We start from the raw sequence: 115343 nt of genomic DNA, 5'->3' as shown, positions 1-115343 counted from the left end.
GTTTTTGTTGAGCTGGCGTCTGAATAGTTATTGCCTTTGTCGTAAGCTTTTATGGAGAACCAGTATTGTTTTGAGGTGTCGAAGCCGGCTAGTATGTTGCTTTCCGGGTATCCGCTTGACTTAGGTGTCCAGGTCTGTGTATATGTGGAAATATTCGGCTTATTGAAATTTGCCGGGCTGAATGAAAAAGTAGCATATTTCACCAGATAGCCCGAGGCTGTGCCTGTATTGCCGTTGTCTCCTGTTGCTGTCCAGGTAAGGATTATCTGGCTTTCGTACGAGCCTGTGGCAGCAGCAAGGTTAGTAATAGTAGAAGGCTTGATTATGTCGGGACCGGTTAAGGTGTAAGTACTGTTTGAGACATTGCTCCACAACCCTGCCTTATCCCTTGTCTTTATCCAGAAATAATATGTTGTCCCGGCTGATAAACCGGTTATATTATATTTCTCCTGGTTTCCGGCAGGGGTTGATGTTGAGATATCTTTTGTGTATGTGGCTGTATCAAAACTCTGGTTTATATTTGAAGTGTAGCGTATTCGGTACATTGAATTTGTGAGGTAACCGGTTGAATTATCATCTCCGGGCGCTGTCCAGGATAACCTGGCTATCCCTTCAGTTCCTGCTCTGGACCCCAAGTTCAAAATTGCGCTCGGCGCTACGACATCCTTTCTTATATAAAACGCATTGATTACTGCCTGTGATGAGCCCGCATAGTCAAAGCAGCGGACGTCAACATAGCTTGTGGAGTTAGCGGGCAGCGAGTTAAAGTGAGCATCTGTGACCTGCCAGTTTGTGGTGTATTGCACTGAATTTATGCCTGAGATAAATGTATGCCAGTCTACGAGTATATTGCTTTCGGTCTGGGTTTCTTTTATCCTGTACTGTGCGTAATTTAACATAGAAAGTGTATCTCCGAAGTCAATATTGTAAGTTCCGTTATTGGCTGTTCGCCAGGTTGAATCGCCTCCTGAAATATTATTAGTAATACTGGGCGTAATTGTATCTTTTTTTACATAGAATGCGTTTGTGACAGCTTTTGATGAACCGGCATTATCAAAACACCTTACGGAGACATAGGAGTAAGATGTCTTAAGCAAGTTAAAATGGTTTTGTGTCAGGTTAAACCCGGTCGAGTAGGAGTTTGCGTTTATGCCTGTAACATAGGAGTACCAGTCAACTATTATTCCTCCTGTTCCGGATACAACTTTATATTGGGTATTATTAAGTTTGCTTGCTCCTGTGTCATTATAGTTTATATTATAGCTGTAGCCTGTGTTTATCCTCCTCCAGTTTGTATCTCCGGTTTGGTTATTCGTTACTGTAGGAGGTGTCGTGTCTTTAAGTACAAAAAATGCTTTTGCATAAGTTGAGGTATTGCCTGCAAGGTCTGCCATCCTTAAGGATACATAGTTTGTTGTACCCCACTTTAACTGGTTAAAGTGCGAATTCGTAATCTGCCACGGAGTGGTAGATGCGACTTTATTTATGCTTGACACGTCAGTCTGCCAGTCATAGACGTACGGGGTGCCGGCAGGGCTTGTTGAAACCCGTGTTTGAAGATAAGATACGGAAGAGCGGCCAATGTCATACAGGTTTATGTTGTATGTTGCATTGTTCATCCTGCGCCACTGCGTGTCGCCTGAAGCTATATTGTTTACGAAATAAGGAGCGGAGGTGTCTTTTTTTACAAAGAAAGCATCTTTTAATGAGGTTGTCTGGGCTATCATATCGTAGCTTTCAATGTTTATGTAGTTGTATCCAGGCCAAAGAGACGTAAAATCAAGCTGCCAGTTTGTCGTATAAGCCGTTGTGCCCTGTGTAAGAGGTATAGTTGTCCAGCCCAGTATATTGCTCCCTCCCATGTCCGGTGCTGAGTAAACCGAGTAGCGTACGCCTTTAAGTTTTGAGCCCTGGTCCTCAAAATCAACATTATAGGCTACAGATGAATTTCTCCAGGTGTTATCCCCTCCGGCCTGAGAGTTTGTAATAAGAGGAGAGGCGGTATCCTTGTAGATGTAGAATGCGTCAAGAATCTCGCCGGTTCCAGAGCCTGCATTGTCATAAGCCCGTAGCGTCACATAGTTTTTGCCCTGTAGAAGCTTAGAGAATGTTTGTGCGCTTATTTGCCAGTTCGTTGTATAAAACGTAGTATTAATTGACAGCGCCTGGTTCATCCAGTTTTCCACCTGGTACCCGTTTTTATTTGATTCGCTGTAAATAAGCGTCTGAATGTTAGATAATTTGCTTCCGCCCAGGTCAAAGAAATCCACATTATAATACCCGTCATTTGCATTTCGCCATACATCATCGCCTATCTGAGAATCTGTGTATGTTGGAGGTGTAGTATCTTTAAGGATATAAAAAGAATAATTTGTGACAGTAGTTGTGTTGGCTGCCCAGTCATAGGCCTTGATGAAAACATAGTTTGTTGTAATCTGGGTCAAAGATGAGAACAATACCTGCCAGTTCTGGGTATAGTTCCTGGTGTTTGTAGAAACAGCGGTTGTCCAGGGCAGGACAAGTGCAGCCGGGTTAATAAACGTAGAATTATATACGGCGTAATCGAGGCGTTTTACATAGGAGTAAGTGTCCAGAAAGTCAACGTTGTAAGCTTTTGAGGAATTTCTCCAGGTATTATCTCCTCCGGTTTCGTTGTTTGTAATTACAACCGGCGTAGTATCCTTTTTTATGAAGAAGGCATTTGTCACAGTAGCGATGTTAAGGGCATAATCAATAACCCTCACAGATACATAGGAATATGAGCTGCGCAGAGAATTAAACTGGGACTCGGTAAGTTTAAAATCAGCTGTATAGTCTGTAGCATTAATTCCTGTAGCATAGGTGTACCAGTTTGAGACTATTCCGCCGGTTGAATTTGTCAGTTTATACTGCGCATAGTTAAGCTTGGAATAGCCGTTTTCATGATAATCTAAGTTATAAAGCGTGCCGCTTGATTTTACCCATGTGTACCTGCCTCCAGACTCGTTGTTTGTAATAGTTGCGGGGTTAGTGTCCTTTCTTACGTAGAATACGTCAGTGGCTATTTTTATATTGTAACCCTCATCATAAACCTTTACTGAAATGTAACTTGTGCCAGGAGGCAGCAGGTTGAAAGTTGTATCGCTTAGTTTCCAATTAGCAGTATAAGTCGAGATATGCAGGTTGTCCGCGATAACTCTCCAGTTATCTTTCATAGTGCCGGAAAAGTTCTGCTGGGTATAAGCGATAGTTTCAAATTTAAGCAGTGCAGACGGGCCGTGTGATGAGAAATCAACATCGTAAGTCCCGTTGTTCTGCCTTCTCCACTGGTTGTCGCCTGTCTGGTGGCTCGTTATCTGAGGCTGAGATACAGTCTTCTTTACATAAAACAAATAGGAATTTGATGTAATGTTGTTGCCGGCATTATCTACGGCTTTAACCCAGACGTAGTTGTTAACGTTATTCTCTAAAGCTGAAAAATTAACCCCCCAGTTGCTCGTATATGATGCGGAACTGATATTTGTTTCAAAAGGTGTCCAGCCGAGCACCTGGGACGATCCGGTCCAGGTGCCAAGATACACGGAATAATATAGGCTCTTTATGTTAGAACCGCCTGAATCATTGAAATCTACATTAAATACCTTTCCGGGATTTGAAGAATACCAGTTATCGTCACCGGACTGGTTGTCAGTAATTGTCGGCAGGGTTATATCCTTCTTTACGGTAAATACGTCTTTTTGCAGAGTCTGCAAGCCTACGCTGTCAAAAACCTTTACTGAAACGTAGTTATAGCCCTGGATAAGTGCCGAGAAATCAACTCCCCAGTTGTTTGAATACAGATTGGTGTTTTGTCCTTCAAAGATAGAAGTCCAGTTCTTAAGCTGTGACCCTGACATATTTGCCTGTGAATAAACGCAGTAGTACGCACTCGTGCAACCGGAGAGAGTGTCTTTAAAGTCAACGTTAAATATCGTTCCCGGGTTTGAGGAGTACCACAGAGTATAGGCATCAGGCGTATAAATTACAGTAGGAGAAGTGGTGTCTTTCTTTATAAAGAAAGCATTGTCAAGGGTGCGGGAGTTGCCGAGCTTGTCAAAGGCTTTCAGCGAGATGTAATTGTACGAAGAAGGCATCACATTAAAATGAGCTGCTGTAATTTTAAGAGTATTTGTATAGTTTATTGAGTTAATGCCGGACGCATAAGTATTCCAGTCTGCTATCGTAGCGCCTGCACCGGAAACTATCTTGTATTGGATATAATCGAGCAGAGACTTGTCGTCCTTGTAGGTGATGTTATAAGCAGTTCCTGAAGAAGAACGCCAGGCATTATCGCCGTACTGATAGTCATAAATGGCAGGTACTTCTGTGTCTTTTTTTACATAGAAAACTGAAGCTCGTATAGTTTCGTTTCCTGCATTATCCCGCACTTTAACGAAAATGTAGTTAGTGGTTGACTTCAACTCTGCGAACGATAAACCCCAGTTCGGCGTATAAAGTGTTGTGTTTGTGGAAGTGATAAGCGTCCAATTTATCACCGGAGTACCGGTTGTGTATGTTGAAGTATAAACGCTGTAATAAGCCGTAGCAAACATGGAAAGAGTGTCTTGGAAATCTACGTTAAATACGGAACCGGGATCCGCCGAGATCCAGGCGGTATTGCTTGTCTGGTTGTTGATGACCGTAGGAGCTGAAGTGTCTTTCTTGATGTAAAATACGTCTTTGTAAGTACCATCCTTTGAAAGGTTATCAACTGCTTTTACAGAAACGTAGTTTGTTCCCTGCCTTAAGGCCGTAAAATCAACCTGCCAGTCGGAGGTGTATGAGCCGTTATTTATTGACGATGCAATATTAGTCCAGTTTTTTAATAAGGTACCGCTCTGGTTTTGAGCGCTCCAGACTTGGTATTGGCAGTAATTTAAGCCGCTTCCGTAATCGGAGAAATCCAGGTTGTAGGCCCTGGCTGTTGAGCGCCAGGAGTTGTCGCCGGATTCATGGTTTGAAATAGAAGGCGCAGAGGTGTCTTTCCTGACATAAAAAGCGTCGGTTATTGAAGCAGAGGAGCCTGCATAATCGTAAGCTCTTACTGAAACGTAGTTTGTGCCCTCCCGCGCAGCATAATAATCGATGTCCCAGTTGGTTGTGAAGGAATTTCCGCCTAAATCTGAAAATATCTCGGTCCAGGGTTTTATAAGGCTTCCGGACATCCCCTGCCCTGAATATACGGTATATTCAGAATTATAAAGAAGCGAGCCGCCAGAATCTACAAAATCAATATTAAACACATTGCCCGGGTCTGATACATACCAGGTACCGTCGCCTGTTTGATAGTCAACTATATGCGGGTTTGCAGAGTCTTTCCAGACATGGAATGCATCGCTAATTATTGCAGATGAACCCGCGATATCGTAAACTCGGACCGAGACATAGTTTGCCGTGCCGGGGTTTAAGGAATACCAGTCAATTTTCCAGTCTGTAGTATAAGACGCGCTATTTAATCCGGTAAATAGGTTAGTCCAGGTTTTTATCGCAGTTCCTATCATTCCGGTTTGGGAATAGACACTGTACTGCGCGTAATCAAGCTTGGAGCCGCCGGAATCCTGAAAGTTCACGTCATAAGCCGTGTTAGTTGAGGCAAGCGTTCGCCATATATCCTGGCCGGAAACATTATTCGTTATTACCGGGCAGGCAGTGTCTTTTCTTATGTAGAACGCGCTGTTTATAGTCAGAGAAGAACCGGCCTTGTCAAAAACCCGTACAGACACGTAGTTCGTCCCTCCTGAAAGCAGGTTGAAATGAGAATCCTGTATCTGCCAGTTAGTTGTATAGGTGTAACCCGGGTCTGATTGGAATGTATACCAGTCAACAACCGTGCCTGAAACCGTAGATGTGACCTTATACTGAATGTAATCTATTCCTGAACCGGATATGGAATCTTTAAAGTCCACATTATAACTGCCTATGTTGGTTTTTCTCCAGGTATTGTCTCCTCCTGAAATGCCGTTTGTTATCTGTGGCGCGGTCGTGTCTTTTTTTACGAAGAAAACATCGTCAACCTTAGTATTATGTCCTCCGGCATCGTAGACCCATACTGAAACGTAGTTCATGCCTTCTACTGCGGTTGAAAAATCTATCTGCCAGGGGTCGGTGTATGACGGTGCATTTATGCCTGTTACCTGGTTCTTCCAGTCCTGATGAATAAGCCCCTGCTCGTTCGGCTGTGAGCATATCTTTGTCATAAAATAACTCAGACCGTCGGTTGGGCAGTTTGACGAAAAATCTACATTATAAGATGTCCCGGTTAACTTCCTCCAGGTTGTATCTCCTTCCTGCAGATCGGTAATTACGGGGGTTTCTGTAGTTTTAAATACCTTAAAAGTGTCAGTAGATATCTTCAAGTTCCCTGCATTATCATAAACCCTTATGCTTACCCAGTTCGTTGCCGGGGTTTGAAGCATTGCCCCGAAATCTATAGGCCAGTTTTGCGTATAAGCTGCTACATTTGTTGAAACAAATATGTTGGTCCATCCTTTTAATTGCGGTCCTGAGATATTAGATGAAGAATAAATTGAATACTGTGCGTTGTTTAGCTTGGAGTTCCCGCTGTCCGCAAAATCTATGTCAATAATACTTCCGGGGTCTCCTGCATACGGGCCGTAATAAGACGTATTTACATCTATTGTGGGTGCGGTTGTATCTTTTCTTATGTAAAAAGCGTCAATAACGGTGTTTGTCGAATAAAGGTTATCCCAAGCTCGAACAGAAATGTAGTTTGTAGCCCCATGCCTGAGAGAAGAGAAAGCCACCTGGAAGTTTTTATTGTAGGTTGCGGTGTTAGTCGCAGTAAAGATATTAGTCCAGGGCATTATCTGTGTCCCGAGCTGGTTTGCCGCACTGTATGCACAGTACTGAGCAGAATGAAGCTTGCTGCCTGAATCCTGATAAATTATATTATAGCTTTGTGAAGAGTTTTTCCAGGTATTGTCTCCTATGGTTTGATATCCCGAGAGCCTTGGGGTGGAAGTATCTTTTAATACCTTGAAAGCGTTGGTTATTGTGTAGGTGTTTGCTGCCGTATCAAAAGCGTTTACTGTAATATAATTTGTGGCTTCATCCCTTAAGGAATTAAAATCAGGGCTCCAGCCGGAATAGTAAGTTGTTTTACCGTTAATATTAGCTATCAATCCGGATGAAACCAGAGAGCTGTTTACGCTGGCGCTCCAGGCGGGAGTGCTTAGTTTGCTTCCGTAATCTGAGAAATCTACGAAATAGCTGCGCGAAGCTTTGCTCCACATAGTGTCCTTTCCTGTTTCGTGGTTGGTTGCCTGAGGTACAGTTGTATCTTTTTTAACGTAAAAAGCGTTTGTTATTGTCTGTGTGTTACCTGCCAGGTCATAGATTTCAACGGATATATAGTTTGTGGCGCTGTCCTTTAACGAATTGAAATTAAGCGTCCAATCTGTAGTAAATGAGCCGTTCGCTATACCGGATATTGTCGAAAAAGGTATTACAGTCGCGCCGTCAGCAACAGCTTTATACTTGGCGCTTTTAAGTTTTGATGCCGAATCAGCAAAATCTACATTGTAGTAACGGCCTGTCTTCCTCCAGACGGTGTCTTTTCCTGACTCGCCGTTAGTATAGGTGGGCGGAGTCGTATCTTTCTTTACGCAGAAGGCATTATTTATTGTTGTTGTATTGCCGGCTATGTCGTAGACCTCGACAGTTATGTAGTTGGTAGCGCCGTCTTTCAGGCTTGAGAAATCAACGTCCCAGTTTGAAGTGAAGGAAGTGCCGCTGACTGACGCTAGAGAGGTAAGAGCGACCAGGGTGGCCCCTGAGCAGAGCGCTTTGTATTTTGATCCTTTAAGCCTGGAAGAATAATCGTAGAAATCGACATTATACGTCCTTGAGCTTTTTGAGTTGCGCCAGGTTGAGTCTCCGCCGGACTCTGAGTTTACATACAAAGGAGCGGTTGTATCTTTTCTTACGTAGAATAGGTTATTTGTCTGGGCAACGTTGGCTACTGAATCGTACGCTTTGACAGAAACATAGTTCGTGGTGTTCTCACGGAGTTTTGCAAAATCAACGGTCCAGTCTGAAGTATAGGAGGTTATGGCACCGGATGAAAAAATGACTTTCCAGTCTATTATAGTGCCTCCTGTAGATGAGGTTACTTTGTAAAAGCCGGTCGAAAGGTTAGTGTCATAGAAATTAACGTCGTATTTAATTCCCAGTTTTCTCCAGGTATTGTCTCCTGAGACTGTTGATGTTATTGTCGGCGCAGAGGTGTCCTTTAATATGTAAAAAGCATCTTTTTTTACCGATGTTGAACCTGCAACATCATAAGCCCTTATGGAAACATAGTTGGTTCCAGGCTTGAGCAGGTTAAATACCAGACCGGGTAGCTGCCAGTTGGCAGTATAACTGGTCGCAGCTATGTTCGTTACCGTGTCAGTCCAATCTGCAACTATCAGCCCTGAGAAGTCCTGGCCCGTTGTCACTTTAATCTGAAATTTATCAAGATATGAGCCGCCGGTGTCGGCAAAGTCTACGTTGTAATAGCCGGAGTTTGAACCCCTGTAGGTGTTGTCTCCGGTTTGAGCCGATGAATCTATTGTAGGCGCAGTGGTATCTTTCTTGATATAAAAAACATTTGATTCCGTATATGAATTGTTCGTATTGTCATTTACTTTTATTGAGACGTAATTTATGCCTTCCCTGGCTTTTGCCCAATCAACCTGCCAGTTTTTCGTATAGTTTGTTACGTTTGTTGACGTAAATATGTTTGTCCAGTGTATAAGTATTCCCCCTGTTGATGAGGTTAATTCATACTGGGCGTCATTTAACTTGCTGGTAAAGTCCTGGAAATCCAAATTGTAGTCTCTGGATATTCTTCTCCAGGTATTATCCCCGCCAAGTTCGTTGTTGGTTATACCAGGAAGGACCGTATCTTTTTTAATGTAAAAAACAAGCCCGTAAGTAGTTGTGTTCCCAGCCAGGTCCGTGCTCCGTACGTGCACCAGGTTTTGGCCTTCAATAAGACCGTTGAAATTTACTTCCCAGTCAGTAGCGTAGCTATAGCCTAAAACGCCTGCAATATCCGTCCAGTTTATTCTAGTGCCGCCTGTTGATGTAAGCACCCGGTACTGAATGGACGCAAGACCGCTTCCTCCGGATTTGTCAATAAAATCTACGTTATATTTTGTTCCGGACTGGTTCTTCCAGGTATTGTCGCCTGACTGGCTATTCGTAACAGACGGGGTAGTTGTATCTTTTTTAACGTAAAAAACGTCATTCTGGGATTTTTCGTTAAAAGCATTATCCCGCACTTTTAGAGAAACATAATTTGTCCCCTCTTTTAAATTGTTGAAATTTAACGACCAATCTGTTGTATAATTTTTCTGGTTCAACCCGGAAAAGACCGGGGTCCAGTCAATCAGCACCGTGCCTGACTGGTTTGTCCCTGTGCAGATTTTATATTGTGCGTCATAGAGCAGGGAGTCATTGTCTGTAAAGTCAACATTGTAAACCGTGCCGGCAGTTTTTCTCCAGTTATCGTCGGGAAGAACGGCGCTTGAATTAAGTGTGGGAGTAATAGTGTCTTTTTTAATGTAAAAGACATCTGTAGACGTTGAAGAATGCCCGGAATAATCAAAACATCTTACCGATACATAGTTATAGCTTGATGCAAGGAGGTTGAAGTTTACACTGAAATCAGCCGTGTATTCGGATAAATTCAGGTTATTGAAAATATTTGTCCAGGCGCTACGCTGGGTCCCGGCCATTCCGGTTGAAGAATACACGCAGTATTGTGCCTGTTTTAGGAGCGAAGCCTGATCCTTGAAATCTACGTTGTAAATCGCGCCTGGGTCTGTTGTCCTCCATATATTGTCGCCTGTCTGGTTGTCTATTATCTGAGGAGAAGTTGTATCCTTGAAAATATAAAATGCATTTGTAACGGTAGTTGTTGAGCCTGCCCTGTCCCAGCACCGTACATCAACATAGTTCATGCCTTCAACAAGTTTGTTAAAATCTACCTGAAAATCCTGTGTATATGAGGGAGTATTCAAAGGCCCGAATACATTTGTCCAGTTAGCCAGGACAGCTCCGGTTGAAGATTTTATCCTGTACTGGCCGTAGTTTAAAAGAGATAGCGAGTCCTGGAAGTCTACGTCATAAGTTGTGCCTGCAGATGTCCGGTAAGTGTTGTCTCCGCTGACCTTGTTTGTTATAACAGGGGTCGTAGTGTCTTTTAAAATATAGAAAGCATGTTTTAAAGTAGCTGATGTGCCCGCCAGGTCGTAAACACTTACGGATATATAGTTTGTACCCGGCCTTAGCAAATCCCAGGCTTGGCTGTTTAATTGCCACGGTGCGGAATATGAGGGGCTGTTGATGTTAGACGTAATGGTACGCCAGTTGTCAAGGATGGTTCCTGTCCCATAAGCGCCTGTTGTTACTTTAGTGGCAAAATAGTCGAGGTTTGAACTTCCGCCATAGGTAAAACTTACATTGTAAAAACCGTTATTTGATTTTCTCCAGGAATTATCTCCTGACTGGTCGTTTATTATGTGCGGGGTTTGGGTTGATTTTTTGACATAGAAAAGATAAGTATCAGACGTCCTTGTATTTCCTGCCATGTCCTGAGCTTTTACCCAAACATAGTTATAGCTTGATTTTAAGAGGTTGAAGTCAACGCTCCAGTTTGTCGTGTAGCTGGATTTATTTATGCCGGCAAATATAGGCGTCCAGTCAATTACAACGGAACTCAAAGAGCTTGTCCCGGAATATACCTTGTACCAGGCGCTTGAAAGCCTGCTTTTTGAATCCGCAAAATCAATGTTGTAAGATGTTCCGGATTGTGTCCTCCACGTTTCGTCTCCGGCCTGGTTGTCTGTTATAACGGGTGTGGTTGTGTCTTTTAATACGTAAAACACGTTTGAAACTGTAGTTGTATTTCGTACGTTGTCATAAACCTTGACCGAAACATAGTTAGTAACGCTCTCCTTTAAATCTGAAAAGCTCACCTGCCAGTTGCTCGTATAATTTACGACATTTGTACTTATTGTAATATAAGTCCAGGCTTTAATGTTGCCGGTCGGAGTTGTTGACGACGAGACACAATATAAGGCGTCTTTGAGAAGGGAATCGTTGTCTTTAAAATCTACGTTATAATTCCTTCCCTGAGAGGTCTGCCACTGGCTGTCCCCGCCTGATTCAGAGTTGGTGACTTGAGGGGTTATAGAATCCCCTTTAACGTAAAAAACGTCTTCTTTGTAGCTGGAGTTACCCGCCATATCATAGGTGCGTACAGAGATGTGGTTTTTACCGGTAGTAAGTGACGAGAAATTTACGCCCCAGTCGGCAAAATACGTCTGGCTGTTGAGGTTTGTAAAAATATTCTGCCAGTCGAGTATCTTATCCCCTTTCATGCCAGTTGACGTATAAACAATGTACTGGGCATTGTTGAGTTTTGAGAGGTCGTCCTGGAAATTAATTTTGTAAATATTCCCCGGGTTTGCCTTGTACCAGTTATCGTCGCCAGTCTGGTTGTCGCCAATTACAGGATTCGTTGTATCCTTGTTTACGTAGAATACATAGCTCGTTGACTGAGTGTTGTTGCTGGTTTTATCGAAGGCTTTAACCCAGACATAGTTTTTACCTTGATTTAGTCCGCTGAAAATTGATGACGAAAGAGACCAGTTGGTTGTGTAGTTATCCTGGTTTATGTCACTGACACAGTCCGTCCAGCTAACTACGGTGTTGTTTCCTGCGGCATCGGAAGTTGCCTTAGCCTGCACCTTATTTAAGTGGCTCCCTCCGGTATCCTGGAAATCAACGTTATAGGCAGTATCGCTGTTATTCCTGTATGTATCATCTCCTGCCTGGTTGTCAACGATAGTCGGAGGAATAACGTCAGACTTATCATAAGCGAAGGAAAAAGGTTTCCAGGATAGTGTTGTGCTGTTATCCGGCCAGTCCGGGACAGGGTCAACGTGTTCTGGCAAAGATGTCTGCCAAAGTGTACCCGTCCATAACCTGGTTCTCACATCAGCGTCCATTCCAAGGCCTGTAAGCATAATCTTGCTTGAATCAGGGTCGGACTGGAGTTCTATTGTTACCAGGTCGTCGTCCCACATATAGTCGCTCTGGTTTGGCGAGTTGTTTAAGGCCGCAGGTACCCAGTGGTTTACGGAGTCCCAGGTAGCATAAGCAAAATCGCGCCTTGTTCCGCCGTTAGTGTAACAAAGATAGAGTTTACTGCTCGAATTCCAGGTAAGGTCAAACCTGCGGGTCGCCTGGCTGCCGCAGGTTGCGTCTTCCGCATTGTCGACCCAGCCGGTTATGTTCCAAATATCTACGTTAATGTCTTGGTTTGAACAAAGAGTCGCAAGCCCTATTCTGTCCGAGTTTTTGTCAGGAGATAACCGCACCCAGTTAAAATCACCCGTGGTTGTTAGATTAGGAACATTAAAAGGGCCCTTCCAGCCGGATGAAGAGTAGTATATCTCATATTTCAGGATATTTACCTCTTCGGTCCATACGCTGATGTATTTACCCCCGCTTGAATCCCAGGCAGAGTCGCAGTCCTGGTTTACAATGTTTTCTGATGCTATGGTATGTATCCTTTCATCAAACGGGGAACCTGAATATGAAGAGCCTTTCCATATTTCAGTCATTATGTTATAATTTGCGTTTTTAACCAGGAAAAATATTTCATCTGAACCGGGTTTTGACGAACCTTTTATCCATCGGAGTTCGGAAGCTTGTGATACATCCTGTGTTTGTACAGGTGCCCAATATGTGCTTTTCCATACCCTGTAGCCGAGCTCGCTGGATGTCCCTGGTCTTGCAAAAACAACCACACAGTTTCCCGATAATTCCTCGTAAACTATGTCAAAGGCCTGGAAATTTGTGACCGCGGTTGCAGTGCTCCATTCCTGGCTCCACTGCGAACCGTTCCATCTCATTATATAGAGAGTATAAATGCCATTGGCGGAGTTGTAGTTTACTGTTCCCAGCATTTTTTCGTCTCTTGCAGACGGGCAGCTCTTCAGCCGCGACCATCTCATCGCGCCTAAAAACGTGCCCTGCACCTGTGTTTCTGAACCGTCCCAGGTACCGTTGACATATTTCTTGTAATACGGGTTAGTATTCCCGCTTTTGCCGTAGACAATCATTCCGCCGCGCGAGCCCGGCTGTCCCGGAGCCGCGCTTGTAGTTGAGCTGACATCCGAGTAGTTGTTTGCTTCGTCAAACACCCTTATCGCAAACCAGTATGTTTTTGTAATATCGAAGTTGGTTAAGGTTTGCTGTTCCTTGCTCCCGCTGTTAAGTGGCACCCAGGTCTGCGTGTAAGTGGAAATATTCGGTTTGTTGAAATTTGCGGGGCTGAAATTGAAAGTTGCGTATTTAATCAGATAGCCCGTAGAAGCACCGGTATAACTGTTATCTCCGGTTGAAGTCCAGGTAAGGTCTATCTGCTCCTGATAAGCACCTGTGGCAGCTGCAAGGTTTGTTATTTTTGCAGGTGGTGTTGCATCTTTTCCGGAAAGCGTTTTTGTGGAGTTTGATATTGAACTCCAGTTATTTGCCTTGTCCCTGATTTTCAGCCAGGTGTAATAGGTAGTTGCAGAAGCAAGGCCGGTCACGGTATAAAACTGTCTTCTTCCCTTAGCGGAAGTTGTAGGTATATACAGGGAATAGTCCGCATTGTCCCAGGTGTCGAGTGCGTCAGGCGTATATCTTACATTGTAAAGCCCGTTTTCAAGAATATCGTTTAAGAGTCCGTCATCTGCTGTCAAGGTCCAGGAGAGCCTTACCTGTCCTTCAGTACCTGCTCTTGACGCAAGGTCGGTAATACCCTGCGGAGCTATCGTATCTTTTTTAACGAAAAATGCGTTTGTCACTGACGCGCTTAAACCTGCATTATCAAAACCGCGCACTGAAACATAGGCATAGCTTGTTTTTAATACATTAAAGTCTGCGTCTGCTATTGCAAGAGGGGTTGTGTAGGAGTTTGCATTAATACCAGCCGCATAACTATGCCACGGGACTACAACCCCCCAGGTTCCGGACATAATGCTGTATTGGGCATAACCGAGCAGGCTTGAGCCTCCGTCGTTGTATTGAATGTTGTACGTATATGAGTTTGAATTAATCCAGGTCGTAACACCTGTTTGAAGGTCATTTACTATAGGCACGGCCGAGTCTTTCTTGATAAAGAAAGCGTCGTTTAGAGAAACAGTGCGGTCTGCGCTGTCTGTACATTTTACAGAAATGTAGTTTGTTCCAGCAGACAGGGAACTGAACTGCACTGTCCAGTCCGCGTTGTAGTTTTTTGTAGGAGTTGTTGTAATATCTTTCCAGGGGATCAATTCAGTGCCTGTAAGGTTTTGCCCGGTACGTGCGGTATACTGTATAAGGACCAGCTGCGGTGCTCCTGCCACTGAAAAATCCACGTTGTAGGCTCTGCCGGCAGAGGTCTGCCAGGTATTGTCACCATTTGTCTCATGGTTTGTTATTACAGGCGAATCTATGCTGACCATAAAGTTGCTCGTTGAAGTAAACGTAGCGTAGTTTCCTGCTAAATCCTTTGCCCGGACTCTCCACCAGTATGTAGTTTGCTGAAGTTCTTTTGAAACTTGTGAAACTAACGTTGTCGAACTGAACGCCAGGACAGAGCAGTTCGCTAAGGTTGAAACCTGAACTTCATAGTATTCAAGCCCGGAGGTTTGTTCAACCGCATCGCTCCAATTAAGGTTTACAAGCGTAGTATTTGAAAAACCGTAGTCTTCCGGCGTAATTAAAGCTATATTTTTAGGAGCTGTTGTATCTGATTTTACTGTAAACACATCGGACTGCACGGTGTTTCCCAGGTTATCGCTTACTATAAACCTCAACTTGTTCTGTGTTTCTGATTCCCGCAAAGGTATGGAAGTAGCCGTAGAAACCTGCAGTGCCGTTGTACCGCTTGTTCCGGATGTAGCTATAACTGTCGTGGACGTTTCTATGGTCCAGGATGTGCCGCCGTTAGTTGAATATTTAATACACGAGGAGTTGTAATCTGAGGCTATTTCTTCTGCGCTTAAAGCCTTATTTAAAACACGCACCTCATCAATCTGCCCCTGCCAGGAAGTGCCGTAGGTTGCATTAAAGATACCGATACGCAGTTTTGACGGCTGGTTGGGTATGGATGTCCCTGAATAGGAAAAAGTGGAATCAAGTTTGCCGTCATAATATATCTTTTTACGGGACGAGCTTGGAGCAGTGCCGTCAAAGGTAACTGCAACGTGGTGCCACTGGTTTGCAGGTAAGGCAAAAATGCTCGGGTTCCTGTCTGCCGCTCCAACTATATCAAAATTCACATGCCTGTCGGTAAAAAGGAATACAGAATAACAGGTTTCAGAATCGGCGGCTGTCCTTTTTGAAACAATGCCTCTTGGGTTTGCGTCATTTGCAGTGTCTCTTACCCAGGCTTCAATTGTAAGAGCTGGCATACCGTCTAAGCTTGTGTGGTCATTTGTTTCAATCCAGTCGTTTGTTCCGTCAAAGGTTGCCATGTTTTCGCTGCCGCCTGCTGATTTCCACGTGGCCATATTTGTCCAGGCAAAGTTTGTGCTTGAAGCAGTTGACAGAACATGGCTGTAAACCGAGGAGTCTGAGAGATTGCCGTTAAGATGAAGCAGTATTACGGTATTGGTAGAAGCTGCAAGCTCTGATTTCCCCACTCTTAAACCGCTTTGTGAATCTGAGAGGTTTATCCTGGCCTTCGGATTTGTTTTGTTATTCCAGGAGGTTTCGCCTATCCAGGAAAGGTCTGCTTTTTGCGTATGGAACGTGCTAAAAACAGGGGCTGTGAGGTCTTTTCTGACAAAGAAAGCATCGCTGTACGTAGAAGTGTTTCCGGCAAGGTCGGACATCTGAATTGTTACGTACGAAGTACCGTTCTGCATAAGACCAAACGTTGTATCAGCAAGTTTCCAATCCTGAGTATAGGTATAAACATTTGATGTTAAGATAATCCGCCAGTTGTCCAGCATGCTTCCGGCCTGGTTAGGTTGTGAATAGACAAGAGTTTTTAACTGGTTTAGAGGCGCAAATTCCACATAGTTGAAATCTACGTTATAACTTGCATTATTTGCGGTACGCCAGGTAGTATCTCCTGACTGGTTGTTAATTATTGAAGGAGGAGTTGTGTCCTTTTTAATGTAGAATACATCTTCTTTTTGCGACAAATTGCCTGCATTGTCATAAGCCCTTACGGAAACATAGTTTGAAGTGCCCTGAGGCAGGGTGTTGTCTATCCACCAGTCAGTGGCATAGGCCGCCGAGTTGATATTTGAAACAACGGTGGTCCAGTCGCGTATCTGGCTGCTGTCCATTCCTGTTGAACTGTAAATCGTGTACTGGAACAGGGAAAGGTTTGAGCCGCCCGTATCGGCAAAATCCACGTTGTATGTTATACCGGTATGGCTTACCCACGGGTCAAGTAACTCGTTATGGTAGTCATAAACAACAGGCGAAGTGGTATCCTTTCTTACATAGAAAACATCTTCCTGGGTTATTTCATTTCCTGCAAAGTCATTAACTTTTACCGATATGTAGTTAGTCCCTTCCCGCAGGGAATTGAAGTCTACCTGCCAATTGTCCGTAAACTGGTTTTCATAAAGCGATGAAAAAACAGGTGTCCAGGCAAGGACCATTGACCCACCCCTGTTCTGCGAAGTATAGACAGTATAGGAGCAGTCTTTGAGAAGAGATGCGTTGTCAAGGAAATCAACGTTATAGGTAGTACCTTGAGAGCTTCTCCATTCTGTGTCGCCTGACTGGCTGTCTGTTATTACAGGCATAGTTGTGTCTTTCATTATATAAAACGCATTGGCGAGCTCTGCTGAATTCCCTGATTTATCGTAAACCCTGATGCTTACATAGTTCTTTCCTGATACAAGGTTTTCCCATTTATCGTCAATTGTCCAGTTCTGGGTGTAAGCTGCAGAGTCTATATTGGTTAAAAACGAGTACCAATTGACAAGGACATTGCTAAGAGAATCCGTGATTTTATATTGAGCATAGTCCAATTTCGAACCGCCGGTATCAGCAAAATCAACGTTGTAGGTTGTGCCCTGCTGGCTGCGGTAAGTGTCATCGCCTCCCTGGTAATTAGTTATAATCGGTATAGCAGTATCTTTTAAAACGTAAAACACGTTATTTAAAGTTGTTTCGTTTGAAGCATTATCGCTTGCTTTTACGGAAACATATGCTTTACCCTGAGGGAGAAGGTTAAACTGGCTTTCATTAAACTGTATTTCGCTGTTATAGCCGGAGGAAGAAACAGAGGTTTCAAAATTGTACCAGTCAAGTATTATGCCTGCTCCTGTTGTTGAAGAACATATTTTATACGACAGGTTATTGAGCTTGGAGTTTCCCAAATCATAAAACTCTATATTATATACAGTTCCGTTTGAAGAACGCCAGGAGTCATCGCCGAGCTGGTAATCATAGATTTCAGGGGAAGTATTGTCTTTTCGAACATGGAATACATCATTTGAAGTTGTGCAGTGAAGGAGGGTATCATAAACCCGTACTGAAATATAATTAGTCGCACCGTTTAAGCAGGCGGAATAATCTATAGGCCAGTCCGAGGTATAGCTTTCTTCTCCAACATTTAATGCGATATTAGCCCAGTTTTTAAGCTGAGTGCCTGTCCTTGCGGGCTCAGAGTATAGGCAGTATTGGATATCTTTTAGAAGCGAGTTGTAATCAAAAAAATCAACATTATAAGTTGTGCCTCCTGCATTGCGCCAAACATTATCTCCTCCTGCGATGTTGTTTACTATGCTTATCGTGTTTGTATCTTTCTTTATGTAAAACAAGTTGTCAATTTGCGATATATTGCCTGAAGTATCTGATGACCGGACGCTGACGTAGTTATAACCGCAATGGAGCGAAGTAAAATTAACCTGCCAGTTATTCCTGTATTCATGGGAATATATATTCTCTGCTATGTTTGTCCAGTTAATTAGAACAGTTCCGGAAAAGGACGAGTTTGTAACTTTATACTGGCAATAGCCAAGACCTGCTCCATTATCGACGAAATCAACATCATAAGTAGTACCGGATTCTTTTCTCCACGTATTGTCCCCAGAAAAGTTTAACTCAACTTGCGGTCCGGAGGTATCTTTTCTTACATAAAAGGCGTCGTATTTTATGCTCGATACATTGCCGGCATTGTCATAAGCCCTGACAGAAATGTAATTTGTGGTTTCGTTTAATAGAGCATTCCATACAGCGGCTGGAAGCTGCCAGTCTGTCTCGTACAAAGGCGTGTTAAGTCCGGATGAAACCGCTGTCCAGTTGCACAATTGGCCCGTGCCGGACTGGGCTGAGGATGCAAACACTTCAAACGAAGCTACGTTGCTTCCGTTATCGTCTCTTATATCAACGTTGTATAGCGCAGAGCCAGCTTTCTGCCAGGGGTTAAGGTCCTGCTGCTGGTCAATAATAACAGGCGCACTGGTATCTTTCTTGATGAAAAACGCATTGTTTATTGAAGCGGACAACCCTGCATAGTCAAAAGCCTTTACTGAAACATAGCTGTAGGAAGTGCGTAAGAGAGAGAAATGCTGAGAAGATAAAGCCAGTGCGGTGGTGTAGTGGGAATTGTTTATTCCTGAAGCATAAGTGTACCAGTCAATTATAACACCACCTGTTCCTGAAACAACTTTGTACTGAACGTAAGAAAGGCTTGAAACGTAGTCTTCATAATTTATTGAGTAGGCCCCGTTGTTGGTTTTCCTCCAGGTATTATCTCCGCCTGAAACATTGTTTGTTATAGAAGGCGGATTTGTGTCCTTTAGGACATAAAATACGTCTTCCATAAGAGTGTTCTTGCCGGAGGTATCAAGGACCTGTATGGAAATGTGGTTTTTCCCCTGTACAAGAGCATTCCAGGTGCTTTGCGGTATTGACCAGTTACTTGTGTACGCAGGGGCGTTGATGTCTGCAATCTTTGTCCAGGTCGACAACCGTATCCCCTGGCGGTTTAACTGGCTGAAGGCACAGATCTGGAAGTAGGTAAGGTTATCATACCCGGATGACGAAAAATCAACGTCATACATTCCTGTATTTGCGGTTTTCCAGGTATCGCTCCCTGCCTGGTTATCATAAATTATCGGCGAAGCCTGCTTGCGCACGTAAAATACGTCTTTTAATACCGTTGAAGAGTTTGCCAGGTCATAAGCCCGGACTGAAACGTAGTTATAACCCGGATGGCATGCGCCGAAATCTATACCCCAGTTTTGATTATAAAATGTAGTGCCTGGATTTAAAAATATCTGGGTCCAGGTTTTTCTTAAAGTTCCCCCCATATCGGTTTGAGAGTACATCGTATATTCGGCTTTTTGCAGTCTGATGTTATCCTTGAAATCTACGTTAAAAATAGAACCCGGGTTAGCTGCGTACTGGGTATCATCGCCGGTTTGGCTGTCAACTATCTGGGGAGGAGTTGCGTCTTTCTTAATATAGCAAACGTCGTTTAAAAGCGAGAGGCTGTTTCCTGCAATATCGTAGGTCCTTACAGAAACGTAATTTGTGCCTCCTTCCTGCAGTGCGCTGTAATTAACCTGCCAGTCCTGGGTATAGTTCTTGCCTGTGTATGTGTTTGTGTCAAAAACAGTTGTCCAGTCAATCTTTTTTATGCCGGAGCGGTTCGGTTGTGTCCAGACAGTATAGTGTGCCTTTAGAAGCCCGCTGGCCAGGTCCTGAAAGTCTATATTGTAAACAGTTCCTGAGAGGCTTTTCCAGTTATCATCGCCGGTTTGGTTATCTGTAATTTTTGCTGGTGTAGTGTCCTTTAAAATATAGAAGGCATCGTTTTGTTCATTTGAATTTCCGGCAGTGTCGTAGCTACGGACAGAGACGTAATTTGTTGATTGTTCTATAAGATAGCTGAAGTCAACAGGCCAGTTCTGGGTATAGGATTTTGTGTTTGTAGATGTAAATATGCCTGTCCAGTCTTTGACAAGTGTTCCTGTTTTGTTTTTTTCTGTGTAAATTGTGTATTGGGCGTAATCAAGAGAAATGTTGTCATTAAAATCTATGTTGTAAGTTTTTCCCGGTACAATCTGCCATTGGTTGTCACCGGACTGGCCGCTTGTAATTATTGTTGGGACAGTTGTGTCTTTTTTAATAAAGAAAGCATTCACAAGAGTAGCAGAGGAAGCTGTGTTATCAAAGATGCGGACAGAAACATAGCTGTAAGATGTTGTCAATAAAGAAAAGTGTGATAAAGAAATCGGAAAATCGGCAGTGTAGCTTGCAGCATTTATATTTGAAACATAGGTGTACCAGTCAACTATTACGCCTCCTGTGCCGGAAGTTATTTTGTACTGCGCATAGCTCAGGCTGCTTCCGCCGGTATCATTATAGTCTATGTTGTAAGAAGCATTGTTAGTTTTACGCCAGGTATCGTCTCCTGCCTGGTTATCTGTTATGGCAGGAGAAGCAGTGTCTTTTTTTACATAGAAAGCATCGTCGAGAGATGAAGCATTGCCTGCATTGTCCTGGCAGCGGACAGAAACATAGTTTATACCCTGTTTAAGCGAAGAGAAAAGGAGATTCCAGTCAGTCAGATACTGGGCTGTAGATTGCCCGGAAAAAATATAAGTCCAATCGATAATTGTGTTTCCCTGCTGGTTTTGTTCGCTTGTTACCTTATACTCAGCCTGTTTTAGAAGGGAATAGCTAAGGTCTTTAAAATCAACGTCATACCCGTCTATTTTAGATGAACTTCTCCAGGTGTTGTCGCCTAACTGGTTTTTTGTAATCTGCGGGCTTGTAACGTCTTTGTTTATGTAGAAAACATCGTTTACTGTTTTTGTTGAACCCGCAACGTCAACAACTTTTACCCCGATGTAGTTTTTCCCTTCGTTTAATGAAGCAAATACAACAGGCCAGTTTGTTGCATAGGATGGCTGGTTATATCCCGGGTTTACTATATACGTCCAGTCAGTTAAAGGATTTGCGCCGCCTGCGGAAGCAAAAACCCTGTACTGTATGTGGTTTATCCCGGATAAAGGGTCATAAAAATCAACGTTATAAGTTTTTCCAGACTGTTTTTGCCATTCGTCATCTCCTGATTGTCCTGTTGCGTCAACCGATGCCTGTATGGTGTCTTTTTTTATGTAAAAAACGTTGTTTGCCGATGAATTGAATCCGGCATTGTCATAAACCCTGACTGAAATGTATGAAAAAGACGTGGGAAGCAGGTTAAAATGAGCGTTTAGAATTGAAAAATCGGCACTGTACGAGATTTGGTTGATGTTTGAAGCGTAAGTGTACCAGTCGGCTATTACCCCTCCTGTTCCGGATGTTATCTTATACTGGACACTGCTGAGTTTAGACTGGTTGTCAGTATAATTTATCTGATAAGTGCCTGTATTAGACAGGTGCCAGGTGTTATCGCCGGTCTGGTTATCCGTAATTATGGGTGCCGTCAAATCTTTTTTTACGTAAAATGCGTTTGGAAGAGTTGTATAGTTTCCTGCGGTATCATAAGCCTTTACTGAAATGTAGTTTGTGGTTCCTTCAAGAAGCGCATTCCAGACCGCAGCAGGAATCTGCCAGTTTAAATTATAGTATGTCGCTCCTATACTGAGCACGTTAGTCCAGGATACAAGGTCAGGGCCTCCGGTCGAAGCTTTTACCTGAAAATAGTTAAGTTCCAAATCATCGTTAAAATCTATATTGTACGTACCGTTGTTTGCTGTTCTCCAGAGCGAATCTCCGGTCTGGTAGTTATGAATTTCAGGGTTAGACATATCGATTCTGAAACTGCGGGTGGAAGAATACTGCGAATAATTACCTGCAGCATCTATTGTCCCGATTCGCCAGAAATACCTTTTGCTGGCCATAGATATAGAAATATATGAATTGCTCGTTGTTGAGGAATATGTTATGGGGTTAAAGTTTGAAGAAGTTGCAGCCTGAAAAGTATAATTTTCTAAACCGGAGGTCAGGTCTGATGAATCGCTCCAGTCAAAGTTTATTGTTGAAACTGTAAAAATTGAATTGTCATTCGGAGAAACGAGGTTTGGCACGGCTGGAGAGGTTGTATCAATTTTTATTGTATAAACGCTTGATTCTACGCTGTTCCCAGCCATGTCCTTTATAACAAACTTGACCTTTGATTTATTCGAAGATTCAATTAAAGGCACGGCAGTTGCGGTTGAAGTCTGGACAGCTGTCGTACCGTTTGTTCCAGAAGTAATAGAGGACATGGAGTTCCAGGTGCTCCCGTTGTTGGTTGAATAGCGCAGGCTTGCGCCTGTTTCATAGTTTGAGACAATCTGCTCTGCATTTAAAGTTCCGCTTGTTATTCGGACTTCGTCTATAATTCCGTCAAAATAGCCGGGATAGTTCCCTACACCTATACGGAGGTTCGTTGGATCTTTATCTGTAACTCCGCTTTGGGATTGAGGAGTGCCGACTTCCTGGCCATTTATGTATGTCCGTATATAAGTGCCTTTAACACCCACTATGTGATACCAAGTCCCGGTCTGGGGTACCCACGGGTAATCAGGGCTCACAAAGGCATTATTGCTGAATACAAAAAACCTTAAAGTGTTTCCGTTCATAAGATAAAGCGCCCATCTCCTGTTAGTGCCGTCATCTATAGATGCTATAACCCTGTTGCCTGAAACTGAATTAAACTTAACCCAGGCTTCGACCGTGAAATAATCCAGGGCAAGGCTTGACGGTTGCCCGCAGTTCACATACTGGCTTGAACCGTTAAAACTCAGGGCATACGTTGAACCGTTAAGAGGCCCCGCGTCTGTTGTCCAGGATGCATTGCAAGATATTGCATCATTGTTGTATTCTGATTCATCGTACGGGAGTCCTGTGCCTTCGTTAAAATGCATTAAAAGCCGTGTACTTGAAGCTAAAGACAGCTGGCTGCGGCTCATCCTAAGCCCGGAGCCTGGGTCCTGTATTTTAATTCTTATATCCGGCAGTTTATTGTCATTCCATTGTGTTTCGTTTATCCAGCTTAAATCAAGTTTTTTTGAAGCAAAACTTCCGATTATGCTCGGAGGGGTCGTGTCTATGAGAAAGCTCCTTGTACTTGACCAAGTGGAGTAATTTCCAACGCTGTCCTTACTCCTGACACGCCAATAGTATTTTCCGTCGCTTGAAAACGCGGCTGTTGAATAAGACTGGGTTAAGGTTTTTGTATATTCTGGCGAACCGAAATTCACGTCGTTATCAGCCTGTATTTCATAATAGGAAAACCCGCTCATGGCATCTGTAACGTCGGACCAGTCAAACGATGCGCTTGAATAGTTTATTGAAAGATTGTCATCAGGCACAAACAGGGTCGGTATAGCAGGCGGAGTAGTATCCTTTTTAACGTAAAACGCGTCAACCAGTGTTCTTGTTGAACCGGCTACGTCCCAGGCTCTTACGGAAATGTAGTTAAAGCTGGAACGAAGCAAGTTGAAATCAAGGGAAAAATTCTGAGTATAGGAAGCGACATTTGTCGAAACAGCTATATTTGTCCATTCAAGAACCTGAGTTCCCTGTCTGTTGGGATAAGTATAAGCACAATACTGTATGTCCTGGACTTTAGACAGAGTGTCAAGGAAATCTATGTTATAAATAGAACCGGGGTTTGTTCCCCTCCAGGTATTATCGCCGCTTTGACCGGTTGCGATAATCTGTGGCGGTGTAGTGTCTTTTTTAACGTAAAATATATCGTTTGAATATTCATGGCTGTTTCCTGCTATATCAAATGTTTTTACCCTGATGTAATTGTACCCTGAACGGCAGGCTGAAAAGTTTATGGGCCAGTCTGTAGTATATCTATTTTGGTCTAAGTTAAAGAAAACCGTTGTCCAGGCAAGAAGCTGTTCGCCAGTCTGTTCCGGGCCGGAGTAAATCGTGTACTGGGCAGTTGCAAGCCCGGAAAGCTGGTCTTCAAAATCTACGTCATAAGTTGTCCCTGAAGCTGTTGCCGTTGTGAGCCATTTATCATAACCAAGCTGGTAATCGTAAGCAAGCGGGATCTGCTGGTCTATACCGAAATCAAAATACAAATCGCCTGCGCCTTCAGGATAATACTGCCAGTTTGAATAATTACCGTTTCCTTTTACCCGGACTTGCCAGTGGTAAGTAGTGTTTGCAGTCAACCCTATCAAAGTAAACGTAGATATTACTGGCATGCCGGAATAACTTGCAGCAGTTAAATTGTTTGTATAGGTATTGCTAAACTCTGTCTTTGCGTCACGAATTTCAAGTTCTGCTATAAGTGAATCAGTCAGGCAGGGTGAAGATGACTTAAAGATGAGTTTGAGGTTTGTGTCAGAAATCCATTTCTTTTGGGCTAGTGTACCAGAAAGGTCGGTTTTATACTGGACTAGGTTATATGGTTTGTTTGGCGGAGAAATGTATTCGTATACCGTATGGCTTTTACCGGCGAAGCTAGCTCCGTTAAGTGATACAGAATACTGTGCAGTAGCATTTGCATCTCCTGTAGTAACATCACTAGTTGCGTCGTATAAAACAATTGCCCCGTGGGTTTCTGTCTGCGTGCGGTGCTGTACTGATTGCGAGCCTGTATTAACCTGTATTGTTGTTGATGGATTTTGGTCAGCTGTAGAATTGTCTTCAGAATAGTCAAATCTTAATTCGTCCCAGCAGCTCCTCAAGGTCTTTACTCCGAGAGGCGTTTCTGGATTTGGAAAATAAAGATTAAATCCTGTACCATAAGACGATGTAAAACCGGTTGATTGGCCTGCGAATGTCTGGTAAGACTCAGTAAACGAACCCTCGTTTGTATAGTCATAGGTAACTATAAGTTCTGCTCCGCACCCTCCGAGCCCGGTCAAGGCATCGATTGTAAGCTCTACAGCATTTCCGTTTGCCCAAGAGCCTTTTCTTTGGGTCATGTCATGGAAGAGCCTGAAACCGCTGGTGTTGGGTGTCTGCGCATAAAGAGCATAGGTCCTGTTAGGCATGGAGACAGAGTTAATTTTGGAATCGAGAGACATGTTGTTAGAAGAATTGACATTAAAGGAACCGAATATTTTTGCATAAATTCTTTTAATCGTTACTCCGCCTTCGTTTAAATATATATTTTTGCTCAGCGCCTGCTGGGCATCTGCCGTGTTATTCTGTCCGAGAATATAACTTACTGTTTTTGTTTTAATAGAAGAGTTTCTTGAAAACTCATAAGTAACTACGCATTCACCTCCAAGGCCGAAGAGTTGAGGATTTGTATCATTGAGGCTGTTAGCTATCTGGACGTTTAAGGTCTGCTGGGTATTTACAGAAAATCCTGCTGGAAGGGTATTTGATGCGTCATCAAGGTAAAAGATATCAAAACTGCTTTCGCTCTGGTTATAAAAACCCATTGTTGAAGAAGCTGCGCCGCCGTTTATGTTAAGGCGCATATATCCGTTAATGTTGTTTCCGCCGTAACGCCTAAGGCCAAAGACTTCAAACCACTGGGTTCTAACGGTTACGTTAGAATCCTCTATCTCTGCCCTGTAAGTAAAAGGATAAGTCTGCCATTGTGCTCCCTCTGTTGCTGCTGTTTGGCGGGAGGCTGTTGAACTGGACATCACTGAATAAAGAGGAAAACGTACGGTCTTGATCTGTGTAGGAGAATTGTCGTCATATTCGTAAGTGATAAAAAGCTTCATTGTGTGTGCCTGTGACCGTGTTCCTGCGACGGTTATGGCGGCAGTATATGTTTGAGACGCTGCAGCGGATATCACATTTGTTACATCTACTTTATAACCTGACTTAAAATGCTCGCCGGTCTGGTAAAATGACAAAGCAGTTGCAGCGGAGCGGTCATGTGAAGCGGAACCTCCCTGGTCAAATTCTACCGTGAGGCTGGTAACATCATTATTGCCTACGCCTTCGAACTCTGTCTCCAAGAATGCATTTCTTATCACAACCCCGTTCTCCGGCATGTAAACCGTTATGGTGGGAAATGAGAATTTGGTTCCACCTCCCAGGTAGTTTGCGGTATTGTAATATCCCCCAAAGTTCCATTCGATTGTTTTTATCCTGGTCCTTGCAAAAAGCAGTGAAGGCAAGATAAAAAGGAATACTAAGACAAATGATATGATTCTAGATATCGGCAGCCGGAATCCTCTGCCGGAACAATAACTTAAAATGTTTAAGTTGAACTGTAAGAAACGGTTTTTAATCATAAAACCTGGCTTTATATCAAAGATTTCAGTCTACGTTTTAAAGAGAATATGTTGATAATAATTTTATGGCAAACAAATCCTAAAATACCGTTAAAAGGCGATACTACTTTTCCTTTAACATTTTTCAACGAAATCGCATGTATGTCTGTTATACCGGCATCATCTATCATCTGGAAAGTTAAATCCTGTATTTTATTAATACTTAATATCCTATGAATATATTTTTTATTATCTATTTCATAAAGAAGCATATCTCCGGGTATGAGTTTATCATCTTTGATTTCTTTTACAAAGACAAACTCTGAACTTTTTATAAGAGGCCGCATCGAGCCGCCTGTGGTTTTAAAAACAGAGATATTCATAGCAGTTTTAAGATGTCCTGATGTTGTTCCTGCAGTTAGAAGAATATGTCGGGTTTCCTGCTATACATTTTCCGCATGCCAGGGCAGCTGTTTCAATGATTTTTTCCGAAACAATGTTAGGTTTTTTGTAAGGCTTTTTAAATTTTTTTTGTTGTTTCATTAATCGCTCCTGATTTGTATAATTAGCAATCTAATTATAACTTAAATTTCAATGGTTTTCAATATAAAATCTATTTCCAAAAACCTTACATATATATTCTAAATACCTTACATAAATATAATAGAAATAAGCAGCAATTTTAAGTCGAAAGGTTGAAGTATGTTTTCTGTTTTAGGAGGTTTTAATGGATATAAATCAGAGTGTGTTTTTAGTCACTTTTGTAATTTTTGCGATTTTACAGGCTATTTTGGATGGGCCGTAGAGATCGCCATCTTCCAGAAGGGCTAAACCAGGGCATCTTTGGCAGTGTGTTTGAAGGATGCAAGACATGCATTTTTTCACTGTTATTTTTGTGTTTCGTATCTTTGTTAATTTTTTGTTTTCAATTCCCCATATTTTATCAAAACTCTTTGTCATCAAATTACCGGTTTTTACTAAAAACTGCAAGCAGGGATAAACGTTTCCAGCATGGTCTATCGCACAAAGATTATGCCCTGCCGAACAAAGAAGAGAATTTTTATTAAGGCCAGTGGCGACCCCTCCGGCTGAAGCCGTCCCGCTATGGCGGGACTTAAATCTGTCGCCCTCCAGGGACGAATGCGAACGCATTCCTCCCTCGTCTGAAGACGGGGGATTCCATGTCGCGGGATTGGTATTTCCAGTTTTTTCAAGTTTATTGAAATATGCATCTTTATATAATTGCCTTAACTGCGATATGCTAAGCCTGTACTTTAATATGCTTTTATCGCCGTTATTTTTGGGGGCTATAGTTGGGTCTATTTTAAGGTTTATTTTATGCTTTTTGGCAAAAGTTATTAACCAGCTATATTCGGAGAAATTAATTTTTATCAAAGGGCATTTTATTGTTACGGGGATACGGTGTTTCTTTAAGATATTTATTGCATTAAGGGTTTTATCAAAAGAACCTTTTACCTTTGTGATATTATCGTGTACCTTTCTCTTCCCGTAAAGGCTCAGTTCGACACCGCTTAAGTTTAAAGAGGAGAGATCGTCGGCGATTTTATCTGTCAGGAGCACACCGTTCGTGAATATCCTCAAATCGAATTTAAGTCCCCTGGCATATCTGCACAGTTCCAGAAGGTCCCCTCGAAGAAAAGGTTCCCCGCCGGTGAAAACAAGGTAAAGTGTTCCTGCCTTTTTTAATTGTCTCAGGATGTTTTTAACACGTGCTGTACTTAGCTGTTCTTTGCCGGCACTTTTATCAAGGTAGCAATGCACACAGTTAAGGTTGCACTTCCGGGTCAGTTCAAAAATGCATGATAAAGGTATCTTTTTTTCGTATGTTATGTTAAAAAGATTAACTTGGGGCTTCATTTGTTTGATAGGATTAGTCCCTTTGAAGAAAGTTCATCGATAAAATCAGCAACGTCCTTTTGTGCTTGCTCGTATGATACAATATCATAAGTATCGAAAAGCTTTCGGGAAAGTATTTCCGCAGAACCTGCTTTGCAGAGTAATTCCCATAAAAATGTCCCTATCTCGTCAAGTTCATGAAGTGTGGATGTTTGCGTATTTATTATGTAGGCTTTATTTTCTATTGTCCTGTAAGCTATATGGGGCGATATTTTAATTACCATGTTTCTTTTCTCCGAGCAATATTTTATTTATAATGTCTTTTTTTGTGGATTTTAGAGAAAAATACAGGTTGAACATCGGGATTTCCCTAGCTGTACCTTCGAGTAAAAGAAGGAGTTTTTTTATGTGAGAAGGTTTTTTAGAAAAGAACATTACGGTTTTTAATAATTTCTTAATACCTTTACCAAGGGTTAGTTTATTTAAAGCTGTGTCCGGCCCATGGTTAATGAAATACAATCCCTTTAATCTTGCAGAGTAAATATTACCCGGGCCTTTTTCAAGTTCTCCCCAGAATGGAGTACTTGCCGCCTGAAAATACCCGGATCTTTTAAAAAGGTATACAAGTTCGTCGCTTAAAGCTATTTTTTTGCCAAGGATATTAATCAGCGAGGATTTTCCTTTTCCTGATACTCCAGGGAAAAGGTACGTGGCGGCAAAGCTTCCTGTGGAATTTAAATAGACGCCTGAACTGTGCAGGAGGAACCCCTTATTTTCAATAGCCAGCAAAGTAATGAAAATCCTGAGCCATGAATCGAAAGAGTACTTGTTCCTTTGAGCGTTTAAGAATGTTCGTTTAAAACCAGGTTCGCTGAATGAATAAAAATCATTGCGCCTTATTTCATAAGATTTATTTCTTTCCGTGACTTCAAGGCCTTTGATGTTTATTCCTACTCTATCATTTTTCAGCAATACTTTATAGCGGGAATCATTCCTTGATAAAAAATATGCATAGTTCCTTTTTATGAAAGAAACCCAGCCGGCCGAAGGGCAATAAAATATTATTCCGATATTCCCTATTTTTATAGCACATTTATTCATTGGGCTTTGGTCATTATCAGGTTTGATAATTTATTTAAATGCCTTTTACCCACCAGCGCATGGCCTTTAATTCTAGGGCAAGTCTTTTATCGGTTAATTCGAGGCTGGTTTCGTCTATAGCTTCTTTTATAAAGACCATAGGTGAGATCGACAAGTCTATTATAGTAAGTTTTGATAATTTTGAAAGAGAAGGGTCAAGCAACACGTAGACTCTAGGCCTTGTTGGAAGACCTTTATTTATCCCCACCACTTTTGCTATTTCATTTGTATTTAGCCGGACATAACTGCCCGGAGGGTATATCGATATTCTGTCTACGAAAAGTTTGATTATATTCATTTCAAAAACATCAGCCGAACTATTAATGATCATTTTTATCGCTTCATGAGGGATTATACGTTCCTGATGATTGACAGGGTGCGTAAGAGCTTCGAATATATAGGCTATCGCAATGATTTGGGTGGCCGAGTTCATAGTGCCTGTTTGTGATAAGGTATCTAAGGAAAATTTAACATCAACAGCACTCTTTTTAACCAAATCCATAATTATTAGCTTAATTTCCTGAATTAACGATGGTATCTTATTTAGTATATTCCTATCATTTGGTAAATGCTGGTTTATTATGTTTATTTCTGTTTGTGCAAGTTTATTGTTTTTCACTGGAATATTCAACTTCATAAGCAAAGAATGGTCAAACATAAATGAAGAATAACCTATTGCTTTCAACAAATCCAGAGGGAGCAGAAGAGCGTTCCCCAGAAGTACTGAAAGTATACAGATATTGACCGAATGCCCGTAAAGGTAGATATCAGGAGTGGATTTACTGGTCAGTATGAGCAAGTTCTCATTTTGAGACTTTATCAATTCGATTATTTGAGGGATAGAATCAAAACCTGGCTTTGAAGATTCATCTCTTGAAGTAAATATGTTTTTAATATCGGTAATAGCTTTTGCATAGATGTCTTCAGCCTGGCTAAGTGTGCTTGCAGTATCTGATTTTCTCTGTTCAACTGGAGACTCTGAAGGCATATTAGTTATTTTAGTTATAGGGGTTTTATTCTGAATCGGAGTTGCAGGCGCGGGAGGCTTCAAATCAGGAGTTTTTAAAGTTTCTTCTTTTTTTTCAGGTTTGATATCTGAACCATCTGGCTGATTTGATTTTTTAATTATATCTGATAATCTCATTTTAGTTATTAGTAATTAGTTCGGAGTTCGTAGCAAAAATACCCAGCAATTACCCCAAGTGGCTGATACGGCTCAATGCTGCAAGATATACCATTTTTCGATGCATAATTGCCAGAATAAGGATCTCGTTCTTTAGTATTTTAAATACCACCCTATAGTCACCTATGCAGAGCTTCCAGTAAGGTTTTAATGTTTTACGAAGAGGTTCTCCATATTGTTCCGGCGCAATGGTTAGTCTATTCTTAATAGCCGCCATTATTCTCTGTTGGATATCTTTATTTAGCTTGCACAAATCATGGCTCAAGACTCTTTCATCAAAAAGAATGGTATATGCCATAAAAGGTTTACTTTAACTTTCCCATCACGGTTTCAAATGATAAGGCAGTTTTGCGATTAAAGTTTTTTTCTCTTTGAGAAGCTTCATTTGCAAGGCCTATATCTTCAATATCTTCCAGAGCTCTTATAATTAAATCTCTTACCTGAGAAGACAAAGAGAGGGCATTTTTTGCTGATAAGTCTTTTAAGATATGGAACAATGGTTTTTCTATCACCAGATTTATTCTTGGATTTTTTGTGGTCATTTAAGTTGCCCTCCTTTCAATATTAGTGTAGCATAAATGACACACTATGTCAATGCTTTAATAGTTTTTGGTGATTAGTTTGGAGATCGTAGTAAAGAATTTTTAATCTTTGGCTGGAGTTTTTGCTCCCAACTTATAACTCTGAACTGAATTAAACAGCGGGTGATGGGAATCGAACCCACATGTCTAGCTTGGGAAGCTAGTGTTCTGCCACTGAACTACACCCGCGTAATACAGTTACCAGTGAACAGTAACCAGTAACCATTAAAACTGCATTTATATTCTATTTCTTTTTTTTAGGCGTGTCAATAACTTCCGTGCATAGGAAACGGCTTCTTCTTTAGTATTTATCTTGCCAAGCGCCTGTGCTTCGGCTGTTTCCTTTAACAGTTTCCCGATTATTGGGCCGGGCTGAATCCTGAATTTAGAAAGGATGACATTGCCATCTATAAGTTTAGCCGCAGGTTTTTTGTTTTTTTCATGGAAGTACCTGCTTATCAGCTTTTTTACAACCAGTTTTTGTTTTTTTAATTCAACAGCTTTTCTTACCTTTAAGCGCCTGTATGAATAACAATCGGATAAGGTAAGAAGCATCAGGTCCACAAGGTTATCCCCTATATCCCGGAATAACCTGTATATGGCCCTGTCTGTCAAAACAGGCGATTGCCCGAGGCTGATTGGCCTCATATGATGCTGCACGAGTACATCGGCTATTTTTATTTCCTGCCTGCCGAAATGAAGGCGTTCAAGGATATTTTTGACCATCTTTGAACCTTTTACTTCGTGGCCCAAGAACCTCATTCTTTTTCCTATCCGCCGGGCACAAAAAGGTTTTGCAATGTCATGCAGAAGAGAAACCATCTTAAGAAGGCTTCTCCTCGTAGTGCCTGAGGATAAAGGTTCTTCTAAATGTTTGAGTATAAAGGAAGCGTTTTCGCCGAACAGCCTGGGCACGCCTACTATTATCTCTTCCAGGCTCATAAGGGTTTCAAGCGAGTGCTGCCATAGTCCGAGCGGGTGGTAATAGAACTGCCTGGCAGATTTTTTCATTTTGATTATTTCCGGCATTATCACCTCAAGAAGACCTGCTTTGTCCAGCTCTGTTATCCAATAAAAAGAGTTATCGTTGTTTAATATCTTCAGCAATTCTTCCCTTATTCGTTCGCCGGCGCTTCTGTTTATGAGGCAGGATTGTTTTTTTATTAGTGTTCCGGTTTTTGGCTCTATCTTAAATTGCAGTTCGGCTGCAAACCTGAATGCTCGCAGCAGCCTTAACGGGTCATCTTTAAAAGAATTTGTGCTTGTCATCCGGATAAGGCCTTTTTTAAAGTCGCCTATTCCGTTAAACGGGTCTATTAGGGTTTTAAAATCCAGGTTTTCTTCTATAGGAAGGGCAAATGAATTTATAGTAAAGTCCCGTTTCTTAAGGTCGGATAAAATATCTTTGCCTTTGAACCCGGCTACATCGATAAACTCAAGACAGGAGTTATTTTTAAGCGCTATCCTGTACACTTTATTTTTATCATCAAGCACTACGAGCCTGCCGGCAAGCTTTCTGGAAAGTTTACTTGCTACTAAAAAGGGGTTTATACGAACGATTATGTCCAGGTCTTTATTTTCTCTTTTAAGGATTTTGTCCCTCAGCCAGCCGCCTATTATATACGAAGTTTCTTTTCCTGAAGAATTTCTTATTTCATTTAGGATTTTGTCCATAACAGTTATTCCCTTTTGACTAAATTATAGAAGAAACCAGTTTTTTTGTATAATCAGTCCTGGAAGATAAAATTATCGAGCGGGCATCATTTTCTTCTACTATCATACCGTCTTTCATGACTAATATGTAGTCTGCCAGGTTGCTTGTAACTACCATATCATGGCTTATGAATATAAATGCTGTTGAATGTTGTCCTTTAAGTTTCATGAACAGATTCAATAGCTGGTTCTGAATGGAGATATCAAGAGATGACAAAGGTTCATCAGCGATGATTATCTTTGGCTTTTTTAACAGGACCCGTGCTATGGCTATCCTTTGCCTTTGCCCTCCGGAAAACTGGTGCGGATAACTTTTCAAAATATCTTTGGGCAGCCCGACAAGCTCTAAAGTCTCCGAAACTATTTTACCGTCCGGCCGCAAATTATCTTTTGTTACAGCTTCAAAAAGGATGGTGCCTATGCTCAGCTTAGGGTTTAAGGAAGCAAACGGGTCCTGAAATATCATCTGGACTTTTGTGGACAGCTCCTGCCTGGAATAAAGGTTTATAGCTTTACCGTCGATGAAAATACTGCCGGCATCAACCGGTAAAAGCCCGCACAGGGCTTTGCCAAGGGTTGTCTTTCCGCTGCCTGATTCGCCTACTATGCCAAGGACCTGGGCTTCTTTTAATTCTAATGAAATATTATCCAAAGCGCGTACAGAGCCGGTCTTGGACCTGAATATGCCGCCCTCTATTGAAAAGATCTTAAATAGATTTTCTGCTTTGAGTAGTGTCATTTTAATCTATGATAAATATAATTAGTTGCCGTTAATTGGGATTTTGTTGTTGGACATTATTCTATTTATATAAATAGCATCTTGTTTTTGAGTTATTTACTGTGTATTCTTCGGGTTCTTCTATTCTGCAAATGTCCATTACTTTTGGGCATCTAGGCCAGAATTTACAGCCCTGCGGCAGAGAAGATAGTTCCGGCGGCTGGCCTGGCAAAACATAGTTAATACCGGACGCAGCTAACAGTTTAGGGATGGATCTCATAAGCCCCTGCGTATAAGGATGCAGGGGGGTTTGCAGCATGTCGCGGCTTAACCCCAATTCGACGATCCTGCCCGCATACATGACGGCCATCCTGTCGCTGTTCTTAGAAGCCATTGGGATATTGTGAGTTATAAGCACAAGAGTAAGCGACAATTCGTTTTTTAATTTATTTAAGAGCTCTAAGATTTCCTTCTGTATAGTTACGTCAAGCGCTGTCGTAGGTTCATCTGCTATTAATATTCTGGGCTTATTGATTATAGCCATTGCAAGCGCTATCCTTTGCCTCTGCCCGCCGGATAACTGATGCGGATACGAATCTAAGATACGCCGGTGGTCCAGAAGCATGACTTCATTAAGTGCATCTATGGCAAGGCCTGTTTTATCCACAAAGGAAAGGCCGGACCTGTGGGCCTCGATCGTTTCAATCAGCTGTTCCTTTATTTTTAGGACAGGGTTTAACGATGTAAACGGGTCTTGTAAAACTATCGATATTTCATCCCCCCTCAGGTTTTGCCATTCTTTCTGGCTTAAATCAAGGAGGTTATTGCCGTAATAAATAATTTTTCCGGACCCTATGCTTCCTTCATCTTTGAAGATCAGACCGAGCACTGCAAGGGCCAGGGTGCTTTTTCCGCACCCCGATTCTCCTACCACAGAAAGAGTTTCTCCTTCCTCAAGTTTGAAAGAAACTCCACGTAAGGCAGGTATTATTTTTTTGTTCCTTATGTATTCTACGGATAAATTATTAATTTCTAATATGCTCATTTCAAACCTTGTACCACCTACGCGGTGGGCTATGGTGACGCTAATCGTTTATCCTGGGGTCAAGGATGTCCCTTAATCCTTCGCCTAACAGGTTGAAACTGAGGACCGTAAAAAGGATAGCAAGCCCGGGGAAAAGAGAAAGCCACCAGGCAAAATGTATATAGTCTTTTCCGGTCGTGAGCATCTGTCCCCAGGAAGGCATCGGAGGCTGCACTCCCAAACCTAAGAATGAAAGGCCGGATTCAGTAAGTATGGCAGAACCGACTCCGAGGGTAGTGGTTACTATGATCGGTGAAAACACATTAGGCAGAAGGTGTACAAAAAATATCCTCAGGTTGCTTATACCGAGAAGTTTTGCGGCCTGTATGAACTCTCTTTCTCTTAGTGAAAGCACCTCGGCCCTTACAAGGCGTGTCAAACCCGGCCAGGAAGTAAAACCAATGACCATCATTATATTATAGATGTTCGGTTCCAAAAAAGCGATCACGAGCAGGATAAGAAAAAAAGTAGGGAAACAGAGTATTATATCGACAAAACGCATTATAACCGAATCTACCCACCCTCCGAAATAACCACTTATGAGCCCGAGTACCGTTCCTATGACTACGGAAATGGAAACTGCAACAAAGCCTACGCTAAGAGATATGCGGATCCCGAAAATCATCCGGGATAAAAGGTCTCTTCCAAGGTCATCAGTGCCAAGGATAAAGTTTGACGACGGAGGCAAAAGCCTGCTGGTAAGGTTTTGTTCCACAGGGTCAAAAGGAGCTATGAGCGGTGATAGTATCGCTAATATTCCAAGGAAGATTATAAGAGATAATCCGATTATTGCAAGCTTATTATTTTTAAATCTTTCTAGATATATTTTTAACATATTTTTTTAGCGGATAGCGTTTAGCGTAGAGCGTATAGAAAAAATAAAACCTGCATAGACGTTGACGTTTACTATCCGCTATTTGTATCGTATTCTTGGGTCAACCCAGGCATAAGAAATATCCGCTAAGAAATTTCCTACCATGGTAAGCAAGGCCGCTATCGTGCCTACGGCCATAACCACCGGATAATCCCTTGCCATTATAGCTTCATAGCCAAGACGTCCCATGCCGGGATAAGCGAATATGGTTTCAAATATAAATCCACCTCCGATAAGGCCTGGAAGGGATAGACCGAGAATAGTTATTACAGGCAACAATGCATTCCTTGCGGCATGGCTGAAAATTATCCTTTTCTTTGACAGCCCTTTTGCGTAAGCCATCTTAATATAATCCTGTTTTATGACATCCAGCATGCTCGAACGTGCATACATCGACAGGCCTGCCAGGCTTGTAAAAGCCGTCACAAATACCGGAAGAGCCAGGTGGCTTGCGATATCGAGTAATTTATTTATTAACGAAAGATCGCCATAGTTCAGGGAATGAAGGCCGGATATAGGAAGCCAGCCGAGTTTTAGACCGAAGAATATCATTAAAAGAAGAGCTATCCAGAAGGTCGGAACAGAAAATCCGACAAAAACAAATACAGTCATTACGCGGTCAAAAAGGCTGTTCCTGTGTACCGCTGAATATATCCCTACAGGCAGCGCAACTATGAATATCAGGCTAAGCGAAAGCAGATTTAGAAGAAGAGATGCAGGGAGGCGTTCGGCTATTTTTAGTATTGCCGAACGGCCGTCTTTAAAGGAATTTCCGAAATCAAGAGCGATAAAGCGCTTCAGCCAGTTAAAATATTGTATGTACCAGGGTTTATCGAGCCCATACAATTGAACTAATTTTTGCTTTGATTGAGCCGAGACTTTTACATTAAGATCCGTCATCTGATCTATCGGTTTTCCGGGGGCCAGGTGCATTATTAAGAACGATACAAGTGTTATCCCAAGTAAAAGAGGAAAGATGTATAATGTCCGGCGAATAATGTATATAAGCATTAAAAATGTTCCTTGAGCAAAGATTGTTGGTTTTTTATACAGTCTCTAAAATATCCACTCTTTTTTTAGTTTTTCCTGAGCTAGAATGTATTTTATCTTATAGCCCAGGCTTTGGTCCACAGGGATAACTTTACTGTCTATCTTTGAATCCAGGTCTTTTAAATGTTTTAAAACTTCTGCTTTTACCAGCGGGTCAGGGTCATTAAAAAGCTTTAGTAGCATATCCACTGTCTCTTTTGAAAGTATCTGCACAAGCGCGTAGATAACATTTTTCCTGATTGTCTGGTTTGAATTGAAGACCATAGTTTCCAGATAGTTTAATGCTTCCCCTGGGTTATTTTCATAAATATTTTTAGCTATCAAAGCTATTTTTTCCTTGTTGGATTCTTCCTGTTCCTGCAGTAGTTTTGTCAGCAGCATGTTCCTGTCTTCATCAATCTGTTTTATTTTGTTTCTGAGGTTGTTTAACCTATTCCATGTCTTTAATAAAATTGTCAGCGTTAATAAAAATAGAACAAAAAGTATTGTTGATATAACTATCATTACAGTCATATAACCTCCGGGCTACACAGAAAGTTGCCTGTCAGAATATTACATCTCCGACGATAATTTAAACATCACTTCTTTTTTATCACCTCCACTTGATTTTAACGACGATAACAATCTGTTAAAAATCGTCAATTTTGACAAAAATATCACTTTCAAAAGCCTGGTGGAGGTGATAAATCTTACTTTTTATATTTCAATTAGTTTTCTGACAACCACATGTTTTTACAGAACCTTCCGTCAACTTTCTTTCACCTCCACCCATCTGACAATTTTTCATATAATATCCAGCTAATACATTAAAAATCATATCTGTCAGAAAATTGGCTGGAGGCATTTATGGCTAAACAACAATATCTCTTTACTGCTGAGCATCTCTTTGATATTAAACCGCTCAAAAACTTCGAAACTTTATTCAGCACACTTGTTCCTTTTGTCCCTAAAGAAACTATTCAAAATAAAGTCGGCCGGCCTCTAATTGCCAGGTTACACATTCTTAATGCTCTTATTTATAAAAACTTGCGAGGATTGCCTGCTTTATCTGACCTTGTTCACGATTTAGCAACTAATCCCTCACTGGCATTAAGATGCGGCTTTGAATTAGGTGAATCTACACCTACCAAAGAAACTTTCTCTGCTTTCCTTAGAGATACTCCACATGACTACTTTGCAACCATCAAAAAAGCTATTGTTATTGAACTTATTAAACTCAAAGAACTTAAAGCTACTTTCATAGCTATTGACTCTGCTCCCATAAAAGCCAATGTCAAACAAAATAACCTTAAAACTTCTTCTAAAGACCGCTTTAACAAACTCAAATTCCCTAAAGGCGACCCTGATGCACGTTTGGGCGTTATAATTACTTATAACCCCAATGACTTATTCAAAAGACAAGTCCAATTCTTCTGGGGATACAGAACCCATGTCCTATCTGACGCTATAACCGAATTGCCTATCATTGAAAGAACTTTACCTGCTAATGTTCACGATTCTAAAGTCTGTATTCCTCTGCTCAAGGAACTTAAAGAATTTAAGCTAAAAACTCAAGGGGTAACCGCTGATGCTGCTTTCGATTCTCAACGTATTCTTAAATTCATCTTTAAAAAGCTTAAAGCCAAACCTTATATCGCAAGAAATCCTAGACATAAAGTTTCAGATTTCCCATTATCTCGTCAAGGTCAACGCCTATGTATTGCTGGCTTGCCTATGATGAACTGGGGCAAATTCAAAGATGATATAGGCCGTATCAGACGTAAATTCGTTTGCCCTATTAAATATTCACAGACCGTTGCTAAACAGTATCCTTCCTGCCCTGTTAATCATCCTAAATTCGCTAAACCTCAAGGTTGCACCGCTTATTTAAGAATTGATCCTGATATTAGAAATAACATTGATTATGGTTCTGCTAAATTCAAGAAAATATATAATCTACGAACTTCTGCTGAACGTGTTTTCTCTCGCTTAATCAATCTGGCTCTTCGTAATATCCCTGTTAAAGGTATGAAAGCTATTTCCAACTACATTACTATCGCTCATATTTCAGTCCTCTTGGTAGCTTTGACTGCCATTAAGACAGGAAACAAGGATAAAATCCGTTATTTTAAGTCATTTATCAAAGACCTTTAATTTTCTGACGCCCTACACAGAAAGTATTTCTTTTATCTTTTCTAAAAGCATTGAAACTGGAAATGGTTTCTCAAGGTACGCAGAGACTGTAAGCTCATTCCTTACCTCAAGAAGCTTCTTAAAATGGCCGTATGCCGTCATTATGATTACAGGGATATTTGCAGTTTCTTTATTTTCCTTGAGTTTTATATTTACCGAGTGACCGTCTAACCTGGGCATCATAATGTCAAGTACTATCAGGTCAGGTTTGTCTTTGTTCACCTTTTCCAGTGTTTCCAGGCCGTCCTTGGCCAGGGTTACATTAAACCCTGCTTTAGTAAGAAGGTCTCCCAGGATGGAAAGGATATCGGGTTCATCATCTGCAATCAGGATTTTGCGGGGCATAAGTCCTCCGTACATTTCATTAGTTTAGCATATATTTCTGTTCGTTTTTTGGAGCCCACCATTTGTAAAAATTCCAGCCAAGGCCGATAGGGCTCACTTCTGGCCCTCGGAACCTTTTGTGAACAACGACAAGGGATTCGGGATAATACAAAAAAATATAAGGCAGGTCGCCGGCTAATATCTCATGGAGCTTGTTGTATATTTCTTTTCTTTTCCCAATATCAAAAACCGTCCTGCCAAGCTCTAGGAGCCTGTCTACCTGCGGGTTTGCATAAGATACAAAGTTATATTGGCCGTCATTTTTCTGTGAAGAATGCCATATACTGAACTGGTCCGGGTCTCTGCCGAGCGACCAGCCGAGTATCACGGCTTCAAAATTGCGTTTATCTATAAATTCGTGCAGCAGGGAACTCCACTCAATTATCCTGATATTTACCTTTATTCCAATCTTTTTTAACTGTGCTTGGATTATTTCGGCAGTGAGGCTTCTTAACTTATTTCCCTGGTTTGTAAGTATGGTAAACTCCAGTATTTTCCCGTCTTTTTCAAGATAGCTGTTTTTGTTTGTTACTTTCCATCCGAGTTCATTAAGCAGGCGTTTGGATTCTTTTACGTCGAAACTGTAATCTCTGACTCTTTTGTTGTAGGCCCACGATTCAGGAATAAAAGGCCCTGTAGCTGCTTTTCCCATGCCAAGAAGCACGCCATTTATTATGTCGTCTTTGTTTATAGCGTGGGCTATAGCCTGCCTGAATTTCTTGTCTTGAAACGCCGGGTTGGCTAAATTAAATGCCAGATAGGTGTAAGCAAACGAAGGATAACGGAATTTAGTATAGTTTTCAAAAAATTCAGGATAAGCCTTCCATTGGTCCGGGGTTAACGACATTTCGTCTATATTCTGATTTCTCAACTCTAAGAACTCGACAGCTTGATCCGGGATGACCTTTGAAATATAACGGTTTAAAAAAGGTTTTCCTTCAAAGTAATTTGCATTTGGCTCTAAAACTATCTTTTCATCGGTTTTCCATTCTTTGAACCGGTAAGGCCCAGTTCCGACAGGATTTCTGTTAGCGGGATGAGAGTTGAAATCCCCTTCCTTAAAAATATGCTTAGGGATTATTCCCATTCCCCAGGATTCCAGGGCAGGAGCAAATGGTTTTTTATAAGTTATTACAATACTGTAAGGGTTGATTATCTTAAATTCCTTTATGATTAAATAATCAGAGCTGTAAGGTGTTTTTACCGCAGGGTCAATAAGCCTCTCATAAGTGAACTTGACGTCTTCAGCAGTGAAAGGCCTGCCGTCATGCCACAATACGTTTTTACGAAGATAGAAAGTAAGGACAAGCCCGTTTTTTGAAACAGACCACTTTTCAGCCAGGTCTCCCACAAGGGTAATATTCTTGTCATATTTTACAAGGCCGTTGTAAATAAGGCCGTTTATATTGCCTGACGCTGAATCCGTAGCAAGCACAGGGTTTAAGTAGGAAGCATCACCTATGGACGATGTAATGTAGAAATCTCCGTACTCTGGAGTTGAGGTATTTGTTTTTCCGTACTGAATACTATTTTTTTTGCATGCAATAAAGCCTGATAACAGGCAAAATAAAAGTATCAGGGCAGTTAAATGTTTCATTGTATCATTCCGGTACGATTTCAACCTGTACATAATTGTCTTTAAAATATTTATTGGCCGCTTTTTTAATTTCCTCAGGGCTTACTTTCATAAGGTCATCAAGGTAAGCCTGGTCATAATTATGACCTTTTCCCATTATCTCCCACCAGCCAAGGTACCAGGCCTGTTTAACCACAGTCTGGTGTTCAAGTAAAAAAACGCCTTTTATGTAATTTTTTGTTTCAGACAGCTCCTTGTTGTCAATTTCTTTATTTTTTAAGTCATCTATCAATTCTGCAATTCGCTTTTTAGTGAGGCCGAGGTTCTTTTTGTTCAACCCTATGTAAATGACGAATTTGCTAAGCTCTTTTCGTGAAGGATAGAATGAGCTTACCTCATAGGCCAAGCTTAGTTTTTCCCTGAGCTCAACGAACAGCCTTGAAGTCATCCTTCCGCCGAGGACGGTATTTATGACCTTTAAAACAGAATAATCCGGGTCTTGAATTGATGGAGCCGGATAAGCTATCATTAAATAAGCCTGCTTGAATTTGTTAAGTTCTTTTAATACTTTTTTGGGGGCCGGCATTTCAGGGACAGGTTTTTCAAGTTTTTCCTGGCTTGAAGGTATCGAGGTAAAATATTTTTTGATGATATTTTCTGCATCACCTAATTCTATGTCGCCTGCTATAACTATGAAGATGTTGCCTGAGGTATACAGGATTTTATGAAAGGCTAATATATCATCCTTTTTTATTTTTGAAACCGTTTCTTTTGTCCCGTAGTTTGTCCAAGAGTAAGGGTGGCCTGCGTAAAACGTTTTATTAAGGAGGTCATTTGCTACATTAAATATACTGTCTTCCCGCCTGTCGATGCCTGCTAATATGTTAGTCCTTTCTTTTTCGATTTCTTTGTCGTCAAAAGCAGGGTTACGTATGATATCGGACAGGATCTCAGCAGCCTTCTCTATATGCGGGTCTGTGACAGTTATGGTAATACGGCATGAGTCATAATCAACATCCAAAGATAAATTTGCGCCGATATCTTCGATATCGTTCGATAACCGTTCGCTATTCCGGGTTTTTGTTGCTTTCGTCATTAAAACCTGTGTTAGGTTGGCTAGCCCTGCCAGTTCCTTTTTATCATTAATAATTCCGCCGCGCAAGAATACCTGAAGAGTAATGATAGGATTAGAGTCTATTTTCTTGTGAAGTACCTGAATGCCGTTATCTAAAGTGAACTGGTTCACATTCCCTCCCGCATAAAGTTGAGTGCAAAATATTTGCATGGATATTAAGAACAAAAAATATTTTTTCATTTTTCTTCTTCTGGGAGTATTATTGAATAGCTCATTCCCTGGGGCTTGTAATATTTTTTTAAAAAAATGGCCACGTCTTCTTTTTTTACTTTATCGATATTTTTGATATATTTCTTAGGCATATCGGGTATGCCCTGAAGTTCCCAGTAAGCATAGAGCGCAGCTTTATCGTGGAAAGTTTCGTTGTCAAAATACCATTGGGATTTAGTGATCTCTTTTGCCCTTTTGACTTCTTCATCGCTCGGCCCGCTTTCCATTAGAGCATTTATCTCCTTGTTTATTTCATCGATTACTTTTTGTTCGTTCTCTTTGGCAAACATGGCTGAAACATATATCGCTCCTGTGCCCCTTTGAGATGAATAAGAAGAGTTTATTGAATATACAAGCTGTTTATTCTCCCTTAAACCTCTATACAATCTTGAAGATTGTGTGCCGCCGAGTATCAAGCCGGTAATATCTGCTGCAAACTGGTCGCCGGAGGTGATATCCGGGCCTAAGAATCCGCAAAAAAGGTAGGACATTTTGACATTTCTTTTTTCTCTTGAAGCCTCTTTAGTGTGCAAAGGTTCGTTCAATGCAGGCTGCGAGGGAGGCTCCTGAAGCTTTTGTTTTCCGAACGTGGCTTTTATCAAGCCGATTGTTTTTTCAGTATCCAGGTCTCCTGATACTGCAAGGAACATATTCTTTGGGGTATAATGCGCCTTATAATAATCACTTATCTCCTGCCGCGTAACATTCTTGATTACATCTTCGCTTCCTATAACGCTTCTTCTATAAGGAGTTTTCAAATAAAGCACTTTACTGAAAGCGTCGTACAAAAGAGAGTATGTATCGTCATAATGCCTCATAATTTCTTCTATCACTACAGGCCTTTCATTGTCTATTTCATCCGGCGGGAAAGTGGCGTTAGCCATTGCATCAGCAAGGATTTTAACAGCGTCCGCAAGCCCGTCTTTCTGTGAATCGATGTAAAAGTAGGTGAGCTCCTTTGAAGTTGCGGCATTAATTACCCCACCCTGGGTTTCAACGATACGGCTTATTTCAGTTCCGGGATAATCTTTTGTACCTTTAAATAAAAGGTGTTCAAGGAAATGAGATAAACCGCTTGTTTTATCGCTTTCGTTTACAGAACCTACCCTGACCCAAACCTGCACGGATACGATCGGAAGAGAATTGTCCTTTTTTATAATAACTGTCAAACCGTTATCTAATTTCACTTTTTTTACTCCTTTTAATACAGAAGAGTTGCCATTCAAACAAAATGCAAGTGTTATTAAAATTGAAACAATGGTAAATTTTATTCGCTTATTCATATTAGATACTTCTTAATCCTCTTTTAAATAAGCCCTTCTAATTCCGCTAGGCGGGGAAGGCCGATCCCTGCAACGGTTAATTTCCCGACATAAGGTTTTGCTGCTTTGGTAACTAAACCTTTTTTAACAAACCCTATAGTAATTGTTTTTAAAGCTTTTACCGCTGCCCCGAGCGTTTTCCCTGAATCTGCATCAAGCCCGGAAGGAATATCGATAGAAATTACAGGTTTTTTTGATAAGTTTATCTTTTCGATTATTTCTTTATGAATCCCTGTTATTTCACCCTTTGTGCCGGTGCCAAGGAGAGCATCGACTATCAGGCCGTACTTTGAAAGATCAATGGCTTTAGAGTATTTACGTATTTTTATTCCTAATTTCTTCGCGCTATTATAGTTTATCAGAGAATCTGTTTTGAACGCAACGGCTGGTTTTGCAAGAAATATTTCTACGTTAAAATTATTATTGAAAAGATGGCGTGCAACCACCAGCCCGTCACCGCCGTTATTGCCAGATCCGCAGAAAACAGCAACAGGTTTTGAAATATATTTTCTTGTTTTTATAATGTCTTTAGCTGTTTCAATGCCGGCATTTTCCATTAGAATGCCGGCAGGAATACCGTACTTGTTTATCGCAGTAGCATCGATCGACCTCATCTGGCGGGATGTAACTGTTATCATCTATCTTTCCCTGCTTTTCTTAAATGCATCTATTACAGCATAGGCCCAGAGCGCTGCAAAAATCACATCATAGATAAATAAGACTTTCGGATATTGAACAGCAAAGTTATTAAAAAGCGCCGAGATATCATCTGATTTCAGGCTTGATAGTTGAGAAACAGGGATATTCTTGACAACCTCCCAGGCCTGATGAAGAGCGAAGGCGAATGTAAGTGCCAAAAATATGACCCCCTGCTTGATCTTTCTTAAATAGAGATGGCCTACGCCCGGCCCCAATAGTAAAGTTAAAAGCACAGCAACCGCTGTTTTAGCAGAAAAATTGAATTTTATTGGTTCTTCTTCATCTGCGTTCATTGTGTGTTCCTAAATTTCTAAGTTTTACAGACTATATTATATCAAATTTATCTTTGATTTTGAATAAGTTTTTGCAATTGAACTGAGTCTTGCCACATATTTGAATTATTAAAAAGAAAATAATTCAGCGGTTTATCGGCATGTTTAAGCAGATTGTTTAATTCATTCAACTTATATTTGTGGTCGTAAACTATGCGTTTTTCTTCGTATCCTCCGTGAAGCCTGTAATATCTGATATGTCCGTACAAAGGTTTTGACCTTAAAGGGTCTACGCAATGTATAAGGTTGAGATCACTGCATATTTTTGTGATCAGGCCGGTGTTCCATTCACCTCTGGGCTCCCAGATAAACGTCAACTCGCGGCTATGGATATGTTTAAAAAACTTATATAAATTGGTTATATTGTCTACGGTGGGCCTTAAAGAGGACGGTGTTTGAAAAAGATATATCTTCGCTTTTAAAATCTGGCCGAACTCTAATGTCCTTCGCCAGGCTTCGCGTACTTCGTCTGTCTGGTTGAAGAGCCCGTAATATCTTTTTTTTAGCTCAGGTATCTTTTCTCTTAACCTCCTGTAAGTCGAGCTGACACAGGGGTGAGTTATCAATTGCCAGGCTTTTACAATGAACTCAAAACCTTTCGGTGCTTTTTCAACCCATTTTTTTGCGGTTTTAAGTTCAGGCAATTGATAAAAAGTCTGGTTTATCTCGATGGTGTTAAAGTTTTGATAGTATTTGGCTTGGGCTAAAGGAAAACCGCAGCAGCCGATTTTTACAGTGTTCATATAGTTCTTATAGTTTATTATTATCTTAAAAAGAAGCTTCTATATTTGCTCAAAATTCAAAACTTTAGATAAAATCCAATTCTTTTTATAGTTTAGTTATTTAAATTTTGAGTTTATTCAGGATTTAGAGTTTGGTGTTTGAATTTCTATTTTCAAGTTGCATTGCTAGCGGTCAAAGCGAGCTAAATGATTATCATTCCTGCGTAGCCAACCACCTGTTTTTGGTCTCCTGTTACATCACCGGAATTCGAGTAACGGACAAGTTCTGCCTTTTTTGCGCCCAGCTTCAGCGATGCCCACAAAACGGCTGCAACAGGGCCTGAACCGCACATCGAGATATTGTTAGCATTTACTGTCTCAAGAAGGCCTTCAGGGTCAAGCTGAAGTATTTTGTCTATAGCCATGCTATCAAGTTTTTTTGCCCGGTCTCCCGATATATAATGGCTCATATCGGATGAAGCTATTAAGGTAACTTTAGCTGTTAATTCCCTGTCTATCAATACTCCGGCTATCGTTTCACCTACGGTTTTGCATATATCCGGGTTGTAATCAGACATGGAGATAGGTATTATTTTAGCATCCCTGTTCAATGTCTTTATAAAAGGCAGCTGGACTTCAAGAGAATGTTCCCCTTTGTGCGCTAAAAAGTCAGATTGAATTATTTCAGAAGCAGTAAGGATAGTCTTTGCCAAAAGGGAGTCTACTTCGATATTGCCTATCGGAGTTTCCCAAGCACCACTTGCATAGAGGCTCACGGGGCTGCCAAGACCTGTATGGTTAGGGCCCAGGAGAATATAAACCTGGCTAGGCTTCATTCTTGAGTAAACTTCGCCTGCGGTTTGCCCTGAATATATCCAGCCAGCATGCGGGCATATCCCTGCTATAATTTTAGTTTTTTTTGCCTTGGGATTAAAAAAATTATTTATTTCGCCGGCTTCATTCGGGTACCATGTGCCTGAACAGATCGCTTTTCTAAACATATAACCTCTTATTAGCGTAAAGCGTTGAGCGTATAACGGATAGGAATTTCAAAGTCTTCTCTATCCGCTATACGCTAATTATGCTTTTTTATACCCTACAGGTATTATGTAGAGAGGCCTTAATTCGTCGGGCAGGTCTATCGCTGCTTTTAAGGCATCTTCCGTAAATGCGCCTATAGGAACAGCTATAAGCCCGGCAGCAACAGCCTGCAAATGCACGTTTTGAGCGATGTGCCCGGATTCCTGGTAAATATAGCGCATGCCTTTATCGCCATACCTGCTTAAAATCTTTTCAGGGAACGCAGAAATGATCAGGATTAAACCAGCTTCCGCAATAAATTTCTGTCCGAGAGCAGCCTGAATCAACTTTGGCCTGATGTCTTCGGACCTTAACTGTTCAAGAGCATGTTTTGCAGGGTGATAGTGGAACATGCCAGTAGCGGTCAAGACATGTATCTCCATAGGATAGCGGCTACCAGCAGAAGGTGCTGCCCTGTATTTATTTAATTTATCTGTAAGGCCTTGTGCTGACCAGAGTATCTGAGATACCTGCTCCATGGTAAGGTCATTATTTACAAAATTACGTGAGGAACGGCGTTTTGAAATCGCTTCCTCAAGAGAAATATCTCCTGTCAGTTTTGGATCCGGTAATGAAATCATAATAATCTCCTTATTTAATATAGTATATAACAGATAAAAATAGGGATACGGGGTAAGGTGTAAGTTTTAAATCTTAGACCTTAGCCCTTACACCTTAAACCTGAGATTCTATAGGCACTACTCTATCCGATAGACGCTAATTATGTAGGTTAATTATACCATTTTTGTACTTAAATAAACAGACAGCGCTGTATGCAGGAACTATAATTCCTGTATCCAGCCTTTTTCGAGGTTTAGCCTGTGTGCGATATTAACAGCATTTTTGTATTCCTGTAAGGTCAGCTTGCGGGATAATTCAGGGAATTTATGCGATTGATTAGCCGGGTGGTATTGTGCCATCAGGCTTAAATATACGCTGTTTGAAAGTTTGTCGGCTATGAATTTAAGCACCTCTTTTGTTCCTGAAATATCGTTTGGAAGAACCAGGTGCCTGATGATAAGCCCTTTCCTGGCAATCCCCTCTTCGTCAATAACGAGGTTTCCGGCCTGGCGGTACATCTCCAAAAGGGCCGGTTTATTTATTTCCCAGTAGCTATCTGCCTTTGAATAGTTTTTGGAGTTTTCGTTGTTGCTGTATTTTGCGTCTGGCATATAGATATCGATTATTCCCTCAAGCAGTTTCAGGGTAGAAACTTTTTCATAACCGCCTGAATTATAGACAAGAGGTATTTTTAGCCCGCTTTTTTTTGCTTTGTCCACAGCTTCTACAAGCATCGGAAGCACATGCGACGGGGTCACATAATTAATGTTATGGGCGCCCTTTTCCTGCAGCTCGAGCATGTTTTTTGCAAGTACATCAGTAGAAATTAAATTGCCGTTGTTTAACTGGCTGATTGGATAATTCTGGCAGAACACGCAGGACAGGTTGCAGTTCGTAAAAAATATCGTCCCGGAACCCCTGAACCCGGAAATTGGAGGTTCTTCTCCGAAATGCAGGTTATAGCTTGATACATACAGGTCCTTTCCCGTGCGGCACTTGCCTTTCTTATTCGCAAGCCTGTTTACCCTGCATTCATGCGGGCAAAGCGTGCAGGGATTCATCAGGCTATATAATTTATCTATGCGTTCTTTGTAGTTTATCTTAGAAATTATGTTCTTACTCCTTATCCCCTAGACCTTACCATTATCCTTGGTGTCTAAAATTATCGTTACAGGGCCGTCATTGTGTATCTCAACTATCATGTCTGCAGCAAACTCGCCGGTTTCAACCTTGAGCTCTGAAGTCTTGAGGTTTAAAACGAATTTTTGGTAAAGAGGAAGTGCCTTTTCAGGTTTTGCAGCACGGGTGAAATCAGGCCTTCTGCCGCAGTTTGCATCAGCATAAAGAGTGAATTGAGACACAACAAGCAGTTCACCCCTTACTTCAAATACGGATTTATCAAATTTTCCTTCAGCGTTCGGGAATATGCGTAAATTCAGAATTTTATCACTGAGCCACTTAGCATCATCTTCAGTATCTTCTTCCCCAATCCCGATAAACACAACAAGGCCTCTGGCAATTTGTCTTGTTTGATTATTAAAACTTACGCTTGCTTTAGTTACTCTTTGAATTACAGCTTTCATTTGAAAATACCTCTGGATTGTTTTGTCAACATTTATAAGAAAATAGCCCGTAATCATCTTATTTTAGCAAACGATTTCGGGCTATTTATTACTATTATTTTGACTATTCTCCGTATACTTCTACGGTAAATGTGGAGTAGAGGCCAAGGATACTTGTAGAATAGTAATCAACGTGTTGGATTATTTTAATGCCTGCACTCTGAGCCGCAGTTTTAATACTTGCGTCACCCATAGCAAACAATCCAAGTATCGATGTGGCAGTGGCTTTTCCAACTTTAGAGGAACCCGATGCATTAGAAACAGGTCCCGGTGCTTTTACATCGGTATATATCATTCCCGCAAGAGGGCTTGACACTGTAGCGCAACCTGTAAAAAACGCTGCTACCGATAATAGAAGTATTGCACAAAGTACTTTTTTCATAATTTTCACCCCCTTTTTATTTAGGTAATAACCCGCTTATTATACTTATTATAAATTAAATTTACAATATACTTTTGATTTTTATTTTTGGTGGAATATAGTAAAAGTTTAAAATAGGCAAAAACCGATATTACTTTTGTCTAAACTCAATGATAGGAGAAAAAACTTTTATCGCAACACCCATTTCTAAACTTATTTTTAACTATTTTAATAGTCCATTTACTAATTCAATGGCTATTTTAGGGCTGTCAACTTTATTTATACCTTCAATATCCCAGGTTTTAATGCCAAAAACAGGCTTATCTATAGCTTTAGCAAGGCCGATTTCCGAAAGCGTTCCAAACTTGCCTCCGACTGCTATAACTGCATCTGCTGTTCGAACTATTATGGCATTTCTTGCATGGCTCATTGCAGTAATAATAGGAATGTCAATATAAGGATTGGCATCCTGCCTGGACTTGCCTGGCAAAATACCGATGGTCAGGCCCTTTTCATCTTTCGCGCCTTTGCAAGCAGCTTCCATTACGCCTTTCATTCCACCGCAGACAAGGATAAAACCGGCCTTGGCTATTTCTTTTCCCGTTTCATAAGCAAGCTTTTCTATTTCAGGCGTTGCTTCAAACCCGCCAATAACTGCGATAATTTTTCTATTCTTCATTTAATTTATCCGTAAAGAAACCTAAGAGACTGCCAAGTATAGTGGTCATAGCGATGATAGGGATGATGCTTTTTATATCTTTTGCAGCGATAATAATCAATGTAGGTATAAGCAAAAGAAATGAGATTACTATACCTTTTACCGCTCCTTTTAGTGGTATTGAAGTGGAAGAAATAAAAAATCCTGCAATCACCCACATAGTAAACGCAGAAAGATCAGCTTCCCAAGGGAGTTTCTGTAAAAGCATTGGTATCACGTCAATTAAACCTGCAAGACAACCTAAAAGCAATCCTTTCATTTGATGGTTCATAAGATATTCAAGTTAATACGTTCTCCTGCTGGAGGGGCTACACTCAATCCCGCGACCTGGAATCCCCCGTCTTCAGACGGGGGACGAATGCGTTCGCATTCGTCCCGAGAGGGCGATAGGTTTAAGTCCCGTCCCGCATTGCGGGAGGACGTCTTCAGCCGGAGGGGTTGCCAATCTAGTCAAGTCTGAGCCCGTTTACATTTCCATTTTTCTACGTTTAAATATTCTCCTATCGTTGTTTGCCCTTCTATCGAAGTTAACATTCGCATTGAACTTTCTTCTATCAAAACCACTTCTTCTATCTTTCCCCTTTCTTCTCTCCGGCCCGCTGTACGCCATAACGTCCTCCGATATTAATGTCTTCATTTTTACTGCTAAAAACCTTAATTATTGTCGTGTTTTTCGACGAACTTCTTTATTTCTTCGAAATTTTCAACGATAAGTTTAGCCTTCTTTAAACCGAAAGAAAACGGGAACTTGTCTTCTTCCGAATTCTTAATAACTATCATCGGATTTCCTTTGTACTCCCCTTCTGTTATGATAGACATCTTTCTTTCTCCTTTTCCTGCAGATTTTGTTGCACTTAAAATCAGGTTATTTAGCTAATTTAGGTTGCTATTATATTGATAAAGATAAAAATCATCTTTACTATTGCTATAGATTAATCCGCAATCCTTGAAGTTTTTCAGGTAATTTAACCATTTATTTCCCAGAATATCAAGACCGGCCGGCCCCGGGTCGTTGTTTATATTTTCCTTAATTATCTGATTAACAGCTTTCTTAAAAATATCTAAATCATAGATTGATTCACGTTTTGAACCTTTAACTGCCACCTGGAGGACATAATCGACGTCTATCTGCTTGGCTCCATTAATATTCAGGTCCTTAACAAGGTCGAACAAACGTTTGATCCTGACGTCTTTGTCGCTGTTTAAAAGGAAATATGAATGCAGTGTAAGTGCACCGTCCAGCGGACGGCCTGGAAAAATGAGTATTTTATAATTATTCTTTTTAATTCCTGAATGTTCCGTTTCAATAATATTGCTCAGCAACACTTGCGAGATGTTTACGCAGGTTTTAGTTCTATCAAGTTTAGTGTTGACGGATAACTCCATATATTCTGGATTCCAATAATATAAACCTTTATATTGGAGTTTTGAAAGCCCGATCTTGTCGTAGGTAAGGTCATATACCTGTAAAATCCCTGCTATAATAAGAAAAGCTATGACAATCTTTCCCCAAGAGCTTTCAATTATTTTCCTGAGACCAAAAGCACTGATAAATGCTAAAACTGAAAGCTGGGGCATAATATATCTTTCAGATTTCCAGTGCGGCATAAATATCATTAACAAATTTGGAACAATAATCGAAGAGAAGACCGTTATCTTAAAACGAGTGTCTTTTTCTTTTATAAAATAATATATTCCGGGTATCAGCACAAAAAAGAAGGGAATGGATAACTGGCTTTCCCAGAGACCTATCCAGAACAACCTTAGGTTATCAAAACTAGACCAGGCCTTTCCGGTAGTTTCTAATAATATGCATTGCCAGAACAAATAATAAAAGTGTTTAAGGCCGAAATAGGATACAGCTGCCGCTGCTGCAGAAATAAAGATAATGGAAATCGTAATTAGCCGTCTGAAACTTCTTTTGAAAACATCTTTCAAAGATAGATAAAAAACATATAAAACCGGGCCTGCGATAAAAGCAGGAAAAGACTCTTTAAGCATGACGCCATAAACGACAGTAATCCCCGCAAGGACGCTGTATCCGGCATTTAAGAAATAATCAGACCTGTAAAGAAATAAAAGGAATATTATAATAAGGGATAATAAGGCAAAGTCCATGCAGTACCGGTTATAGCCTGCAGTGACCAAAGGGTACAATGAAACTATCAATGCAGAAAGCAGACCTGTCTCTGTATCCTTTACCGCTTTGCCAAGAAGGTAAAGGAATATGAGAAGCAGAAGAAAATATATGGAATTATTGAAGACATATATAAAAGTCCAGTTATTGCCTGTTAGTTTCTTTATTAAGTAGCAGTTAAACCTGTATAAAGGCGGATACTCTGAACTTGTGTCAATCGGGTGTATGAATTGCAGTGTGTCGGTATTCATGCCTTCATCAAAAGTCCTTGCGCAGTTGGGAAGAATTTTACCTTGATATAAGGCATTGGCAATATGTAATATAAAAATAACAGAGATAATGACCGCTAATAGAGTATTTCTTTTATTCAATTTGCATTCCTAACTCATGCTTGTTTATCGATTATTCCTACCATTTCACGCATGCCTTTTATCTTGAAGGACCTTTTAAACCTATCTCCGTAACTCCTAAAAAATACCGTTAGGCTTTGTTCGTTAAACCTGTTCAGGGCGTTTCCTGTTCCAGGGTCAGCTGCCCTTTTTGCGATATAGGAGATAACCGGGTTTTGAGAATCGGACAGGTTCATAACCGGTTCTGCGATAATAAGTTTTTCCAAAGCGGAATCCAATAGTTTATCTACGATCGCCTTATGATTTGGAATGAACTGATAAAGGCTTGCCTGCATAATCACATATTGGGCGTTTGGCAGCAAGCCTTTATTTAAGTCGATATATTTTACATTAACCCCTCTTTCTAGAGCAGATTTAATAAATGAAGTGTTAATATCCAATCCGGTATACTTAACCTTCTTTTTTTTTAGGTAATTAAGGTATAAATAACAGTCGCCGCAGCATACTTCCATTACCGACACACCTTCGGGTATAATCTCGGCAATAGCTTCGTATCTGGAATTGAAATTTATGCCGTACAGCAGCCTCACTAAAATATTATAGATAGACGGGCTAGAATAAAGAAAACTTCTTTTTATCATTTTGCTTTAAATTATGCTGTGCAATTTTGAAAACATTATTACCCGATATCGTTGCCTAAAATCCTATATTAAGATATTACCTTTACGCTGAAAAAGATAAAAATCGTATTTCTTGTCACTGTATATTAACCCACAATCTTTAAAATTTTTCATGCAATTAAACCACCTAGTCCCCACGATTTCTTCCCAATTAACCGGCACTTTATCGCTCACGATTTTATCTTTAATGCTCCTATTAATCTCTGTCCTTATGATATTTAAATTATAGATGGATTCACGGCTTGAACCTTTAAGCACAGCTTGGATAAGGTAATCAATATCTATCGGTCTGTCTCTATAAATATTCATATCCCTAAAAAGATCAAAAAAATTATTGATTTCAACATTTTTTTCGCTATTAAAAAGGAAATAGGAGTGTGAGATAACTATCCCATCCAATGCACGGCCAGGAATAATAAGTACTCTATATTTGATCTTTTTTATTCCAGCATGTTCCGTTTCACTAATATTGTTCAACAATACTTTAAATACATTTACACATGTTTCAGTTCTTTTAAGCTTAGTATTGACCGACAATCCAATGTGTCCTTGATGTGTTCTTCATTCCAGTAATATAAACCTTTATATTGGAGTTTTGAAAGCCCGATCTTGTCGTAGGTAAGGTCATATACCTGTAAAATCCCTGCTATAATAAGAAAAGCTATGACAATCTTTCCCCAAGAGCTTTCAATTATTTTCCTGAGACTAAAAGCGCTGATAAATGCTAAAACTGAGAGCTGGGGCATAATATATCTTTCAGATTTCCAGTGCGGCATCAATATTAAAATCAAATTGGGAATAATAATCGAAGATATAACCGTTATTTTTAAACGCATATCTTTTTCTTTCATAAAATAAAATATTCCGGATATCAGCACTAAAAAGAAAAGAACGGATAATTGGCTTTCCCAAAGCCCTACCCAGAACAACCTGAGATTATGAAAACGGTACCAGGCGTGTCCAGAAGGTTCGTGGAATATGCATTGCCAGAATAAAAAATAAAAGTATTTAAAACCGAAAAAGGCTATTGCTGTAGCCGCAGAAGAAATAAATATAATAGAAACCGTAATAATTCGTTTGAAGCTTCTTTTTAGAATATCTTTAGTTGATATAAAAAAAACATATAAAACCGGTCCAGCAATAAAAGCTGGAAAAGACTCCTTAAGCATAACTCCATAGATGACCGTAACTCCCGCAAGGACGCTGTATCCGGTATTTAAGAAATAGTCTGACTTGTAAAGAAAATAAAGGAACATTATAATAAGGGGCAGCAGGGCAAAATCCATGCAATACCTGTTAAAACCGGCGGCGACCAAAGGGTACAAGGAAACTATCAACGCAGAAAGCAGACCTGTCTCGGTATCCTTTACTGCTTTGCCAAGGAGGTAAAGGAATATGAGCAGCAGAAGAAAATATATGGAATTATTACAAAGATAAATCAAAGTCCAATTCTTGCCTACTACTTTCTCTATAAAATACCAGTTAAATCCATATAAGGGCGGATAACTTGGATTTACGTCCATTGGGCGTAGGAAATGCATAGGACTAGTATTCATGCCTTCATCATTGCTCCTTGCACAGTTGGGGAGTATCTTCCCTTGATATAAGGCATTGGCGATATGTAACACAAAAATAGCCGCTATAATAGCCGCTAATACAGTATTTCTTTTATTCACTTTACATCCCTATCTTTTGTTTATTTTTTAAACGCTCCTGCAAGTTTAAATGTTTTTTGTTTTTAGAGTAAATAAAAACAAACGTAATAGTTTTTTGAAAGAGAGCGTCTGCAGTAAATAAATAATTGTTTGCGGCCGTAAATAAAAATCTTTGACACATTTTTTGATCCAATTATCTATTTTTGCAGGTGTCAATCCATGAAGGTTTGGTGCGGAAGTTTCACCGGAAAAAAAAGCTATATCTTTAAACGGAGACATATAAAACAAGTTGTGGAAATCAGAATACAGTTGAGTTTTTGGAAATATGGTCAGTTTTGCAAAATGAGCAAAATCTGTATTAAGTTTTAACGCAAAATCATGAGTATTTCTTATCTCTTTTTCTCCTTCCCAGGGGAACCCTATAATAAAATTAGCAAAAGTCTTTATTTTGTGTTTCCTGCAGAGATTTACTAAATTTTTAACATGTCCTAAAGATGACCCCTTTTTTATTTTACTTAAGGTATCCTCATTCCCGCTTTCTGGATTGACATTAATAAGCCATAAACCTGCATTCTTAAGATTTTTTAACATTTCTTCATCGCACATATCGGCTCTAATACCGCTTGTAATTTGAATATATACATTTATATTTCTTTGTACAATCAAGTTACAGATATCAATAACACGCAGTTTGTCTATTGAAAAATTGTCATCGTGAATTGATATCTCATCTACATTCATCTCATTTTTCAGGAACTCAATTTCATCAACTATGTTTTTAGGTGATCTTGGCCGCCATTTCTTCCCATGGCTGTGATAGCAAAAGGAGCAATTAAACGGGCATCCCCGCGAAGTGATAATTGAAACAACCGGCGATTTTTTACTGACATTAAAGCTATATTTATTTAAAGGGAGCTTATTATAAGAAGGTATAGGCAGTTGATCTAAATCAGGGAAAGCGCTGCTGGGGCCATTGTATATGAATTTAGATGATAGCTCGTCGCGATAATAAACACTTTTTAAATCTGTGCTAATAGGTATAGTTAAATATTGAATTAAAGTATTTTCACTTTCACCGATAAATATAGCATTGAGGTCAGGGTTTTGACAGTAATCTTCGATAAAAGCTTCACAATGCGGTCCGCCCATAATTACAAGTTTATCAGGATATTTGTTTCGTGCAATTTTAATTTTATCAAAAGTTGATTCTACATTAGAGCAAAACAATGAAAATCCTACAAGATCATAGTTCTCAATAATATCGATGTCATAAGGGGTAATATTTGCATCTACAACATCACAGTTGAAACCATTTTTTTCAAGTACCGCACAAAGATATAAAATCCCTAAGGGTGGCAATGAGCTCGGATAATTATGTTGTATTTTAGGCGTTTCTATAATAAGTAATATATTTTTTACTTTTAATCTATCAATCATACACGCTTCACTTAATAGCTTAATTTGGAGACTTAGAACTACTGCCGTATTAAAGAGAACCTCTTTATTTTGTTTTATCTTTTAAAGTATTCTTAAACTCCAGCAAAGATAGCAAGTCGTCCCTTATGTCTTTAAATAAATTTATACTGGATATTTTGTCTAATCTTCTTATAAACTGGCAGGGTATTTCCACTATTTTCAGTCCGGACAGGTAGGATAACGTCATTATTTCAGTATCCCAGAACCAGCGTTTGTTCTGTGTTTTATCAATTAGAGGCAGTATTTTTTCCCTCGAAAAAAACTTACAGCCTGCTTCAGTATCATGAAGCGGGGTTTTCAGCAAAAGCCGTAGAAGTTTTCTATAGCCGATGCTTAATATATAGCGTAAAATATCATATGGCGCCAAACTGATCTTATAAACTCTAAAAGCCGTAGCGATATCATTGCCGCTTTTTATCGCATGTATCATTACAGGTATGTTTCTGGCGTGCACTTCCAAATCTATATCTAAATATCCGACTATTTTACCTTTTGCAAGTTTGATCCCTTCATTAATAGTACCGCCCCGGCCGACATTTATTTCATGAAAAACATAGCTCCTATTCGGTTTATCTTTTACTAGCTTTAAAATTAAATATCTTGTTTTGTCCGAACTGCAGTCGTCTATAAATATAAGCTCGTGGGAATACCCGGACTGTTCCATTACCTTAATAATTTCATTTACGCCAGCCTCGAGCAGGTTTTCTTCGTTATAGCTTGTTATTATTATGCTTACGTCGTAATTCAAAATACCCTCATCTTTTGTGTGAATTTAAAACCTTTTTTACTTTTCTTATGATATCATTTACGTTCTTATTCGTTAATCCGGGAGACAAAGGCAATGAAATAGTCCTGTCAGAGATATATTCCGCATTTGGAAAATCCCCTCTTTTATAGCCGAAGGTTTTAGCGTAGAATTCATGAAGGTGCAAAGCGAGATAATGAACGCCGGCGCCTATGTTTTCATTAATAAGTTCATTAAGTATCCTGTCGCGGCTGGTTTTTAAACTATCAACATCTATTAAAAGATTATAGAGATGATATGCATGCCTTGTCAGAGGTTCTGCCTCTTTTGGGGTAGAGCAAGGCAAATCCTTAAACGCATCGTTGTACTTATCCCAAATATATTTTCTTATTCTTGAATATCTTTCTATCTTTTTTAATTGGCGAATACCAAGGCTCGCCTGTATGTCCATCATATTGTATTTATACCCGGGATAGGATACCGAATAGTGGTTATATTTATTGAATGAATATCTTTTTGTTGAATCTTTATTTATTCCATGAAAGCCGTACATCTTGATTTTTTTTGCATATTCTTTATTGTTTGTCGTTACCATACCGCCTTCACCTGTTGTGATATTCTTTGTTGCATGAAAACTGTAAACCGTTATATTACCATAACACCCTATATTCTTTCCCTTATATTTAGTTTCTATTGCATGGGCTGCGTCATTTAGAATTATAAAGTTATATTTTTTTGCTATACGCAATATAGCGTCCATATCACAGGCCCTTCCGGCAAAATGTACAGGCAAAATCGCCTTGGTCCGGCCGGTTATCTTTTTTTCGATTTCTTTAGGATCGATGTTCATTGAATTCCTGTCGATATCCGCAAAGACAGGAACGGCACCGGCATGTATTATTTGATTAGCTGTTGCAGCAAAGGTCATAGGTGATGTTATTACTTCATCTCCCGGCCTTATACCCGCAACCAAGAGGGCAAGATGCAAGCCGGAGGTGCATGAGTTTACCGCTAAGGCATATTTTGAACCCACATACTCTTTAAACAAATTTTCAAATTCGGCTACTTTTGGCCCGGTAGTTATCCAACCTGATTTTAAAGTTTTTACAACTTCTTTAATTTCATCGTTTTCTATTAAAGGCCTTCCAAAAGCTATCAAACCTTTTCTTTTTGATTTCATTATAAAATCCAATCTGCAAGCAATATTGTGTTGTTTGAAATATGAACTCTGGATGTGAGGTTTTGGGAAACTAAGCTATTTGTCGTATTTTTCTACAAACTTCTTAATTTCTTCGATATGTTCTACGACAAGCTTGGCTTTTTTTAAGCCGAATGAAAACGGGAACTTGTCTTCTTCAGCGTTCTTGATAACGATCATCGGGTTACCCTTATACTCCCCTTCAGTTAGGATAGACATAATTTCTCCTTTATAAGATAGATTTATTGTGCGCATTTTTTAAACATTATTATTTGGCAACGCCATATATCTTTAGAGGCAGCACGAAAAACTGCATATAACTTGATATCGCTCTACGCTGATAAAGATAAAAATCATATTCTTTGCCCCTGTAAATTAATCCTCGGTCTTCAAAGTTTTTTACAAGGCTGGCCCATTTATTTTCCATTATTTTAAGGTCAACCTGGCCAGAAGCATTTTCGGCGGTTTCTCTAAGTATTTGCTCAAGCATATTCAAATTATATAAGGATTCACGTTTTGAGTCTTTAGTTGCCGCCTGTATGATATAGTCGATACCTACTGTTTTGTCTCCGGAAGCGTTCAAACGCCTGACAAGGCTATAATAATCCTTATCTTTAACATATTTGCCTAAATTAAAAAGAAAATATGAATGCAGTAAAACTATCCCCTTACTATCCATTGCATGAGCAGGCAGAACAAGCACTTTATATTTGTTCTTTTTTATACCGGTTCGTTCCGTTTCATTGATATTGTCCAGCAGTGCTTTGAAGATATTTATGCACGTTTCAGTCTTCTTAAGCTTGGTATTAACCGATAATTCCATGTATTCCGTATGCCAATAATAAAAACTTTTATATTCAAGTTTTGAAAGCCCAATTTTATCATAGGTAAAGTCATATACCTGCAAGATCCCTACTATAATTAATAATGATATAATAGCCTTTCCGGAATAGCTGTCAATTAACTTTCTGAGGCTAAAAGCACTGATAAATGCTAAGACTGCAAGTTGGGGCAGGAGGTGTCTTTCCGACTTCCAGTGCGGCATCAGCATTACGAATAAATTGGGTATGATTATTGAAGAAAAAACAGTTATCTGTAAGCGGGTGTCTTTTTCTTTTGCAAAACAGTATATTCCGGGTATCAGTAGCAAGAAGAAGGGAATGGATAGCTGGCTTTCCCAAAGACCTATCCAGAACAACCTGATATGATAAAACAGGAACGTCCCAAACCCGGTCCAGACATGATTGACTGGTTCTAATAACATGGATTGCCAGAACAAAAAATAGAAGTAGTTAAACCCGAAAAAGGATATAGCTACCGCTACTGTAGAAATAAAAATAACAGAGATCGTAATAATTCGTTTGAAGCTTCTTCTCAAAATGTCTTTAAGCGATTGGTAAAAAACATATAAAACCGGGCCTGCGATGAAAGCAGGGAAAGACTCTTTAAGCATGACACCATAAACTACCGCAACCCCTGCAAGGACGCTATATCCGGTATTTAAGAAATAGTCAGACCTGTAAAGAAAATAAAGAAAGATCACAATAAGGGATAACAGGGCAAAATCCATACAGTACCGGTTATAGCCTGCAGCGACCAAGGGGTACAATGAAACTATCAAGGCAGAAAGCAAGCCTGTCTCTGTATCCTTTACCGCTTTGCCGAGGAGGTAAAGAAATATTAGAAGCAATAGAAAATACATCGAATTGTTGAAGACATACAGCAAAGTCCAGTTCTTGCCTACTAGTTTCTCTATAAAGTAGCTGTTAAATCCATATAAAGGCGGATAACTTGTATTTACGCTAAACGGATCTGTGAATTGCATATCCCAGGAATTCATTCCCTCATCATTAGTCCTTGCACAGTTGGGAAGCATTTTCCCTTGATATAAGGCATTGGCAATATGTAACACAAAAATAGCCGCTATAATGAGTGCTAATACAGTATTTCTATTATTCACTTTGTATTCCTGATTTTGAAATATTCCAACAATTTTACGCCAGGTTTTTATTGTATAGATTTCAATTTTTAAGTTAAAGCAGTCAAGTTTTACACCGATACTTATTAACTATTTAGGTCGTATTTTTCTACAAACTTCTTAATTTCTTCGATATGTTCTACGACAAGCTTGGCTTTTTTTAAGCCGAATGAAAACGGGAACTTGTCTTCCTCTGCATTCTTTATGACAACCATTGGATTACCCTTGTACTCCCCTTCACTGAAAATAGACATGTTACGTTTCTCCTTTTGCTGCGAATTTTGTGATACGTGATTTAACCCCGGAATTTGCAACAGGACATGGAATTCGACACAAAATCAAGGCATTTTTGCGTCACAAAATAGTTTTCAAATACACAACGGTATTCTCAAACTATTTTGCTTAGCAAAAATACCCATCTTTTGCGTCTCGGTTCTTCATGCCTGTTGCAAAATCCGGGTTTAATTTTTATCGACAAAATATATGTAACTCATAGCCCTTTTAAATATCGTATTATCAAACAATGTCCCCGTCTTGTCTTTTTCTAAAACCAAACGCTTCATTGGTCATATCTGCAAGTTCAGTGAAATAATCGTGTTTTCTTAACTGGATAGGTCTTACTTCTTTCCCTTCGATTTTATCCCTCAATGCTTTTTTTATCTTAAATACCGGGCCTGCTATACGGTGCGAAAAGTAAAGATTCGTCACGATAGAGACCAGGGCATTAATAAGCACGGCTGCAAGGAGAGGCTTTGTGATGATGCGCGTAAAAGTGTACTCTTTTGCCTGAACTATGAATTGGCAAGCATAGGTAATACTATCCGGTGCAACATTATTCTTTGCTGCCCAAGCTTGCAGCTTATCGCTGTCCGGAGTAAGCATCAGGTAATCCTGTTTGCACTGGAACCTGTTCCAGCCGATAACAATTAAAAAAATCAAAACGGCGTAAATAAGAATATGTATAATATTCCGCACAATAAACGGTAATTGAAAATCCTTGTCAATAAGATATTGCCTGCGTTTATTGTTCATTCTACCTCCACATGCTCATTCGAGTCAAGTTTTATTCTAATATCATACATGTCCAAATTGGACAGCAGGTTCTTTCGAATTAGCTTTTTTAGATTAGAAATAGCCTTGGTTGTCATTCCTGCGAAAGCAGGAATCCATAGCGGCACAAGTTTTAACTGCTGGATACCCGCTTTCGCGGGTAGGTAATAATATTCCATTTTATATTATTTGTCACGTTTTATCAATGCTCGCTTCAACAGCTTTTATGGCATCTGCAGCTGAACTTGTTATGCCGCCTGCATAGCCCGATCCCTCACCGATAGGGAACAGGTTTTCTGTATTTTCTGATTCATAAGCATCGTTACGCTTTATTATTAAAGGGCAGGAAGTCCTTGTTTCTGCTCCTAAAAGTATGGCTTCCTCCGAAACAAATAAAGGATATTCTTTTTTCCAATAATTAAATGCAGAGAAAAGCATATCTATGATGAACTGCGGAAATATATCTTTCAGGTTTGCTGAAACTACTCCCATTTTATACGAGTTTGCATTTAAATTAGAAGATATCCTACCCAGCATAAAATCAATTAAGTTCTGGGCAGGTGCATGCCATTTTCCTCCGCCCTGTATAAAAGCTTTCAGCTCGATAGCTCTCTGGAATTCGATCCCTGCTAACGGGCCCGGTGATGTGTAATCTTCAGTATTGCAGGTTACGACAAGTGCGGAGTTTGAATAGGCTGATGACCTTGTTGAATAGCTCATCCCGTTTAAAACCAGCAGCCCATTCTCGGATGAGGCATTTACTATTTCTCCGCCGGGGCACATGCAGAAAGTATGTACTCCCCTTTTTGCTTTGCGGTCCATATAGGTGAAAGAATAGTTGGAAGCTTCAATAGAAGACGGATCTTTTATCTCACCGGCGCGCCTTATTGAATTAATGATCTTAACAGGGTGCTCTATCCTCAGGCCTACGGATATGGGTTTCTGCTCTAAGCATATACCCTTTTTGTGAAGCATCTCAAATGTGTCTCTTGCTGAATGGCCGATAGCAAGATATATCCTTGAAGAATTATATTCATTTTCGTTGTTTATCACTACGCCGGCCGCTTTGCCGCCAGATACAAGTATGTGCGTCAGCTTTGAACCGTAATGTATCTCGCAGCCGGATTCAAGGATATATTCCCTTATTTTTTTTACTATCCTTATAAGTACATCAGTTCCAAGATGCGGTTTTTGTATAATGCCGATATCCTTCGGTGCGCCGAATTTTATAAAAGTATCGAATACCTTTGTTACGTGTTTAGAATTATTTTTTATCTTTGAGAAAAGTTTTCCGTCGGAATAAGCCCCTGCGCCTCCTTCTCCGAATTGGAAGTTTGACTCTGTATCAAGCACTCTTTGACCGATAAACCTTTGAATATCAATTGAGCGCTCCTCTATCCTTTTCCCCTGCTCAAATATAAGGGGTTTTAACCCGCGTTCGATAAGCTCAAGGGCAGCGAACATGCCTGCAGGCCCGAAGCCGATTATTAAAGGTTTTTCATTAAATTGCCGTGATAAATGAGGTATTTTAGGCATAATTTACATTTTATGGATTTAAGAAACTACTTTGGCTGGGTACTAATCTTTATTTCAACGGGTTTTTCTTTTTTCATTAAATTAAGGCGGGTGCCGAAACCCAGGCATAGACCGAAAACTGATACGTTGTCCGGAGCATTGATATTGGAGTAACGCAAGTTCAAAAGAATACTGTACTTCTGTCCGGCCGGGAAGCGTACACCTATACCTGCTGCAGCACCGGAGTATATTTTTGATGAAGAAGATGTCCGGGCCGCTCCTCCATTTTCATCGGACGAACCGCCTTCGACCGGAAAATAAAATCCGGGCCCTCCGAATATAAACGGTATAAAGCTCTTGGGATCTCCTGTAAAGTCGTATTGCAGTATGGCGTTTATCGGTATAAATGCTAAAGAACGTTTTAAAAGGAAATTACCGTTATTATCCCAGTTTGTATAGGCTTCCATAATTCCGGTTTCCGCCCCGTATTTTAAACGTTCTTCACCCCATAACCCTTGAAAGTATGCTTGTACTCCTCCTTTACGAAGCGAAGCATTAGCGGAACTTTCCGCATCCGGCTGCAGCAGTTGGCCATAGCCGGCGCAAACACTGCCAAAAAAATCTCCGGCCCAGGCAGTTGATAAGGGATAAAATAAAACGCTTATTATAAAACATATTCCAACCCTGTATCTCATTGTCCGGCCCCTAGAACTTCTGCCTGGCTTGCGCACACGCAAGCTCCGAAAATAAAGATATAACCTGCGATATAGATCGACAATAGAAGCGTCATTATCCCGCCGAATGTTCCATAGACTATATTAAAGGCGACAAATTTCTTTAGATAAACAAGGAACAATGTTTCGCCTGTACGTAAAAGGAATGTGGCAAAGACAGCACCTGCCCAAACTTCTCTGAAGCTTGTTTTACGCCGCGGTGCCAGTTTATAGAACAGGCTCAGGCCGATAAAAATTATGACGATAGGTATAAAAAAACTTCCGATGACATATATCCAGGTAAAGCTATAACCTAATGGAACCAGGAATGTTTTTATGAGCTTAAGAAAAAACGGGAGCGCCATCCCTATAAGCGCCACGAATGCAAGGATGGTAAATAAGGCAAAACTTTTGATGGGCAGCCTCCACCAATTATAGGATTCAGTACTCCAGGCACGATTTGTAGCACGGACAAGAGCCATAACAAATTGCATAGCTCCCCAGATGAGTACGAGAAAAGCGATTACCCCTGCCTGGCTGCGCGCTTTTATCACCCCTGCCAATGTACGTGCTATTTGGCTCTTCATTTCGGGGCTTAATGTTATATAATTATCTATGTAATTGACGACTTCTACACCTGCTTTGGCATGTGTAATGAAAGCCGATACGACAATTACAAGAAGTATTATAAGAGGCAGAAGAGAGACAAAAGCATAGAAAGCGAATGCTCCGGCGCGTTGTGCTCCGTCAATATTCGAAAACTTTTTTGCTGATAAAAAAAGAATAGCCCAGGTATATCGGGCCTTCTCTGTAATTGAACCTGTCATAGTTACTCCAATTTAAAAATGCGCTCATCCGGACTTGAACCGGAATCAACGGCTTCGGAGGCCGCTACTCTATCCGTTGAGCTATGAGCGCATTATGTAAATTTTATTCCTTTTTGTCTTTGTTGTCAATGCCGGATTTTCTTCTAAAAACATCAGTCTTAAGAGACGTGACTCTGTCTAAAAAAACTATGCCGTTTAAATGGTCTATCTCATGCTGAAGGACTGTGGCTTCAAAATCATCAGTTTCCAGAATAACCGGATTTCCGGCTAAGTCAAGATATTTGACCGATATGTTTTGCTTGCGAGAAACATTGCCTGTAAAATCCGGTACGCTCAGGCACCCCTCTCTTCCTGTCCTTGTTCCTTCAGCCTTTATTATTTCCGGGTTCAAAAGAATGATCTGTCCGTGGTTGTTGAAAGGTTTAGGGTAAAGAGATACATCTATTACTGCTATCTGCAAAGATCTACCAACCTGCGGCGCTGCTAAACCTATGCAGTTTTTGTATGATTTCATAGTTTCTATAAGATCTGATACAAAACTCTGTATTTCCTGAGTGATTTCTGTTATTGGTTCTGATAGTTTTTTTAAGATGGGATTTGGGATAGTAATGATTTTTAAAATCATAGCTAAAGTTCAGGGGTATCTACTGGATTAATCGAAACAGAAACATTGAGTTTTAAGGAAAGCTGTTCCATTTGATTTTTCAATGTATTTATATCAATTTTAGTTGGAATTTTAATCTCGAGAAGCATGATGTATGTGCCTGTAGTTATTTTGGTCTGTACATCGGTAATATTTATCCTGTTTTTTGCAAGGATATTGCTGATACCATAGACAATCCCAGGTTTGTCTGAACCGAAAACCGAGATGATATAAACCTGTCCAACAGTTTTTTCTTTCTTTATTTCAGATGCTTTTAATTCTCTGACTGACAAAGAAAGATGTAGTTTATTTATCTGTGATTTTAGCTTATTTATTAAAGTGTTGGTTGAGATATTTTTAGGAAGTTCAGCTATGAGTATCATTGCAAATTCGCTCTTTAGCTGGGTCATTGAAGAATCGGCTATATTGCATCCTGTTTCATAAAGCACTTTTGTCACATTAGCAACTATTCCTGGTCTGTCTTTTCCTAAAACTGATATAGCTACCTGTTTCATTTTAACTCCATTGCCAATTTCAATCCCGCATTGTCTAATCCAATGCTGGATTGAAAGAAATATGTTTATTTTAGAATATCGGGCAGCTTGGATATAGCGAAGTCTATTTTTGAAGCGTCTTTTCCGCCGCCTTGCGCAAATTCGGGTTTCCCACCACCTGAACCTTCTATAAGAGAAGCAAACGCTTTAGCTATTTTTCCAGCATTATATCCTGAATTCATTAAATCCGGAGTTACACTTACGATAAAAGAAACTTTTTCGGGACTTGAATTTACAAGAATTACTATACCTGAACCGAGTTTTGAACGCATTTTATCGGCTATGGTGCGTAGGGTATCTATATCCATGCCGGAAAGTTTTGAAATAAGAAGCTTTACGCCGTTAACTTCTTTTACGTCCTTCAGCGGGTCACCGGCTGTTCCTTGAAAACTCTGTGATTTCAGCTTTTTTATCTCTTTTTCGGATTCTTTCTGTAATAAGAGGACTTTATCTATTTTTTCAGGTACATTAAAAATATCGCATTTGAGCTTAAAAGCAGCCGAATTCAGTGAGTCTTCAAGCTTTCTTATGTATTTCTCGGCAAGGCTGCCTGCAACTCCCTCTATCCTTCTTGTGCCGCTTGCTATGGAAGACTCCGAGAGTATTTTAAAAAAACCTATGTCGCCTGTGCGCTCCGTATGTGTTCCGCCGCAGAGTTCCATGGAAAAAGGAGTCTGGTTCTCTGGCTCTATGACAGATACAGCGCGGACATTAGCCCCGTACTTTTCGCTAAATAGGGCCATCGCCCCCTGTTTTCTTGCCTCATCGATTTTCATGCTTGATATGCAGACTTCCATGTTGTCCCTGATGGCTTTATTTACTATATCCTCAACGGCCTGCAGTTCATTTTCTTTTAAAGCCTGGAAATGCGTGAAATCGAAACGAAAATTATCGGGTGTGACAAGAGAGCCAGCCTGGGTTACATGGGTTCCGAGTATCTGCCTTAAAGCTTTATGCAGAAGATGCGTAGCTGTATGGTGTGCCCTTATCTTTTTTCTGCGTTCAAACTCAACTATAGCGTCTATAACCTGGCCTGTTTTAAGCTCGCCTTTTAAGACTTTAACATGATGGACTATCAAGCCCTCTATAGGTTTAACCGTATTTACAACCTCTACTGATAATGAGCCTGTTTTAAAGCTGCCTGTGTCGCCGACCTGGCCGCCTGACTCTGCATAGAACGGGGTATTGTCAAGGACCACCTCTGCCTGCTCGTTTTCGCTGATAGAGTCTACCTTATTACCATCCTTTATTATAGCGACTACCTTAGACTTGCATAAGGTTTTTTCATAACCGCAGAATTTTGATTCACCGAGCTCTTTCTGGAGTTTTGAATATAGAGTAATGTCTTTCTGTCCGGACCCGCTCCAGGCTGAACGCGATTTTTCCTGGGCTTTTTTTTGTGAGGATAAAAAACCTTCTTCATCAATATCTATCCCTTTTTCTTTTGCTATTTCTTTGGTAAGCTCCATCGGGAACCCGTAAGTGTCGTACAGTTTGAATACTTCGTCCCCTGGTATGACAAATTTAGACTTCAGGGCCTCTTTACCTTTAACTATGTCGGTACTTGAGTATTTATCTATTATTTCGTTAAGCATCTGTGTTCCGGTCTCAAGGGTGGAAAGGAAGTTTTCTTCTTCCATTTTTATAATCGAAGCTATATTTTCCCTTCTTTGTTCAAGCTCCGGGTATGCGCTTTTCATCTGCTGTGCTATCTCGGCTGTGATTTTATATAGGAAAGGCTCAGTTATCCCGAGCATCTTTCCCTGGCGGAGCGCTCTGCGAAGCAGCCTGCGCAGCACATAACCTCTTCCTTCATTCGACGGCAGTATCCCGTCGGATGCTAAGAAGGTAACGCCTCTTGCATGGTCAGCCATCATCCTGAGCTTCGAGGTGTGGTCGGTCATTTTTATTTCAAGGATATCAGCTATATTTTTTACGATAGGTTCAAAGAGGTCTGTCTCGAACGAAGATTCCTTTCCGTTCACAGCGGTTACAAGGCGTTCAAGCCCCATACCTGTATCTATGTTCTTTCTGGGCAGGTTCTTTAGCTCGCCGTTCTCCTGCCTGTCAAACTGCGTAAAAACTAGGTTCCATATCTCAAGGTACCTGTCGCAGTCGCACCCGGGCCCGCAGCCGGGCTTTGAACATTTTAATTTTTCCCCGAGGTCAATGAGTATCTCGGAACACGGGCCGCAAGGGCCTGTAGGACCCATGTTCCAGAAGTTGGACTCTTCGCTGAGCCTTATTATCTTTGAGTCGGGGACGATCTTTTTCCAGAGGTTATAAGCTTCATCGTCATTTTTGTATATAGTTGCGTAAAGTTTATTCTCGCTGAGCCCCATTTCTTTTGTCAGGAATTCCCAGCCCCAGTCTATAGCTTCCTTCTTGAAATAATCGCCGAAAGAAAAATTTCCGAGCATCTCAAAGAATGTAAGGTGTCTGTTGGTATAACCCACGCGGTCTATGTCAGAGGTCCTGAAACATTTCTGGCAGGTAGAGGCTCTTGTAAAAGTGTCTTTGGACTGGCCCAGGAAATGTTTTTTGAACTGTACCATGCCGGCAGATGTAAAAAGGAGTGTCGGGTCGCCAGAGGGTATAAGCGAATCGGAAGGAATGACCGTATGCCCCCTATCTTTAAAATATTGAAGGAAACTGGTACGTATTTCAGAAGATAGCATTACTTCTTTTCTTCCTTTGCCTCGTTCATGACGGCCGGTTTGGGTTGAGACAATATTTTGGATAATAGGTCTTTTTGTTCTGCAGTCAATATATTATATGACTTTTCAAACGTATTTATCATCTCAAGGGCCAAATCCGACTGAATTTTTGACAGCTGCAATATCTTTTCTCTGGCTGCATTAAAATCTATGGCCCTCTGCCCGTAGATGCCTTTAAGGTCTATCTTTACGGCTTTCATGTCGGCCTGTATCTTTATCATAGATTTATCAAGGCCTATACGGAGTTCCTTGATATTAGCGATTTGAGCTTCTGTAAGGCCGAGTTCCTTCATATATTTAAGAAGGTTCGGATGACCTGTCATCGCTTGATTTCTCATCACTGTTTTTTCAGCCTGTTCACTCTGCATTTCAGCAAGGGAAATTATAGGCATCAGTAAAACAAGAGCTAACATTACAATAATAACTTTCTTCATGGGTATCCTCCGATTTTTTATCAGTTTTTAACTATGTATTTGAATCAATATTTTATTACAATATTAACGAAGTGTCAATAAAAACCACAGACAACAGGCTGCAGACTTGAGACTGCAGATCATTGTCAGTATTTATTGTCTGTAACCTGTGGTCTGAAGTCTGAAGTCATATCGGCCATATATGAACTCCTGACATAAGTTGAACTTTGGCAATTAATGAATCCTATCTCCAAAGCTTTTTTTCTGTAAAATTCAAATATTTCTTTTTTCAGGTATTCTTTTACAGGGTAACGGTTCTTCGTGGGTGCAAGGTATTGACCGAGAGTAAGGATATCGCATCCGGACCGCCTTAAGTCATCCATTACACGCATAACTTCCTGCTCCTTTTCACCCATACCAAGCATCAAACCGGATTTTGTGGACAAGTTATTTTCTTTTGCCCAAAAAATAAGTTTCAATGACCTTTCATAATCTGCTTTTGGCCTTACCTTTTGGTAAAGCCTTGGCACAGTCTCAAGATTATGGTTAAAAATATATGGTTTTGAGGTAAAGATCTTCATAGCTGCTTCTTTGTCGCCTCTAAAGTCTGGGACAAGCACTTCTATTTTTATATCTGGATTTATCTGCCTTATTGAATTTATGGTATTTACAAAATGTTCCGCCCCTCCATCGTTTAAGTCATCCCTCGTAACTGAAGTTATAACAACATATTTCAAGTTTAGCTTTTTTACAGTTTCTGCAATCCTTTTAGGTTCTTCAGGGTCAAGAGGCAAAGTTTCTCCTTTTTCTATAGAGCAAAAACCGCAGTTTCTTGTACATATCTTTCCTGCTATTAAAAAAGTAGCCGTTCCTCTTTGAAAACATTCGCCTATGTTCGGGCATAATGCTTCTTCGCAGACAGTATGAAGCGAAGCTTTCCTAAGAATTTTTTTCAGTTCGGATAATTGAGACAGGTTTATATGTTTTTTGGTTAAAGTGTTCATATTTATTAGCTGTAAGTTATAAGCTATAAGCTGTAAGAAAAACCATAAATAATGTTGTGTGAAGTTGCTTGCTTATAGCTTACAGTTTATATCTGCCGTTATTAATGCCTGAAATGTCTCATTCCGGTAAAAATCATCGCCATGTTGTGTTCATCGCATGCTTTTATCGAGTCTTCATCATGTATAGAGCCGCCCGGCTGGATAATAGCGCTTACCTCGATTTTTGATGATTCGTTCACAACATCAGGGAAAGGGAAGAATGCGTCCGAGGCAAGCACAAGAGGCTCATCCTTGAATTTAAAATCCACAAACCGCATTTTCTCCGAGGCGATCTTTAATGAATCGATCCTTGACATCTGGCCTGCGCCTATGCCTACTGTTTGAAGCCCTCTTACAAGGACTATGGCGTTTGATTTTACATGCTTTGCCACTTTCCATGCAAAAAGCAGTGATTGTGTTTCATTTTGACTTGGTTTTCTTTTTGTAACTATTTTTTCTTCGTTTAAAAGAAGGTTATCCCTGTCCTGGAAAAGCATGCCTGACTGCATGGAATAGGTGGAAATATCAGAATTTACTGATTTTTCCATGCAGACTGCCTGTTCGAGGACCCTTATATTTTTCCTTGACGCAAATATCTCTTTTGCTTTATCTGATAGTTTTGGAGCTATAACGCATTCGGTAAATATTTTAACTATTTCTTTAGCTAGTTCTTCATCAATTCCTCTGTTTAGAGCTATTATCCCTCCGAAAGCACTTACAGGGTCGCAGGAGAGGGCCTTTTTGTAAGCATCAATTGGTGTTAATCCCTGGGAACATCCGCACGGGTTTGAATGCTTGATTATAGCACAGCAAATCTCGTCAAACTCGCATACAAGGCGCCAGGCTGACTCAAGGTCCTGGTAATTATTGTAAGAGAGTTCTTTTCCTTGTATTTGTTTGGCAGTGATAACACTGGGCTGGTGGCCCTGAAGAGGGTTAGCATATAAAGAAGCTTCCTGGTGAGGGTTCTCGCCGTACCTTAATTTAGATATTTTTTTAAGGGGTATCGAAACTTTTTCAGGAAATTTATCAAGCGTAAAATAGGAAGATATCAGGGAATCATAATAAGCGGTATGCCGGAAAGCTTTTGCCGCAAGTTCTCTTTTAAATACATAATCAATTTTGCCTTCTTTTAATTTTTCAATAACTAAACCGTAGTCTGAAGGTTCAGTTATTATCAGAACATCAATAAAGTTTTTTGCTGCAGCGCGTATCAAAGCCACGCCTCCTATATCGATATCTTCTATAACTTCGCCCGGGATTTCTCCGTGTCTTTTTGAAATAAATTTCCTGCTGGTATCTTCGAATGGATAAAGGTTTACTGCTACCAGGTCAATTTCATCTATTGAGTGTTCCTTAAGCTCATCAAGATGAGCCGGGATATCCCTTCTTGCCAGTATCCCGCCGTGAATTTTCGGGTTTAAGGTCTTTACCCTGCCATCAAGTATCTCGGGAAAATTAGTAACCTCAGAAACTTCACGGCATTTTATTCCGTTTTCTTTCAACTTCTTTGCAGTCCCGCCGCTTGAAATGATTTTGGTTTTAAGTGCTTCGAGTTCTTTTGCAAATTCAACTACGCCTGTTTTGTCAGAAACGCTGATCAAGGCCTGTTTAATTTTCATAGGAAATCCCTTTCCCGTCGCTTTTATTGCCGGGGTCCTGATTAGAAAAGGCTTATCAGGATTTTAAGTATAATTAATATGCACCATTATACAAAATATTGCATATTCTTTACCAGATAAATTTCAGGGGATCTAAGGAAGCATCGTTCTTTTTTATTGTAAAGTGGAGGTGAGGGCCGGTTGAACGGCCTGTTGAGCCGCTTTTTGCTATAAGCTGGCGGGCTTTGACTTTCTGCCCTACACGAACATAGATCTTTGAAAGGTGGCCGTAATGCGTAACATACCCGTTGCCGTGGTCAATGAAAATGGCTGTGCCGTAGTGTCCGATGTCATGAGATGCCAGTACGACTACCCCGCTTGCTGCAGCCCCTACCCAGGTACCGCTTTTTACCGCTATATCTATCCCGCCGTGCAAACTGCGAATTCTTGTTACAGGGTGCTTCCTCATCCCGAATACGCTTGAAAGCCTGCCGCCAAGCGGAGAGGTGAATAGGGAGCGCAGTTCATATTTCTTTCTCATGGGCTCGTTCATTAGAGCGATACTCGGTCTCCTGTCCGGGATAAAAAGCATTCCTCCTGAAACAAGGTCTTTCATGTAAGGGTTTAATTTTTTAATCACATATATGCTTGTGTCATAACGTTTGCTTATTTTATCGAAAGTATCATCTGCCTGTATTATATGAAGCGTCCCCGGCTTTGACGGAAGTACTATTTTTTCATTGTACTGTACATTATAAGTCTCAAGCTGAGGGTTACAGCCTATTATCGTATGTACGGAATATCCGTTCCTTTTGGCTATTTTCCACAGGTTATCCCTCATTTTTATTTTATAGATAGTAAAACGCACTCCGTTTACATGAGAAGTAAGGAAGGAAAGGCGGTTTTTTAAGTCAGCAATTAAAGCAGGCGGCGGAAAACTGGGAAGGATTATTTCCTCTTGGACAGGGAGTTTATTCAGGAAGTAAGAGTAGGTGTATTTTATCCCTGCCAAAGCCAGAATCAAAAATACCGTTAAAGAAGCAACAAACCATTTCTCTTTGTTGAGAAGAATATAGAAGAACTTTAATTTCAATAACCAATCAAAGATATTATTCATTGTGTTGGGTATGCAAGGTCTGTATTATACAACATTTTATGGATTTAAAAAAATATGCGCTTTAGATGGGCTTGCAAATATTTTATTAAGTTTGCATAATATAATGCAAGGGAGACAAACTATGCCTCTGGTAAGAGAGCTGGTAAGGAAACGTACAGGCCCAAGGATGACACTGTCCGGGATAACGAGGAGTATTCAGATAATGCTTGTTATTGTGCTTGTTTCGATGGTAATGGGCTGGATATCCATAATCCTGTCAAATTACTTAAATCCCAGAGCAAAAGTACTCCAAGGGTTTGGGAGCGGCAAAATATCGTGGACTGAAAATTATAAAGATAAGATCATAAACCAGTATAAAGATAAGTACGGCAGTGACTGGCAAAATAAGCTGAAAGAAAACTACAAAAATTATATAAAATAGGGATTGCTGATAAATTCTGCAATCTCTTGATTGCAGTGAAACGACAAAGACTGATTACGGTGATACGGCAGCTACAAATCGCAGTGACGCTCCTCCGGCTGAAGCCGGAGGCTTCTTTGATAACACGGCCTACTGCGACATCATTATGCATTCATCCCCCAACAGAAGTCGGGGGTTTTCATGTCGCATGTAATAATATATTAATCGAAATTTTCTTCTTTAAAATCCTTCCTTAATTCTTTTAAAGCTTTTAAAACCCTATCTAACGGGAACCCTCGGCGCGTTAAAAACCCCAGCAGGCGCCGGCTAATAATGTTTGCTCCTAGCCCTTTCATCGTATCCAGTTTTTTCTTTGCTATATTTATGATCTGAGCTGTTTCTTCTTTATCCGAAGAATACAATTTTGATAACACATCATTTATCGTTTCGCTTCCGACCCCTTTTATTTTGAGTTCGTTTTTAATGAATTCTGTCCCTTTACCTTGCGATTTTCTGTAATTTGCAAGGTTAAGAGCGAATTTATCGTCATTCAAGTATCCAAGTCCCTCAAGCCGGTTTGATATTTGTTCTATGATAGGTTCATCTATGTTTTTATTTTTGAGGTTCTCAGAGATTTCTTTTTTACTCCGCTCTCTGTAGCTTAACAGCCTGAAAGCCGACTGCATGCCGTAATGCTTTTTTTCATATTCAAGTAATTTACCGAGTTCCTGTTGTCCAAGCTCCAGGTTTTCCTTTAAGTGGAATTTAAATAGGGTTTCATCGCTTATTGAAAAGGCATATTTGCCGTCTAAATGTACAGAAAACCTGTTTTTATTTCTTTTCTGAGGTTCAATCCCGGTAACTAACATTTTACCTCGATCCCTGCTTTTTTTAGATCTTTATAGAGAAGTTTAGTATGTGTGCCGTGCCAAAAGACTTTTTTACATTTAGAACAGTATGAAAAATCATTGATAGTATCGTAAATGTATTCCGGGATCTTATTTTTTATAGCTTCTTTTTCAACAGATTTGATCGGCAGGTTACAGGTCGTGCATCTTGTAAATAACCTGCTGCTTTGTACCGTAATATCAAGCTCACTCATGAGCTGTTTGGCCTGTTCAAAAAGATAATCGCTTCTAATAAGTATAAGTTTATAGGACCTTTTGTTGCTGAGGCTTCGGTTCCTTGTAAGGATTACCCTGTCTTCTTTTAAACTGTCAAGAGGAAGGTTTCTGTTGCCGGTTTTCAAGGCATATTCTGTGTCATACCCGAATATCCTAAGCCATTTAGCCAGCCTTCCCAGCATGAAATCAACCAGAAACTTTGGTTCCTTATCCTGATTCATTGTAAAAACCACAGCCCACCTACGCGGTGGTATCTTATTTGGTTAAAAGTTAATGACTTTATACTGCCTTGAGCCTAAGCCTAATTTTTCAGCATAGTTAAGCTGGACTTCCCAATCTATCTGAGGAAATATGAATTTAAAAAAATCACTGCCAAATGCTTTATTAACCATATCTGCGCTTGCCTGATCGAGGGCTACAGGGTCGTCACTTGCCAGAACCCCGATGTCCTTTAACAGGGGGTCTTCCTTAGTCCTGTAACAATCACAAAATTTGGTAATGAAATTAAGGAAATTTATCCCGAAATTAGGCTTATTTTTGACTACTCCATAGGCATATTCGACTATTTTTTCCTGGGCTGCACTTGTATTTTCATCCCAGGGTATCTGGAACACTCCTTGCGGACAACTTAAAATACACTCGCCGCAGCCTACGCATTTTTTATCGTCAAGACTTATCTTCTTGTTCTTTAAGTGAAGAGCACAAGCACTGCACCACTTAAGGCAGTTGCCGCAGCCTATACACCTGTCATATATCGTTTTTGGATGAACCTTATCATGCATAGAATACTTACCTGAGCGGGTTCCGCACCCCATACCCATGTTTTTTAAAACGCCGCCAAAACCTGATATTTCATGGCCCTTGAAATGGTTCAGGAATATTATAAAATCCGAATAATATATCGCATTTGATATTGAAACATGCTTGAAATGTTTTAGATTAACTTCTACCTCCACACCGGCGTTGCCTCTTAGCCCGTCAGATATTATGACAGGGCACCCACAATTTTCAATTGAAAATCCGTGTTTATTAGCGACCGTTAAATGATGCACGGCATCTGCACGTTCGCCGACATAGATGGTACTTGCATCAGTTAAGAACGGCAAGGCACACTGGAGTTTCACCTTGTCGACCACTGTTTTTGCATATTCAGGCTTAATATAACCCTTATTACCTTTTTCGCCGAAGTGGATCTTTAAGGCTGTAAAATCCCTATTTCTGATTTTCTTAAAAAGGCCGGTCGATTTAAGCCATTCACCAAGTTTGTCAACTTGTTCCCATTGAAGAAAATATACATTACTGGACATATTTCATCCTAAGCAGTTTATGATATTTTTATGTCAATTTCAGGATTGTTTTTTAGCGTATTATGCGCAGGGCAATTCTTTATGAATTCTATTAGTTTTGTTCTTACTGATTCTTCAAGAGCCCCGCCGTTAGGAGTGATGGTCACATTTATTTTGTCAAAATGGACGGGTTTTGCTTTTGTAAGTTCTGCTTCTACTTCTACAGAGAATTCCTTGAACGGGAGCGGGTTTTTAGCAGAGTAATAACGTGTGTATACCCCTACACATGCCCCAAGCCCTGATAAGAACGTATCGAGAGGGGTAATGCCGCTGCCTTCCGTATCTATCGTAAATTTATAATCCTTTGAAGTGACATAATACTTGCTGTCGCCCTTGTTTTCAAGTTTTACCTTGTACATTTTTATCCCCTTTTTCTATCATATAGTGTATAGGAAAGTCAAAGACTTTAATGTTTTTTTTTGTTCTATACCCTATACACTGAACGCCCTACGCCAATATTTAACATATCCTCGGCAGTTGTTCCCCTTCAAGCATTATTAGCGGCCTTAAGCCCCCTATTTTAGTACTTAGCCATACACCTTTAGGGTTCCTGACGGCTTTTCCTATAATTACGGAGCCCCTGCCGTATTTGTCATTTTTCATGGATTTAATTATTTTATTTGCAAGTATTTGAGGGCAGGTGGCGATCAATTTACCTTCATTTGCAACATACAAGGGGTCAATACCTAAAATATTGCATGCTATGCTGACCTGTTTTTTTATCGGGAGAAGGTCTTCTTCTACTATTATGCCGACATTTGAAGCTTGAGCTATTTCATTTAAAGTTGTTGCTACGCCGCCGCGTGTCGGGTCGCGCAGGGTGTGTATAGTGTTTGTTGCAGACAGCATCCTTTTTACAAGGTTGTTCAAGGGAGAGCAGTCGCTTTTTACAGAATTTGCCAGTTTGAAATCATTCCTGGCAGTCAAAACAGCGATTCCATGTTCTCCTATCGAACCGTTGATTATAACCGTATCACCGGGACAGGTATTGCTTCCGGACACAAAAATATCTTTATAGATAGCTCCAATACCTGATGTTGTAAGAAACAATTTGTCAGCCTTGCCCTTTTCAACTACCTTTGTATCTCCTGCAACAATAAACACTTTTGCTTCTACAGCGGCTTTTTTTATTGATATAACCACTTTTTCGAGGATATCTATTTCAAGGCCTTCTTCGATTATAGCGCCTATGGCTATATAGAGAGGCACGGCTCCTTTCATTGCCAGGTCATTTACAGTCCCGCAGATGGATAGTTTCCCGATATCCCCGCCCGGAAAGAAGAGAGGGTCTACAACAAACGAGTCAGTCGTAAAAGCAAGACGATTTTCATTTTTTTTCAGACAAAATGCTGCTGCATCATCCATTTTATTCAGGTATGGATTAGAGAAATGTTTTTTAAACAGAGAATTGATCAGTTCGTGAGTTAACCTTCCGCCTGAACCGTGAGCCAGCGTAATAATAGATTTGTTTTCTTTCATGGCTATGCCGTTTTTCGTTTGTTTTTTACTTATCCCTTACCCCTTATTACTTACCACTACAGTGTTATCCGTATTTATACTCTGCCGCGCATGTTCCTTCAGAAGATACCATGCATGGGCCTATGGGGTCGCCCGGGGTGCACGCATTGCCAAATAAGGCGCAATCTTTCGGGGCTTTAAGCCCGAGCAGGACCTTTCCGCATAAGCATCCCTTAGGTTCAGGCGCTTTCTTAACCTTTAGCTTGAACCTCTTTGAAGCGTCGAACTCTTCAAAGTCTTTATTTAAAGTCATCCCGCTTTTTGGCATTTTGCCGATACCGCGCCAGTTAGAGTCAACTATTTTATAAACTTTCTTCAGTATATTTTGTGCTGTCTTGTTGCCTGAAGGCTCAACGGAACGCTTGTATTGTATCTCGATTTTTGCCCTGTTACTTTTTATCTGGGCGATTATCATATCAACGGAGTTTAGTATATCTTGTGGTTCAAATCCGGAAATAACCCCGGGAATACCGTAATCTCTTGAAATAAAATCATAGGGTTTTGAGCCTATGATAGTTGAAACATGTCCGGGCAGAAGAAAAGCATCTATCTTTCTTTCTTTTATATTCAAAATTTCTTTTAAAGCAGGCGGTATTACCTTGAACATCGGAAGAACGCTGAAATTCTCTATTTTTCTTTGTTTTGCAGCTAATATTGTAGCAGCTATAGTAGGAGATGTTGTCTCAAAGCCGACCCCAAGAAAAACAACCTCTTTTTTAGGATTATACTCTGCTATATCCAAAGAATCGTGGCTTGAGTAAACAATTCGGATATCAGAGCCTTTTGCATGTTCCTTTGCCATGTTTGATTTTGAGCCTGGCACATTGTACATGTCCCCAAATGTAGTTACTATAACATCGTTTATAGAACTAAGCTGGATTGCTAAATCTATATATTCGACAGGTGTGACACATATCGGGCATCCAGGCCCGGATATTAAGTTAACAGTAGGCGGAAGGAGTTTCTTAAGCCCATGTCTGGCTATCGACATGGTATGGGTGCCGCATACTTCCATTATATTTAGTTTTGAGTTTTGAGTTGAGAGTTGAGAGATCATAAAGTGAGTTTATAGTTTAGTGTTTAGAGATAATGCCCTTTGAGTCTTTGAATTTAATTTTTCTCTAAACTTTAATTCTACAATCTAAACTAATTAATTATTGAATGCCTTTTGCAATATACTTAAAGTAGTTTCTGCATCTTTTTGCTTGAGTTTCTGGATAGCAAAACCAGCATGGACGATGACGTAATCCCCAAGTTTTGCAACAGGTAAAAGAGTCAATTGAACAGACCTTTTCACCCCTCCAAAGTCCACAATAGCACTTTTGTCCTTGTTTATTTTAATGATTTTTCCGGGTATCGCTAAACACATAGTAGTTATTAATTCAGAGTCCAAAGAGTTCGTAGTAGGGAGTTCGGAGTTAGTAGTAAAACCTAAAAATCAAAAACTCCGAACTTGTTTTGCTGCTATCCAGGCCTGTCCCAGTGAAATTCCTCCATCATTTATAGGTACAAGCTGGTTGTAATATAGATTGAATTTATATAACTTCAGTTTATTTTTGACATGGGATAAAAGGAGATTATTTTGAAATACTCCTCCGCTTAAAACTATATCATTTATCTTATATTTATCTCTAAATCTAATTGATAATTCAAGGATTATTTCAGCCAGGGTTAGATGGAATCTAGCACCTATTACTCCTGGTTTGACTCCGGATTTTTTATCCTGCCATATTTGTTTTATTATTTCTGTTGTGGAAACAATAAGCGGGTTGTTATGATTTTCAGAGTCTCTTTTTTTCTGATCCCTGCCCCCTGATCCCTGCCCTCTGATTTTAAAATTATAACCTTTTTTTACCGGAATGTCTAATGATAGGGATTCAAGCTCCATTGCTGCCTGTGCTTCAAAAGTTACTTCGTTACGTATGCCGATTATTGATGCAACAGCGTCAAATATCCTGCCTACGCTGCAGCACAAAGGAGAATTTATGTGTTTTTCAATCATAGCTACTATTTCTTTACAATATTTTTCGGATCTTATATGTTTAGGAAGTTTAGAAACTCCGGCTTTTCTTAAAATAGAGACAGCTAACCGCCAGATTTCCTTTGTTGCGATATCTCCGCCCGGTAATTCAAAATATTCAAAGTGAGCAGCTCTTGTAAAAGTCCTTTTAGAATAAATGAAACATTCCCCTCCCCAGATATTGCCATCCAATCCATAACCTGCGCCGTCAAAAGCAAAACCTATCACAGGCTTATTTATATTTTTTTCTGCAATAACTGATGCGATATGGGCTTGATGATGCTGGACGGGAAGAGTTATGAGTCTTGAGTCATGAGTTTTGAGTTGAGAGGCAAAAAGGCTGGATAGATAGTTTGGGTGAAGGTCATGGGCTATTATTTTTGGTTTCACTTTAAGAGAATATTTATATCGTTTGATAGCTTTTTTATAGAAACCAAATGTTTCTTTGTTATTCAAATCTCCTATATATTGCGACATATAGGCCTTGCCGGATTTTGTCAGACAAAAAACGTTTTTAAATTCAGCGCCTGCCGCTAAAATTGACCGAGATTTATTAACGCCCCTTAAGGAAATTATAGGCCCAGCACATGCGCCAACCCTGCTCCTGCCGTTTATATTTATCTTATAAGTTTTCATGGTGAAATACCTTGTTAGTGCCATTACCTATGCAGGATCGGTAATGGCTGTTCATTTTACACCTTCTATATTTTTTACAAATACTTCTCTTCCAGAAATTATTGCAAGGTCCGTGCTCCTGCATTTGGGGCAGGAAAAATCAAGCAGGTTTTCTTTAATTATTTTTCTGTTGCACAGATTGCATTTTGCAGAAAGCCTTTCTTTTATTATTTCAAGTTTTGCCTTTCTGGCTATAGTTCCAGGGAACACATGCTCCAGCAGAGAATGACGCAAAAAATCCTCTTCTATCCCGCTGGCTTCTCCAAGAATAATACTTACTTTAGTGATTTTTTTAAGTTTGTTTTCGTTTACTTTTATATTTATTACATTCCATAAGTCTTTTGCCATACCCAGTTCGTGCATTTTATCTCCTATTAAATTAATTAATAGTTGAGGCCTGGCCACATCATTGTTTATCTGTGGTTTTAGGTGTAAATAGTATGGAAGAGTTACTGCCCAGCATTGTCTCAGGTAGTTTGCCGTCCCATTTGTCTATCCATTTGTAAGCAATGGTCTTTTCGTTAACGGACTCACGCAAGAGCTGTTGTGCCTTAGCATCGCCTTCCGCCCGGGCTATAGTTGCCAGCTTGTTTTGTTCGGCCTGCTGCTTGACATATTCCGCGGTTTTGATTTTCTGTTCTTCTATCTGTTTTGCCTCGACAACTTTTTCAAATTCCGGGTCAAACTTTATATTCACCAGGTTCACATTTTCAACAACGATGTTATACACCATAAGTTTTACCCGTAGGGTATCTTCAATCTGTTGTTTTAACACTTCGCGTTTTACAATAATATCTTCGACAGGGAACTGGGCAGAGGCAGCTTTTACGCACTCATTAACTGCAGGCTGAATAACTTTCACAACGTAATCTTTGCCTACCTTTATAAACAAATCGTTAACTTTTTCATACTGTAGATGAGTGTTGATAACGATCTCCACTTCAACCTTCTGCAGGTCTTTAGAAGCTGAATACGCCACGATATCTATGCGTTGAGTTTTTACGTCAAACTTAGTTACCCAATGTATGCCCGGTATACGAAAATGCATTCCCTGGGAATAGGATGCGGTTTTTCCGCTAAGACGGTTAAAAGTAACTCCGACTTCTCCAGGCCCCACAACAAATACGGGGTTAATGTTTACAAGCACCATAACAGCCAAAACAATTAATGCAACTTTTTTTAAAACATTAAAATCCAGCATATTAGCCCTCCGGTCGTTCTATATTTTGTGCCCTTCACAAAAATCGATTTTCCGACGACAACTTAAAGCACCTTTAAACTTTTCTACTTGTCAAACAATGTCCTAAGGTCTTTACCTCCGTTATTAATACAGGCTGTATTAAACTATATAAGCGATTCAGCCAGTTTATTAATTGACCATTCAACTTCTATGGATATTTCCTCCCCCATATTAAGGGACTTTGGCTGTATCCCAAGCAAATATATCTTTGCACTGGTTTCTTTTACAAGGTGTCCCGAGAGCATAGTTAACGGCATGCCATGCGTAGAAATGTTAAAATTAATTATTTCGTCTGTCCTGAATAACTTTACAGTTCCTGGTTTTTTGTTCATTTCTACTGCGTCGACAAATATTATACTGGCGGGTTTAAGTGATTTTATTTTTCCTATATAGTTCTCTGGGACATCCCCACAATCGATAGTCAGTAATTTCACAGATTGTTTTGGTTCTAGCAAAGAAACCAGCTTTGGGCCTGCGGCATCATCGCCTTTTAAGATGTTCCCAATGCCTAAAAACAGTACAGGCGTTTTTAATTTGTTCAATAAAGTTTTCATTTGGAGGTTATAATTGTTTTCCAGTTTGGTTGAAAACTAACACCTGATGCCTGCATTTTGGACAGATAATACGGTACAGGTCAGTGCGTTGGTGCGGTTCAGAAGGAAGTCCGCTATTTAGGTCTTCGGCAAGCAAAAGCTCTTTTTGGGCAGTATATATGAGGTTAAAATTTCCGCTTGACAGGGGCCCAAGTTTCTTGATCATCCAAAGAAGCTGTGCTTTCGGTACAATTATCTCACCGCAATCTTCACAGAGTATTAGTTCCTTCTCTATACCTTCAAAAAGAACCGAGCGGTCAGTTGTAGCAAGGTCAAACTCCTGGCCAAGATGCACACCTGTTAAGGTTGTGCAAAGCCTTTCGCACTGTTTGCAGAATATGCATATATCATAATGCCAGATGACTTCCCTTGTAGCCGGCCGTTTATCCAGGTTTTCTTTTACCTCTATGGCCCTCGCCGGGCAAACAAGGGCGCATGCGCCGCAGGCGATGCAGTCTTCGCTGCTTGGCACCGGCCTGCCTCTAAATGCAGGAAAAGGAATATGCGGAGCCTGGGGGTATTTTGTTGTAACAGGCCCTTGGATCAATGCTTTTATAGCTTCTTTTAATTCTCTTAATTTTGGATATCTCATATTAGTTATTAGTAATTAGTTCGGAGTTCGTAGTAAGGACTAATTAAACCTGTTTAGTTCGCAGTTTTTTACTCCGAACTAATTACTCTTAACTCCGAACTTCAAGGTCTTCTTTCAGCTTGTCGCAAACTGATTTTTCCCAGAGTTTCTCGCCGGATAAATAGGCTGCCCTTACCAGGGCATGGGAACCTGTTGCAGCTGTAAAAAGCAGAAAAAATATACAGAGAAGGGCTTTTATCCCCTCTACATGAAAACCAAAGTAGAAAAAAACTCCAAGCATGACCCCGCAAGTACCGAGCGTAACGCATTTTGTCGCTGCCTGAAGACGTGTATAAAGGTCCGGGAGCCTCAATAGGCCGATACATCCCAGGATATCAAAAATCAACCCGATACTGACAAGAATATAGGCGATAATTTCATTCATCAAAAGTTCTTCCTTCCAGGTATTTTGCCATAGCCAGGGTTGCTATATAAGACTGCAGTGCCCAGGCAATCGCTATGTCAATAAAAAAATCGAATTTTGAAAATATCGTAAATATGCCGCAGAAACTTATTATCAATATCCCCATTATATCTATAGATACAGCCCTGTCGGCAGGTGTTGGCCCGTAGCATATCCTTAACAGGCAAAGGAAAGCAGTAAGGATCAATGGATTTAGAAACCGGAATAAGAGAGGTATCTCGATCGCTAAATTCATTACTGCAAAAGCAGCTAAAAAAATTAATATTAATATCCAGTAAATTTTCTTCATACTATTTAAACTCCAAGGCTCACTCAAAAATATGTGTCAATATTTTTTCAAATTTTTCAACTATTATCTTTGTTGCTTCATCTACATCCTGGCTTTTGACATTTATGCAATGAACGTAAAGATAACCGTTTACAGGGTCGCAGTCAATGGTAATTGTGCCCGGTTTAAGAGTAATTGAGTTTGCCAGAAAAGTGATGCCTGTCTCGCTTTTTAATTTAGTCTTTACCTTTACAATTCCAGGATTTATAGGCATGTCTGGGTGCAGCACCCTGTAAGCAACGTCTAGGTTAGCTTTAAGCATCTCCCAGCCGAAGACGGGAATGTAATATAAAAACCACAGGTATCTTGAAACTTGTATGAATTTATCAGGCCCTTTTGAAAACATCCCTCCAAGTATCCAGGTTAAGGTCAATGAAACCAATAACCCTATCAGGATATTTTGCAGGCTTAAGTCCCAGCTAAGCAGGCTCCACATAACTAAGGCCATAATAAAAAATACAATTTTACTCTTCACAAACAAACTCCTTAAAAAGTTCGGAGTAGTTAGTTCGCAGTTCTGAGAAAAAAATCAATGTCTTTTCAACTATGAACTACGAACTCCCTGCTCCGAGGTGCTATTTCGGTAAACTGTCAAAAACACTTTGCCCGTAACCGGTCCCGGACAATAAAATATTTTGAGCAGGGTCAAGAAAAACAGTTCTCAAACCGGGTAAAACCAGCAAAGCGCCTAATATACATAAGCACGCAAGAAATACCATCGCAGATAGCATCGGGAGCGGTGCTTCTTTTACATTTTCTAATGCTTTATCTAATGCTCCGAAAAAAGCGTATTTCTGTATCTTTAAGAAAGATGATAATGTTATAATACTTACAAGAGCACATACTATTGCCAGTCCTACATGATCAGCCTGCACGCAGGCAATGATGATCAATAGTTTGGACCAGAAACCGTTAAAAGGCGGTACTCCTGCTATGGACATCGAGGCAATAAGGGATGTGCCTGCGGTAACTGGCATTTTCTCTTTTAACCCTCCCAGCTTATCGAGCTTTCTTGTACCTGTTGCATATTCAACAGAACCTGCGCTTAAAAACAAAAGGGATTTAAAAACAGCATGGTTGAATAAATGGAAAAGCCCGCCTAAAATTCCCAAGGGTGTCGCAAGGCCTAGACCTATGATCACATACCCTATCTGGCTTATGGAATGGTATGCCAGAAGTCTTTTAAAATCCCATTGATAAATGGCAAGTATTACGCCGACGATCATCGAAAGCGTGCCGAGTATCAAAAATATTTTCGTTATTTCCGGGGTTAGTCCAAAGATGTTAAAAGTTATCCTTATAAGCGCATAAACGCCCAGGGATTTTATCATTACGCCTGAAAGCATAGCTGAAACAGGAGCAGGTGCTGCTGGGTGTGCATCCGGAAGCCATCCGTGAAAAGGGACTAAGGCGGATTTTAGAGCAAAACCTGTGATAAAAAGCACGCAGGCAAACATGACCGCGAGGTTCCCATCCCTTGGCAGGTTAACGCATATATCAGCAAGGTTCAGGGTTGAAGTTATTTTGTATATGATCCCTATGGCTATCAAGATCATTGAAGATGCAAATGTGCCCATGATCAAATATTTGAAAGATGCTTCAAGCTCTTCCTGTTCACAGCCGTAGGCCACCAATGAATAGGAAGCCAGGGATGTTATTTCCAAGAACAGGTAAAGGTTGAACAAGTCGCCCGTTATAACCACGCCGTTCATCCCTGTAAGCATAAGAAGGAGCAGAGTGTAGTATTTCCATTGGTCGGTATACTGTTCGATGTAATTCCATGAATATATAGTTATAGCAAAGGCGATAGTATTAATAGTAACAAGCATGAAAGAAGTCAAAGCATCTATTACAAGGCTTATCCCAAACGGCGGCAGCCAACCGCCCATGGAGTAAACTATGGTTTGCCCGTTAAATTTAATAGAAAGAAGTGAGATAACAAGAAGTATCGTTGCGCATAGGATCGCAATTATCCTGTCAAGGCGTTTAGCCCAGGAGTGTGCCAGTGCCACGAAGAATGCACTTAAGACTGGAACTGCAATAAAAAGTACCGGTGAATGGATCATCTATCTTTTATCCTTTTAATTTCCTTATCTTTGTGAGGTCAAAAGTCCCGTATTTCTCATAAATCCGAATTGCTATAGAAACCATTAGTATTATTAAAGAAAGGCCTATGACTATGGTCGTAAGCACCATAGCTTGAGGCAGCGGGTCAACCATTTGAGCGGTTTGTCCATTCTTTGCCAGGATAGGCAAAACACCGTTCTGTTTATATCCGATCAGCACAAAAAACAGGTTTACTGCATATTCCATGATGGCTACGCTGATGATGATCTTTATCAGGTTCCTTCTGGAAAGAAGCCCGAAAACCCCTACTGAAAATAGAATGAAAGCCAAGAAATATAATAACATTTTTTAATTTTTATCCTTGTCTTTAAGGTCATTTATTTTTGACTTAAAAAGTACCATGGCGGAAAAAACCGTAAAAAGGCCCAAGCCTACGTTTATAGCGATAGCAAAATTGCAAAAAGGAACGATCCCCAGGCTAAACGGCCTATGCGGGTTTGCGGGGTAAATTAAATTAAAAAGGAAATAACTTCCTGCAAGAAGAATAAGGGCAGAGCTTATAATAGCTATAGCTCCTTCAACAAACCTGTTAATTTCTTCAGGTAATTTTTCAAGCACTCCGGCTTTTCCGAAAGAAAGAAGAAGAAGTATTAGTGCCAAGGCAAAGATTATTCCGCCCGGGAAACCGCCGCCGGGCCTCATCTGCTCATTGATTATGGAATAAACAGCAAAAAGTAAAATAAGCCCGGTAGTAAGCCGTGCGACTGTTTTTACTATTAATGTCATCCCTCTTCTTGGATTGTTCATATAACACCAATTATAGTTCGGAGTAATTAGTCCGGAGTTCGTAGTAAAAGCCAGTGTTTTTTACTTCTTCCTAATTTTCCCTACTTCTCTTAAGACAGCTATAGAACCTATGACTGCCGTAAAAAGTATAGTTGCCTCGCACAATGTATCAAGGATCCTAAATTCAAGGATAATGCTTGATATGATATTTCTGGACCCCAGTTTATCAAAGGCTTCTTTTATATAACTGCCGGATACCTTCATCATAGCCGAACCGAAACCCGGCAATAACTTTAAGACCTGGTATGCCACCGATAAAAAAACGATCAAAAAAATAATTGCAGTGAAAGCTGAAAAATAATCTTTAAACGGTTTTTTATCAGGAAGATCCTTTTGGATGGTAGCTCTGACAAGGATTATAAGGCATAATATCTCAACAACCAGCTGGGTCGCGGCTATGTCTGGTGCCTGCAGCAGCAGAAATGCCAAAGACAACCCGAGCCCTACCGTTCCAAGGGCAATGACACTGGACAACAGGTCGCTGAGGAAGATGGCTAACATTGCCCCCAGGATCATAAATGTCAATAAAAAGCTTAATTCAATTTCTATCATAATAAGATCCAGAATAAAAATAATATGCCGATTAAGCACCAGGCAAGGTAAGTATGGATTATTCCGGTGTGCATCTTTGATGCTATCCCGCCGATAAAGAAAATAAATCTCGATGAAAGGTCATAGATGTCAAAGAATTTCTGTTCGGCTCCCTTATATAACATATCAAAAATCTTTATATTAGTTATGGTATTATAGAACTCCGTTCCGGACGGGTTTTCATCGGATCTTTGGGTCTCGCCGCCTACAAAAGAGTCATCGAACCTTACAGCGTATTTTTTAAAGAAAATAAAATACAGTACGAATCCAAGAACAAGCCCGGAAATTACCATGAATGTTGCAAGTGTAGGCTGCCAAATGCCTATAGAAGTATCAAAATTTCCTTTTATTAACAGTTTTAAAGGGATTTGATAGGAAAAAACACCGAAAATAATACAGAGGCCGGAAAATAATACCATTGGCAATAACATTGCCCAATGAGCTTCCTTAATAAAATCCATGGGTTTCTTAGGTGCAGCAAGGTAGGTAGCATGTATAAGTTTCATAAAGCTGGCAAGGGTAAGTGCAGAGCCTATCATGGCTGTAACCAAAACAAGTATCGTAATTAAAGAATGGTTATTGTTAAAGGAGGTTATAAGCCCCTGGTATATAAGCCATTTGGAAACAAATCCGTTAAAAGGCGGGATCCCTGATATCGACAGGGACGCTACCAGTGCGCTTAAAAAAGTAAGCGGCATTAGTTTTGAAAGCCCGCCAAGTTCATCAAGGTTTGCAGTGCCTGTTTGTTTTTCAACAGCCCCGCCTGACAAAAATAAAGTAGATTTATATAAAGTATGATTTATCATATGAAAAATCCCGCCGATAAAGCCGACTGGATTTCCCGTTCCTATACCTACGACCATGTAGCCTACCTGAGAAACCGCATGATATCCCAGAAGTTTCTTGAAGTCATGTTGTACTAGTGCCATCATTACGGCTATAATGATCGTTGATGCACCTACTATCAAAAGAATGCTTGTAACGGAAGGACTATTAATAAACACATCATTTACGATTCTTGCCAGAAGATATATGCCGAGCAGTTTGTCCAGGGTCGCAATAAGAAGGGCTGTAACGGGTATAAAAGCTTTTTGGCTTACATCCGGTACCCAGGTATGAACAGGCACAGCACCCGCTTTGGCAAGAGAAGCAACTAACAAAAAGATAAAAGCAAGGAATCCGAACCCTGCAGCTGGAATAGGAAATCCTGATATAGTCCAGGTTCCTCTTGTAAAGTAGATAATAGCTATTCCGACTATCATCAATGCATCTGACCCTCCGATAAAGATAAAAGCTTTTTTGGCTGCTGCCGTAGCTTCTTGTGAAAGGCTTATTAAAAGATATAACGGAAGGCCTAAAAATCCCCAGAAAAAAACTAAAAGAATAAAATTATTGACAAAACCTACGGCTGAGGCAGCGCCGATAGTAAAGAGGGTATAAATAGAATATCCTTTGAAGTTAAAATCATCTGAAAAATATTTTAATGAATATACAGAAATGAAGAAACCAAAAAAACCTACGGCTAATAAAGTTAGAAGGGCTAAATTGTCAACGCGAATAAAGTCAGAAGTGTAGTAAGGTTGTTTTATAAATAAATAAATGCCAAGAATAAAATTGTTAAGGGTAGCACAGACAAGTATGATTTTATGCAAATATGTGTTCTTTTTAGGAACAAGCATAGCATAAAATCCAAGGGCAATGGTAAATAGAGTGGGTATAAATATCTGGTACATAAATAGTTTATTAGTTCGGAGTAGGGAGTTCAGAGTAAAATCTTAAACAACTAATAGTTAATAACTACGAACTACTGACTCCGAACTTTCTGCTCCTTAATTTTTTGGTCTTTTCCTGAGACTTACGTATCAAGTCATTGCCGTTCATCAACATTTTCCTGTTAAAGGCATCTACCACAGCGATCCTTTCCGTACAGCAATAGCACGGGTCAGCGGCTGCAAGTATTATGAGTGCATCTGAGACATTGTAGCCGATTACGGATTTTTCGTTTGTTGCGATGTTCATATATGAAGGAGCCCTTATCTTATGCCGTGTAGGTGAGTTTGTTTTATCTCCCCTTACGTAATGTACAACTTCGCCTCTCGGAGCTTCATGGCGGCCGATGCCTTCGCCCGGAGGTATATCCTTTATATTCAGGTCTACAGGCCCCGGGGTGGTTTTTAAGTGTGCCAGGCATTGCTTTATTATTTTGATACTTTCATATAATTCAAGGATCCTTACCCCTGCTCTTCCAAAGACGTCACAGGTGTTCATTGTTACTATATTCCAATCAACCAGGCCGTAGGCTGCATAAGGGTCATCTTTTCTTACATCAATAGCAACTCCGGATGAACGGGCTATAGGGCCAACAGCCCCGTAATCTTTCACGTCCTGTGCTGTTATAATACCTACACCTTTTGTCCTTGCATGGATAACAGGGTCATCCATAACAGCGCCTTTAAACATGTCCACTGCCGGCAAAAGTTCGTCAAGCTGTTTTTCTATCCAGCCTATATCTTCTCCTGTAATATCAAACCTGGTACCCCCTACTTTCATCGCTCCGTAATGCTGCCTGTTGCCGGATATTTTCTCAAATATATCAAGGACAAGTTCCCTGTATTTCCATGACCACATCCAGACAGTGTTGTACCCTAAAAAATGGCCGGCAAGGCCCAGCCATAAAAGGTGCGAATGTATCCTCTCCAGCTCTCCCACTAAACTGCGCACATATCTTGCCCTTTCCGGTATTTCGATACCTGCGAGTTCTTCGATGGCGTTTACATAAGCAAAGGGATGCGAGCACGAACATATCCCGCAGATCCGCTCAACAAGAAAAAGCCCCTGATCGTACGTCTTTGACTCGGAAAGTTTCTCTATGCCTCTGTGGTTATAGCCTATCTCTATGTCTACACCGGTAACTTTCTCGCCGTCAACATGGAGCCGGAAAAATTCCGGTTCTTCCTGCAGCGGATGGAAAGGCCCGATAGGTATTACGCATTTTTTGTCCAAGATAAACCTCTCTATTACTACTTAAGTGCAAAATGAAAATTGTAAATTGAAAAATGCAAATTTAACGGCCTTTTATACATTTGTTTATTTTTTGTCTTTCAATTTGAAATTTGCATTTTCTCGATTTGCAATTTGCAATTATTTTGTTATTTCCTCTCTTTTTGCCGTAAGGGGTAGTCGTCTTTCGGCCAGTCATCAGGAAGTATCAGATGCTTCAAGTTTTTATGGCCGATAAAGATTATTCCTAAAAGTTCATGCATTTCCCGCTCTATCCAGTTAGTGCCTTTGATAATGTTTGACAAAGAGTCGATCTCAGGTTTTTCTTTGTTCGTCAATATGACCCGTAAAGTTATTATGACTCCTGTTGAATCATCAGAAAAATGATACATTATCTCTATGCCGGAGCGTGTATCCATCCCGCTTGCGATCATGAACCTGAGCGCCGGCTTATTAAATAAATATGACCCGAACGGAATTATGTTCTTCGGGTCTATGTCAATATAAACCCTCTTTGCTTTTTTTTGCTCAAACTTCAGTATTTCTTTATCAAACTTAGATTTTAATTCTTCTATTAGGTTCATGATTTCACCGAGTTAATCAATTTAGCCAGGCCTGCTATTATAGCTTCCGGCTTGGGCGGACATCCCGGGATATAGGCATCTACCGGTATTATTTTATCAAGGGGACCCGCAAAGTTGTATGAGTCACGGAAGGTTATCCCTGAACAGGAACAACCGCCTATTGCTACCACAAAACACGGCCTTGGAGCCTGTTCGTAAATTTTTTTCAGCTTCGGTATTATTTTCTTATTGACCACACCTGTAACGAGAAGTATATCTGCATGCCTGATAGAACCCACAAGAACAACCCCGAACCGCTCCAGGTCATATTTGGGAGTGAGGCAGTCTAGTATTTCAATATCGCAATTGTTGCAGGCGCTTGCGCCCACGTGAAAAGCGAACAGTGATTTGGTTAAAGTTTTTGTTTTTTCAAACATTTTTTATCCAGTTCGGAGTATGGAGTTTGTAGTTCTGAGTTTGTAAAGTCTGTACTACGAACTAATTACTAATAACTCCGAACTCTTCTATTCTAAAATCCCATCAAAGCAAGCAGCACTGAAACAAAACCTAAAATAGCGACAGGCCCCCAAAAGAATCTCATTGCCTGGTCTATCCTCACACGCGGGTTAGTGTTTTTTATCAGAATAAAGGCTACGGTGATCAAAAGAAATTTAATGATAAAACCCGTAATACCTCCTCCGGCAAGAAAAGCAACGATAAGAAAAACAGGAGCTACGATAAGCATCATCATCTTTGAGAGTTTCCAAAAGGCAAGCAGAGGTCCTGAATACTCTATAGATACGCCGCCTGCAAGCTCTGTTTCGGCTTCGGCCAGGTCAAAAGGGACAAGCCCGATCTTCGCGTGCATGCATAACAAGGCTACGGCAAAAGCGAGCATTCCTGAAAGGCTGGAGGCAAAAGAGCCCGAGCTTTGCTGAAACCTTATAATGTCGCCAAGAAGTATGCTGTGAGACCTTATTATTGGTACGAGCAGAGCTAAGATGAACGGCAGTTCATAGCTTAGAATGAGTTTTATCTCACGGCTTGCGCCAAGGGAAGATAACGGGTTAAAAGACGCCGAAGCGCCTATGATAGTTGTCAGGGCGGGAATAAGTAAAAGATAGATAACGACTATCATATCTCCCATAAAGCTCCTCTGCGGGTACAGGTACGTCAAAACCAGTATATTTGATACCAGTATCACTGAAAGGAGCGACAACACCGGAGACAGAACGAACAACAACGTGTTCCCCTGCTTTGGTATTATAGTTTCCTTTAACAACAATTTCCTTAGGTCATAAAAGGGCTGCAGGATAGGAGGACCAAGGCGCCACTGCACCCTGGCTGTGACTTTCCTGTCTACCCAGCTTACGAACATCCCTAGAATGGATAGAAAAATAAATCCCGGAAAAATAAAGTAATTAAATAATATTTTTAACATAATTTTTATAATTTCGAAATCCGAAACACGAATTCCGAAAAAAACTGCAATATTAAATATTCAAAAATCAAGAAAAGTTTTTGTTGTTTGCCTTTTTGCCTATTTGATATTTTTTCGAGATTCGAATTTGCCTATTCGAAATTGTATCTCCTTTTATTCTTTCCATTTAATAGTGCGTACATAAAAAAGGCCGTCTCTTACTGCATAAATATTTTGTTTTGGGTCTTCATTTACTTCTTTCCATTCAAGAGCGCCTTCGGGGCACGTCTGGGTACAGATAGGCGGAGTCTTGTCATCCGAACGGTCAAAACAATAGTCGCACATCGTGGTCTTGTATTCCACTATCTCAGGTATTATGACCCCGAACGGGCAGGCCGCTGTGCAGGTCTTGCACGATGTGCATCTCATCGAATATCTTTCAAGCCTTAGATCGGCCTCTCTCTGCCCCAGTGCGTTCTGGGGGCATGAGGCTACGCACGGGGGCTCTTCACACCGCCTGCATACGTGTTCCTGAACACCGAGGGCTATGCACCGGATATAGCCGTCATTTTCAGGATGAAAATAATAGCTGCACCTTGCAGCGCACTTTTTGCCCGTCTTCGCAGAAGGCATCTGACCCATATCAGAGGGGGAATGCGAAGTGGGCTGTCCTCCTAACTGCAAAGCTTCTGATGGGTTTATAAGCTTCGGCGGATTCCGCAGTTCATCTGAAGAACAAGCTGAAGATGCTCCACATTTATAGCATTTTTCAAGGTCAATAAACAGTTTTTTCATAAAAATTATTAAGTTCGTAGTATGGAGTTCGTAGTTCGGAGTAAATAAAGCCTTTACTACGAACTAATTACTCCGAACTTCATTTACGCAAACGGGTCGTGAATTTTCTTAATTTGCTCGTAGGTAAATACAGGGCCGTCTTTACAAATAAAATGTGGCCCAAGCTGGCAATGCCCGCACTTACCAAGGCCGCACGACATATTTGCTTCCATAGAAAGATATATATCTTTCGGTTTAAAACCTATTTCAATGAGTTTCATAGTGCCGAACTTCATCATTATAGGCGGGCCACAAACAACGGCTACGGCATTTGAAAGATCTGCTTTTAAATTATCAAGAAGGCAGGTAACCAGGCCTACAGTTTCATCCCATGCTCCTATAGGGCATTTGTCAACGCTTCTCAAAATATTAAGCTTATTGATTCTTTTCCAATGAGGAAAAAGATATTTATAGACTACGTCTTCGGGGGTTTTAGATCCATAACACAAAATTATCTTTTTAAAGTGCTCCTGCAGAACAATTAAGGTAAGCAAGAAGGACCTTAAAGGTGCCATCCCTACTCCGCCGCCCAGGATCAAAACTTCTTTTCCGTAAAACTCCTTTATCGGATAGCCATGGCCGTAAGGGCCGCGCATGCCCAAGGTCTCTCCCCCTCTTAATTGGTGAAGGTGCTCTGTTAAATGTCCGACTTTCATTATGGTCACATCAATGGTGTCTGTTTCAAAAGGCGAAGAAGACGGTGTGAACGGGGCTTCTCCCAATCCGGGCACGGACAATTCAATGAACTGCCCGGTTGCAAATCTGAAATTTTGTTCAGGCCTTAGCGTGAAAGTCTTTATATTTGAAGTCTCAGTAATGACTTTTTCTACTTTTGCCTGTATTGAGTGATAAGGGCTTGGAAACATTATTCCTCTTAGTTAGTTTAGAGTTCAAAGATAATCAACTTCAAAAATCTCTAAACTCTCAATTCTAAACACTAAACTATCTTATCTTTAAGCCTCTGAAGGCTTCTTCTTATGTCGATTTTCCCCTGGCAGACCGTTATGCATCTTCCGCATCCTGTGCAGGCATAAAATCCAAAATTTTCAGGCCTGTACAGGAGTTTGCAAGTATACCAATTCCTTAACCGTTCGCTTTTTGTTTTTCTCGGGTTAGCACCTCCGGCTACGCGTCCGTAACCTGTTGACTGGCATGAATCCCAGGTGCGTATCCTGGACCACTCTTTAGAAGTTTCAGAAAGAAGGAAACAATAACAGGTCCCACAGGCAAAACGGCATGCATCGCATTCCACGCAGGTCTTTGCAACGCCGGTCTCCCATACTTTTGAAACGAACTCGCTGTCGACTATTATTTTTGGATTACTCCAGGTATAATCTTTATTGTTTTCTTTTACAGCTTCGGTTATTTTAAGCCTTTGTTTTTCCCTTTCTTCAAGATGTTGCGGCTGAGCTTCGCTAAATAGTTCCTTAGAAGAAGAAACGATCTTTTCACCCCAAGCGCTTCCTGTTTCTGCGATAAAACCTGTTTTTAGGGGGCTTATGTTAATGTCAAAACCCTTTGAGGGATAAGGCTTTCCTTCTATTAAAGTACAAAAGCAGCTCGGCAGGTAATCGTCGCAATCACAAGATATTATAAAAGTATCCCCCCTTCTAACTGCATAATAAGGGTCAACAAGGGCTCCTCCGATAAATATAGCATCCATCGTTTTAAGATGCTCGATATCGCATTCTTTAACGCCTAATAAGGCCACTTTTTTTTCTTTTGGGGCAAGCGTAACTTCTTCTTTTACAGGGAAGAAAAAACTCTTTACCGGTTGGAGTGCCCGGTATCGATTTACGGTTATTTCGTTTACTCTATCAGGAGCTACTTCTTCCCAAAAGAGTTTTTCCTCAACTGCTCTAAGGCCGTAAAGAGAAAATCCTTCTGCCAGCCGGCAAAGAAAACTTTCCCAATCTGAAGTAGTTATGTAATACAGAGACATCACTGCCTGCCTTTTGATTTTTCGGAGATATTCACAAAATAGATAACATTTTCAAGTTCGGCTACCAGGTTGACATTATTAATAATAACATCGGAGGGGCAGCGCAATTGAATTGGCGCAAAATTTAGGATGCCTTTTATCCCAGAATTAACTAGTTTATCTGCAATTTGCTGGGCAGCTATGTCAGGCGCTGTAATAATTCCTATCTTAACATGATTTTTCTTAACAAAACTGTCAAGTTCCTCAAGACTTAGGACCGGAATGCTTCCGCTTCCCGTCATTTTGGAAGGGTCGATATCAAATGCTGCGATTATTTCAATACCCTGGCTTTCAAACCCCTTGTATTTGAGAAGAGCCGTGCCGATTTTTCCCGCACCTACAAGTATACATTTATGAATTTCATTTTTGCCCAGGATTTCGTTTAACCTGTTGGAAAGAGCATCCAGGTCGTACCCTCCGCGTTTATTTCCGGATATTTTGAACAATGAGAAATCTTTCCTCACCTGTGTTGATGTAACACCTACGGCTTCAGCAAGATTGTCAGAAAAGATCTTTAAAAAACCCAGTGCTTTGAATTTGTTTATTGAATGGCGGTACTGTGAAAGTCGAATTATACAGTTTCTGTTTATAGGCAGCATATTGTTCCTTATTTCACATTATTGGAACAATTATACATCTATACTTATAATTTGTCAATCCCGTCTTAAATTATCCATTCAATATTTTAAGAGGTATTGTTGTCTTAGGGATGTTTTCTATAATTTTCAATTAAATCTTTGATGATAATTTTATTGTGATAATATTCACTTATAAAAGAAAGTATAATTGTAAGGTTCTTCAAAAGCCATTAGCAGTTAGCATTTCAAAATGAAAATCAAAAGATTAAAAGCTTCGCATTGCTAATTGCTAATTTTGTATTTTTCAATTAGCTTTATAAACTCTTCTTCGTTCAATATTTTAACGCCGAGTCCTTTTGCTTTAGCATATTTAGAACCGGGGTTTTCTCCTGTCACCAGAAAATCGGTTTTCCTGCTTACACTGGAAGCAGGATTTCCTCCAAGTTCCCGTATCTTATTTTCGGCTTCGCCCCTTGAATAAGCCTTAAGCTCGCCTGTCAAAACAAAGGTTTTGCCTTCAAGTGGTTTTGCGCTTTGTTCTGTTTCAGGCTGTCTAAGGTTTATGCCAAGTAAGGCAAGCTCATTAATCAGCTTTTTTACGCTAGCCTGCGAAAAATAATCTAGTATAGACCTGGCCAGCACAGGCCCTATTTCATTTATATTTAAGAGTTCGTCACTAGAAGCCTGCATGAGCTTATGGATAGTTTGAAAATGCTCCGCCAGGGTAAGTGCGGCTTTTTCCCCGACATTTCTAATGCCGAGCCCATATATAAGCCTGTTTAGGGGCTGGGTCTTGCTTTTTTCAATTGCATCAAGGAGATTCTGCGCTTTTTTATCTTTGAACAGGTCAAGTTTTAAAAGACTTTCTTTTTTTAATTTATATATATCAGAGAAATTAGATACCATTTTCCTGTTTAGGAGCTGCTTAATGACTGCTTCTCCCATACTTTCAATATCCATAGCTTCTCGTTTCGAAAAATGAGAAAGCCCGAGTTCTATCTGGGCAGGGCAGGAAGGATTTAAGCACCTGTAAGAAACATCTTCCTCTTTCTCTTTAGTTATCGGTCCCTCGCAGGCAGGGCACTTAGGCGGGATATGAACGGTTTTTTCATTCCCTGTGCGCTCAGAAACGATAACTTTTACTACTTTTGGTATAACGTCCCCGGCGCGCTGTATCAGGACTCTATCGCCGATCTTTACATCAAGGCGTTTTATTTCATCAAAATTATGAAGGGTTGCATGAGAGATGGTCACACCTGAAAGCGATACAGGTTCAAGGTCTGCAACAGGCGTAAGGATACCGGTCCTTCCTACCTGCACCCTTATGTCTTTAACCTTTGTCGTGGTTTCTCTTGGGGCAAATTTAAAGGCTATGGCCCACCTCGGGCTTTTCATGGTAAAACCAAGCATTCTTTGTTGTTCAAGGTCGTTAACCTTAATTACGGCACCGTCAATTTCAAAAGGTACGGTATCTCTTATGGTCTCAAACTCCTTGCATTTAGCTATCACTTCGCTGAAATTCATGCAAAGCACTGAATACTTGTTTATAGGAAGCCCATATTTTTTAGAAGCAGCCAGAAAATCCCAATGGGTGGCAAAATATTTGCCACCTACTATCTTGCCGTAGGAGTGCACAAAATATTTTAAAGGCCTTGATGCGGTTATTTTTGTATCTTTTTGCCTTAAGGAGCCGGCAGCCGCATTCCTCGGGTTTGCAAAAGGTTCTTCTTTGTTATCAATCATCCTGTTGTTCAATCTTTCAAAATCCTTTTTGTCTATATAAACTTCGCCTCTCACTTCTAAAAAGATCGGGGACTCTCTTGTCAACAATTTCAAGGGTATATAGTTAATGGTTTTTGCATTAGGGGTTATATCCTCTCCTTTCTCCCCGTCGCCCCGTGTAGCGGCCCTGGTAAGCAGTGCATTTTCATAGGTCAGGGATAGACTCACCCCGTCTATCTTTAGCTCCACAACAAATTCTATCTTTTCTGTTTTTAATGATTTTACTACCCTGTCGTACCATGCCTTGAGTTCTTCCTCATTATAAGTGTTATCCAAAGAAAGCATTGGTATGATATGTTTTACAGGGGCAAATGTGGGCGAGGCTTGGCCTGAAACTCTTTGTGTGGGCGAATCCGGAGTTATAAACTGCGGGTACTGGTACTCCAGTTCCTTGAGACCTTTCATTAACTGGTCGTATTCGTAATCTGATATTTTTGGCTGGTCTAAAACGTAATATTGGTAATCGTTTAGGTTGATCTTTTCTTTTAAAGTTTTTATTTTTAGTGATATTTTACTTAGGCTGTCGTTCATCGTGGGCTTTTCTTGCGGTTTTAAGTTTATCTAAAATGCCGTTTACGAATTTGCCGGAATCCTGCGTGGAAAAAGTTTTTGCTATTTCTACAGCTTCATCAATGATTACGCTTATAGGTGTTTGCGGAGTATCTATCATCTCAAAGGCAGCAAGCCTGAGTATGTTCCTGTCAATAGAAGCCATCCTGTCAAGTTTCCAGTTTTTGGTATGTTTTATTATCAACTGGTCCAGGAAATCTATCTTATTTAGAGTACCTACAAGAAGTTCTTTTGCAAAAGTATGGACGCTGTCTGAAGTGGCAATATCTTCCCAATAGGATTTCTGGGCATCTTCAATGGAGAATTTGCAATTGTCACAAAGATAAAGCATCTTTAAGGCAGCTTCGCGGGCTTTTCTTCTGTTGCCGACTTTCTTTATCGGAATTTGAAGCGATTTTATGTTTTTCTTATCCATTGTAAAAATTAATGAAAGCTTGATTGATAGATTATATTGTAAAATTAATAATTAGTCAAGGTTTAAGTTAAGGAAGTAATTAAGAGAAAAGCTAAGGAAGATTGGCTCTTAGAATTCTGAGACCTGTGTCATTGGCAGCAAGATAAATATAATTACCTGATACATAAACGCCGTACAGGTTCTGGCTGGAAGTTTTAAATCTTGCAACTTCCCATGGCCTGGTTGGATCGGAAATGTTTAGAATGCGCAAATAGTTATAATAACTGTCTATTACATAAGCATAATTCCCTTTAATGAAGACATCATATATATTGGAACTGTAAACATTCGGGTAAAATGAGCCGACTTCAGTGGGTGATGACGGGTTAGATATGTCAACTACCCTTAACCCGTATCCACCATAAGCAACATAGGCATAGTTCCCTGAGACTTTTGTTGTATACGCAGTATAATTGGTTGTAGGGTTATATGAGCCCGTTTCAGTAAGGGATGAAGTATTTGATATATTTATGATTCTAAGTCCGTAGTATGAGTCAGATACATATGCATAATTTCCTACAACAGCTACATCATATGCCGTATATGTATCGTAGGTGCCCAGGACCACAGGAGAAGAAGAAACCGAGATATTTACTATCTTAAGGCCGCTGCCACCAGCTGCGACATAAGCTTTATTACCAGCGACTTCAACACCGTAGCCCGTGTTCCCGATATTCACAGAACCTCTTTCAACAGGCGAAGAAGAAATAGAGACATTAAGGACTGTTAAATCATAATAACCGCCTGTGGCAAGATAGGCTTTATCATTGCCGACAAATGCTGCGTATGAATATTTGGATGTAAAACCGGCTTTTTTTGTCGGGCTTGCTGGATTAGTAACATTTATAATATGCAGGCCGCCGGTCTGGCATGATGCATAGGCTATACCGGAAGTGACAAAGACTTTATAGTAATTTTCGCTTGGGTTATAGTTGCCTATTTCAACTATCGGAACCATTTTTGTCAGGCCAAGAGTCGTTGTTGGATTTGTTGAGTTGCCTGCGCTGTTATAAGCACATAAAGTATAATAGAAAGAGGTATTAGGCATTAAACTTGTATTTGAATAACTTGAGGAATTTGCAGCTATGGTAGCTATGATTACTCCATAGCTCGTTATTGAAGTTGACCTGTATAGCCTGAATCCAAGTTCATTATTTGAATTATCTGTCCAGCTTAAGTTAACGAAGGTTGTAGATGCTTGTGTTACCTGGAAGTTTGCCGGGTTATCCGGTACAAAACTTCCGGATGAAGGGGCTATTCCGAAATCACATATGTCAAGCCCTGATGTGTCATCAGCAACATAAACGTAGTTCCCTTTTGCAAAAACTCCCCTTGCAGTTGCGGATGTCTGGTAACTTTTTAAAAGAGAAGGTGCAGCGGGGTTTGTGATGTCCAGGATTTCTATGCCGCTTGATTCTTCGGCCAGGTATAACCGGTTACCATATACATAGACACCCTTGCATAAACCTGCCGTGCTGTAAGAAGCAACAAGGCTCATTGAAGACGGATTAGAAACATTATATATCTTCAAACCATATGCCCCATTTGCCACATAAGCATAATTATTTTCTACATAAATATCATAGCATGTCCCGGAAACGGATTGCTGGCCAAGCGCCTGAAAATTGTTAGAGTTTACAGGGTTTGCCACATTAAGCACTTGAAATCCGTACGAACTATCTAATCCGATATAAGCATAATTTCCAGAAACAAATATACATTGAGCATTCCCAGCAACACTGTGGTATCCGACTTGCGATATGCTTGTTGGGTTGGTAATATTAAAAACCCTCATATCATATGAGCCGCCACTATCTGATACGAATGCATAATTGCCTTTAATACAGACATCATTTGCATTAGAATAAGCTGAAGAATTGCTTGCATAACTTATACTTGCCGGATTTGAAATATCTAACACATACAAGCCATAATAGCCAGCAGTGACATAGGCATAGTTTCCGGATACAGTTACATTATTTGTTGGATAACTGGAACTTATATCGTAACTTCCAACATTAGCAGGGTTTGTCGGGTTGGAGATATTTATTATCCTTAGGCCGTTATAATCAGCAACATAAGCATAGGGGCTTGAAACAAATACACCATAAGATTGTCCTGGTGTATCGTATTTTCCCACAAGAGGATCTATAGATAAAATTACAGGCCCAATTTCATCTGAAAAAGTTGCGTCTATAGAATTATAAGCCCTGATACGGTAATAATAGGATGTTCCTGCATTCAACCCGGAGGAATCAGTATATAAAGTTGAATTTTCTCCCATAGTAGCAAGCCAGGCATAGGTGCCGCCGGAATTTGTTTTTCTCTGTATATCGAACCCGGTTTCATTGTCAGAATTGTCATGCCAGGCAATGGATATTGATACTTTTGTCCTGTTTGACAGCCTCAGGTTAGTTGGAGCTGTGGGCGCAGTACTTGAAGCTGTGGTTGAAGATGCATTTGACTGGTAAATCTCCATTCCATAGGATGTATTTGCTGAATAAACATAATTTCCATAAATACATAATCCACGACAGTTTTTTGTAGTAGTATAGCTTCCGGCTTCAACTGGATTTTCAGGGTCAGCAAAAGATATTATTCTAAGCCCGTAATAATAGTCTGCAAGGTATGCCATATTATTTTTCACGCATACATCATACATATTATAACCGCTTACTGCTGTGTATTTGCCTTTAAATTGCGGGCTTGCTGGATTTGATACATCAATTACTACCAATCCGTTGTTATTGTCAATTACATATAAATAATTTCCGCTTTTATATAATGCTTTTGCATTAACACTATTATAGCTGTTGTCATTTGAGAAATTGCTGAACTGCGTAACCTGGTATGCGGAAGATGGAGAGCTTATATTTTCAATTCTAATGCCGTCTCCTCCGTTCGCCAAATATGCATAATCGCCTGAAATAAATATATCATTGACTATGATGCCGTTTGTAGCCAGGGTTTTTATTACTGTAGGTGCATTCGGATTTGAAACATCAAGTATTTCAAATCCGTTGTTATCCCCTACATATGCATAATTGCCGGAAACCTTGACAGCTGTTACACCGTTCCCGCTGGTATTGGCATAAGTGCCAACTATTACAGGAGCAGTTGGATTTAAGCAATTAATTATAGTCAAACCTGATGTGCCCTCTGCTACATAAGCATAGTTTCCGTTTACTGCGATATTTTTTGGCGCTGAGCTTAATCCGGATGATATACTTCCCGAAAGTACAGGAACCGCGATATTGGAGATGTCAACTATTGAGAATGCGCTGTCCATCGCAAGGTAAGCATAATTTCCTAAACATGCGACTTTATAAAAGGTTCCGGAAGCAGTATATGTGCCGAGTTTAGATATTGAAAGCACTCCCGTTGTAACACTTGTATTTGCGCCCGGATCATTTTGCTCTGATTCGCCGGTGTCATTATAAGCTTGTAGTCTATAATAATAACCGGTATTAGGGCTGACACTTGTATCGGAATATGTAGTGATATTTTTATCCACCGTGGCAATAGTAGAAAAGGGCGAACCGTTGTTTGACCGTTTTATTTTAAAACCAAACTCGTTATCAGAATTATCAGACCAGGTTAAATTTACCTGGGTGATAGATGTAGCGATACCGCTTAAATTGCTCGGTGCCTTAGGTATAGGCCCGCCCTGCTTGACATAAGCAGCGTCAAGTTTTTTGCTGGCGTCTTTAACTGCTTCAAGCAAGCCAAACTTGAAGTCAGCAAAACAACTCATTGTTGACAACAGCACAGCGGTTAGTGTTAAGAGTGTTAGTTTTTTCATATTTTTTAGAAATAAATATTAAAGCCTACGTTCCCCACTAAGTAGGATTCTTCTATCTTTGTTTCCTTAAATTCTTTATTATTTAGCCCAATAGCATACTGTCCTATATCCATGTTGAACGAAAAATGTTTTTTTATCATGAATTCCATGCCTAAGAAACCGCCACCCAGGTTACCCTGAAATTTCTGGATTGTTGTTTCGCCCTCAATATGGCCGCCTTCAATACCCATATATACGATAACGCTTGAGCGCGGGTTAAAGTTTATGTACAACCTGCCAGTTGTGATATTAATGTTATCGCCTGAATCGGCTTTTGCTTCAAAACCTAATACTCCGGGCAGCCATCTTAACGACGCTCCACCAGAGTGAAGGCCTAAACCAAACCTCGTTCTTACCGGAGGCTTGATTATCTTATCAAGGGCTATGTCAAAACTGTTTGTTTTGTTCGCTAAAACAGTCAGCTCATCTTCGTAAATTTTATACCCGCCCTTCTTTATCCTGACTTTATATTTGCCGGGTGCTATCTCTTGTTTTAGCGGGCTGTAGCCATATGATTTATCGTTTAAATAGATCTTTAATTCTTTCGGTTCTGTAGTTATTTCTATCACCGTTGGCAGTACCTGTAAAAAAGGGTTGAGATTTTTGATTTTATTGGCCTGTATAATTACCTTGTCAGTCCAATACATATTGCCTTTTTTAAGCTCAATGATGTGAGACTCTGCCGTAAGCTGTATCTCAGCTGGTGTGTTGCCTATGGAATTACCATCTATAATCAGCTCTGCACCTATAGGATTAGACTTAATTATGAGCGTGCCCTTTTCTTTTACTACCGAAACAGGCGCTGCGGTTGTTGGCGCTGCTGGAGGCACAAATGATTTCGTTGTTCTACCAGTAATCCTGTCTGCTAACTGTATACAAGCAGGCTGTATCTCCTGCAGGGAATTTGCACTGACTGTTTCGGCATTTATAATGGTGCCTTTCTCAACATCAACTATCCTTACGCTTACGTAATATATCTCTCCGAGTTTTGACAGGCTTCCCAGTATCATCCTTTGAACATTAAGCATCTTTCCCATTTTAACGGCGCATTCATCCGTAGTGCATCCGCTGCTCTGGAACTTCTGCTCGGCAAGCACCTGCTCCATGCTGCTTCGCTCAACAAGATTAAAAACCCCGGTATTTGTCAATGCATCACGCAAAAAGTCTGAAACGACCGATGCTTCCATGGCAGAAACGCCTTTTGCGTTAAGGTCTGAAACAGCTACGGTTAATTTTGTATTTGCTGCTGCCTGCGGCTGGGTGGGTTGATTTTCAGAATATGACATATTAAATGCCGTGCCTAATATCAGCACGGTTAATATGAGATGGCTTGTTATAAGATATACGGTTTTTTTCATAAAAGCAAAACTATTCTATTAAATATGTTTTAAAAAGTCAATGTCAAAATGCAATAAATTATGGAAGATTTGTTTTTAGAATCCTAAGGCCGGCCTGCGTATCCCCGATATAAATATAGTTACCCAAAACAAACACGCTATTCATATTGGTACCGGGCCCTTGATATCTGGCCACTTCGTGTGGATTCTTTGGATCAGCAATGTTTATTATATGTAATGTGCCATATACATTAGACACATAGGCATAATTTCCATTAAGATAAACATCATTGGCATAACTCACTGGAGCTGAACCAACTTCAGTTGGACTTGCAGGATTTGATATGTCAACTATTCTTAATCCGTTACCATGATAAGCTATATATGCATAATTTCCTAAAACCTTGACAGCAAATGCATTATGGCTATATCCGAGGTCATAATAACCGGTTTCAGATGGTGACGCTGGATTTGAAATATCTATTATTCTTAATCCATAATTATATGTCGCAAGATATGCATAATTGCCAACAACATCAACGTTGCAAGCTGAACCTGATGTAATAAAGGATCCAAGTAATACAGGATTTGTTGAAACTGAAATATCTATTATTTGAAGCCCATTTGGAGCAGCAGCTGAATATGCCTTATTCCCTATTATATCAACGCCCCACGACATATTCCCGGCCGAACCTTTTAACACAGGTGAAGATGAAACAGAAACGTCGAGAATAGTTAAATTGTTTGCGCAAACGTACGCTTTTTTATCTGTAACAAATGATTTCGAAGGAGGTATGGAGGTATAATTTCCAACTATGGTAGGGTTTGTTGGAGTAGATATATTAATGATTTGAAAACTATAGCTCTCGGATGTTGAAGCATAAGCATAACCGGAAGTAACATATACATGATAAATATTTTCTGAGGGGTTATAACTGCCGATTTCAACTATAGGAACCGCTTTTGTAAAACCAATAACAGTATCAGTAGCAATAGAATTACCCGCAGAGTTATAGGCATATAACCTGTAATAATATGAAGTATTAGGCATTAGGCCGGTGTTGGAGTAAGTGGAACTGTTAGCAGCAAGAGTTGCGATTATAACTCCGTATGAATTGGCCGATGTTGACTTGTATAATCTATATCCAGTTTCATTGCTGGAAACATCTGTCCAGGCCAAGTTGACAAAAGTATATGAAGCCTTTGCAACCTGGAAATTTATAGGTTTATCCGGCACTATAGAACTTGTAGACGGCACAATGCCAAAATCAAAAATATTCAAATCGCCGCCGCTCAGGCCGCAATATACATATTTGCCTTTTGCGTAAATACTGTGTACATAAGAGCCAGTGCCTCCTGTGGGTGTAAAGCTTTTAACCAATGTTGGCAATGCCGGGTTTGAAATGTCAAGTATCTCAATACCGTTGGAGGTTTCTGCCAGATATATGTAGTTTCCATAGACATAAATTTTATCACAGGCGGAAGTTGTATATGTTTTAACTAATATGGGTGATGCCGGGTTTGTTATATCATAGATCTTCAAGCCAAATGAGCCGCCAATATACAGGTAATTACCGCTTACACTAATACTCTTGCATGCCCCGGTAATTGTTGTCTGAGATACTAAAACCGGGTTTGCTGAGTGATTGCTGATATTAAGTATTCGAAATCCCTGGTTAGAATCAAAGGCAAGATATGCATAGTTACCGGAAACGGCGATAGCCTGGGCGCTCCCGCTTGCGCTATACGTTTTAGGTGAAGATCCATTCAGGCTGGAAGGGTCGGATATATCAAAAATTGACAGGTCATTTGAAGAGCTGCTGTCTGAAAGATAAGCATAATTTCCGCTTACAGTAACACCGTTGGCATTGCCGTAAGTGGCATAGTTCCCAAACGTGGACATAGAAGTAGTTGGCAGAGTAGTTATGTCATAAGCTTCTATCCCGTAATATCCGTAAGCTACATAAACGTAGTTACCGGACACATGTACACTATTTGCGTTGGAACTTATAGTATAGTTTCCTGCTATTACCGGATTTGCAGGGTCAGTAATATCTAAAACAGAAAGGCCATGGTTCCCGGCAGCTAAGAAGGCATACGGGCTTGATATAAAAATATCATAAACTGTTCCGTATGTAGAGTATTTTCCAATAAGTGGGTCTGTGGATAAAATTACAGGCCCGATTTCACCTGAAAAAGTTGCAGCTACGGAATTATAAGCTCTGATACGGTAATAATAAGACGTTCCTTGAACCAGGCCGGATGAATCGGTATATAAAGTTGAGTTTTCTCCCGTAGTATCAAGCCAAGTATATGTGCCGCCGGAATTTGTTTTTCTCTGGATATCAAACCCTGTTTCATTATCAGAATTGTCCTGCCAGGCAATCGTTATTGAGGTTTTTGTCCTGGTTGACAGCCGGAGGTTGCCTGGGGCTGCCGGAGCAGATACTGGAACGGATGAAACATTGATTTCATAAATATCCAGCCCGTTAATGTCATTTGCAGCGCATAGATAGTTTCCATAAAGGCAGAGGCCGCGGCAATTTTTGGTAGCTGTATAACTGCCTGCTTCGACAGGATTTTCAGGGTCGGCCACAGATATCATCCTTAGTCCATAATTATAATCAGGCAGATAGGCTATATTGTTTTTTGCACACATATCATACATGCTATAACCGCTTAAATTCGTATATTTTCCCGCAAACTGCGGGTTCGCCGGATTTGACACATCTATTATTATCAGGCCCCAAACTTCATCAGTTACATATAAATAGTTTCCGTTTTTATATACATTTTTTGTGTTAACAATAATATTATCATTTGGATTTGTCGAATATTTGCTGAATTGTGAAACCTGGTATGCGGAAGAGGGGTTACTGATGTTTTCAATCCTGATTCCATCAACTCCATTTGCCAGATACGCGTAGTCGCCGGAAATAAATATGTCATGAATTGTATTAGCGTTTGCAGCCAATGTCTTGATCAAGGTAGGAGAAGACGGGTTAGAAACATCCAGTATCTCAAAGCCCAGGTTATCGCCAATATACGCATAATTTCCGGAAACCTGGACAGCCGTAAAACCTTGATTACTTGATGCGTTTGAAGTGGTATAAGTTCCAGCTATCGTAGGAGCAGCGGGATTTGAACAGTTAATTACAATTAATCCGGAAGCGCCATCTGCCACATAGGCATAATTACCGCTTACAGATATATTTTTGGGTGTTGAACTCAAACCGGATGATAATATCCCAACTTGAGTTGGATTGGCAGTGTTTGAAATATTTACTATGGACATAGCGCTGTCCATTAAAATATAGGCATAATTACTTAAACAGGAAACTTTATAAAATGTCTTCCCCGCTGATGTAAATGTTCCCAGTTTAGTTATGGTTAAGGCTCTTGTTGTAACACTTGTATTTGCTCCTGAATCTTCATAGGATTCACCTGTGTCATTATAAGCATGAATTCTATAATTATATGTTGTATTGGGGCTTACGCTTGTATCTGAGAATGAAGTGACATTTTTATCTATCGTGGCAATCGTAGAAAAGGGAGAGCCGTTGCTTGCACGTTTTATCTTAAAACCAAACTCGTTATCTGAATTATCGCTCCAGGTTAGATTGACCTGGCTGATAGATACAGCAATACCGCTTAAATTGCTCGGTGCCTTAGGTATAGGCCCGCCCTGCTTGACATAAGCAGCGTCAAGTTTTTTGCTGGCGTCTTTAACTGCTTCAAGCAAGCCAAACTTGAAGTCAGCAAAACAACTCATTGTTGACAACAGCACAGCGGTTAGTGTTAAGAGTGTTAGTTTTTTCATATTTTTTAGAAATAAATATTAAAGCCTACGTTCCCCACTAAGTAGGATTCTTCTATCTTTGTTTCCTTAAATTCTTTATTATTTAGCCCAATAGCATACTGTCCTATATCCATGTTGAACGAAAAATGTTTTTTTATCATGAATTCCATGCCTAAGAAACCGCCACCCAGGTTACCCTGAAATTTCTGGATTGTTGTTTCGCCCTCAATATGGCCGCCTTCAATACCCATATATACGATAACGCTTGAGCGCGGGTTAAAGTTTATGTACAACCTGCCAGTTGTGATATTAATGTTATCGCCTGAATCGGCTTTTGCTTCAAAACCTAATACTCCGGGCAGCCATCTTAACGACGCTCCACCAGAGTGAAGGCCTAAACCAAACCTCGTTCTTACCGGAGGCTTGATTATCTTATCAAGGGCTATGTCAAAACTGTTTGTTTTGTTCGCTAAAACAGTCAGCTCATCTTCGTAAATTTTATACCCGCCCTTCTTTATCCTGACTTTATATTTGCCGGGTGCTATCTCTTGTTTTAGCGGGCTGTAGCCATATGATTTATCGTTTAAATAGATCTTTAATTCTTTCGGTTCTGTAGTTATTTCTATCACCGTTGGCAGTACCTGTAAAAAAGGGTTGAGATTTTTGATTTTATTGGCCTGTATAATTACCTTGTCAGTCCAATACATATTGCCTTTTTTAAGCTCAATGATGTGAGACTCTGCCGTAAGCTGTATCTCAGCTGGTGTGTTGCCTATGGAATTACCATCTATAATCAGCTCTGCACCTATAGGATTAGACTTAATTATGAGCGTGCCCTTTTCTTTTACTACCGAAACAGGCGCTGCGGTTGTTGGCGCTGCTGGAGGCACAAATGATTTCGTTGTTCTACCAGTAATCCTGTCTGCTAACTGTATACAAGCAGGCTGTATCTCCTGCAGGGAATTTGCACTGACTGTTTCGGCATTTATAATGGTGCCTTTCTCAACATCAACTATCCTTACGCTTACATAATAGATATCTCCAAGTTTCGATAAGCTTCCCAGTATCATCCTTTGAACATTAAGCATCTTTCCCATTTTAACAGCGCATTCATCGGTTGTGCAGCCGCTGCTCTGGAACTTCTGCTCGGCCAGGACTTGCTCCATGCTGCTCCGCTCAACCAGGTTATAAACACCGGTGTTTGTCAGTGAATCACGCAGAAAATCTGAAACAACCGATGCCTCCATAGCAGAAACACCTTTTGCGTTAAGATCGGAAACTGCTACCGTAACTTTCCCGCCTGGCTGGGCAGCTGGTGACGGTGCAGGCTGGCCTTCGCTACAATAGGAAAAATTAAACGCTGTACATATTATCAAAACAGTTGGTAAAAAACGATTTGTTATGATGTAGCTTGAGGTTTTTTTCATGTATGCAATATCATTCTATAACAATTTTTTTTAAAAAGCAATGTGTTTTTTAGCACATGTGCCTTTAAACACATATTAGATTAAGGAGTGATTAAGTTGTTTTTATTTTAGAAATTAGTTCATCCATTTCAAAGCTCTCACCTTTTCCTACCTTTATATAAAACGAGGCTATACTTAATTGTGCCCTGAGTTTAAATAATTCTACTTGAGCCTTGAAACCGCTTTTCAGAGCTGCTGAAGATTCTTCCTGGTAAGCCTTTAAAAAGGTGCTGTCCTTGTATTTCTCCTGGATTTTGGGGTAATTGTCAAACTGAGCTTTGAACTGTGCAAGAAAATACCCTACGTCAAACTCAGGGGGCATTACAATGGAGTTATTGAAATCTATAACCGACACAAAAAGAGTGCTTGGGTCATGGGTTTTATCAAAACCGATTATTATGTTTTTTGGATGGAAATCGCCGTGGCATTGCACAAAACCTGCATCCGGCCCTGCGAATAGGGCGTTTTCTCCAATTTTAACGAACTCGATTGCCTCAAGTGCTTTCTTTTTAAACGGGCTGTTTGTACTGATGAACACATTTTTATAAGATTCAAATCTTTTCATTTCCCTTTTTGCCGAGTCTTCCTTTGTAGTAAGTTTTAGTTTTGCATTATGGAGCCTGGCAAGCCATTTTGCCGTTAGTTTAAAGTATTCAAGCCCGGCATCGCTCTTAGTGTTAAGAAGAACCTCGAATAAATTTTTGCCTCTCTGGCCTTCCTCTATTACCAGGTTTTCTTTCGGACTGATATCTATGATCTGCGGAACCCTGTACTTGCTTGTAGAGTTAAAACCTTTTTCATAAATAGCTTTGTTTATATCTACGGAGAGTTTTTCCTTTTCCCATTTTGCAGTATTTGAGATCTTTTTTATTATTATTCTGTTTCTTTCTTCGTCCTCACCCTTTGTACCGAAAGTAACCTCAGTAACGATTAAATGGCTTCCCGACCTGGGTATCTCCTTGAAAAAAGGCCGTACCCTGCCTGCCCTTAGTTCTGTAACTACGTCATTAATATTATTTACCGGATGGTCAAACTGGGAAGGAAGTATAGCTATTCTTTCATTGTCATGAGTATCTGAGCCGCTCGTGGCTGTAAATTTGTATTCATGCCACAGTTTTAAGCCCAGATAGTTTTCTTTATGGGTCTGATTAGACGAAAAAATCTCGATAGCATCTAATAAAGGATTGAAAAGCTTGCCTTTCTCCGGAATAAAACCGTTCCTGAAAGGATGTGCCCATATAACGGCCGCGTCCGGGTATTGCTCCCTTAAGCTACTTAACGATATTTTGTCTGTGATTGACTTGTCAGCGCCATAGATAAGTATGTGTCCCATGTCAGTCTGAACTTCCTGAGCGGAAAGTATAAGAAAGTTTTCGCTTATTTCTGCTTTTTTCCTTAATTCATTTAGCTCTTCATCACTCCAAAGGTAATTATGTTCAGTGATTATTATTCCCTGAAGGCCTTTTAAAACTGTTTGTTTAACAATAGTTATAGGATCAATTGTAGAACATGAGGAATGCTTGGATGTGTGGGAATGCAATTCAAGAAGCATAATTATTGATTATTAGGAATTATCTGTTGTTCTTTTTTTGCCAGTTTACTTTTTACTATCTTTGCCAAAAAATCAGGTGTTTGATTGTTCCCGAGTATTTCTTGCAGGAATTCTTTTTTATCTATAGCTTTTACAACTTCTGAAAGTGCTGGAGCGCCTACAAATCCTACAGAATCTCTGTTTAGAACAAGTGCGTCTTTATAAATAGAATATAGTATATCCTGATTTCCCTTGTCGTAAAGCTTTTTAATAAGAATATTAAAGCCATTGCTTTCTCTTCCGCCCGGCATATATGATTTACTAAGCCGTATCGCTACTTCAACCATATCTTTCGGGTCATCCATCCTGTCAATGGCTAGTTTTTGTATTTTTTTGATGTTCTTATAACTTATAAAAACTTTAAGTTCTTCTGCGATTTGTTCATAATTTGTACTGTTTAGTAAGGCAAGAGACTTTAAGGTGCTGCCTGTAGCCCTTTCGCTTTGGATATACCTGTATCCTACTGAAGGTTTTGTTGATATATAACCATGGGTTCCACCGTTTATAATTACAGCAATGGCTATAATCCCAAGCAATGTTTCACCTCTCTGTTCAGCTGCGGAAAAACCTATTTTATATAGAAAAAGGTTACATTTATCTAGAATATTTTTTATGATGCCTCCAGCTACCGCCATGAAAGCAGCGCCTATGACCAACGAGACAGCCAAAGCAAGAATGGTCCTTAGCATTATCTCCGCCGGATCAAAGAAGTTTTTAACCTGCAAGATCACTACGGCCAGTACTTCAAAACAAAATAGAGACATATAAAACCAGATTTTTGGCATTTTCCCCTTCCCTTTTGAAGATGTATTCCCAGGAAATAGTTTGACGAAACAGAGTAAGATGTTTTTTACAAATGGTATAAAATAAAATTGCCTATGTCAAATACCTTAAAAGGACTCAAAATAAATTATTATTTATGCATAAAATCAACAGATTATTGATCCACTGCAAGGCTAATAAAATTATTTTAACTACTCTTTGGAAAACTGTCACCGCCAAATTTTCTTGATATGCGGTTTTGGAATGTTTATCTCGACCCAGAGCTTATTGAATTCTTTTTTATAAGACTGTATAACTTGAGGGTCGTCAATAAAAACAGCATTTTCATAGTTGAACTTTTCAGCGCTGTAAGTCCAGTTGTATGAACCGGTCATAACTGTTTTATTGTCGAATATAGCAACTTTATTGTGCATCAAGCCACCCTTTTGGCCTGCAAGAGATTTTATTTTTATGCCGCTATTCTTTAAAAAAACTGCCATTGAGTTTTCTTCCAGGCTCTGAGACTCGTCTACTATCAGCCTTATGCTAACACCTTTTTCTTTTGCTTTTATAAGTGCGTTCGCTATCCGTTTGTAAGTTATATGAAATATCATTAGATCAATGGAGTGTTTGCTTTCATTTACGTTTTTAAGGACTTCTTTCAATATACCGCCGTTCGGTGAATAAAATACTTTTGTTTCGGCCAGCAAAGACCCAGAACAGCTTAAGAAAAAGGCCAGCAAAATAATGATTTTAATTTTCATTTATTTTTCTTGAATAATTTATCAAAGGCATCGGGGGCGCTGGGTATTTTTTCCTTATTTGTCTTTGTAGGAAATGGTTTGTCAACAAATCGGAACTCTTCGCAATAATTGGCCTTTTGTTTGTCAACTATGGCTTCTATATCGTTGACTTCACATTGATTGGATTTTGATGGATTATAAAAAAGGCAATTTTGACAGACATGAAGATCGGATTGGCAACCGGTGCAGGTTTTCCTTGACCCGGGCTCTATGGGCTCTTTCCAGACTTCTAGACATTTATAACAATATTTCATATGCTGCGTTCATGAAATTAATACTTCTTTTCCTAAAAGTATTCTACTATTTTTTGGTGATAATATCAAGGAAAAATTGTGTCTTTGTTCGAAATTTTGTAAAATATATTTTATATGATAACAGAGTACCCTGTTTTTGAAAACCTTTCTTATTTACATAAGGATGATTTGTCAAATGCCATAAATGCCTTTAACTTAAGGGCATCAGAGTTTTCACTAGGTTTTCTATATGGCTACAGAGAATCCTTTGAATTTAAATTGACAAGAATAAATTCAAACATCTGTGTTTACGGCCTAATAGATAAGAACCCGTCATTTCTTGCGCCTATCGGAAATAACCTTATACCTGCAACGATATATGAATGTTTTAAATATATTGAACAAAAACATTCTAAAGGCTGCCTTTATTCCATAGACCCAAAAGCAGTTCCCTCCCTTGACAAACTAGGTTTAACTGTCAGGCCCGATAGAAGCAATTATGATTATGTGTACCGAGTAAGCGACCTCGCATATCTTACAGGTTCAAATTACCAGGCAAAGAGAAATTTTGTTAAAGGGTTCATCAATAAATATGAGTTTGAATATTTAAAGTTGACCCCTGAACTTGCAGAGGAATGTAAGAGCTTTCAGAAAATATGGTGTGAAAAGAAACGCTGCAAAGATGATTTTTCGCTGAATGCAGAAAACAGCGTTGTAATAGAGCTTTTGGATAATTTTGAGAAGTTGAATTTGTTTGGCTGTGTTATAAAAGTTAAGGGAGTTATCGGGGCATTTAATATAGCTGAAAAAATGAATGAAACTACAGCCCTGGTCCATGTAGAAAAAGCTGATAACGGTTTTAGAGGGATATATCAGGCAGTGAACAACCTCTTCTGCAAAAATGATCTTTTAGGAAAATTTGAATTTGTGAACCGCGAACAGGACATAGGAGATGAAGGTTTAAGAAAAGCAAAATTGTCTTATCACCCGTCCGGTATGGTCGAAAAATATATTATAGAATTATAACCTGCCTGTTGCACCATACAAGGTATGGGGATGTCATGCCTGCTTGTCTAAATCGGGCTTCCTATTGTTTATTTTCTTCGGGAATAGAACATTCATCACAACAACAAGAAGATATCCCAATCAGTTTATACAATGGGCAGAATCCTATCGCACTTGTGATAAGAAGCAGAACAGCAAGAATCCCTAGAATAAGAGCGATACTGCTTGTCAGAATTCCCTTGAATAACAGAATCCCTATTATGACAGCAAGCATGGCCCTTATCAATCTGTCCAGCGAACCTATATTCTTTTTCATGGACCACCTCTGATTTAGCGATCAGCATATAGCGTTTAGCCTATAGAAAAAATAAAATTACAATTTATCTTTTTTTTACTATACGCTAGCCGCTACACGCTGTGTTTGTCCGCTCTACACTTTTTATTATACTATGTCTTCCTGGCCAAGGGTCATTTTTCCGCCTTCAGCCTTAATCTTCTCTATAGATGCTTTAACTATTTGATCTACTTTGTTCGAAAGAGCAACAATGTAATCCGCACCTGTTCTGAAACCCGCTTCCTTAACCATCTTCTTCACTTTGCTGGTAACTACTAATACTTCTGCCATGATACTGCCTCCTTGTTTTATTTGCTATTTTGATGTTTAATATAGCACATTTTTATTTATCCCCCTTCGCAGAAAACTGCGGACGTAAGTCCGCAGATGGATGCGAAGAATGGGATCCGCCGAAGCTATATTGCCGATACGGCGAATAGCCGTGATTATCGGCAATATGTTTAGCGTAGGCGGATGCTTCGGGGGATTCCGCTCCCCCCTAAGAAAATGAAGATACTATGGCCGTACGTGTCCTTCCGAAGCTTTAGCGAAGGAGGAAGGCCATAGAGCTTCATTTTAGTTTTTTTTGTATTAAAAAAGCAAGTGGAGACCGCTGAAAAAATCATCAACGGTCTTGATTACAACGATTTTAGACTGCGATTACAATGATCTATAGACTCTAAATAATCACCGGCATCTTGAAGTTAATCACCGTAATCAGAGATTGCTGGGGTTTTTCAGCAATCTAAAGTTAATGATAAGCCTTAGGATTTTTATGCCTGAAATGAAGATATATCCTGTCTGTATTTTTAAGATTTTTTTCTATTCTTTGGTAAAGGTTTTTAACTTCAGGTTTTAATAAAAACCTTAAAATACGCCTTCTTAAGTCCTCATTATATTTACCCGGAATAATCTCAACTATATTAATTCTTTTTTCTTGTGCTGCTGCTATTATGGCATTAAGCTCTGCTTCTATGTCCCCACCACGCTTGTAAATCTTAGTTAATTCTAATTGAAGTTTAGACATTTTATTTTTGTTGTCAATGTTGATTTCCTATCCGCTCTACGCTATCCGCTGAACGCTATTTTTTGTCCTGCATATCCTTGTAATACTGCGTTATTACTTCTTTTGCCCTGGCTTCATGTTTTTTATCAACCGCTACCTTTATTGGTATGGCATTGCTTAAAAATATGTTTATTGAAACAAGATGTTCGTTTATTATAGTACATTCAATACTGTTTGAACCGAGAAGCGATTTTATAAAATTAGCTTCAATCGAATTGTTAGTAGTAAAAACCTCAACCATGTTTTCAAATTGTATTTCGTCTTCCTGAGGCAGTTCATTAACAAGGTCAGCTCCGCACTCATCGCACTTCTTTATTTCATCGATATACTCGGTTCTGCATTTTGGACAGTACATTTAATTTTCTCCTCTCATAGATTTTTATTTATTCAGGAATACAAACGCTCCATTCAGGACTAAGGCAAAACTTACCCAAAGGATGTAAGGAATAAGAAGTGCCCCTGAATACTTGGATATTTTATAAAAAGAAATAATATTAAGCAAAATCGAGATCCAAAGCAAAACTATTACGATCATCGCACCTGCAAATGAGTGCATGCCGAAAAACACTATGGACCATAATGTATTTAAACAAAGTTGAATAAAAAATACAAGAATAGCCCTTCTTTTTTGCCAGATATTTTGAACCTCTTTTTCCCAGATAATAAAAAGAGCTATCCCCATGAGCGTAAAAAGTATTGTCCATACCGGCCCAAAAACCCAGTTAGGCGGGTTAAAAGATGGCTTATTAAGAGTCTCATACCAGCTGGATATGGCATCGGTTGTATACAAGCTTCCTATTAACCCCGCCATCTGTGCTATAAGGATACACCCAATAAGTCTAAATGTTTTTTGCATATATTCCTTTATTTTTGCCTATTGAGAGAATTTTAAGCCTGGTTTATTCTTATATCTCTTTTCATAAAATTACCATTACCACCTCCGGGGTGGCAGCAGGTTTTATTCACCATAGATTTGCGCTGACGGGATCGCTTGAACGGTCAATAAGCGAAATCGAAGAGGCAGGGCACATTGCCCGGCATACGCCGCAGCCAAAACACTTTGTTTTATCGACCTTACATTTATTTTCTAACGCTATATGATCTATGGCTTTTACAGGGCATAGTTTTTCGCACTTCAGGCATCCAATGCATTTTAACTGATCGACCTGAGCGATATATTCTGAACGGAAAAGCGACGACAATCCAAGCCCGTGTGTAGAGCGCATCGCAAGGCAATCTTCCAGGCCGCAATTACATATCCCGCCGATAAACGGCGTCATAAATGTCCATACAGAGTGGATCAGCCCCTGAGCGTCATACCTTGATACCGTTTCCATAGCCTGTTCAACTGTCATAGATTCATGTTTTGACAGGTCAGGGCTTCCGAAATAATCCATGTCAAACTCTTCATACCAGAGTGCCGGGTTAAGAGTTATGCCAAAACAGCAGCGTTCTTCTTTTTTCTTTGAGGCCCAGCGGCAGCCGCAGGCTATCCGCGAAATGCTTGAGCTCATTTCAAATATGGAGCGTACGTCTTCAAGAGGTATAACCTGGCCGTAATGGATGTCTTTGTTTTTCTTGATGAAACGGCTTGCCAAAAACTTAGGAGCTTTTTTTCCGTTAAAAAGCTTTTCTAATTTAGTTAATTCGTTATGCCCCCGGCCTATAACCTTATGATAAAATGTATGTATGAACTCTTTTCTTCTTATATCGCTCAACAGGTCATGGGAATAATTTTTTATATTCAGGTACCACTTTTTTCCTTCCCCGTGTTTCTGGCAGAATTCACACATTTAAAAACTCCATTTCATATTTTTCCGATTTAATTTGAAGTATTATACAATTTATTTTTATTTTTTGCACTAAATGCTGCAAATTAAGATATAATAAAGCAAGAGTAAGTCCCACCTTTGGCGGGACGCGGCTAAGGAGGTGAATAGTATGATGATATTAGCAGTTCCTATTTTGGTAGTAACAGCGATCGGTTATTGGGTGCTTATCACAGCCTACAAAGAACAGCATAAAGGCCTAAAAACGCTTGGAAGCATAATTGGCTATGTAATTATAGTAGTTACAACTATAGCTTTGGTTTTTTGTCTGCTTTCTCCTATTTGCTGCCCTGGTATGATGGGCGGCCATCACATGGGAATGATGAAACATGGTAAATGGGGCAAGAAATGTTTTAAAATGCCCTGTGGCCCCGGAATGTTGGAAAATAAAGGTATGACGGGCGGAAAATGCGGTATGATGCAGAAAGAAGAATCCGAACCGGAACCCGAGAACGAAAAATAAAGAAACAATGAAACAGCCTTTACAGGTGAAAAAATACTCTCAGGGACAAAAGCCTTGAGAGTATTTTTTTGTGAATTTAGTCAAAATATAGCACTACTTCGTTAAGTCGAATATCATACGACACTCTTTCGTCTTCGGTGTCTTTG

99 protein-coding genes and 2 tRNA genes (1 of these 101 running past the window's edge) are annotated in these 115343 nt (G+C 40.0%); 4 read left to right on the top strand and 97 right to left on the bottom strand.

From position 1 onward, the window contains the following. The 16 genes from LHV68_03575 to LHV68_03500 all read right to left on the bottom strand — a co-directional run. Positions 1-26198: the 5' portion of a hypothetical protein gene (locus LHV68_03575; GenBank protein ID MCB4790947.1), read on the bottom strand. It extends 5179 nt beyond the left edge of the window; 26198 of the gene's 31377 nt are visible here — the first part of the coding sequence; the start codon lies at positions 26196-26198; the stop codon falls past the left edge of the window. An 11-nt stretch (positions 26199-26209) separates the two neighbouring features. Next, positions 26210-26560 (bottom strand): hypothetical protein, encoded by a 351-nt coding sequence (locus LHV68_03570; protein MCB4790946.1) that lies wholly within the window; start codon positions 26558-26560, stop codon positions 26210-26212. Positions 26561-26567: 7 nt separating this feature from the next. Next, entirely contained in the window at positions 26568-26720 is a 153-nt protein-coding gene (locus LHV68_03565; GenBank protein MCB4790945.1) for a hypothetical protein, read from the bottom strand. Between the two features lie 195 nt (positions 26721-26915). Then, positions 26916-28055: a radical SAM protein gene (locus LHV68_03560; protein ID MCB4790944.1), complete on the bottom strand. Its 1140-nt coding sequence runs from the start codon at positions 28053-28055 to the stop codon at positions 26916-26918. After that, positions 28052-28318 (bottom strand): PqqD family protein, encoded by a 267-nt coding sequence (locus tag LHV68_03555; protein MCB4790943.1) that lies wholly within the window; start codon positions 28316-28318, stop codon positions 28052-28054. Before LHV68_03555 ends, LHV68_03560 begins: the two co-directional genes overlap by 4 nt. Then, entirely contained in the window at positions 28308-29135 is an 828-nt protein-coding gene (locus LHV68_03550; protein ID MCB4790942.1) for a hypothetical protein, read from the bottom strand. Before LHV68_03550 ends, LHV68_03555 begins: the two co-directional genes overlap by 11 nt. Positions 29136-29169: 34 nt before the next feature. Then, positions 29170-30318 (bottom strand): hypothetical protein, encoded by a 1149-nt coding sequence (locus LHV68_03545; GenBank protein MCB4790941.1) that lies wholly within the window; start codon positions 30316-30318, stop codon positions 29170-29172. Between the two features lie 49 nt (positions 30319-30367). Beyond that, the gene (locus LHV68_03540; GenBank protein MCB4790940.1) at positions 30368-30655 is read right to left on the bottom strand and encodes a type II toxin-antitoxin system RelE/ParE family toxin; all 288 of its coding nucleotides are present in this window, start codon (positions 30653-30655) and stop codon (positions 30368-30370) included. Between the two features lie 7 nt (positions 30656-30662). Further along, positions 30663-30899, bottom strand: a complete 237-nt coding sequence (locus tag LHV68_03535; GenBank protein MCB4790939.1) for an antitoxin, RHH family protein — start codon at positions 30897-30899, stop codon at positions 30663-30665. Between the two features lie 157 nt (positions 30900-31056). Then, positions 31057-31127: transfer RNA gene (locus LHV68_03530), tRNA-Gly, on the bottom strand. A gap of 48 nt (positions 31128-31175) precedes the next feature. After that, complete coding sequence (locus LHV68_03525) at positions 31176-32612, bottom strand: HD domain-containing protein (protein ID MCB4790938.1); 1437 nt, start codon at positions 32610-32612, stop codon at positions 31176-31178. A 19-nt stretch (positions 32613-32631) separates the two neighbouring features. Further along, positions 32632-33390, bottom strand: coding sequence for an ATP-binding cassette domain-containing protein (locus tag LHV68_03520; protein MCB4790937.1), 759 nt, complete (start codon positions 33388-33390; stop codon positions 32632-32634). Between the two features lie 61 nt (positions 33391-33451). Further along, entirely contained in the window at positions 33452-34414 is a 963-nt protein-coding gene (locus LHV68_03515) for an ABC transporter ATP-binding protein (protein ID MCB4790936.1), read from the bottom strand. 40 nt (positions 34415-34454) lie between these two features. Continuing rightward, a complete protein-coding gene (locus LHV68_03510; protein ID MCB4790935.1) occupies positions 34455-35288 on the bottom strand; it encodes an ABC transporter permease in 834 nt (277 codons plus the stop codon). A 78-nt stretch (positions 35289-35366) separates the two neighbouring features. Beyond that, a complete protein-coding gene (locus LHV68_03505) occupies positions 35367-36338 on the bottom strand; it encodes an ABC transporter permease (GenBank protein ID MCB4790934.1) in 972 nt (323 codons plus the stop codon). Positions 36339-36383: 45 nt separating this feature from the next. Beyond that, positions 36384-36890, bottom strand: a complete 507-nt coding sequence (locus tag LHV68_03500) for a HEAT repeat domain-containing protein (GenBank protein ID MCB4790933.1) — start codon at positions 36888-36890, stop codon at positions 36384-36386. Positions 36891-37223: 333 nt separating this feature from the next. Here LHV68_03500 and LHV68_03495 point away from each other — a divergent pair, with 333 nt between their 5' ends. Beyond that, the gene (locus LHV68_03495) at positions 37224-38510 is read left to right on the top strand and encodes a transposase (protein ID MCB4790932.1); all 1287 of its coding nucleotides are present in this window, start codon (positions 37224-37226) and stop codon (positions 38508-38510) included. Between the two features lie 12 nt (positions 38511-38522). On the opposite strand, the gene LHV68_03490 is transcribed toward LHV68_03495, so the two are convergent. The 38 genes from LHV68_03490 to LHV68_03305 all read right to left on the bottom strand — a co-directional run bounded on the left by LHV68_03490 (position 38523) and on the right by LHV68_03305 (position 71683). After that, positions 38523-38894, bottom strand: a complete 372-nt coding sequence (locus LHV68_03490) for a response regulator (protein ID MCB4790931.1) — start codon at positions 38892-38894, stop codon at positions 38523-38525. Between the two features lie 19 nt (positions 38895-38913). Continuing rightward, positions 38914-40530 (bottom strand): peptide-binding protein, encoded by a 1617-nt coding sequence (locus LHV68_03485; GenBank protein ID MCB4790930.1) that lies wholly within the window; start codon positions 40528-40530, stop codon positions 38914-38916. A gap of 4 nt (positions 40531-40534) precedes the next feature. Beyond that, positions 40535-41824, bottom strand: coding sequence for an insulinase family protein (locus tag LHV68_03480; protein MCB4790929.1), 1290 nt, complete (start codon positions 41822-41824; stop codon positions 40535-40537). Then, a complete protein-coding gene (locus LHV68_03475; GenBank protein ID MCB4790928.1) occupies positions 41821-43041 on the bottom strand; it encodes an insulinase family protein in 1221 nt (406 codons plus the stop codon). The genes LHV68_03480 and LHV68_03475 overlap by 4 nt, the downstream gene beginning before the upstream one ends. Before the next feature lie 119 nt (positions 43042-43160). Then, complete coding sequence (locus LHV68_03470) at positions 43161-43814, bottom strand: NAD(P)H-hydrate epimerase (GenBank protein MCB4790927.1); 654 nt, start codon at positions 43812-43814, stop codon at positions 43161-43163. Then, on the bottom strand, positions 43815-44168 hold the full coding sequence (locus tag LHV68_03465; GenBank protein MCB4790926.1) for a hypothetical protein: 354 nt from the start codon (positions 44166-44168) through the stop codon (positions 43815-43817). A gap of 47 nt (positions 44169-44215) precedes the next feature. Next, the gene (locus LHV68_03460; GenBank protein MCB4790925.1) at positions 44216-44950 is read right to left on the bottom strand and encodes a DUF72 domain-containing protein; all 735 of its coding nucleotides are present in this window, start codon (positions 44948-44950) and stop codon (positions 44216-44218) included. Positions 44951-45132: 182 nt separating this feature from the next. Further along, positions 45133-45930: an AmmeMemoRadiSam system protein B gene (gene amrB, locus LHV68_03455; GenBank protein MCB4790924.1), complete on the bottom strand. Its 798-nt coding sequence runs from the start codon at positions 45928-45930 to the stop codon at positions 45133-45135. Between the two features lie 78 nt (positions 45931-46008). Then, positions 46009-46590, bottom strand: a complete 582-nt coding sequence (locus LHV68_03450; GenBank protein MCB4790923.1) for a SagB/ThcOx family dehydrogenase — start codon at positions 46588-46590, stop codon at positions 46009-46011. 201 nt (positions 46591-46791) lie between these two features. Beyond that, on the bottom strand, positions 46792-47631 hold the full coding sequence (locus LHV68_03445; protein MCB4790922.1) for a radical SAM protein: 840 nt from the start codon (positions 47629-47631) through the stop codon (positions 46792-46794). A 69-nt stretch (positions 47632-47700) separates the two neighbouring features. After that, on the bottom strand, positions 47701-48153 hold the full coding sequence (dtd, locus tag LHV68_03440; protein MCB4790921.1) for a D-tyrosyl-tRNA(Tyr) deacylase: 453 nt from the start codon (positions 48151-48153) through the stop codon (positions 47701-47703). A 103-nt stretch (positions 48154-48256) separates the two neighbouring features. Further along, complete coding sequence (locus tag LHV68_03435) at positions 48257-48574, bottom strand: TRL-like family protein (GenBank protein MCB4790920.1); 318 nt, start codon at positions 48572-48574, stop codon at positions 48257-48259. Between the two features lie 202 nt (positions 48575-48776). After that, positions 48777-49232 (bottom strand): TIGR00725 family protein, encoded by a 456-nt coding sequence (locus tag LHV68_03430; GenBank protein MCB4790919.1) that lies wholly within the window; start codon positions 49230-49232, stop codon positions 48777-48779. After that, entirely contained in the window at positions 49222-49542 is a 321-nt protein-coding gene (locus LHV68_03425) for a hypothetical protein (protein ID MCB4790918.1), read from the bottom strand. The genes LHV68_03430 and LHV68_03425 overlap by 11 nt, the downstream gene beginning before the upstream one ends. Before the next feature lie 195 nt (positions 49543-49737). Then, positions 49738-49908, bottom strand: a complete 171-nt coding sequence (locus LHV68_03420; protein ID MCB4790917.1) for a hypothetical protein — start codon at positions 49906-49908, stop codon at positions 49738-49740. Positions 49909-49925: 17 nt separating this feature from the next. Next, positions 49926-50090 carry a hypothetical protein gene (locus LHV68_03415; GenBank protein ID MCB4790916.1) on the bottom strand — a complete coding sequence of 55 codons (165 nt, stop codon included), beginning with the start codon at positions 50088-50090 and terminating at the stop codon, positions 49926-49928. Between the two features lie 54 nt (positions 50091-50144). After that, positions 50145-51779: a glycosyltransferase family 39 protein gene (locus tag LHV68_03410; GenBank protein MCB4790915.1), complete on the bottom strand. Its 1635-nt coding sequence runs from the start codon at positions 51777-51779 to the stop codon at positions 50145-50147. Positions 51780-51793: 14 nt separating this feature from the next. Beyond that, positions 51794-52399, bottom strand: a complete 606-nt coding sequence (locus tag LHV68_03405) for a hypothetical protein (protein MCB4790914.1) — start codon at positions 52397-52399, stop codon at positions 51794-51796. Positions 52400-52462: 63 nt separating this feature from the next. Next, positions 52463-52747: a hypothetical protein gene (locus LHV68_03400; GenBank protein MCB4790913.1), complete on the bottom strand. Its 285-nt coding sequence runs from the start codon at positions 52745-52747 to the stop codon at positions 52463-52465. 185 nt (positions 52748-52932) lie between these two features. Then, positions 52933-54114 carry a glycosyltransferase family 39 protein gene (locus tag LHV68_03395; GenBank protein MCB4790912.1) on the bottom strand — a complete coding sequence of 394 codons (1182 nt, stop codon included), beginning with the start codon at positions 54112-54114 and terminating at the stop codon, positions 52933-52935. Between the two features lie 45 nt (positions 54115-54159). Next, positions 54160-55530 carry a B12-binding domain-containing radical SAM protein gene (locus tag LHV68_03390; protein MCB4790911.1) on the bottom strand — a complete coding sequence of 457 codons (1371 nt, stop codon included), beginning with the start codon at positions 55528-55530 and terminating at the stop codon, positions 54160-54162. Positions 55531-55594: 64 nt separating this feature from the next. Continuing rightward, positions 55595-56317 (bottom strand): glycosyltransferase, encoded by a 723-nt coding sequence (locus tag LHV68_03385; GenBank protein MCB4790910.1) that lies wholly within the window; start codon positions 56315-56317, stop codon positions 55595-55597. 7 nt (positions 56318-56324) lie between these two features. Further along, positions 56325-57494 carry a DegT/DnrJ/EryC1/StrS aminotransferase family protein gene (locus LHV68_03380; protein MCB4790909.1) on the bottom strand — a complete coding sequence of 390 codons (1170 nt, stop codon included), beginning with the start codon at positions 57492-57494 and terminating at the stop codon, positions 56325-56327. 75 nt (positions 57495-57569) lie between these two features. Next, positions 57570-57731 (bottom strand): hypothetical protein, encoded by a 162-nt coding sequence (locus tag LHV68_03375; GenBank protein ID MCB4790908.1) that lies wholly within the window; start codon positions 57729-57731, stop codon positions 57570-57572. Positions 57732-57780: 49 nt separating this feature from the next. After that, a complete protein-coding gene (locus LHV68_03370) occupies positions 57781-59472 on the bottom strand; it encodes a glycosyltransferase family 39 protein (GenBank protein MCB4790907.1) in 1692 nt (563 codons plus the stop codon). A 104-nt stretch (positions 59473-59576) separates the two neighbouring features. Then, entirely contained in the window at positions 59577-59744 is a 168-nt protein-coding gene (locus LHV68_03365) for a hypothetical protein (protein MCB4790906.1), read from the bottom strand. A 262-nt stretch (positions 59745-60006) separates the two neighbouring features. Then, positions 60007-60522: a hypothetical protein gene (locus tag LHV68_03360; GenBank protein MCB4790905.1), complete on the bottom strand. Its 516-nt coding sequence runs from the start codon at positions 60520-60522 to the stop codon at positions 60007-60009. 210 nt (positions 60523-60732) lie between these two features. Continuing rightward, a complete protein-coding gene (locus LHV68_03355; protein MCB4790904.1) occupies positions 60733-62076 on the bottom strand; it encodes a dehydrogenase in 1344 nt (447 codons plus the stop codon). A gap of 26 nt (positions 62077-62102) precedes the next feature. Further along, positions 62103-62750 (bottom strand): hypothetical protein, encoded by a 648-nt coding sequence (locus tag LHV68_03350; protein MCB4790903.1) that lies wholly within the window; start codon positions 62748-62750, stop codon positions 62103-62105. Continuing rightward, positions 62747-63595 carry a YihY/virulence factor BrkB family protein gene (locus LHV68_03345; GenBank protein ID MCB4790902.1) on the bottom strand — a complete coding sequence of 283 codons (849 nt, stop codon included), beginning with the start codon at positions 63593-63595 and terminating at the stop codon, positions 62747-62749. Before LHV68_03345 ends, LHV68_03350 begins: the two co-directional genes overlap by 4 nt. A 19-nt stretch (positions 63596-63614) precedes the next feature. Continuing rightward, a tRNA-Arg gene (locus tag LHV68_03340) sits at positions 63615-63686 on the bottom strand. Positions 63687-63698: 12 nt separating this feature from the next. Next, positions 63699-64220: a peptide deformylase gene (gene def / locus LHV68_03335; GenBank protein ID MCB4790901.1), complete on the bottom strand. Its 522-nt coding sequence runs from the start codon at positions 64218-64220 to the stop codon at positions 63699-63701. 2 nt (positions 64221-64222) lie between these two features. Beyond that, on the bottom strand, positions 64223-64753 hold the full coding sequence (locus LHV68_03330) for an ACT domain-containing protein (GenBank protein ID MCB4790900.1): 531 nt from the start codon (positions 64751-64753) through the stop codon (positions 64223-64225). Positions 64754-64818: 65 nt separating this feature from the next. Continuing rightward, positions 64819-67470, bottom strand: a complete 2652-nt coding sequence (gene alaS / locus LHV68_03325) for an alanine--tRNA ligase (protein ID MCB4790899.1) — start codon at positions 67468-67470, stop codon at positions 64819-64821. Further along, entirely contained in the window at positions 67470-67943 is a 474-nt protein-coding gene (locus LHV68_03320; protein ID MCB4790898.1) for a Spy/CpxP family protein refolding chaperone, read from the bottom strand. The genes alaS and LHV68_03320 overlap by 1 nt, the downstream gene beginning before the upstream one ends. Before the next feature lie 125 nt (positions 67944-68068). Beyond that, entirely contained in the window at positions 68069-68926 is an 858-nt protein-coding gene (gene lipA, locus LHV68_03315; GenBank protein ID MCB4790897.1) for a lipoyl synthase, read from the bottom strand. Between the two features lie 101 nt (positions 68927-69027). Continuing rightward, on the bottom strand, positions 69028-70587 hold the full coding sequence (gene purH / locus LHV68_03310) for a bifunctional phosphoribosylaminoimidazolecarboxamide formyltransferase/IMP cyclohydrolase (GenBank protein MCB4790896.1): 1560 nt from the start codon (positions 70585-70587) through the stop codon (positions 69028-69030). A 109-nt stretch (positions 70588-70696) separates the two neighbouring features. Continuing rightward, entirely contained in the window at positions 70697-71683 is a 987-nt protein-coding gene (locus LHV68_03305; protein MCB4790895.1) for a M23 family metallopeptidase, read from the bottom strand. A 121-nt stretch (positions 71684-71804) separates the two neighbouring features. On the opposite strand from LHV68_03305, the gene LHV68_03300 reads away from it, so the two are divergent. Continuing rightward, positions 71805-72104: a hypothetical protein gene (locus LHV68_03300; protein ID MCB4790894.1), complete on the top strand. Its 300-nt coding sequence runs from the start codon at positions 71805-71807 to the stop codon at positions 72102-72104. Between the two features lie 200 nt (positions 72105-72304). Here the strand turns inward: LHV68_03300 and LHV68_03295 are convergent, their stop codons facing one another. The 37 genes from LHV68_03295 to LHV68_03115 form a co-directional block, all read right to left on the bottom strand. Next, positions 72305-72952, bottom strand: coding sequence for a RecX family transcriptional regulator (locus LHV68_03295; protein ID MCB4790893.1), 648 nt, complete (start codon positions 72950-72952; stop codon positions 72305-72307). Next, positions 72946-73428: a Mut7-C RNAse domain-containing protein gene (locus tag LHV68_03290; GenBank protein MCB4790892.1), complete on the bottom strand. Its 483-nt coding sequence runs from the start codon at positions 73426-73428 to the stop codon at positions 72946-72948. Before LHV68_03290 ends, LHV68_03295 begins: the two co-directional genes overlap by 7 nt. 42 nt (positions 73429-73470) lie before the next feature. After that, positions 73471-74514, bottom strand: a complete 1044-nt coding sequence (locus tag LHV68_03285; protein ID MCB4790891.1) for a DUF362 domain-containing protein — start codon at positions 74512-74514, stop codon at positions 73471-73473. Positions 74515-74531: 17 nt separating this feature from the next. Further along, a complete protein-coding gene (locus LHV68_03280; protein ID MCB4790890.1) occupies positions 74532-74912 on the bottom strand; it encodes an OsmC family protein in 381 nt (126 codons plus the stop codon). Positions 74913-75012: 100 nt separating this feature from the next. Continuing rightward, complete coding sequence (gene hypE / locus LHV68_03275; GenBank protein ID MCB4790889.1) at positions 75013-76032, bottom strand: hydrogenase expression/formation protein HypE; 1020 nt, start codon at positions 76030-76032, stop codon at positions 75013-75015. Between the two features lie 64 nt (positions 76033-76096). After that, entirely contained in the window at positions 76097-77128 is a 1032-nt protein-coding gene (gene hypD / locus LHV68_03270) for a hydrogenase formation protein HypD (protein MCB4790888.1), read from the bottom strand. A 93-nt stretch (positions 77129-77221) separates the two neighbouring features. Continuing rightward, positions 77222-77440 carry a HypC/HybG/HupF family hydrogenase formation chaperone gene (locus LHV68_03265; GenBank protein ID MCB4790887.1) on the bottom strand — a complete coding sequence of 73 codons (219 nt, stop codon included), beginning with the start codon at positions 77438-77440 and terminating at the stop codon, positions 77222-77224. 69 nt (positions 77441-77509) lie between these two features. Then, a complete protein-coding gene (locus LHV68_03260) occupies positions 77510-78727 on the bottom strand; it encodes a hypothetical protein (protein ID MCB4790886.1) in 1218 nt (405 codons plus the stop codon). A gap of 51 nt (positions 78728-78778) precedes the next feature. Next, the gene (locus tag LHV68_03255) at positions 78779-79129 is read right to left on the bottom strand and encodes a hydrogenase maturation nickel metallochaperone HypA (GenBank protein ID MCB4790885.1); all 351 of its coding nucleotides are present in this window, start codon (positions 79127-79129) and stop codon (positions 78779-78781) included. A gap of 43 nt (positions 79130-79172) precedes the next feature. Then, complete coding sequence (locus LHV68_03250) at positions 79173-79967, bottom strand: prohibitin family protein (GenBank protein MCB4790884.1); 795 nt, start codon at positions 79965-79967, stop codon at positions 79173-79175. A gap of 143 nt (positions 79968-80110) precedes the next feature. Continuing rightward, entirely contained in the window at positions 80111-80548 is a 438-nt protein-coding gene (gene hycI / locus LHV68_03245; GenBank protein MCB4790883.1) for a hydrogenase maturation peptidase HycI, read from the bottom strand. Positions 80549-80567: 19 nt separating this feature from the next. Then, positions 80568-81191 (bottom strand): 4Fe-4S dicluster domain-containing protein, encoded by a 624-nt coding sequence (locus LHV68_03240; GenBank protein MCB4790882.1) that lies wholly within the window; start codon positions 81189-81191, stop codon positions 80568-80570. Positions 81192-81279: 88 nt separating this feature from the next. After that, positions 81280-81615 (bottom strand): monovalent cation/H(+) antiporter subunit G, encoded by a 336-nt coding sequence (mnhG, locus tag LHV68_03235; protein ID MCB4790881.1) that lies wholly within the window; start codon positions 81613-81615, stop codon positions 81280-81282. Next, positions 81608-81943, bottom strand: coding sequence for a multiple resistance and pH regulation protein F (locus LHV68_03230; protein MCB4790880.1), 336 nt, complete (start codon positions 81941-81943; stop codon positions 81608-81610). Before LHV68_03230 ends, mnhG begins: the two co-directional genes overlap by 8 nt. 19 nt (positions 81944-81962) lie before the next feature. Beyond that, a complete protein-coding gene (locus tag LHV68_03225) occupies positions 81963-82457 on the bottom strand; it encodes a Na+/H+ antiporter subunit E (protein MCB4790879.1) in 495 nt (164 codons plus the stop codon). A gap of 100 nt (positions 82458-82557) precedes the next feature. After that, positions 82558-84048 (bottom strand): monovalent cation/H+ antiporter subunit D family protein, encoded by a 1491-nt coding sequence (locus tag LHV68_03220; protein ID MCB4790878.1) that lies wholly within the window; start codon positions 84046-84048, stop codon positions 82558-82560. Between the two features lie 7 nt (positions 84049-84055). After that, on the bottom strand, positions 84056-84394 hold the full coding sequence (locus LHV68_03215) for a sodium:proton antiporter (GenBank protein MCB4790877.1): 339 nt from the start codon (positions 84392-84394) through the stop codon (positions 84056-84058). Between the two features lie 3 nt (positions 84395-84397). Next, complete coding sequence (locus LHV68_03210) at positions 84398-84856, bottom strand: hypothetical protein (protein ID MCB4790876.1); 459 nt, start codon at positions 84854-84856, stop codon at positions 84398-84400. A gap of 60 nt (positions 84857-84916) precedes the next feature. Next, positions 84917-85447 (bottom strand): DUF4040 domain-containing protein, encoded by a 531-nt coding sequence (locus LHV68_03205; protein MCB4790875.1) that lies wholly within the window; start codon positions 85445-85447, stop codon positions 84917-84919. Continuing rightward, positions 85444-87219, bottom strand: coding sequence for a hypothetical protein (locus LHV68_03200; GenBank protein MCB4790874.1), 1776 nt, complete (start codon positions 87217-87219; stop codon positions 85444-85446). Before LHV68_03200 ends, LHV68_03205 begins: the two co-directional genes overlap by 4 nt. 64 nt (positions 87220-87283) lie before the next feature. Continuing rightward, the gene (locus LHV68_03195) at positions 87284-88489 is read right to left on the bottom strand and encodes a nickel-dependent hydrogenase large subunit (GenBank protein ID MCB4790873.1); all 1206 of its coding nucleotides are present in this window, start codon (positions 88487-88489) and stop codon (positions 87284-87286) included. 146 nt (positions 88490-88635) lie between these two features. Next, positions 88636-89070: an NADH-quinone oxidoreductase subunit C gene (locus LHV68_03190; protein MCB4790872.1), complete on the bottom strand. Its 435-nt coding sequence runs from the start codon at positions 89068-89070 to the stop codon at positions 88636-88638. Then, positions 89067-89486, bottom strand: a complete 420-nt coding sequence (gene nuoB, locus LHV68_03185; protein MCB4790871.1) for an NADH-quinone oxidoreductase subunit NuoB — start codon at positions 89484-89486, stop codon at positions 89067-89069. Before nuoB ends, LHV68_03190 begins: the two co-directional genes overlap by 4 nt. 92 nt (positions 89487-89578) lie before the next feature. Beyond that, positions 89579-90490 (bottom strand): NADH-quinone oxidoreductase subunit H, encoded by a 912-nt coding sequence (locus LHV68_03180; protein ID MCB4790870.1) that lies wholly within the window; start codon positions 90488-90490, stop codon positions 89579-89581. 153 nt (positions 90491-90643) lie between these two features. Next, positions 90644-91264, bottom strand: a complete 621-nt coding sequence (locus LHV68_03175; protein MCB4790869.1) for a 4Fe-4S binding protein — start codon at positions 91262-91264, stop codon at positions 90644-90646. Between the two features lie 83 nt (positions 91265-91347). Beyond that, positions 91348-92169: an FAD/NAD(P)-binding protein gene (locus LHV68_03170; protein MCB4790868.1), complete on the bottom strand. Its 822-nt coding sequence runs from the start codon at positions 92167-92169 to the stop codon at positions 91348-91350. Between the two features lie 71 nt (positions 92170-92240). Next, positions 92241-93245, bottom strand: a complete 1005-nt coding sequence (locus LHV68_03165; GenBank protein MCB4790867.1) for a 4Fe-4S dicluster domain-containing protein — start codon at positions 93243-93245, stop codon at positions 92241-92243. Beyond that, positions 93245-93883, bottom strand: coding sequence for a redox-sensing transcriptional repressor Rex (locus LHV68_03160; protein ID MCB4790866.1), 639 nt, complete (start codon positions 93881-93883; stop codon positions 93245-93247). The genes LHV68_03165 and LHV68_03160 overlap by 1 nt, the downstream gene beginning before the upstream one ends. 261 nt (positions 93884-94144) lie before the next feature. Further along, a complete protein-coding gene (gene ligA / locus LHV68_03155) occupies positions 94145-96175 on the bottom strand; it encodes an NAD-dependent DNA ligase LigA (protein MCB4790865.1) in 2031 nt (676 codons plus the stop codon). After that, a complete protein-coding gene (gene nusB, locus LHV68_03150) occupies positions 96156-96629 on the bottom strand; it encodes a transcription antitermination factor NusB (protein ID MCB4790864.1) in 474 nt (157 codons plus the stop codon). The genes ligA and nusB overlap by 20 nt, the downstream gene beginning before the upstream one ends. A 91-nt stretch (positions 96630-96720) precedes the next feature. Further along, on the bottom strand, positions 96721-100470 hold the full coding sequence (locus tag LHV68_03145; GenBank protein MCB4790863.1) for a fibronectin type III domain-containing protein: 3750 nt from the start codon (positions 100468-100470) through the stop codon (positions 96721-96723). A 5-nt stretch (positions 100471-100475) separates the two neighbouring features. Beyond that, positions 100476-101867, bottom strand: coding sequence for a PEGA domain-containing protein (locus tag LHV68_03140; protein MCB4790862.1), 1392 nt, complete (start codon positions 101865-101867; stop codon positions 100476-100478). Positions 101868-101925: 58 nt separating this feature from the next. Then, the gene (locus tag LHV68_03135) at positions 101926-105666 is read right to left on the bottom strand and encodes a fibronectin type III domain-containing protein (protein MCB4790861.1); all 3741 of its coding nucleotides are present in this window, start codon (positions 105664-105666) and stop codon (positions 101926-101928) included. 5 nt (positions 105667-105671) lie between these two features. Then, positions 105672-107072 carry a PEGA domain-containing protein gene (locus LHV68_03130; GenBank protein ID MCB4790860.1) on the bottom strand — a complete coding sequence of 467 codons (1401 nt, stop codon included), beginning with the start codon at positions 107070-107072 and terminating at the stop codon, positions 105672-105674. A 91-nt stretch (positions 107073-107163) separates the two neighbouring features. Then, positions 107164-108663, bottom strand: coding sequence for a phosphotransferase (locus LHV68_03125; GenBank protein ID MCB4790859.1), 1500 nt, complete (start codon positions 108661-108663; stop codon positions 107164-107166). Positions 108664-108665: 2 nt separating this feature from the next. Continuing rightward, entirely contained in the window at positions 108666-109487 is an 822-nt protein-coding gene (locus LHV68_03120) for a hypothetical protein (GenBank protein ID MCB4790858.1), read from the bottom strand. 207 nt (positions 109488-109694) lie between these two features. Further along, positions 109695-110228: a phospholipase D-like domain-containing protein gene (locus tag LHV68_03115; GenBank protein ID MCB4790857.1), complete on the bottom strand. Its 534-nt coding sequence runs from the start codon at positions 110226-110228 to the stop codon at positions 109695-109697. Between the two features lie 407 nt (positions 110229-110635). Here LHV68_03115 and LHV68_03110 point away from each other — a divergent pair, with 407 nt between their 5' ends. Next, on the top strand, positions 110636-111526 hold the full coding sequence (locus tag LHV68_03110) for a phosphatidylglycerol lysyltransferase domain-containing protein (GenBank protein ID MCB4790856.1): 891 nt from the start codon (positions 110636-110638) through the stop codon (positions 111524-111526). Positions 111527-111587: 61 nt separating this feature from the next. On the opposite strand, the gene LHV68_03105 is transcribed toward LHV68_03110, so the two are convergent. The 6 genes from LHV68_03105 to LHV68_03080 all read right to left on the bottom strand — a co-directional run bounded on the left by LHV68_03105 (position 111588) and on the right by LHV68_03080 (position 114698). Continuing rightward, the gene (locus tag LHV68_03105) at positions 111588-111821 is read right to left on the bottom strand and encodes a DUF2892 domain-containing protein (protein ID MCB4790855.1); all 234 of its coding nucleotides are present in this window, start codon (positions 111819-111821) and stop codon (positions 111588-111590) included. Positions 111822-111947: 126 nt separating this feature from the next. Continuing rightward, complete coding sequence (locus LHV68_03100; protein ID MCB4790854.1) at positions 111948-112130, bottom strand: hypothetical protein; 183 nt, start codon at positions 112128-112130, stop codon at positions 111948-111950. 460 nt (positions 112131-112590) lie between these two features. Beyond that, positions 112591-112866 carry a DNA mismatch repair protein MutS gene (locus LHV68_03095; GenBank protein ID MCB4790853.1) on the bottom strand — a complete coding sequence of 92 codons (276 nt, stop codon included), beginning with the start codon at positions 112864-112866 and terminating at the stop codon, positions 112591-112593. A 55-nt stretch (positions 112867-112921) separates the two neighbouring features. Next, a complete protein-coding gene (locus LHV68_03090) occupies positions 112922-113260 on the bottom strand; it encodes a DUF2007 domain-containing protein (GenBank protein MCB4790852.1) in 339 nt (112 codons plus the stop codon). Between the two features lie 24 nt (positions 113261-113284). Beyond that, positions 113285-113761 (bottom strand): tryptophan-rich sensory protein, encoded by a 477-nt coding sequence (locus LHV68_03085; protein ID MCB4790851.1) that lies wholly within the window; start codon positions 113759-113761, stop codon positions 113285-113287. Between the two features lie 106 nt (positions 113762-113867). Beyond that, positions 113868-114698: a 4Fe-4S binding protein gene (locus LHV68_03080; protein MCB4790850.1), complete on the bottom strand. Its 831-nt coding sequence runs from the start codon at positions 114696-114698 to the stop codon at positions 113868-113870. 148 nt (positions 114699-114846) lie between these two features. On the opposite strand from LHV68_03080, the gene LHV68_03075 reads away from it, so the two are divergent. After that, entirely contained in the window at positions 114847-115197 is a 351-nt protein-coding gene (locus LHV68_03075) for a hypothetical protein (protein MCB4790849.1), read from the top strand. Positions 115198-115343 lie beyond the last annotated feature (146 nt).

The organism is Candidatus Liberimonas magnetica, from assembly GCA_020523885.1.
In the GTDB taxonomy this organism is placed as follows: Bacteria; Elusimicrobiota; Endomicrobiia; order Endomicrobiales; family JAFGIL01; genus Liberimonas; species Liberimonas magnetica.
Note: the sequence above shows the minus strand (reverse complement) of the source record. Positions and strands in the feature narration are given on the sequence as shown.

Excerpts from the sequence above, each read along its gene's own strand:
- def (MCB4790901.1), bottom strand. The coding sequence starts at position 64,220 with ATGATTTTAAAAATCATTACTATCCCAAATCCCATCTTAAAAAAACTA.
- LHV68_03135 (MCB4790861.1), bottom strand. The coding sequence starts at position 105,666 with ATGAAAAAACTAACACTCTTAACACTAACCGCTGTGCTGTTGTCAACA.
- LHV68_03260 (MCB4790886.1), bottom strand. The coding sequence starts at position 78,727 with ATGAAAACTTATAAGATAAATATAAACGGCAGGAGCAGGGTTGGCGCA.
- LHV68_03200 (MCB4790874.1), bottom strand. The coding sequence starts at position 87,219 with ATGTACCAGATATTTATACCCACTCTATTTACCATTGCCCTTGGATTT.
- LHV68_03105 (MCB4790855.1), bottom strand. The coding sequence starts at position 111,821 with ATGAAAAAGAATATAGGTTCGCTGGACAGATTGATAAGGGCCATGCTT.
- LHV68_03355 (MCB4790904.1), bottom strand. The coding sequence starts at position 62,076 with ATGCCTAAAATACCTCATTTATCACGGCAATTTAATGAAAAACCTTTA.
- LHV68_03300 (MCB4790894.1), top strand. The coding sequence starts at position 71,805 with ATGCCTCTGGTAAGAGAGCTGGTAAGGAAACGTACAGGCCCAAGGATG.
- LHV68_03425 (MCB4790918.1), bottom strand. The coding sequence starts at position 49,542 with ATGAACCATCAAATGAAAGGATTGCTTTTAGGTTGTCTTGCAGGTTTA.
- LHV68_03495 (MCB4790932.1), top strand. The coding sequence starts at position 37,224 with ATGGCTAAACAACAATATCTCTTTACTGCTGAGCATCTCTTTGATATT.
- LHV68_03090 (MCB4790852.1), bottom strand. The coding sequence starts at position 113,260 with ATGTACTGTCCAAAATGCAGAACCGAGTATATCGATGAAATAAAGAAG.
- LHV68_03080 (MCB4790850.1), bottom strand. The coding sequence starts at position 114,698 with ATGTGTGAATTCTGCCAGAAACACGGGGAAGGAAAAAAGTGGTACCTG.
- nusB (MCB4790864.1), bottom strand. The coding sequence starts at position 96,629 with ATGGATAAGAAAAACATAAAATCGCTTCAAATTCCGATAAAGAAAGTC.
- LHV68_03510 (MCB4790935.1), bottom strand. The coding sequence starts at position 35,288 with ATGTTAAAAATATATCTAGAAAGATTTAAAAATAATAAGCTTGCAATA.
- LHV68_03460 (MCB4790925.1), bottom strand. The coding sequence starts at position 44,950 with ATGAACACTGTAAAAATCGGCTGCTGCGGTTTTCCTTTAGCCCAAGCC.
- ligA (MCB4790865.1), bottom strand. The coding sequence starts at position 96,175 with ATGAACGACAGCCTAAGTAAAATATCACTAAAAATAAAAACTTTAAAA.
- LHV68_03390 (MCB4790911.1), bottom strand. The coding sequence starts at position 55,530 with ATGATTGATAGATTAAAAGTAAAAAATATATTACTTATTATAGAAACG.
- nuoB (MCB4790871.1), bottom strand. The coding sequence starts at position 89,486 with ATGTTTGAAAAAACAAAAACTTTAACCAAATCACTGTTCGCTTTTCAC.
- LHV68_03560 (MCB4790944.1), bottom strand. The coding sequence starts at position 28,055 with ATGAAGCCCCAAGTTAATCTTTTTAACATAACATACGAAAAAAAGATA.
- LHV68_03435 (MCB4790920.1), bottom strand. The coding sequence starts at position 48,574 with ATGAAAAAAGTACTTTGTGCAATACTTCTATTATCGGTAGCAGCGTTT.
- LHV68_03230 (MCB4790880.1), bottom strand. The coding sequence starts at position 81,943 with ATGAAGAAAATTTACTGGATATTAATATTAATTTTTTTAGCTGCTTTT.
- LHV68_03240 (MCB4790882.1), bottom strand. The coding sequence starts at position 81,191 with ATGAGATATCCAAAATTAAGAGAATTAAAAGAAGCTATAAAAGCATTG.
- LHV68_03125 (MCB4790859.1), bottom strand. The coding sequence starts at position 108,663 with ATGCTTCTTGAATTGCATTCCCACACATCCAAGCATTCCTCATGTTCT.
- LHV68_03470 (MCB4790927.1), bottom strand. The coding sequence starts at position 43,814 with ATGATAACAGTTACATCCCGCCAGATGAGGTCGATCGATGCTACTGCG.
- purH (MCB4790896.1), bottom strand. The coding sequence starts at position 70,587 with ATGAAAATTAAACAGGCCTTGATCAGCGTTTCTGACAAAACAGGCGTA.
- LHV68_03555 (MCB4790943.1), bottom strand. The coding sequence starts at position 28,318 with ATGGTAATTAAAATATCGCCCCATATAGCTTACAGGACAATAGAAAAT.
- LHV68_03350 (MCB4790903.1), bottom strand. The coding sequence starts at position 62,750 with ATGAGATACAGGGTTGGAATATGTTTTATAATAAGCGTTTTATTTTAT.
- LHV68_03295 (MCB4790893.1), bottom strand. The coding sequence starts at position 72,952 with ATGTTAGTTACCGGGATTGAACCTCAGAAAAGAAATAAAAACAGGTTT.
- LHV68_03170 (MCB4790868.1), bottom strand. The coding sequence starts at position 92,169 with ATGTTTCCAAGCCCTTATCACTCAATACAGGCAAAAGTAGAAAAAGTC.
- LHV68_03280 (MCB4790890.1), bottom strand. The coding sequence starts at position 74,912 with ATGTACAAGGTAAAACTTGAAAACAAGGGCGACAGCAAGTATTATGTC.
- amrB (MCB4790924.1), bottom strand. The coding sequence starts at position 45,930 with ATGTTTAGAAAAGCGATCTGTTCAGGCACATGGTACCCGAATGAAGCC.
- LHV68_03400 (MCB4790913.1), bottom strand. The coding sequence starts at position 52,747 with ATGAATATTTATAGAGACAGACCGATAGATATTGATTACCTTATCCAA.
- LHV68_03115 (MCB4790857.1), bottom strand. The coding sequence starts at position 110,228 with ATGAAAATTAAAATCATTATTTTGCTGGCCTTTTTCTTAAGCTGTTCT.
- LHV68_03215 (MCB4790877.1), bottom strand. The coding sequence starts at position 84,394 with ATGTTATTATATTTCTTGGCTTTCATTCTATTTTCAGTAGGGGTTTTC.
- LHV68_03505 (MCB4790934.1), bottom strand. The coding sequence starts at position 36,338 with ATGCTTATATACATTATTCGCCGGACATTATACATCTTTCCTCTTTTA.
- lipA (MCB4790897.1), bottom strand. The coding sequence starts at position 68,926 with ATGAACACTTTAACCAAAAAACATATAAACCTGTCTCAATTATCCGAA.
- LHV68_03305 (MCB4790895.1), bottom strand. The coding sequence starts at position 71,683 with ATGAATAATATCTTTGATTGGTTATTGAAATTAAAGTTCTTCTATATT.
- LHV68_03075 (MCB4790849.1), top strand. The coding sequence starts at position 114,847 with ATGATGATATTAGCAGTTCCTATTTTGGTAGTAACAGCGATCGGTTAT.
- LHV68_03345 (MCB4790902.1), bottom strand. The coding sequence starts at position 63,595 with ATGACAGGTTCAATTACAGAGAAGGCCCGATATACCTGGGCTATTCTT.
- dtd (MCB4790921.1), bottom strand. The coding sequence starts at position 48,153 with ATGAAAGCTGTAATTCAAAGAGTAACTAAAGCAAGCGTAAGTTTTAAT.
- LHV68_03320 (MCB4790898.1), bottom strand. The coding sequence starts at position 67,943 with ATGAAGAAAGTTATTATTGTAATGTTAGCTCTTGTTTTACTGATGCCT.
- LHV68_03175 (MCB4790869.1), bottom strand. The coding sequence starts at position 91,264 with ATGAAAAAACTGTTTATTGACCTTGAAAAATGCTATAAATGTGGAGCA.
- LHV68_03250 (MCB4790884.1), bottom strand. The coding sequence starts at position 79,967 with ATGCTGGATTTTAATGTTTTAAAAAAAGTTGCATTAATTGTTTTGGCT.
- mnhG (MCB4790881.1), bottom strand. The coding sequence starts at position 81,615 with ATGAATGAAATTATCGCCTATATTCTTGTCAGTATCGGGTTGATTTTT.
- LHV68_03405 (MCB4790914.1), bottom strand. The coding sequence starts at position 52,399 with ATGATAAAAAGAAGTTTTCTTTATTCTAGCCCGTCTATCTATAATATT.
- LHV68_03120 (MCB4790858.1), bottom strand. The coding sequence starts at position 109,487 with ATGCCAAAAATCTGGTTTTATATGTCTCTATTTTGTTTTGAAGTACTG.
- LHV68_03520 (MCB4790937.1), bottom strand. The coding sequence starts at position 33,390 with ATGACACTACTCAAAGCAGAAAATCTATTTAAGATCTTTTCAATAGAG.
- LHV68_03100 (MCB4790854.1), bottom strand. The coding sequence starts at position 112,130 with ATGGCAGAAGTATTAGTAGTTACCAGCAAAGTGAAGAAGATGGTTAAG.
- LHV68_03190 (MCB4790872.1), bottom strand. The coding sequence starts at position 89,070 with ATGAACCTAATAGAAGAATTAAAATCTAAGTTTGATAAAGAAATACTG.
- LHV68_03205 (MCB4790875.1), bottom strand. The coding sequence starts at position 85,447 with ATGATAGAAATTGAATTAAGCTTTTTATTGACATTTATGATCCTGGGG.
- LHV68_03180 (MCB4790870.1), bottom strand. The coding sequence starts at position 90,490 with ATGTTAAAAATATTATTTAATTACTTTATTTTTCCGGGATTTATTTTT.
- LHV68_03485 (MCB4790930.1), bottom strand. The coding sequence starts at position 40,530 with ATGAAACATTTAACTGCCCTGATACTTTTATTTTGCCTGTTATCAGGC.
- LHV68_03540 (MCB4790940.1), bottom strand. The coding sequence starts at position 30,655 with ATGGCATATACCATTCTTTTTGATGAAAGAGTCTTGAGCCATGATTTG.
- LHV68_03415 (MCB4790916.1), bottom strand. The coding sequence starts at position 50,090 with ATGTCTATCATAACAGAAGGGGAGTACAAAGGAAATCCGATGATAGTT.
- hypD (MCB4790888.1), bottom strand. The coding sequence starts at position 77,128 with ATGATCTCTCAACTCTCAACTCAAAACTCAAAACTAAATATAATGGAA.
- LHV68_03365 (MCB4790906.1), bottom strand. The coding sequence starts at position 59,744 with ATGTCTATTTTCAGTGAAGGGGAGTACAAGGGTAATCCAATGGTTGTC.
- LHV68_03290 (MCB4790892.1), bottom strand. The coding sequence starts at position 73,428 with ATGAATCAGGATAAGGAACCAAAGTTTCTGGTTGATTTCATGCTGGGA.
- LHV68_03330 (MCB4790900.1), bottom strand. The coding sequence starts at position 64,753 with ATGAAACAGGTAGCTATATCAGTTTTAGGAAAAGACAGACCAGGAATA.
- LHV68_03285 (MCB4790891.1), bottom strand. The coding sequence starts at position 74,514 with ATGTCCAGTAATGTATATTTTCTTCAATGGGAACAAGTTGACAAACTT.
- LHV68_03375 (MCB4790908.1), bottom strand. The coding sequence starts at position 57,731 with ATGTCTATCCTAACTGAAGGGGAGTATAAGGGTAACCCGATGATCGTT.
- LHV68_03570 (MCB4790946.1), bottom strand. The coding sequence starts at position 26,560 with ATGAATATCTCTGTTTTTAAAACCACAGGCGGCTCGATGCGGCCTCTT.
- LHV68_03515 (MCB4790936.1), bottom strand. The coding sequence starts at position 34,414 with ATGAGCATATTAGAAATTAATAATTTATCCGTAGAATACATAAGGAAC.
- LHV68_03445 (MCB4790922.1), bottom strand. The coding sequence starts at position 47,631 with ATGAATCCCTGCACGCTTTGCCCGCATGAATGCAGGGTAAACAGGCTT.
- LHV68_03465 (MCB4790926.1), bottom strand. The coding sequence starts at position 44,168 with ATGAACGCAGATGAAGAAGAACCAATAAAATTCAATTTTTCTGCTAAA.
- LHV68_03360 (MCB4790905.1), bottom strand. The coding sequence starts at position 60,522 with ATGAACAATAAACGCAGGCAATATCTTATTGACAAGGATTTTCAATTA.
- LHV68_03550 (MCB4790942.1), bottom strand. The coding sequence starts at position 29,135 with ATGAATAAATGTGCTATAAAAATAGGGAATATCGGAATAATATTTTAT.
- hypE (MCB4790889.1), bottom strand. The coding sequence starts at position 76,032 with ATGAAAGAAAACAAATCTATTATTACGCTGGCTCACGGTTCAGGCGGA.
- LHV68_03255 (MCB4790885.1), bottom strand. The coding sequence starts at position 79,129 with ATGCACGAACTGGGTATGGCAAAAGACTTATGGAATGTAATAAATATA.
- LHV68_03220 (MCB4790878.1), bottom strand. The coding sequence starts at position 84,048 with ATGATCCATTCACCGGTACTTTTTATTGCAGTTCCAGTCTTAAGTGCA.
- LHV68_03085 (MCB4790851.1), bottom strand. The coding sequence starts at position 113,761 with ATGCAAAAAACATTTAGACTTATTGGGTGTATCCTTATAGCACAGATG.
- LHV68_03160 (MCB4790866.1), bottom strand. The coding sequence starts at position 93,883 with ATGCTGCCTATAAACAGAAACTGTATAATTCGACTTTCACAGTACCGC.
- LHV68_03500 (MCB4790933.1), bottom strand. The coding sequence starts at position 36,890 with ATGACTGTAATGATAGTTATATCAACAATACTTTTTGTTCTATTTTTA.
- LHV68_03565 (MCB4790945.1), bottom strand. The coding sequence starts at position 26,720 with ATGAAACAACAAAAAAAATTTAAAAAGCCTTACAAAAAACCTAACATT.
- LHV68_03450 (MCB4790923.1), bottom strand. The coding sequence starts at position 46,590 with ATGATTTCATTACCGGATCCAAAACTGACAGGAGATATTTCTCTTGAG.
- LHV68_03265 (MCB4790887.1), bottom strand. The coding sequence starts at position 77,440 with ATGTGTTTAGCGATACCCGGAAAAATCATTAAAATAAACAAGGACAAA.
- LHV68_03480 (MCB4790929.1), bottom strand. The coding sequence starts at position 41,824 with ATGAAAAAATATTTTTTGTTCTTAATATCCATGCAAATATTTTGCACT.
- LHV68_03165 (MCB4790867.1), bottom strand. The coding sequence starts at position 93,245 with ATGTCTCTGTATTACATAACTACTTCAGATTGGGAAAGTTTTCTTTGC.
- LHV68_03110 (MCB4790856.1), top strand. The coding sequence starts at position 110,636 with ATGATAACAGAGTACCCTGTTTTTGAAAACCTTTCTTATTTACATAAG.
- LHV68_03525 (MCB4790938.1), bottom strand. The coding sequence starts at position 32,612 with ATGGACAAAATCCTAAATGAAATAAGAAATTCTTCAGGAAAAGAAACT.
- LHV68_03145 (MCB4790863.1), bottom strand. The coding sequence starts at position 100,470 with ATGAAAAAACTAACACTCTTAACACTAACCGCTGTGCTGTTGTCAACA.
- LHV68_03140 (MCB4790862.1), bottom strand. The coding sequence starts at position 101,867 with ATGAAAAAAACCGTATATCTTATAACAAGCCATCTCATATTAACCGTG.
- LHV68_03420 (MCB4790917.1), bottom strand. The coding sequence starts at position 49,908 with ATGAAGACATTAATATCGGAGGACGTTATGGCGTACAGCGGGCCGGAG.
- LHV68_03430 (MCB4790919.1), bottom strand. The coding sequence starts at position 49,232 with ATGAAGAATAGAAAAATTATCGCAGTTATTGGCGGGTTTGAAGCAACG.
- LHV68_03210 (MCB4790876.1), bottom strand. The coding sequence starts at position 84,856 with ATGAACAATCCAAGAAGAGGGATGACATTAATAGTAAAAACAGTCGCA.
- LHV68_03095 (MCB4790853.1), bottom strand. The coding sequence starts at position 112,866 with ATGTCTAAACTTCAATTAGAATTAACTAAGATTTACAAGCGTGGTGGG.
- LHV68_03380 (MCB4790909.1), bottom strand. The coding sequence starts at position 57,494 with ATGAAATCAAAAAGAAAAGGTTTGATAGCTTTTGGAAGGCCTTTAATA.
- LHV68_03130 (MCB4790860.1), bottom strand. The coding sequence starts at position 107,072 with ATGAAAAAAACCTCAAGCTACATCATAACAAATCGTTTTTTACCAACT.
- LHV68_03545 (MCB4790941.1), bottom strand. The coding sequence starts at position 30,318 with ATGAGATTATCAGATATAATTAAAAAATCAAATCAGCCAGATGGTTCA.
- LHV68_03535 (MCB4790939.1), bottom strand. The coding sequence starts at position 30,899 with ATGACCACAAAAAATCCAAGAATAAATCTGGTGATAGAAAAACCATTG.
- alaS (MCB4790899.1), bottom strand. The coding sequence starts at position 67,470 with ATGCTATCTTCTGAAATACGTACCAGTTTCCTTCAATATTTTAAAGAT.
- LHV68_03490 (MCB4790931.1), bottom strand. The coding sequence starts at position 38,894 with ATGCCCCGCAAAATCCTGATTGCAGATGATGAACCCGATATCCTTTCC.